The 113,351-nt window shown below is 66.7% G+C and carries 104 protein-coding genes, 1 pseudogene and 1 riboswitch (2 of these 106 running past the window's edge); of the genes and pseudogenes, 58 read left to right on the top strand and 47 right to left on the bottom strand.

The window, feature by feature from the left end:
- Nucleotides 1-1,591, bottom strand: the 5' portion of a protein-coding gene (gene parC, locus VGN82_RS16510; RefSeq protein ID WP_327528132.1) for a DNA topoisomerase IV subunit A. 656 nt of this gene lie to the left of the window's left edge; 1,591 of the gene's 2,247 nt are visible here — the first part of the coding sequence; its start codon is at nt 1,589-1,591; the stop codon falls past the left edge of the window.
- Between the two features lie 355 nt (nt 1,592-1,946).
- Between parC and VGN82_RS16515 the strand changes: the two are divergent.
- Nucleotides 1,947-2,384, top strand: a pseudogene (locus tag VGN82_RS16515) (DUF1003 domain-containing protein); the annotation flags it as partial.
- Between the two features lie 59 nt (nt 2,385-2,443).
- On the opposite strand, the gene recO reads toward VGN82_RS16515, so the two are convergent.
- Entirely contained in the window at nt 2,444-3,217 is a 774-nt protein-coding gene (gene recO, locus VGN82_RS16520) for a DNA repair protein RecO (RefSeq protein WP_327528133.1), read from the bottom strand.
- Nucleotides 3,218-3,306: 89 nt separating this feature from the next.
- Complete coding sequence (locus VGN82_RS16525; RefSeq protein ID WP_327528134.1) at nt 3,307-3,690, bottom strand: tautomerase family protein; 384 nt, start codon at nt 3,688-3,690, stop codon at nt 3,307-3,309.
- Between the two features lie 122 nt (nt 3,691-3,812).
- Here VGN82_RS16525 and VGN82_RS16530 point away from each other — a divergent pair, with 122 nt between their 5' ends.
- Complete coding sequence (locus VGN82_RS16530; protein ID WP_327528135.1) at nt 3,813-4,658, top strand: LysR family transcriptional regulator; 846 nt, start codon at nt 3,813-3,815, stop codon at nt 4,656-4,658.
- 9 nt (nt 4,659-4,667) lie between these two features.
- Here the strand turns inward: VGN82_RS16530 and VGN82_RS16535 are convergent, their stop codons facing one another.
- From VGN82_RS16535 to VGN82_RS16545, 3 genes are all read right to left on the bottom strand, one after another.
- Entirely contained in the window at nt 4,668-6,887 is a 2,220-nt protein-coding gene (locus tag VGN82_RS16535) for a RelA/SpoT family protein (protein ID WP_327529160.1), read from the bottom strand.
- A gap of 153 nt (nt 6,888-7,040) precedes the next feature.
- Entirely contained in the window at nt 7,041-7,433 is a 393-nt protein-coding gene (rpoZ, locus tag VGN82_RS16540; protein ID WP_327528136.1) for a DNA-directed RNA polymerase subunit omega, read from the bottom strand.
- Nucleotides 7,434-7,536: 103 nt separating this feature from the next.
- A complete protein-coding gene (locus VGN82_RS16545) occupies nt 7,537-9,237 on the bottom strand; it encodes an ATP-binding protein (protein ID WP_327528137.1) in 1,701 nt (566 codons plus the stop codon).
- 238 nt (nt 9,238-9,475) lie between these two features.
- On the opposite strand from VGN82_RS16545, the gene VGN82_RS16550 reads away from it, so the two are divergent.
- From VGN82_RS16550 to VGN82_RS16560, 3 genes are read left to right on the top strand one after another with little or no spacing between them, the layout of a single operon-like run.
- A complete protein-coding gene (locus VGN82_RS16550) occupies nt 9,476-10,225 on the top strand; it encodes a pyridoxine 5'-phosphate synthase (RefSeq protein ID WP_327528138.1) in 750 nt (249 codons plus the stop codon).
- A gap of 9 nt (nt 10,226-10,234) precedes the next feature.
- Nucleotides 10,235-10,639, top strand: a complete 405-nt coding sequence (gene acpS / locus VGN82_RS16555; protein ID WP_327528139.1) for a holo-ACP synthase — start codon at nt 10,235-10,237, stop codon at nt 10,637-10,639.
- A gap of 11 nt (nt 10,640-10,650) precedes the next feature.
- Nucleotides 10,651-11,727 carry a DUF2332 domain-containing protein gene (locus VGN82_RS16560; protein ID WP_327528140.1) on the top strand — a complete coding sequence of 359 codons (1,077 nt, stop codon included), beginning with the start codon at nt 10,651-10,653 and terminating at the stop codon, nt 11,725-11,727.
- Nucleotides 11,728-11,740: 13 nt separating this feature from the next.
- On the opposite strand, the gene aqpZ is transcribed toward VGN82_RS16560, so the two are convergent.
- Entirely contained in the window at nt 11,741-12,466 is a 726-nt protein-coding gene (gene aqpZ, locus VGN82_RS16565) for an aquaporin Z (protein ID WP_327528141.1), read from the bottom strand.
- Nucleotides 12,467-12,690: 224 nt separating this feature from the next.
- Here aqpZ and lepB point away from each other — a divergent pair, with 224 nt between their 5' ends.
- From lepB to VGN82_RS16590, 5 genes are all read left to right on the top strand, one after another.
- Nucleotides 12,691-13,458 carry a signal peptidase I gene (gene lepB, locus VGN82_RS16570; protein WP_327528142.1) on the top strand — a complete coding sequence of 256 codons (768 nt, stop codon included), beginning with the start codon at nt 12,691-12,693 and terminating at the stop codon, nt 13,456-13,458.
- Nucleotides 13,410-14,186 carry a ribonuclease III gene (gene rnc, locus VGN82_RS16575; protein WP_414644312.1) on the top strand — a complete coding sequence of 259 codons (777 nt, stop codon included), beginning with the start codon at nt 13,410-13,412 and terminating at the stop codon, nt 14,184-14,186. Before lepB ends, rnc begins: the two co-directional genes overlap by 49 nt.
- On the top strand, nt 14,179-15,108 hold the full coding sequence (era, locus tag VGN82_RS16580; RefSeq protein ID WP_327528144.1) for a GTPase Era: 930 nt from the start codon (nt 14,179-14,181) through the stop codon (nt 15,106-15,108). Before rnc ends, era begins: the two co-directional genes overlap by 8 nt.
- A gap of 80 nt (nt 15,109-15,188) precedes the next feature.
- Nucleotides 15,189-15,773 (top strand): orotate phosphoribosyltransferase, encoded by a 585-nt coding sequence (gene pyrE / locus VGN82_RS16585; RefSeq protein ID WP_327528145.1) that lies wholly within the window; start codon nt 15,189-15,191, stop codon nt 15,771-15,773.
- A gap of 143 nt (nt 15,774-15,916) precedes the next feature.
- Nucleotides 15,917-16,546: a LabA-like NYN domain-containing protein gene (locus tag VGN82_RS16590; protein WP_327528146.1), complete on the top strand. Its 630-nt coding sequence runs from the start codon at nt 15,917-15,919 to the stop codon at nt 16,544-16,546.
- Nucleotides 16,547-16,603: 57 nt separating this feature from the next.
- On the opposite strand, the gene smpB is transcribed toward VGN82_RS16590, so the two are convergent.
- The 3 genes from smpB to dapA are packed head-to-tail and all read right to left on the bottom strand — an operon-like array spanning nt 16,604 to nt 18,669.
- Nucleotides 16,604-17,080 (bottom strand): SsrA-binding protein SmpB, encoded by a 477-nt coding sequence (smpB, locus tag VGN82_RS16595; protein WP_327528147.1) that lies wholly within the window; start codon nt 17,078-17,080, stop codon nt 16,604-16,606.
- Nucleotides 17,077-17,724: an FMN-binding negative transcriptional regulator gene (locus tag VGN82_RS16600; protein WP_327528148.1), complete on the bottom strand. Its 648-nt coding sequence runs from the start codon at nt 17,722-17,724 to the stop codon at nt 17,077-17,079. Before VGN82_RS16600 ends, smpB begins: the two co-directional genes overlap by 4 nt.
- A gap of 51 nt (nt 17,725-17,775) precedes the next feature.
- Nucleotides 17,776-18,669: a 4-hydroxy-tetrahydrodipicolinate synthase gene (gene dapA, locus VGN82_RS16605; RefSeq protein WP_327528149.1), complete on the bottom strand. Its 894-nt coding sequence runs from the start codon at nt 18,667-18,669 to the stop codon at nt 17,776-17,778.
- A gap of 211 nt (nt 18,670-18,880) precedes the next feature.
- Here dapA and VGN82_RS16610 point away from each other — a divergent pair, with 211 nt between their 5' ends.
- Both VGN82_RS16610 and VGN82_RS16615 read left to right on the top strand, forming a co-directional pair.
- Entirely contained in the window at nt 18,881-20,941 is a 2,061-nt protein-coding gene (locus tag VGN82_RS16610) for a lytic transglycosylase domain-containing protein (protein WP_327528150.1), read from the top strand.
- 178 nt (nt 20,942-21,119) lie between these two features.
- Nucleotides 21,120-22,013, top strand: a complete 894-nt coding sequence (locus VGN82_RS16615) for an alpha/beta fold hydrolase (RefSeq protein ID WP_327528151.1) — start codon at nt 21,120-21,122, stop codon at nt 22,011-22,013.
- Between the two features lie 6 nt (nt 22,014-22,019).
- Here the strand turns inward: VGN82_RS16615 and VGN82_RS16620 are convergent, their stop codons facing one another.
- The 6 genes from VGN82_RS16620 to VGN82_RS16645 all read right to left on the bottom strand — a co-directional run bounded on the left by VGN82_RS16620 (nt 22,020) and on the right by VGN82_RS16645 (nt 34,318).
- Complete coding sequence (locus VGN82_RS16620) at nt 22,020-22,664, bottom strand: hypothetical protein (protein ID WP_327528152.1); 645 nt, start codon at nt 22,662-22,664, stop codon at nt 22,020-22,022.
- Nucleotides 22,665-22,673: 9 nt separating this feature from the next.
- Entirely contained in the window at nt 22,674-25,019 is a 2,346-nt protein-coding gene (locus VGN82_RS16625) for an OmpA family protein (RefSeq protein ID WP_327528153.1), read from the bottom strand.
- Nucleotides 25,020-25,348: 329 nt separating this feature from the next.
- Nucleotides 25,349-26,692, bottom strand: coding sequence for a porin (locus VGN82_RS16630; protein ID WP_327528154.1), 1,344 nt, complete (start codon nt 26,690-26,692; stop codon nt 25,349-25,351).
- A 411-nt stretch (nt 26,693-27,103) separates the two neighbouring features.
- Nucleotides 27,104-31,438: a translocation/assembly module TamB domain-containing protein gene (locus tag VGN82_RS16635; protein ID WP_327528155.1), complete on the bottom strand. Its 4,335-nt coding sequence runs from the start codon at nt 31,436-31,438 to the stop codon at nt 27,104-27,106.
- Nucleotides 31,438-33,450, bottom strand: a complete 2,013-nt coding sequence (locus tag VGN82_RS16640; protein WP_327528156.1) for an autotransporter assembly complex protein TamA — start codon at nt 33,448-33,450, stop codon at nt 31,438-31,440. Before VGN82_RS16640 ends, VGN82_RS16635 begins: the two co-directional genes overlap by 1 nt.
- A gap of 115 nt (nt 33,451-33,565) precedes the next feature.
- Nucleotides 33,566-34,318, bottom strand: coding sequence for a hypothetical protein (locus VGN82_RS16645; RefSeq protein ID WP_327528157.1), 753 nt, complete (start codon nt 34,316-34,318; stop codon nt 33,566-33,568).
- Between the two features lie 194 nt (nt 34,319-34,512).
- Here VGN82_RS16645 and VGN82_RS16650 point away from each other — a divergent pair, with 194 nt between their 5' ends.
- Nucleotides 34,513-34,866: a VOC family protein gene (locus tag VGN82_RS16650; protein ID WP_327528158.1), complete on the top strand. Its 354-nt coding sequence runs from the start codon at nt 34,513-34,515 to the stop codon at nt 34,864-34,866.
- A 113-nt stretch (nt 34,867-34,979) separates the two neighbouring features.
- The gene (locus VGN82_RS16655) at nt 34,980-35,477 is read left to right on the top strand and encodes a DUF4142 domain-containing protein (protein WP_327528159.1); all 498 of its coding nucleotides are present in this window, start codon (nt 34,980-34,982) and stop codon (nt 35,475-35,477) included.
- A 1,108-nt stretch (nt 35,478-36,585) separates the two neighbouring features.
- Here VGN82_RS16655 and VGN82_RS16660 read toward each other — a convergent pair.
- Nucleotides 36,586-37,392 (bottom strand): class I SAM-dependent methyltransferase, encoded by an 807-nt coding sequence (locus VGN82_RS16660; RefSeq protein WP_327528160.1) that lies wholly within the window; start codon nt 37,390-37,392, stop codon nt 36,586-36,588.
- A 199-nt stretch (nt 37,393-37,591) separates the two neighbouring features.
- On the opposite strand from VGN82_RS16660, the gene VGN82_RS16665 reads away from it, so the two are divergent.
- The 10 genes from VGN82_RS16665 (at nt 37,592) to VGN82_RS16710 (ending at nt 49,334) form a co-directional block, all read left to right on the top strand.
- Nucleotides 37,592-38,521 carry a LysR family transcriptional regulator gene (locus tag VGN82_RS16665; RefSeq protein WP_327528161.1) on the top strand — a complete coding sequence of 310 codons (930 nt, stop codon included), beginning with the start codon at nt 37,592-37,594 and terminating at the stop codon, nt 38,519-38,521.
- 115 nt (nt 38,522-38,636) lie between these two features.
- Nucleotides 38,637-39,521: a shikimate dehydrogenase gene (locus VGN82_RS16670; protein WP_327528162.1), complete on the top strand. Its 885-nt coding sequence runs from the start codon at nt 38,637-38,639 to the stop codon at nt 39,519-39,521.
- A gap of 60 nt (nt 39,522-39,581) precedes the next feature.
- Nucleotides 39,582-40,718 carry an ABC transporter substrate-binding protein gene (locus tag VGN82_RS16675; RefSeq protein WP_327528163.1) on the top strand — a complete coding sequence of 379 codons (1,137 nt, stop codon included), beginning with the start codon at nt 39,582-39,584 and terminating at the stop codon, nt 40,716-40,718.
- Nucleotides 40,719-40,922: 204 nt separating this feature from the next.
- Complete coding sequence (locus VGN82_RS16680; protein WP_327528164.1) at nt 40,923-41,801, top strand: branched-chain amino acid ABC transporter permease; 879 nt, start codon at nt 40,923-40,925, stop codon at nt 41,799-41,801.
- Nucleotides 41,802-41,851: 50 nt separating this feature from the next.
- The gene (locus VGN82_RS16685; protein WP_414644350.1) at nt 41,852-42,823 is read left to right on the top strand and encodes a branched-chain amino acid ABC transporter permease; all 972 of its coding nucleotides are present in this window, start codon (nt 41,852-41,854) and stop codon (nt 42,821-42,823) included.
- On the top strand, nt 42,820-43,563 hold the full coding sequence (locus VGN82_RS16690) for an ABC transporter ATP-binding protein (RefSeq protein WP_327528166.1): 744 nt from the start codon (nt 42,820-42,822) through the stop codon (nt 43,561-43,563). Before VGN82_RS16685 ends, VGN82_RS16690 begins: the two co-directional genes overlap by 4 nt.
- An 11-nt stretch (nt 43,564-43,574) precedes the next feature.
- Nucleotides 43,575-44,312: an ABC transporter ATP-binding protein gene (locus VGN82_RS16695; RefSeq protein WP_327528167.1), complete on the top strand. Its 738-nt coding sequence runs from the start codon at nt 43,575-43,577 to the stop codon at nt 44,310-44,312.
- Nucleotides 44,309-45,367: a Gfo/Idh/MocA family protein gene (locus VGN82_RS16700; RefSeq protein ID WP_327528168.1), complete on the top strand. Its 1,059-nt coding sequence runs from the start codon at nt 44,309-44,311 to the stop codon at nt 45,365-45,367. The genes VGN82_RS16695 and VGN82_RS16700 overlap by 4 nt, the downstream gene beginning before the upstream one ends.
- Nucleotides 45,368-45,391: 24 nt before the next feature.
- A complete protein-coding gene (locus VGN82_RS16705; RefSeq protein WP_327528169.1) occupies nt 45,392-47,284 on the top strand; it encodes a bifunctional sugar phosphate isomerase/epimerase/4-hydroxyphenylpyruvate dioxygenase family protein in 1,893 nt (630 codons plus the stop codon).
- 94 nt (nt 47,285-47,378) lie between these two features.
- Complete coding sequence (locus VGN82_RS16710) at nt 47,379-49,334, top strand: bifunctional 2',3'-cyclic-nucleotide 2'-phosphodiesterase/3'-nucleotidase (RefSeq protein ID WP_327528170.1); 1,956 nt, start codon at nt 47,379-47,381, stop codon at nt 49,332-49,334.
- Between the two features lie 7 nt (nt 49,335-49,341).
- Here the strand turns inward: VGN82_RS16710 and VGN82_RS16715 are convergent, their stop codons facing one another.
- Both VGN82_RS16715 and VGN82_RS16720 read right to left on the bottom strand, forming a co-directional pair.
- Complete coding sequence (locus VGN82_RS16715; RefSeq protein WP_327528171.1) at nt 49,342-50,424, bottom strand: HD-GYP domain-containing protein; 1,083 nt, start codon at nt 50,422-50,424, stop codon at nt 49,342-49,344.
- 102 nt (nt 50,425-50,526) lie between these two features.
- Nucleotides 50,527-51,261, bottom strand: a complete 735-nt coding sequence (locus tag VGN82_RS16720) for an SIMPL domain-containing protein (protein WP_327528172.1) — start codon at nt 51,259-51,261, stop codon at nt 50,527-50,529.
- A 160-nt stretch (nt 51,262-51,421) separates the two neighbouring features.
- Here VGN82_RS16720 and VGN82_RS16725 point away from each other — a divergent pair, with 160 nt between their 5' ends.
- From VGN82_RS16725 to VGN82_RS16735, 3 genes are all read left to right on the top strand, one after another.
- On the top strand, nt 51,422-51,724 hold the full coding sequence (locus VGN82_RS16725; RefSeq protein WP_327528173.1) for an SGNH/GDSL hydrolase family protein: 303 nt from the start codon (nt 51,422-51,424) through the stop codon (nt 51,722-51,724).
- 132 nt (nt 51,725-51,856) lie between these two features.
- Nucleotides 51,857-52,663 (top strand): hypothetical protein, encoded by an 807-nt coding sequence (locus VGN82_RS16730; RefSeq protein WP_327528174.1) that lies wholly within the window; start codon nt 51,857-51,859, stop codon nt 52,661-52,663.
- Complete coding sequence (locus VGN82_RS16735; RefSeq protein ID WP_327528175.1) at nt 52,660-53,031, top strand: DUF2019 domain-containing protein; 372 nt, start codon at nt 52,660-52,662, stop codon at nt 53,029-53,031. Before VGN82_RS16730 ends, VGN82_RS16735 begins: the two co-directional genes overlap by 4 nt.
- Nucleotides 53,032-53,066: 35 nt before the next feature.
- Here the strand turns inward: VGN82_RS16735 and VGN82_RS16740 are convergent, their stop codons facing one another.
- From VGN82_RS16740 to ccrA, 4 genes are all read right to left on the bottom strand, one after another.
- Nucleotides 53,067-54,746: an acyl-CoA dehydrogenase family protein gene (locus VGN82_RS16740; protein WP_327528176.1), complete on the bottom strand. Its 1,680-nt coding sequence runs from the start codon at nt 54,744-54,746 to the stop codon at nt 53,067-53,069.
- A gap of 77 nt (nt 54,747-54,823) precedes the next feature.
- The gene (locus VGN82_RS16745) at nt 54,824-55,708 is read right to left on the bottom strand and encodes a DMT family transporter (RefSeq protein ID WP_327528177.1); all 885 of its coding nucleotides are present in this window, start codon (nt 55,706-55,708) and stop codon (nt 54,824-54,826) included.
- A gap of 103 nt (nt 55,709-55,811) precedes the next feature.
- Nucleotides 55,812-56,471 (bottom strand): glutathione S-transferase family protein, encoded by a 660-nt coding sequence (locus VGN82_RS16750; protein WP_327529161.1) that lies wholly within the window; start codon nt 56,469-56,471, stop codon nt 55,812-55,814.
- Between the two features lie 82 nt (nt 56,472-56,553).
- Nucleotides 56,554-57,840, bottom strand: a complete 1,287-nt coding sequence (ccrA, locus tag VGN82_RS16755; RefSeq protein ID WP_327528178.1) for a crotonyl-CoA carboxylase/reductase — start codon at nt 57,838-57,840, stop codon at nt 56,554-56,556.
- 97 nt (nt 57,841-57,937) lie between these two features.
- Between ccrA and VGN82_RS16760 the strand changes: the two genes are divergently transcribed.
- Nucleotides 57,938-58,402, top strand: coding sequence for a hypothetical protein (locus tag VGN82_RS16760; RefSeq protein WP_327528179.1), 465 nt, complete (start codon nt 57,938-57,940; stop codon nt 58,400-58,402).
- Between the two features lie 20 nt (nt 58,403-58,422).
- On the opposite strand, the gene ubiG is transcribed toward VGN82_RS16760, so the two are convergent.
- Nucleotides 58,423-59,208 carry a bifunctional 2-polyprenyl-6-hydroxyphenol methylase/3-demethylubiquinol 3-O-methyltransferase UbiG gene (gene ubiG, locus VGN82_RS16765; protein ID WP_327528180.1) on the bottom strand — a complete coding sequence of 262 codons (786 nt, stop codon included), beginning with the start codon at nt 59,206-59,208 and terminating at the stop codon, nt 58,423-58,425.
- A 151-nt stretch (nt 59,209-59,359) separates the two neighbouring features.
- Between ubiG and VGN82_RS16770 the strand changes: the two genes are divergently transcribed.
- The 16 genes from VGN82_RS16770 to minE all read left to right on the top strand — a co-directional run bounded on the left by VGN82_RS16770 (nt 59,360) and on the right by minE (nt 76,243).
- Entirely contained in the window at nt 59,360-60,598 is a 1,239-nt protein-coding gene (locus VGN82_RS16770) for an aspartate kinase (protein ID WP_327529162.1), read from the top strand.
- 172 nt (nt 60,599-60,770) lie between these two features.
- A complete protein-coding gene (locus tag VGN82_RS16775; protein WP_327528181.1) occupies nt 60,771-62,156 on the top strand; it encodes a methyl-accepting chemotaxis protein in 1,386 nt (461 codons plus the stop codon).
- A gap of 79 nt (nt 62,157-62,235) precedes the next feature.
- Entirely contained in the window at nt 62,236-62,976 is a 741-nt protein-coding gene (locus VGN82_RS16780; RefSeq protein ID WP_327528182.1) for a metallophosphoesterase family protein, read from the top strand.
- A 97-nt stretch (nt 62,977-63,073) separates the two neighbouring features.
- A complete protein-coding gene (locus tag VGN82_RS16785; protein WP_327528183.1) occupies nt 63,074-64,474 on the top strand; it encodes a bifunctional serine/threonine-protein kinase/universal stress protein in 1,401 nt (466 codons plus the stop codon).
- A gap of 52 nt (nt 64,475-64,526) precedes the next feature.
- Complete coding sequence (locus tag VGN82_RS16790) at nt 64,527-65,567, top strand: phosphotransferase family protein (RefSeq protein ID WP_327528184.1); 1,041 nt, start codon at nt 64,527-64,529, stop codon at nt 65,565-65,567.
- Nucleotides 65,568-65,578: 11 nt separating this feature from the next.
- On the top strand, nt 65,579-66,850 hold the full coding sequence (locus tag VGN82_RS16795) for an acyl-CoA dehydrogenase family protein (RefSeq protein WP_327528185.1): 1,272 nt from the start codon (nt 65,579-65,581) through the stop codon (nt 66,848-66,850).
- Nucleotides 66,851-66,914: 64 nt separating this feature from the next.
- Complete coding sequence (locus VGN82_RS16800; protein ID WP_327528186.1) at nt 66,915-67,472, top strand: GbsR/MarR family transcriptional regulator; 558 nt, start codon at nt 66,915-66,917, stop codon at nt 67,470-67,472.
- 37 nt (nt 67,473-67,509) lie between these two features.
- Nucleotides 67,510-68,175 carry a DUF4166 domain-containing protein gene (locus VGN82_RS16805; RefSeq protein WP_327528187.1) on the top strand — a complete coding sequence of 222 codons (666 nt, stop codon included), beginning with the start codon at nt 67,510-67,512 and terminating at the stop codon, nt 68,173-68,175.
- Nucleotides 68,172-68,585, top strand: a complete 414-nt coding sequence (locus tag VGN82_RS16810; RefSeq protein ID WP_327528188.1) for a thiol-disulfide oxidoreductase DCC family protein — start codon at nt 68,172-68,174, stop codon at nt 68,583-68,585. Before VGN82_RS16805 ends, VGN82_RS16810 begins: the two co-directional genes overlap by 4 nt.
- Nucleotides 68,582-70,261: an SDR family oxidoreductase gene (locus tag VGN82_RS16815; RefSeq protein ID WP_327528189.1), complete on the top strand. Its 1,680-nt coding sequence runs from the start codon at nt 68,582-68,584 to the stop codon at nt 70,259-70,261. The genes VGN82_RS16810 and VGN82_RS16815 overlap by 4 nt, the downstream gene beginning before the upstream one ends.
- Before the next feature lie 134 nt (nt 70,262-70,395).
- Nucleotides 70,396-71,487 (top strand): NADH:flavin oxidoreductase/NADH oxidase, encoded by a 1,092-nt coding sequence (locus tag VGN82_RS16820; RefSeq protein WP_327528190.1) that lies wholly within the window; start codon nt 70,396-70,398, stop codon nt 71,485-71,487.
- Nucleotides 71,488-71,622: 135 nt separating this feature from the next.
- On the top strand, nt 71,623-72,570 hold the full coding sequence (locus VGN82_RS16825) for an AEC family transporter (protein ID WP_327528191.1): 948 nt from the start codon (nt 71,623-71,625) through the stop codon (nt 72,568-72,570).
- Between the two features lie 23 nt (nt 72,571-72,593).
- Nucleotides 72,594-74,087 (top strand): carboxypeptidase M32, encoded by a 1,494-nt coding sequence (locus VGN82_RS16830; RefSeq protein ID WP_327528192.1) that lies wholly within the window; start codon nt 72,594-72,596, stop codon nt 74,085-74,087.
- A gap of 296 nt (nt 74,088-74,383) precedes the next feature.
- The gene (gene minC / locus VGN82_RS16835) at nt 74,384-75,133 is read left to right on the top strand and encodes a septum site-determining protein MinC (RefSeq protein ID WP_327528193.1); all 750 of its coding nucleotides are present in this window, start codon (nt 74,384-74,386) and stop codon (nt 75,131-75,133) included.
- Nucleotides 75,134-75,167: 34 nt separating this feature from the next.
- A complete protein-coding gene (minD, locus tag VGN82_RS16840) occupies nt 75,168-75,983 on the top strand; it encodes a septum site-determining protein MinD (RefSeq protein WP_327528194.1) in 816 nt (271 codons plus the stop codon).
- Nucleotides 75,980-76,243: a cell division topological specificity factor MinE gene (gene minE / locus VGN82_RS16845; RefSeq protein WP_327528195.1), complete on the top strand. Its 264-nt coding sequence runs from the start codon at nt 75,980-75,982 to the stop codon at nt 76,241-76,243. Before minD ends, minE begins: the two co-directional genes overlap by 4 nt.
- Nucleotides 76,244-76,291: 48 nt before the next feature.
- On the opposite strand, the gene VGN82_RS16850 is transcribed toward minE, so the two are convergent.
- The gene (locus tag VGN82_RS16850; protein WP_327528196.1) at nt 76,292-77,260 is read right to left on the bottom strand and encodes a LysR family transcriptional regulator; all 969 of its coding nucleotides are present in this window, start codon (nt 77,258-77,260) and stop codon (nt 76,292-76,294) included.
- A gap of 165 nt (nt 77,261-77,425) precedes the next feature.
- On the opposite strand from VGN82_RS16850, the gene VGN82_RS16855 reads away from it, so the two are divergent.
- The 3 genes from VGN82_RS16855 to VGN82_RS16865 all read left to right on the top strand — a co-directional run bounded on the left by VGN82_RS16855 (nt 77,426) and on the right by VGN82_RS16865 (nt 82,829).
- Nucleotides 77,426-78,262 (top strand): alpha/beta hydrolase, encoded by an 837-nt coding sequence (locus tag VGN82_RS16855; protein WP_327528197.1) that lies wholly within the window; start codon nt 77,426-77,428, stop codon nt 78,260-78,262.
- A gap of 57 nt (nt 78,263-78,319) precedes the next feature.
- Nucleotides 78,320-79,546 (top strand): efflux RND transporter periplasmic adaptor subunit, encoded by a 1,227-nt coding sequence (locus VGN82_RS16860; protein ID WP_327528198.1) that lies wholly within the window; start codon nt 78,320-78,322, stop codon nt 79,544-79,546.
- Between the two features lie 97 nt (nt 79,547-79,643).
- Nucleotides 79,644-82,829 carry an efflux RND transporter permease subunit gene (locus tag VGN82_RS16865; protein WP_327528199.1) on the top strand — a complete coding sequence of 1,062 codons (3,186 nt, stop codon included), beginning with the start codon at nt 79,644-79,646 and terminating at the stop codon, nt 82,827-82,829.
- Nucleotides 82,830-82,915: 86 nt separating this feature from the next.
- On the opposite strand, the gene VGN82_RS16870 is transcribed toward VGN82_RS16865, so the two are convergent.
- From VGN82_RS16870 to VGN82_RS16900, 7 genes are all read right to left on the bottom strand, one after another.
- Nucleotides 82,916-83,968 carry an extracellular solute-binding protein gene (locus VGN82_RS16870; protein ID WP_327528200.1) on the bottom strand — a complete coding sequence of 351 codons (1,053 nt, stop codon included), beginning with the start codon at nt 83,966-83,968 and terminating at the stop codon, nt 82,916-82,918.
- A complete protein-coding gene (locus VGN82_RS16875; protein WP_327528201.1) occupies nt 83,965-85,161 on the bottom strand; it encodes an NAD(P)/FAD-dependent oxidoreductase in 1,197 nt (398 codons plus the stop codon). Before VGN82_RS16875 ends, VGN82_RS16870 begins: the two co-directional genes overlap by 4 nt.
- Complete coding sequence (locus VGN82_RS16880) at nt 85,158-86,546, bottom strand: FAD-dependent oxidoreductase (protein ID WP_327528202.1); 1,389 nt, start codon at nt 86,544-86,546, stop codon at nt 85,158-85,160. The genes VGN82_RS16875 and VGN82_RS16880 overlap by 4 nt, the downstream gene beginning before the upstream one ends.
- Entirely contained in the window at nt 86,543-86,833 is a 291-nt protein-coding gene (locus VGN82_RS16885) for a (2Fe-2S)-binding protein (protein ID WP_327528203.1), read from the bottom strand. Before VGN82_RS16885 ends, VGN82_RS16880 begins: the two co-directional genes overlap by 4 nt.
- Before the next feature lie 10 nt (nt 86,834-86,843).
- Nucleotides 86,844-87,638, bottom strand: coding sequence for an ABC transporter permease (locus tag VGN82_RS16890; RefSeq protein ID WP_327528204.1), 795 nt, complete (start codon nt 87,636-87,638; stop codon nt 86,844-86,846).
- A 10-nt stretch (nt 87,639-87,648) separates the two neighbouring features.
- Nucleotides 87,649-88,449, bottom strand: a complete 801-nt coding sequence (locus VGN82_RS16895; protein WP_327529163.1) for an ABC transporter permease — start codon at nt 88,447-88,449, stop codon at nt 87,649-87,651.
- Nucleotides 88,450-88,547: 98 nt separating this feature from the next.
- The gene (locus tag VGN82_RS16900; protein ID WP_327528205.1) at nt 88,548-89,600 is read right to left on the bottom strand and encodes an ABC transporter ATP-binding protein; all 1,053 of its coding nucleotides are present in this window, start codon (nt 89,598-89,600) and stop codon (nt 88,548-88,550) included.
- Between the two features lie 179 nt (nt 89,601-89,779).
- Between VGN82_RS16900 and VGN82_RS16905 the strand changes: the two genes are divergently transcribed.
- From VGN82_RS16905 to VGN82_RS16920, 4 genes are all read left to right on the top strand, one after another.
- The gene (locus VGN82_RS16905) at nt 89,780-90,598 is read left to right on the top strand and encodes an IclR family transcriptional regulator (protein WP_327528206.1); all 819 of its coding nucleotides are present in this window, start codon (nt 89,780-89,782) and stop codon (nt 90,596-90,598) included.
- A 61-nt stretch (nt 90,599-90,659) separates the two neighbouring features.
- Nucleotides 90,660-91,766, top strand: coding sequence for a DUF3616 domain-containing protein (locus tag VGN82_RS16910; RefSeq protein WP_327528207.1), 1,107 nt, complete (start codon nt 90,660-90,662; stop codon nt 91,764-91,766).
- A 100-nt stretch (nt 91,767-91,866) separates the two neighbouring features.
- A complete protein-coding gene (locus tag VGN82_RS16915; protein ID WP_327528208.1) occupies nt 91,867-92,181 on the top strand; it encodes an Rdx family protein in 315 nt (104 codons plus the stop codon).
- A 147-nt stretch (nt 92,182-92,328) separates the two neighbouring features.
- The gene (locus VGN82_RS16920) at nt 92,329-92,673 is read left to right on the top strand and encodes a YbhB/YbcL family Raf kinase inhibitor-like protein (protein ID WP_327528209.1); all 345 of its coding nucleotides are present in this window, start codon (nt 92,329-92,331) and stop codon (nt 92,671-92,673) included.
- A gap of 12 nt (nt 92,674-92,685) precedes the next feature.
- Here VGN82_RS16920 and VGN82_RS16925 read toward each other — a convergent pair whose 3' ends face one another.
- The 6 genes from VGN82_RS16925 to VGN82_RS16950 all read right to left on the bottom strand — a co-directional run bounded on the left by VGN82_RS16925 (nt 92,686) and on the right by VGN82_RS16950 (nt 96,943).
- Nucleotides 92,686-93,291: a thiamine phosphate synthase gene (locus VGN82_RS16925; RefSeq protein WP_327529164.1), complete on the bottom strand. Its 606-nt coding sequence runs from the start codon at nt 93,289-93,291 to the stop codon at nt 92,686-92,688.
- A 14-nt stretch (nt 93,292-93,305) separates the two neighbouring features.
- On the bottom strand, nt 93,306-94,094 hold the full coding sequence (locus VGN82_RS16930) for a thiazole synthase (RefSeq protein ID WP_327528210.1): 789 nt from the start codon (nt 94,092-94,094) through the stop codon (nt 93,306-93,308).
- 16 nt (nt 94,095-94,110) lie between these two features.
- Nucleotides 94,111-94,308, bottom strand: coding sequence for a sulfur carrier protein ThiS (gene thiS / locus VGN82_RS16935; RefSeq protein ID WP_327528211.1), 198 nt, complete (start codon nt 94,306-94,308; stop codon nt 94,111-94,113).
- Nucleotides 94,292-95,326 (bottom strand): glycine oxidase ThiO, encoded by a 1,035-nt coding sequence (thiO, locus tag VGN82_RS16940; RefSeq protein ID WP_327528212.1) that lies wholly within the window; start codon nt 95,324-95,326, stop codon nt 94,292-94,294. The genes thiS and thiO overlap by 17 nt, the downstream gene beginning before the upstream one ends.
- A 46-nt stretch (nt 95,327-95,372) precedes the next feature.
- Nucleotides 95,373-95,473, bottom strand: a riboswitch (TPP riboswitch).
- Between the two features lie 53 nt (nt 95,474-95,526).
- Entirely contained in the window at nt 95,527-96,645 is a 1,119-nt protein-coding gene (locus VGN82_RS16945; RefSeq protein WP_327528213.1) for a mandelate racemase/muconate lactonizing enzyme family protein, read from the bottom strand.
- Nucleotides 96,646-96,772: 127 nt separating this feature from the next.
- Nucleotides 96,773-96,943: a hypothetical protein gene (locus VGN82_RS16950; protein ID WP_327528214.1), complete on the bottom strand. Its 171-nt coding sequence runs from the start codon at nt 96,941-96,943 to the stop codon at nt 96,773-96,775.
- Between the two features lie 429 nt (nt 96,944-97,372).
- Between VGN82_RS16950 and VGN82_RS26490 the strand changes: the two genes are divergently transcribed.
- Together VGN82_RS26490 and VGN82_RS16960 are read left to right on the top strand one after the other, a co-directional pair.
- Nucleotides 97,373-97,636 (top strand): hypothetical protein, encoded by a 264-nt coding sequence (locus VGN82_RS26490; RefSeq protein ID WP_414644314.1) that lies wholly within the window; start codon nt 97,373-97,375, stop codon nt 97,634-97,636.
- Nucleotides 97,637-97,937: 301 nt separating this feature from the next.
- On the top strand, nt 97,938-98,462 hold the full coding sequence (locus tag VGN82_RS16960) for a hypothetical protein (RefSeq protein WP_327528215.1): 525 nt from the start codon (nt 97,938-97,940) through the stop codon (nt 98,460-98,462).
- A gap of 58 nt (nt 98,463-98,520) precedes the next feature.
- On the opposite strand, the gene VGN82_RS16965 is transcribed toward VGN82_RS16960, so the two are convergent.
- The 3 genes from VGN82_RS16965 to VGN82_RS16975 form a co-directional block, all read right to left on the bottom strand.
- Nucleotides 98,521-99,015: a L,D-transpeptidase gene (locus tag VGN82_RS16965; protein WP_327528216.1), complete on the bottom strand. Its 495-nt coding sequence runs from the start codon at nt 99,013-99,015 to the stop codon at nt 98,521-98,523.
- Between the two features lie 228 nt (nt 99,016-99,243).
- A complete protein-coding gene (locus tag VGN82_RS16970) occupies nt 99,244-99,837 on the bottom strand; it encodes a protein-S-isoprenylcysteine O-methyltransferase (protein ID WP_327528217.1) in 594 nt (197 codons plus the stop codon).
- Nucleotides 99,834-101,138 (bottom strand): RBBP9/YdeN family alpha/beta hydrolase, encoded by a 1,305-nt coding sequence (locus VGN82_RS16975; RefSeq protein WP_327528218.1) that lies wholly within the window; start codon nt 101,136-101,138, stop codon nt 99,834-99,836. The genes VGN82_RS16970 and VGN82_RS16975 overlap by 4 nt, the downstream gene beginning before the upstream one ends.
- Nucleotides 101,139-101,165: 27 nt before the next feature.
- On the opposite strand from VGN82_RS16975, the gene VGN82_RS16980 reads away from it, so the two are divergent.
- Nucleotides 101,166-101,705 (top strand): hypothetical protein, encoded by a 540-nt coding sequence (locus tag VGN82_RS16980; RefSeq protein ID WP_327528219.1) that lies wholly within the window; start codon nt 101,166-101,168, stop codon nt 101,703-101,705.
- 38 nt (nt 101,706-101,743) lie between these two features.
- Here VGN82_RS16980 and VGN82_RS16985 read toward each other — a convergent pair whose 3' ends face one another.
- From VGN82_RS16985 to VGN82_RS17010, 6 genes are all read right to left on the bottom strand, one after another.
- Nucleotides 101,744-102,514, bottom strand: coding sequence for an SDR family NAD(P)-dependent oxidoreductase (locus VGN82_RS16985; RefSeq protein ID WP_327528220.1), 771 nt, complete (start codon nt 102,512-102,514; stop codon nt 101,744-101,746).
- 19 nt (nt 102,515-102,533) lie between these two features.
- The gene (locus VGN82_RS16990; RefSeq protein WP_327528221.1) at nt 102,534-103,862 is read right to left on the bottom strand and encodes an NAD(P)/FAD-dependent oxidoreductase; all 1,329 of its coding nucleotides are present in this window, start codon (nt 103,860-103,862) and stop codon (nt 102,534-102,536) included.
- Between the two features lie 47 nt (nt 103,863-103,909).
- Nucleotides 103,910-105,106: an NADH:flavin oxidoreductase/NADH oxidase gene (locus VGN82_RS16995; RefSeq protein WP_327528222.1), complete on the bottom strand. Its 1,197-nt coding sequence runs from the start codon at nt 105,104-105,106 to the stop codon at nt 103,910-103,912.
- 36 nt (nt 105,107-105,142) lie between these two features.
- Nucleotides 105,143-107,170: a hydantoinase B/oxoprolinase family protein gene (locus VGN82_RS17000; protein WP_327528223.1), complete on the bottom strand. Its 2,028-nt coding sequence runs from the start codon at nt 107,168-107,170 to the stop codon at nt 105,143-105,145.
- On the bottom strand, nt 107,167-109,215 hold the full coding sequence (locus VGN82_RS17005) for a hydantoinase/oxoprolinase family protein (protein ID WP_327528224.1): 2,049 nt from the start codon (nt 109,213-109,215) through the stop codon (nt 107,167-107,169). Before VGN82_RS17005 ends, VGN82_RS17000 begins: the two co-directional genes overlap by 4 nt.
- A 117-nt stretch (nt 109,216-109,332) precedes the next feature.
- Entirely contained in the window at nt 109,333-110,388 is a 1,056-nt protein-coding gene (locus tag VGN82_RS17010; RefSeq protein WP_327528225.1) for an extracellular solute-binding protein, read from the bottom strand.
- Between the two features lie 300 nt (nt 110,389-110,688).
- On the opposite strand from VGN82_RS17010, the gene VGN82_RS17015 reads away from it, so the two are divergent.
- The 4 genes in view from VGN82_RS17015 to VGN82_RS17030 are tightly spaced (at most 9 nt apart) and all read left to right on the top strand, a layout consistent with a single transcriptional unit that may run on beyond the window.
- A complete protein-coding gene (locus VGN82_RS17015; RefSeq protein WP_327528226.1) occupies nt 110,689-111,315 on the top strand; it encodes a cupin domain-containing protein in 627 nt (208 codons plus the stop codon).
- 9 nt (nt 111,316-111,324) lie between these two features.
- Nucleotides 111,325-112,404 carry an ABC transporter ATP-binding protein gene (locus tag VGN82_RS17020; RefSeq protein WP_327528227.1) on the top strand — a complete coding sequence of 360 codons (1,080 nt, stop codon included), beginning with the start codon at nt 111,325-111,327 and terminating at the stop codon, nt 112,402-112,404.
- Nucleotides 112,401-113,288 carry an ABC transporter permease gene (locus VGN82_RS17025; RefSeq protein ID WP_327528228.1) on the top strand — a complete coding sequence of 296 codons (888 nt, stop codon included), beginning with the start codon at nt 112,401-112,403 and terminating at the stop codon, nt 113,286-113,288. The genes VGN82_RS17020 and VGN82_RS17025 overlap by 4 nt, the downstream gene beginning before the upstream one ends.
- Nucleotides 113,285-113,351: the beginning of an ABC transporter permease gene (locus VGN82_RS17030; protein ID WP_327528229.1), read on the top strand. It continues 770 nt past the right edge of the window; the window shows 67 of its 837 coding nt (coding positions 1-67); its start codon is at nt 113,285-113,287; its stop codon lies off the right edge, out of view. Before VGN82_RS17025 ends, VGN82_RS17030 begins: the two co-directional genes overlap by 4 nt.

Below are 113,351 nucleotides of genomic sequence, written 5' to 3' on the forward strand. Positions count from 1 at the left end.
CCTTAAGCGCCCTGATCCAGCCCTTCTTCGAGATCACCACCGTAATCGGCTCGCGCTCGACCATGGCCTGGGTCAGGTCGATGTCGGTGGTGTCGGGCATGTCGGAGAAGGTGGTGCGGCGCTTGCCGATCGCCGTCTCGAGCCCGAAGAGCTTCTTCACCTCGCGGATGTCGTGCTGGATCAGCTTCCACTGCACAGTTTCCGATGCCAGCAATTCCTCGATCTGGCCCTTCTCCGTCTCGAGGTCGGCGAGCTCGGTCTTGAGCTGCATCTCCTCGAGCTTACGCAGGGCACGCAGACGGGTGTCGAGGATGGCATTGGCCTGGATCTCGGTCAGCTCGAAGACGCGCATCAGCTCGATCTTCGGCTCGTCCTCCTCGCGGATGATCTTGATGACGCGATCAAGGTCCAGATAGACGATCAGCAGGCCGCGCAGGATCTCGAGGCGCTTCTCGATCTGGCCGAGGCGGAAGCGCGAGCGGCGCAGCAGCACGTCGCGGCGATGGTCGAGCCAGGCGCGCAGGGCCTCGTTCAGGCCGAGCACGCGCGGCACCAGCCCGCCGGTCAGCACGTTCATGTTCATCGAGATGCGCGCTTCCAGCTCGGTCAGCCGGAACAGCGATTCCATCATCAGTGCCGGATCGACATTGCGGGCGCGCGGCTCGATGACGATGCGGATGTCCTCCGCCGACTCGTCGCGGATGTCGCCGACCAGCGGCAGCTTCTTGTCGTTGAGAAGTTCGGCGATCTTCTCGATCAACCGGCCCTTCTGCACCATGTAGGGGATCTCGGTGACGACGACCTGCCAGGTGCCGCGCCCGAGGTCCTCCGCCTCCCAGCGCGCGCGGGTGCGGAAGGCGCCGCGCCCGGTGCGGTAGGTCTCGGCCATCGAGGCCCGGCTTTCGACGATGACGCCACCGGTCGGGAAATCCGGCCCCTGCACGAAGGTCATCAGCTGCTCGGAGGAGGTCTCCGGATGCTGGATCAGGTAGAGGGCGGCGTCGCAGAGCTCGGCGGCGTTGTGGGGCGGGATCGAGGTCGCCATGCCGACCGCGATGCCCTGCGAGCCGTTGGCGAGCAGGTTCGGGAAAGCGGCGGGGAGCACGATCGGCTCCTCGTCCTCGCCGTTATAGGTCTCGCGGAAATCGACCGCGTCCTCGTCGATGCCGTCCAGAAGCAGCCGCGCGACCTCGGTCATGCGCGCTTCGGTGTAGCGATAGGCGGCAGCGTTATCGCCGTCGATATTGCCGAAATTGCCTTGCCCGTCGACCAACGGGTAACGCTGCGCGAAATCCTGCGCGAGGCGCACCAGCGCGTCGTAGACCGACTGGTCGCCATGCGGGTGGAACTTACCGATGACGTCGCCGACGATGCGGGCGCATTTCTTGTGGACCTGACCGGGATCGAGCCGCAGCAGCCGCATCGCATGCAGGATGCGACGGTGGACCGGCTTCAGGCCGTCGCGCGCGTCCGGTAGCGCACGGTGCATGATGGTGGAGAGCGCATAGGCGAGATAACGCTCCTCAAGCGCCGACTTCAGATCGATGCGCTCGGATTCGTCCTCCGGCGGCGGATCGACCGGTTTGCCCATTGCTAGCTCATCCCAAGAAAACGCCGACAGAAATGTCGACGCGAATTTTCGTCGCGCCTCTATCGCACGCTGCGAATCGCACGGCTAGAACGATGGCGGGCGATATCGCCGCATGCAATCGACCCGAACGCGCCCGGCACCGACGGAGAGTCGCATGACCACCCATGATCACAGCACGGACAAGGGCGTCTGCTCCCTCACGGGAAAGCCTGTGCCGCGGCGCGAACTCGTCCAGCTCGATGCATTGCGCCCGGCACTGGCCGATGCGATCCGCCAGGACCATCCCGACCTGCCCGCCCACGCCCTGATCGCCCATGACCAAATCGCGGCCTATCGCCTGCGCTATGTCAGCGACATGCTGGCGAGCGAGCGCGGCGAGATCAGCGAGCTCGACCGGCAGGTGGCCGAAAGCCTCGCCCGCTCCGAACTGATCACCAGCAACACCGACGACGACATCGACCGCGACCGGACGTTCGGACAGCGCTTGGCCGACCATGTCGCGAGCTTCGGCGGCAGCTGGGCCTTCCTGATCTCGTTCGGCGTTTTCATCCTGATCTGGATGATGATCAATCTCGTCGCCATCGCGACCTTCGACCCCTATCCCTTCATCCTGCTCAACCTCGCCTTGTCCTGCCTCGCAGCGGTCCAGGCGCCGGTCATCATGATGAGCCAGCAGCGGCAGGAGGCGAAGGACCGGGCTCGCGCCCGCAACGACTACCAGGTCAATCTCAAGGCGGAGCTGGAGATCCGGCATCTGCACGAAAAGATGGACCATCTCGTCAACCGGCAATGGCAGCGCCTTGCCGAGATTCAGGAGGTCCAGATCGAACTCCTGCAGGAGCTGCGCAACGCTCAGGCCTCCGAGGCCAAGCCGTCCGATCGCAAGCCTACAGATGGCAAGGGCGGCCGCGCCGCGAACTCGACAAGCCGCGCCCGCTCGGGCGGTTCGGCCACGCCGCGCGGCTCGAAGACGTGACGGCGCAGGAAATGACCGGTCAGCGCGAAGCCGGCAAGCAGATCAGCCGGCGTCGGCTGGCGTGCACCCTGCCCTTCGCTCAGGAACGGCGGTAGTGCCAGAAGCCGGTCGCGATATGGTTCCGCTGGCTTGCGGCTAACCGCCTTGCCCGATTTCGGCGAGACATGCGTGAGATCATCGGGCGAACCGGTGACGGCGCAGCGCGCGAGGTCGAGCCCGAAGCCGAGCTCGGAGAGCATCGCCAGTTCGAAGCGCACGACCAGCGCCGGCGCGAGGGCAGGCTCGTCGAGATGCTCGATCAGCACGCCGAGCGCCTCGTGCAACCCCGGATGCGGGTCGCGCTCGGGCAGCAGCCGCAGCAGGCCCGAGACGGTGCCGAGCCCATAGAGCGCGACCGGCGCCTCGATCAGCCTCGCCGCATGGGAGGCCAGCAACTCAACCCTGTAGTCGCCGAGATGCTCCTCGAGCCGGCCCCGCCACACCAGCGAGACGGCATTGCCCGGCTGGAGCACCGGCTGCTGCTTCGACGAGCGCCCTCCGCGCACCAGCCCGAGATGGCGGCCATGGTCGCGCGTCATCACCTCCAGGATCACGGCGCTCTCGCCATGCCTGCGGACGCCGATGATCGTGCCCTCGTCGCTCCATTCCATGAAGGGCAGTTAGGGCGAATTGCCGAGGTGTTTCCAGTCCTTCCGAAACACCAGGAGGCAAGCGAGGGCGCGTGGCCCCTCTCCCGCGGCTACGCCACATACTGTGCGATGCCGGCGCCGAAGGACCAGTCCTCGCGCTTGACCTCGACCAGGCTGATGAAGATGTCGTCCGGCTTCAGGCCCGGCTCCTTCTGCAGGTTCGCGGCGATCGCCGCGTAGAGCGCCTTCTTCTGGGTGACGCCGCGGGTGTTGGCGACCGTGAGCTGAATGATCACCAACCCGGCCGAGCGCTGAAAGCCGAAGTAGTTGGCGTCGAAGACGAACTCCTCGGCATCGTGCTGGTGGACGACGGCGAAGAGATCGTTCTCCGGCACCTCGAAGGTCGCGCGCAGGGCGCGGTAGACGCCGTCGACGATGGCGGCGGGATGGGAGGCCGGGCGGCCGCGGCGCATCGAAATCCGGATCAGTGGCATGGCAGGCTCCAAAGGCTAGGCAAGGCAGTGCATGCCCCGCGAACGCATTCAGGCTAGGCCGAAAGCATCGATCCTGATATCGTATCTATGCCGATATCAGTGATACGGATTTCTGATTTATCATGAGCGCGACCCTGGATCTCGACGCCGTCGCCGCCTTCCTGCAGGCGGCGGAACTCAGCAGCTTCACCCGCGCCGCCGAGGCGCTGGGGACCGCGCAATCGCTCGTCAGCACGCGGATCAAGCGATTGGAGGACGGGCTCGGCCAGACGCTGCTGCAGCGGCATCCGCGGCTGGTGCGGCTGACCGCGGAAGGTGAGCGCTTCCTGCCGGCCGCACGGGAGCTGATGGCGGCGCATGAGCGGGCGCTCGGCGCCTTCCGGCAGCCGGGCGAGCGCATCGCCATCGGTATCAGCGAGCAGGCTGTCGGCGCCGAGATTCCGGCCGTGCTGGGCCGGCTCTCGCGCCATCATCCCGGTATCGTCATCAATCTCAGGATTGAGGCGTCGCGGGCGCTGGAAGCGGCGTTCGAGCGCGGCGAGCTCGATGTCGCCGTCGTACGACGTCTCGGGAGCCGGCGCACCGGCGAGGTCCTGCGCGAGGACCGGTTCGGCTGGTTCGCGGCGGAGGGCCTGGCTCACCAGCCAGGTGAACCCTTGCCGCTGGTGAGCCTCGTCGCCGAATGCTGGCTACGGCAGCACGGCATGGATGCCCTCGGCCGCGCCGGCCTCGCCTGGCGTGAAGCCTTCATCGGCGGCGGCATGGCCGCGGTGCTCGCCGCAGTGGAGGGCGGAATCGGCGTCTCACCGCTGGCCCAGCGTATCGCCCCGCCGGGCGCCATCGAAGTCGGGGCCGCATGGGGCCTGCCGGATCTCGGCACCTCGCAGGTCGTGATGCGCAGTCAGGTGACGACGCCGCGGGCCAGCGCCTTCCTGCGTGAACTGGCGGCCGCCTTCCGGGCGCGCTGAGCGCCCGCCCTACCCCACCACCCGCTCGACCCGGCTGATCACCCGCTTCTCACGCAGTTCGCTGATGATGGCGCTGAGATGCTTCAGATCCCAGACCGTCAGGTCGATGGTGACATTGGTGAAGTCCGGGTTCGGACGGTGCATGGCGACGGCGTCGATATTGCCGTCATGCTCGGCGATGGTCGTCGTAATTTGAGCCAGCGAGCCGGGCTCGTTGATCGAATGCAGCGAGATCCGGGCCGGGAAGCGCTGCGGCACCTTGTCGTCGAGATCCCAGCGCACGTCGAGCCAGCGCTCGGGCTCGTTGTCGAAGGCCGCCAGCGCCGAAGACTGGATCGGGTAGATCGTCACTCCCTCGCCCGGCGTCAGGATGCCGACGATGCGGTCTCCCGGCACGGCACCGCCATTGGGCGCAAAGCGCACCGGCAGATCGCCGCCGAGGCCGCGGATCGGAATGGCATCGTCGCCCGGCGTCTCGCCCGGCAGCTTGAACTTCAGGTTCTCGCCCTGGCGCAGCTCGAACCAGCCCTTGCCGCTGCCTGCCGATGCGCCTGCCAGTTTGGCCTCGGGCGCGCCGCGCTTCTCGGGTTCAAGATCGGGATAGACCGCCTTGACCACGTCACCGGAATACATCTCGCCGCGCCCGACCGCCGCCAGCACGTCGTCCACGGCGCTGCGAGCGAGCCGCTTCAGAGCCGCCTTCAGCTTCTCATCGGAGAAGGGCCGATCGGCCCGGCTGAAGGCGCGTTCCAGGATCTGGCGGCCGAGGCCGGAATATTGCCGGCGCACGGCGGCGCGGGTCGCGCGGCGGATCGCGGCGCGGGCCTTGCCCGTGACGACGAGGGATTCCCATGCAGCCGGCGGGGTCTGGCCTTCGGCACGGGTGATCTCGACTTCATCGCCATTGGCGAGTTCGGTCAGCAGCGGCGCGATGCGGCCATTGATCTTGGCGCCGACGGCGCTGTTGCCGACATTCGTGTGGATCGCATAGGCGAAGTCGATCGGCGTCGCGCCGCGCGGCAGCGCGATCAGCCGCCCCTTCGGCGTGAAGCAGAAGACCTGGTCATGGAAGAGCTCGAGCTTGGTGTGCTCGAGGAACTCTTCCGGGTTGTCACCTTCCGCGAGCAGGTCGACCGTGCGGCGCAGCCACTGATAGGCGCGGCTCTCATCGGCATATTGCGCGAGCTCGGTGGTGCGGCCGTCCTTGTAGTGGGCATGGGCCGCGATGCCGAATTCGGCGATGCGGTCCATCGTGTCGGTGCGAATCTGCAGCTCGACGCGGCTGTGGCCGGGACCGACCACGGTGGTATGGATCGAGCGGTAATCGTTCTGCTTGGGTGTCGAGATGTAATCCTTGTAGCGCCCGGGAACCATCGGCCAGGTCATGTGGACGATGCCCAGCACGCGGTAGCAGTCCTCCGGCGTCTCGACGATGACGCGAAAGCCGAAGATGTCCGAGAGCTGCTCGAAGGAAATGGATTTGCGCTCCATCTTCCGCCAGATCGAATAGGGTCGCTTGCGCCGCCCCGACACCTCGGCATGGATGCCGCTCGCGGCGAGCTTGTCCTTCAGGTCCTTCTCGATCTCGCCGATGACGGCGCCTTCGCGCTCGGTAACCTCCTCGAGGCGCTTGGTGACGGTCGCGTGCGCCTCGGGCTTGATATGGCGGAAGGCGAGTTCCTCCAGTTCCTCACGCAGTTCCTGCATGCCCATGCGGCCGGCGAGCGGTGCATAGATCTCAGCCGTTTCCTCGGCGATGCGCAGGCGCTTCTCGGGCGCCATGAAATGCAGTGTGCGCATGTTGTGCAGGCGGTCGGCCAGCTTGACCAAGAGCACCCGGACATCGTCGACGATGGCCAGCAGCAGCTTGCGGAAGTTCTCGCCCTGGACAGCCTTCTTCGAGACGAGGTCGAGCTTCTTGATCTTGGTCAGGCCGTCGACGAGGCGACGTATGTCGGGCCCGAACATGCTCTCGATCTCTTCGAGCGTCGCGGCAGTGTCCTCGACGGTGTCGTGCAGCACGGCCGCGACGATCGTCGCATCGTCGAGCTTGAGATCGGTCAGGAGGGCGGCGACTTCGAGCGGATGGGCAAAGAATGGGTCGCCCGAGGCGCGCTTCTGCGTGCCATGCGCGCGCATGGCATAGACATAGGCCCGGTTGAGAAGGTCCTCGTCGGTATTCGGATTATAGCTGCGAACCCGATCGACGAGTTCGTATTGCCGCATCATGCCCATGCGGGCCCTCTGTCACGCCTGAATCTCCTGGGACCTGTGAATATCGGCGCGGCGTGGACGGGCAGCAAGGCGTAATCTCGTGGGGCAGGCATGAAAAAGCCCGGCTGCGCCGGGCTTTAGCGGAACGGGTAAAGAGAACGTGGACGCTCAGTCCTCGTCGTCGGCGCTCTCGGTCGGCGGCACGAGGCCATCGAGGCCACGCAGCAGGTCGTCCTCGCTCATGCGGTCGAACTGGATCTCCGAGTCCGGGGTCGAAGCACTCTGGCCGGGCGCAGCGAGCAGCGGGACGGTCTCGGCCTCCGGCTCGTCGACCTCGACATGCTTCTGCAGCGAGTGGATCAGGTCTTCCTTCAGATCCTCGGGCTTCAGCTTCTCGTCGGCGATCTCGCGCAGTGCGACGACGGGGTTCTTGTCGTTGTCGCGGGAGACGAGGATGGACGAGCCCGACTGGATCATCCGCGCGCGATGGCTGGCGAGGAGAACCAGCTCGAAGCGGTTGTCCACCTTGTCGATGCAATCCTCAACGGTAACGCGAGCCATGGCGCGGCTCCTTCTGATCTCTGGCGATGCAGGGAAGATGTCGAAAGCGGGCCATACAGCCAAAGTGTGGCCGATGCAAGATTCGCGTAAGGCAGGGCCCGGCTCAGCCGCGCATCCGCCGGACCATTTCCTCGAGGCCAGGCTCGCGGCGGCCCTCGACACCGATCGCGATATCCATCGCCGGCAGTTCATGCGGCGCGAGATCGGCGAAGCGCATCCGCATCGTCGTCGCAACCCCTTCGCCGAAGGCGATCGCCTCGCGGTTTCCGACCGAGGACAGGAATTTCAGCGTGCTCGCGGAGGCATCCGAGATCGCCGCCCGGATGATCTGCTGGTCGTGCTCGTTGGCGAGGCGCATGGCAAAGATCGTCGAGCACTGCGACAGAATCGTCGGATCGAGCTCCCCGGGCCGCTGCGTCACGACGCCGAGATAGGCGCCGTATTTGCGGCCCTCCTTGGCGATGCGGGCGATCGCCTGGCGCGTGGGCAGGAAGCCGAGCGACTGGTCGGCGGGGACGTAGCGATGCGCCTCCTCGCAGAGCAGCAGGATTTCGTAGGTGCCCTGGCTCGCCATGGCGAGATCGAAGGCGAGGCGCGCCAGCACGGAGGCCACCGCATCGACGACCTCGGAGGGCAGGCCGCCGAGCTGGAACACCGTGATCGGCCGGCCGTGATGCGGGACGCGGAAGATCTGTGCCAGGACCGGCGCCATCGTCTCCATCATGTTGGCGCGGGCAAACATGAACTGGTAGCGCGGATCGCTGTGCAGCGTCTCAAGCCGGACCTTGAGCGAACGCAGCGCGGCACGCGGCCAGCGCATCTCGTGCAGGCCGATCAGCTCGTCGATGATGGCGAGCGCGTCGACGATCCGGTACGGGGTCGGCATATCAGTGGCGCTGCCCATGCCATCCTCGCGGCGGGCGATGCCGGCATCGAGCGGGCGCTTCAGCAGGCTCGAATTGAGATCACGCATCGGATTGCGCTGGCTGGCGCCGCGATAGCGCTCGCGCGCTGTCGCCACGACCTCGCGCAGGATGTCCGCTTCCTCCTCGAAGGCGGCGCGGCCGCGGAAGACGATCTCGCCGAACTCCTCCAGCCTGAACATCCAGAACGGCAGATCGAGCCCTTCCGCATCGATCGACAGGGCGCGATCGGGAAAGGCGCCGGCATATTCGTTGTGCGGATCGAGGATGAGCACGCGCAGCCGCGAACGGGCGGCGATCGCCCGGCGCAGCAGCAGCGCAACGGCGCTCGACTTGCCGACGCCCGTGGTGCCGAGCAGGGCGAAATGGCGAGCCAGCATGTCGTCGATGCTGATCGTGGCGGGAATCGAGGAATCCTGGGTCAGGGTGCCGACGGCGACGCCGTTGCGCGAGCCAAGGTCATGCACCAGGGCGAGGTCGCCCGTGCGGATGCGGTGGGCGATGGAGCCGATCGGTGGATAGGTGGTGATGCCGCTCTGGAAGCGAACGCGCCCTTCGGGGCTTTCGGTGACCTCGCCGAGCATTTCGACCTGGACATGGACGATGTTGTCGGCCGCCTCGTCCCAGACCGGATTGACCGCGTGCATCTCGTAGACGAGACCGACGATGCGCGAACTGCCGAGATTGATCGAGATCATCCGGCCGACGGCCCATGAATCCGGGCCGAGCCTGGTCATGCCGGACACCGTGCTGGCGATCGTCGCCCGCGAGCCGTCGCAGGACACGACACGGCCCAGCGCGCGCTCGGGATCCTGGCCGAGATCACGCCTGTCGGAGGTTAGCTCGTTCTCGAATTGCCCCGATTTCACTGCCAGCTGCACGTTTCGGCCCCGCGTTCCGGCTTTTCCCGACAAGGAATGCTACCGCCAAGCTGTTACAATTGCCTTATCCGCAGCCAGTCGCGTGTCCGCACGGACAACGGGGTTACCAAACCCCAAAGACGACCGAGGCAACTGCTGCGATCGATCACGAAAACTGGTCTGCGCCATGACAATCCCTGCCTTGAGCCGATGCAGCATTTTCGTCTATGCACGGCTCGATCTGCGGGAGAGTTGATCCATGGCGAGCCGGCTGCGACTGGGCGTGAACATCGATCATGTCGCGACGGTGCGAAATGCCCGCGGCGGCACCCTGCCCGATCCGGTCCGGGCCGCGCATCTCGCCGTGGCTGCCGGCGCCGACGGCATCACCGCCCATCTGCGCGAGGACCGTCGCCATATCCGCGACGCCGACGTCGAGCGTCTCGCCCTCGAACTGACCAAGCCGCTCAATTTCGAGATGGCAACGACTCCGGAGATGATCGCTCTGGCGGAGCGGCTAAAGCCGCATGCGGCCTGCCTCGTGCCGGAGAAGCGCGAGGAGCGCACGACCGAGGGGGGGCTCGACGTCGTCGGCCAGGAGGCGGCGCTCATCCCGGTCGTCGCACGGCTCGCGGCGGCGGGCTGCCGCGTCTCGTTGTTCATCGAGGCCGATGCGGCGCCGATCCGGATCGCGGCGAAGTTAAAGGCCCCCGTCGTCGAGTTGCACACCGGCACCTGGTGCGAAGCGGCCATCGCCGGTGAGAAGGATAAGGCGGAGGCGGAGTTCGCGCGCCTCGCCGAGGGCGCCGCGCTCGCCGCTTCGCTCGGGATCGAGGTCCATGCCGGGCACGGCCTCGACTACGACACGGCGCGCCAGCTCGCGGTCGTGCCGGAATTCGTCGAGTTCAACATCGGTCACTTCCTGGTCGGCGAGGCGATCTTCATCGGCCTTGACGCTGCCATCGGGCGGATGCGGCAGGCGATGGACGAGGGCCGCGCGTCCAAGTAAGTCGAGCGCATGATCCTCGGCATCGGCTCCGACCTCTGCGACATCGACCGCATCGAGAACTCGCTCGCGCGCTTCGGTGAGCGCTTCACCCATCGCGTTTTCACCGCGGGCGAGCGGACCAAATCCGACCGGCGCGCGACGCGGGCAGCCTCCTACGCGCGGCGCTTCGCCGCCAAGGAGGCCTGCTCCAAGGCGCTCGGGACCGGTCTGCGCGCCGGCGTGTTCTGGCGCGACATGGAGGTGGTCAACCTGCCGAGCGGACGCCCGACCATGCGGCTTACAGGTGGCGCGGCCGAGCGGCTGAAGGCGATGACCCCACCCGGACACGAGGCCGTCGTTCATGTCTCGATGACCGACGACCCGCCGATGGCGCAAGCCTTCGTGGTGATCGAGGCGCGGCCGATCGCCGAATAGGGAGAGCTGCGATGACGGACGGAGCCGCCACGACGAACGAAGGCGAGGTCCGCGCCAGCTTCGCCAGTCAAGCCGAGTCATGCCGTGGCCTGGGCTCACCCTTCACGGCCCTGTTCTGCGCGACGATGGCGGAACGGCTCGACCGGCGCTTCGCCTTCGGGCGACGCGTGCTGGACTGGCCGGGCAATCCGCGCGCCGATGCATTGGCGCTGCGCTGCGCCGGAGCCTTCAACGCCCTGGCGCGCTCCGGCCGGGCGCCGGCGCTGACCGCGCTCTATCCGCCGGTCGAGCCCTCGGCCGACACGCTCTGGAACGGGATTCTGGCTGCGCTCGCAGGGCACGACGCCTTCCTGACCGGCTATCTCGACAGCCCGCCGCAGACCAACGAGGTCAAGCGCTGCGCCGTCCTGCTCGGCGGCGCGCTCATGGTTGCGCGCCAAACCGGGCTCCCCCTGGATCTCATCGAGATCGGCGCGAGCGCCGGGCTCAATCTCGGTTTCGACCTCTACCGCTACGAAATGGGCGGCTGCGTCTGGGGCACCCCGACCGCGCCGGTCACGATCCGCAGTGAATGGCGCGGCGCCTTGCCACCGCTCGACGCGCCGCTTGCCATCGCGACCCGGCGGGCCTGCGACCTCAACCCGCTCGACCCCGGAGACCCCGAGCATCGCGCCCGCGTGATGTCCTATATCTGGCCCGACCAGTCCGACCGCATCGCCACGACGGAAGCCGCCTTCGATGCTGCCGCCCGCCAGTCCTGGCGCGTCGAACAGGCCGATGCGGCGGAGTGGATCGAGGCCCGCCTGGCGGTTCCGCAGGCGCACGGCCAGGCACGGCTTATGATGCATACGATCATGTGGCAGTATCTGCCCGAGGCGGCCAAGCGCCGGATCGAACAGGCGATGGCGCAGGCTGCGGCGGCCGCCACCCCGGAGGCGCCGCTCGCCTGGCTGCGCATGGAGGCCGATGGCCAGCCCGGCAGCGCCGCCGTCACACTCGCGATCTGGCCGCAGGCCTCGTCACATGCTGGCGGCGAGCGCGAGATCGCGCGCGCCGATTATCACGGCCGCTGGGTGGAGTGGCGCTGAGGCGTCCTCCTCCTCACTCGGCCGGCGCATTCCCGACGACTGCGCCCTGCGGCTCGTCGCTGAGCCAGCGATAGACGATGCCGCCCAGCGCTCCCCCGATCAGCGGCGCGACCCAGAACAGCCAGAGCTGCTGAATAGCCCAGCCGCCGACGAAGAGCGCCGGGCCGGTGCTGCGCGCCGGATTGACCGAGGTGTTGGTGACGGGAATGCTGACGAGATGGATCAGGCACAGCCCGAGCCCGATCGCGAGCGGGGCGAAGCCGGCCGGCGCCTTGCCGTGGGTGGCGCCCATGATGATGAAGAGGAACATCATCGTCATCACGACCTCGGTCAGGAAGCCCGCGAAGAGGCTGTACTTGCCCGGCGAGTGCTCGCCATAGCCGTTCGAGGCGAAGCCCTTGGCGAGTTCGAAGCCCGGCGCGCCGCTGGCGATGAGATAGAGCACGCCGGCTGCGACGACGCCGCCAATGACCTGCGCCACGATGTAGGGAAGGATCTGGTTGGTCGGGAAGCGTCCGCCGGCCGCCAGGCCGACCGTCACGGCGGGGTTAAGATGGCAACCCGAGATGTGGCCGATGGCATAGGCCATGGTGACGACGGTCAGGCCGAAGGCGAGCGAGACGCCGAGCAGGCCGATCCCGACCTGCGGAAAGCCCGCGGCGATGACGGCGCTGCCGCAACCCGCAAAGGTCAGCCAGAACGTACCGATCGCCTCCGCAGCATACTTCTTGCCATTCATGATTGGTCCTCCCCGGAATCGAGCCTTGATCGTGCGCCCGGCCTCAGGCGCGGTCAATTGCCGCACCCAGCCATCCCCCTCCCCCGCGCATGCATGGCTTTCCGGCCTCCGCCCATCAGAGGAGGCCCCTCGGCATGCGGGGCGGCCCCGCAGTCGCGCGCCGTTGTCTGCGGCGCAACATTCCGCTAGACCGCGCGCTGGACAACCGTCCCAGGAGCGCCCGCGTGGCCAACGACGTCGAAGCCAAGAACAAGGCCGCCAGGGACGAAGGCGGGATCGTCGAGACGATCAAGGTCGTCGTTCAGGCGCTGCTCATCGCCCTGGTGATCCGCACCCTGCTGTTCCAGCCGTTCAACATCCCATCCGGATCGCTGATCCCGACGCTGCTGATCGGCGACTATCTGTTCGTCTCGAAATACACCTACGGCTATTCGAAGCACTCGATCCCGTTCAGCCCGCCGCTGTTCTCGGGCCGCGTCTGGGCGGCCGAGCCCAAGCGCGGCGACATCGCCGTGTTCAAGCTGCCGACCGACAATTCGACCGACTACATCAAGCGCGTCATCGGCCTGCCGGGCGAGCGCATCCAGATGATCGACGGCATCCTGCACATCAACAACCAGCCGGTGAAGCGCGAGCGCATCGCGGACTTCGTCACCACCGACAACTGGGGCCGCAGCACGCCTGCCATACGCTACCGCGAGACCCTGCCCAACGGGCGCTCGCACGAGATCATCGAGCGCGAGGGCGACAACGGCAGCTTCGACAACACCCCGGTCTTCACCGTGCCGCCCGGCCACTTCTTCATGATGGGCGACAACCGCGACAACTCGCTGGACTCGCGCGATCGCAGCGTCGGCTTCGTGCCGTTCGAGAATTTCGTCGGCCGCGCCGAGATCATCTTCTTCTCGATCGAGGACGGAGCCTCGGCCTGGAAGATCTGGGAATGGCCCTGGACGGTTCGCTGGAACCGCCTGTTCAGCGCGATCAAGTGAGCAAGGCCGGGGAACACGGGCGCAAGGCGCCCGACACCGCCCGCCTGCAAGAGACGCTCGGTCACACCTTCACCGACCAGGGCCTGCTTGCGACCGCCCTCACCCATATGAGCGCGGAAGGCTCGCGGCTGCAGAGCTATCAGCGGCTCGAATTCCTCGGCGATCGCGTGCTTGGCCTCAGCATCGCCGACATGCTGTTCGCGCGCTATCCGCAGGCCGAGGAAGGCGACCTGTCACGCCGGCTCGCCGATCTCGTCCGCAAGGAGACCTGCGCCGAGGTCGCGCAGGCCTGGAACCTCGGCGCCTTCATGCGGCTGGGCGAAGGCGAGATCCTTGGTGGGGCGCGCAAGAACAAGGCGATCCTGGCCGATGCCTGCGAAGCGATCATCGGTGCAGTCTTCATCGATGGCGGCTATGCTGCGGCCCGCGGGCTGGTCGAGCGCGCCTTCGGCGAACGCCTGCTCAAGCCGGTGCGCCCGCTGAGGGACGCCAAGACCGCCCTGCAGGAATGGGCCCAGGGCCAGGGCTACCAGACGCCGACCTATAGCGAGCGCGGCCGCTCGGGGCCGGACCATGCGCCGGTGTTCCGGGTCGCCGCCCGGATCGTGGGCCTGGTCGATGCCGAGGCACAAGGGCCGTCGAAGCGGCTCGCCGAGCAGGCCGCGGCCGAAGCCTTCCTGCGGCGCGAGGGCCTGTGGAGCGAAACGATGGAGAGCGACAATGGCTGACGTGGAGAAAGCCGCTCCGGCGCTCGCGCCCACGCGCTGCGGTTTCGTCGCGCTGATCGGCGCCCCCAATGCCGGCAAGTCGACGCTGCTGAACCAGCTCGTCGGCGCCAAGATCTCGATCGTCTCGCGCAAGGTCCAGACGACCCGGACTCAGGTGCGCGGCATCGCGCTGTCGGGCCCGGCGCAGGTGATCTTCGTCGACACACCCGGCATCTTCGCGCCGAAGCGCCGGCTCGACCGCGCCATGGTCACGAGCGCCTGGGGCGGCGCCACCGACGCCGATCTGATCGGCGTGCTGATCGATGTCGAGCGTTTCGACAACGAGGAGAACACCCGCCTGCTGGAGCAGCTCGCCGAGCTGAAGCAGCCGAAGTTCCTGATTCTCAACAAGATCGACACGGTCGCCAAGGAGAAGCTGCTCGACATCACCGCCAAGGTGAATGCGCGGGGCAATTTCGAGCAGACCTTCATGATCGCGGCGCTGACCGGCTATGGCGTCAAGGACATCCTGAGCTGGCTGGAAACGCGGCTTCCGCTCGGCCCCTGGCTCTATCCGGAGGACCAGATCTCGGATGCGCCGCTGCGCTTCCTCGCCGCCGAGATCACCCGCGAGAAGATCTTCGAGCGGCTGCATGACGAGCTGCCCTATCGCTCGACCGTCGAAACCGAGCAATGGCAGCAGCGGCCGGACGGTTCGGTCCGGATCGAGCAGACGATCTATGTAGAGCGCGAGGGGCAGCGCAAGATCGTGCTCGGCGAAGGCGGCCAGACGATCAAGGCGATCGGCCAGAAGGCCCGCATCGAGATCGCAGAAGCGGCCGAGGCCACCGTGCATCTCTTCCTGTTCGTGAAGGTGCGCGAAAACTGGAGCGACGATCCGGCGCGCTACCGCGAGATGGGGCTGGAATTCCCGAAGGGCTGAGGAGTACTCCTCCAGCAGCCTTGCGCACAGGCTCAATCCGACGCAAAAACTCGGCCAACCTGTTTGCAAGGAGCCGATAGATGACCGACGACGACGTCCTGGCCGAATTCCGCGATGCCGGCGCGCTGCTCGAAGGGCATTTCATCCTATCCTCGGGCCGGCGCAGCGCGGTCTTCCTGCAGAAGATGTTCGTCTTCCAGGACCCGGTGCGAACCGAGCGGCTCTGCAAGGCGCTTGCCGCCAAGATCGAGGCGCAGTTCGGCAAGATCGACTATGTCGTCTCGCCGGCCGTCGGCGGCATCGTGCCGGGCTATGAGACAGCCCGTCATCTCAAGGCCAAGGCCGTCTTCGTCGAGCGCGAAGGTGGCACGTTCAAGCTGCGCCGTGGCTTCACTCTGCCGGCCGGCGCGCGCTGCATCATCATCGAGGACATCATCACGACCGGCCTGTCGCTGCGCGAATGCCGCGATTCGGTGATCGGCGAACCCGGCACCATCGTCGGCGCCGCCTGCCTGATCGACCGTTCCGCCGGCAAGGCCGAACTCGGCATGAAGCTCGTCAGCCTGATGCAATACGACGTTCCGGACTATGCGGCCGACGAACTGCCGCCCGAACTCGCCGCGATCCCCGCAATCAAGCCCGGCAGCCGAGGGCTGAGCGCCTGAGCCAGGTTTAGCCCGTTAACGGCTGCGGCCGGAGTCGCAGCCGGACACCGTCTCTTCCGGAAATTGTCCACGAACGAACATTGTTAGACCGTGTTTCGATTTCATTTCGCCTATTGTAAAGATACGCATCCGGAGTGACTTCAATGGCGGCAGATCCGCGCATCGCCCTTTTCATCGACGGTGCCAATCTCTACGCGACATCGAAGCAACTCGGCTTCGACATGGATTACCGTCGCCTGCTGCGTGAATTTCAAGGTCGCGGCAACCTGATCCGGGCCTTCTATTTCACCACGCTGGTCGAGAGCGAGGAATACTCGTCGATCCGTCCGCTGGTCGACTGGCTCGACTACAATGGCTACCGGGTCATCACCAAAGCCGCCAAGGAATTCACCGACGCGACCGGCCGCCGCCGCATCAAAGGCAATATGGACATCGAGCTGGCCATCGAGATGCTCGAACTGGCTCCTCATCTCGACCAGATCTACCTGTTCTCAGGCGATGGCGATTTCCGGCCGCTGGTCGAGGCCGTGCAGCGCAAAGGCGTCAAGGTTTCGGTCGTCTCGACGATCGCGACCAACCCGCCGATGGTCTCCGATGACCTGCGCCGCCAGTGCGACGAGTTCCTCGATCTCGCCCAGCTGATGCAGACGATCGGCCGCGACCCATCCGAACGCCATGTACGCGGCGGGGGCGCGGCTTCCGGCACCCCCGGCAATCCCGGCCTCGAACGTCGCTATGGCATCCGCCAGAGCGACGAGACCGTCGACAGTTAAGTCCGTCGCCTCTCGCCGCAGCCGCAACGCCGCGTCGCGCCCCGCAGGGACCTGCCGTCAGGCGCCGCCCGATTTCATGATGCGGGCCTTGTCGCGGTTCCAGTCGCGGGTCTTCTCGGTCTCGCGCTTGTCGTGCAGCTTCTTGCCCTTGCCGAGGCCGAGTTCGACCTTCGCCCTGCCTTTGGCGTTAAAGTAGACCTTGAGCGGAATCAGGGCCATGCCCTCGCGCTGGACCGCGCCCATCAGCTTGTTGATTTCGCGCCGATGGAGCAGGAGTTTCCGGGGCCGGCGAACCTCGTGGTTGAAGCGGTTCGCTTCCAGATACTCCGGGATATAGGCGTTGAACAGGAAGAGCTCCTCGCCCATCGGGCCGGCATAGCTCTCGCCGATCGTCGCCTTCCCGCCGCGCAACGATTTGATCTCCGTGCCCTGTAGCGCGATACCCGCCTCCAGCGTCTCCTTGATTTCGTAGTTGAAGCGCGCCTTGCGGTTGTCGGCCGCGAGCTTGTAGCGATCGGGATCCGGCTTGCTCATAGCGTGTCTCCCAGCGCATGCGCCTTCACGAGCTGCGCCATCGCCTGAGATTCCGATTCCGGATCGGCCGCGAGTCCATTGAAAACACCGCGCTTATCCGCTTCCTGCCGGTTCTGGCTGAGCTTGAACTTGCCGATCAGCGAGGCGATCCCGATCTCGATGCCGACGATGCCGCGCGCCTGAGCTGCGACGAAAGCTTCGGGCGCATCGGAGACCGACCAGGGCTCGGCGCGCGGTGCCTCCTGCTGGCGCGTCAGCGATTCGAGCTGGGCTCGCAACCAGGCGGGATCCTCGATCGCGCGCGCCGGCCCACGCACCTGCACGGTGACGTAGTTCCAGGTCGGCACGACCTTGCCGTGCTCCTGCTTGGAGGCGTACCAGGCCGGCGTCACATAGCGTTCCACACCCGTGAAGATGACGAGCGCCTCGGCTCCGGCCGCGATCGCCTTCCATTGCGGATTGGGCCGCGCCAGATGGGCGCGCAGCACGCCCCGCCCGCCTTCCTCCGCGTGCAGGACGAATGGCACGGGATTGGCAAGCAGCCCGCCCTCACCCGCCGTCACCAGCGTAGCAAGCGGATGGGCGCGCATGACCGCGAAAAGCGCCTCGCGGTCCTCAACCTTGAAATGGCTCGGCTCATACATCGTCAGCTTCCCTGGCGTCGGCCGGGGAGACCGGACGAGCGCGCTCCCTATCTAGGTATTCAGCAGGCCGGCGAACACCATCGCGTCGCGAATGACCTTGCCGGTCGCCGCCGTCACCGGCATCAGCGGCAGGCGAACCTCCTCCTCGATGCGACCGAGCAGGCTGAGGCCATGCTTCGCGCCGGCGAGGCCCGGCTCCTTGAAGACGGCATCATGCAAGGGCACGAGCCGGTCCTGAATCCTCAGCGCGCCGGCATAGTCGCCCTTCTGCACCGCCGCCATCAGCTCCGCGCAGAGTTGCGGGGCGACATTGGCGACGACCGAGATACAGCCGTGGCCGCCGGCGGCCATATAGGCCAGCGCCGTCATGTCCTCGCCCGAGAGCTGGATGAAATCCGGCCCCATGGCGTGGCGCTGCTGCGAGACGCGGGCGAGGTTGGCAGTGGCGTCCTTGACGCCGGCGATGTTCTTCAGCTCGTAGAGCCGCGCCATGGTCTCGACCGACATGTCCACGACCGAGCGCGGCGGGATGTTGTAGATGATGATCGGAATGCCGACCGCATCGTTCACCGCCTTGAAGTGCTGGTACATGCCCTCCTGGGTGGGCTTGTTGTAGTAGGGCGTCACGACAAGGATCGCGTCGGCGCCGGCCTTCTCGGCATGGACGGCGAGGTCGATCGCCTCGGTGGTGTTGTTCGAACCGGCACCGGCGATGACCGGCACTCTGCCCTTGGCTTCCGCGATGACGATCTCGACGACGCGCTTGTGCTCGTCATGGGAAAGAGTCGGGCTTTCGCCCGTCGTACCGACGGGAACGAGCCCCGACGAACCGTTCTCGATCTGCCAGGCGACCAGCCCGCGCAGCGCGGCTTCATCGATCTTGCCGCCTTTGAACGGCGTCACCAGAGCAGGGAGCGATCCGGTGAAGGCGGGGTGCTTGGTCATGCGAGAGGCGTCCTGACACGGAATGGCCATTTTGGGCCGTCACACATAAACCGTCCCCCGCCGGAGGCAAAGTCGGCAACGCATCAAAATGCGTTGGAGTTTGGTTAAGTCTTCATAAACCCCGTTCCGTGAGCATTGCAGGCTTACGCATTCGACCGTGGAGCCTGCCATGGCCTTGTTTAGCGTCCGATCGAGGCTGATTTGCCTCCTTGTGCCCGCCCTACTTGCTCCGCCGCCCGCCTTCGCACCCGCCCACGCCGCCGATGACGGCGCTCATCCCGCGCAGCAGACCCGCCCGGACACGGTCGATGCCGTGATGACGGCGGCGCTGCCGCCGCCTCCGAGCGAGAGCGTGCCCGGCGAAGCCCTGCTCGACGACGCGGAGCGCCTCGACAAGATCAAGAACGCCATTGCCGTCTATCGGCGCGGCGCACTCGCGGAAGGCGACGCCATCGCGACCTCGATCGACGACGGCACTGCCCGCGCCCTGCTCGAATGGGCCGCGATCCGCTCCGGCGCCGGCCTGGTCCCGTTCGTCCGCATCGATGCGTTCCTCAGGAACTACCCGAACTATCCGGCGACGGCGTTGTTCCGACGCCGCGCCGAGGAAAGGCTGATCGCCGAGAAGAAGGGCGCGGCCACCGTCCGCGCCTTCTTTCATGGCCAGCGCCCGGTCAGCCCGGCCGGCCGGATCGCGCTCGCACTCGCGCTGAAGGCGCAGGGCCAGAGTGAGGAAGCCGTGACGCTGGCCCGTCAGAGCTGGCGACAGGATCCACACGGCACCGCACTCGAGAAGATCGCCTTCGAGGCCTTCGGCAGCGCGCTGACCGCCACGGACCATCGCCTGCGCACAGAGCGTTTTCTCTTCCGGGAGAACACGGAAGCCGCGCTGCGCAATGCGGCGCGCATCTCCCCCGATTACGTCGTGCTGGCTAAGGCCCGGCTCGCCAGCGCCAAGGCGAGGCAGCCGATCGCGCCCGCGCTGATTTCGGCGGTACCGGCCGCGCTCAAGACCGACGTGTCCTTCGCCTTCCTGCTGGCGCAGCAAGCCAGACGTGCCGACAAGCCAATCGAAGCGGCCAAGGCGCTGGCGAATGTGCCGCGCGATCCCGCCCTTCTCGGCGATGGCAATGAATGGTGGATCGAGCGCCGCGTCATTGCCCGCAAGCTGCTCGACGCAGGCGATGCTGCACGCGCCTATGAGGTCGCGGCTGGCCATGGTGCCGAGGACGCGGCCGAGCGCATCGACGCCGAATGGCATGCCGGCTTCATCGCGCTGCGCTTCCGCGACCAGCCGGGCATCGCGCTTGAGCATTTCAACGAGGCCGCGCGATCTGCCGAGACGCCGATTTCGGTCGCCCGCGCGGCCTACTGGCAAGGCCGTGCGGCCGAGGCGATCGGCAAGAGCGACGAGGCCAAGGCGGCCTACGAGCGCGCTGCCGAGCATCCAATCGCCTATTATGGTCAGCTGGCGCGCGCACGGCTCGGGCTGCCGGACCTGCCGCTGCGGCGCACGACCTCCGCCTCGCTTATGCATCTGCCCGGACATCAGGGTGTGCGCCTGCTCTATCACATCGGCGAACGCGATCTCGCCGTCCAGATGATGCTCGACCTGGCGCAGCGCCTCCACACGACGCCGGCTCTGGAAGCGCTCGCCGGCATCGCCCAGCGCGAGAACGACGCGCGCGCCCTGCTGGCGCTGGGCAAGACGGCCCTGCACCGCGGCTTCCCGCTCGACACCGCCGCCTTTCCGACCTCTGGCGTGCCCGAGTTCCCGGTTCTTGGAGACCCGATGGAGCGCGCGATCGTGCACGCCATCGCCCGCCAGGAGAGCGCCTTCGACCCGACCGCGACCTCGCATGCCGGCGCGCGCGGGCTGATGCAGATGATGCCCGCAACCGCCCGCGAGACGGCCAGGCGCGCCAATCTCCCCTTCGACTGGCCGCGCCTCGGGCGCGACGCGCTCTACTCGGCGCAAATGGGCGCCGCCCATCTCAACGACCTGCTGAAGGACTGGCGCGGCTCCTACATCCTGACCTTCGCCGCCTACAATGCCGGCTCCGGCAATGTGAAGAAATGGATCGAGGCTTATGGCGACCCGCGGAGGCCGGAGGTCGACGCCATCGACTGGGTCGAACGAATTCCGTTCTACGAAACCCGCAACTACGTGCAGCGGGTGATGGAGAACCTGCAGGTTTATCGCCAGCGCCTGAACCAGCGCACCGCCTATCTGATCGACCACGACTTGAAGCGCAGCTGGCGGCGGGATTAGATCGGGTCGATCTGGCGCTTCAGGGCCCATATTCGCAACATCATCCCGGGCTTGGCCCGGGATCCATCGGAGGGCTGTGACTTTGTCGGACTGCGCCTTACGATGGATGCCAGAGCTCCGCTTCGCTGCGTCCGGACTGACGGCGCGGGTTTGACAACGCGCTACCCTGGACTTCCCCATGCCTCCCGACGCCGGCTTCGCCTCGCTCTTCATCAGCGCCCGAGACGGGTTGCGGCTGCATGCGCGTGACTACGGCCCCCTCGCCTCCTCCGCGCTGCCCGTCATCTGCCTGCCGGGCTTTGCCCGGACTGCCGCCGATTTCCACGAGCTCGCGCTCGCTCTCTCGCAGGATGAGGCCCGGCCACGGCGCGTGCTGGCACTGGACTATCGCGGCCGCGGCCTGTCCGGCTTCGACGGGAACTGGAAGAACTACGACATTCGCATCGAACTCGACGATGTCATGCAGGTGCTGGTTGCGGCCGGAATCGAGGCGGCGATCTTCGTTGGAACCTCGCGCGGCGGGCTCCTGACCATGGCGATGGCCGCCGCGCGGCCCGGCATCATCAAGGGCGTGGTGCTGAATGACATCGGCCCGGTGATCGATGCGCGCGGCCTGCTGCGGATCCGGGGTTATGTCGGCAAGCTGCCGCTGCCGCGCAGTTTCGCCGAGGGCGCAGAGATCCTGAAGCGGCTCTCGGACCAGCAATTCCCGCTCTTCGGAGATGCCGAATGGGAGATCATGGCGCGCCGGACCTGGACGGACCGCGACGGCAAGATGAAACCGGATTACGACCCCAACCTGATGAAAGTGCTGGAGGAGCTCGACCTTGAAGCGCCGCTGCCGGTGCTGTGGAGCTATTTCGACGGGCTGAGCGGCGTGCCCATGCTCGCCATCCGCGGCGAGAACTCCGACCTTCTGGCCGAGAAGACGCTGGTCGAGATGGGGGAGCGCCACCCTGATTGCGAAACATTCGTCGCGCCCGGGCAGGGCCACGCACCAATGCTCGGGCCGAAGGACATGGTGCGCCGGATCGGCCGCCTGATCGCCCGTTCCGAGCGCCGCGCGGCCTGACGCACCTCAGGCCGCGTTTTCGCGCGCCATGCCGGCCGGTGGATTGGGCGCGGCAGCCGCCAGGAGCTTCGCCTGGCCAACCCAATCCTCGCGCTCGATCCGGCCGGGAAAGGCCAGGTAGCTGCCGACCCATTGGACGTTCTCGGGCGTCCAGTCGGCGATCTGCTCGAAATGCCAGATGCCGAGCGCCTGCAGACGGGCCTCGTTCTGCTCGGCGACGCCCTTGATCAGCTTGAGATCATCCGGCTTCTCACCCCTGGCTGCGACGAGGCCACCGGGGCGCCGACCCGGAATCTGCGCCTCGCCCTCGACCGGCGGCAATCCCGCGATCAACGAGGTCGCCTCCGCCGGCTCGGCTGCAGCCCTCGTCGCGCCCGACGCCCGCGCACCGCGCAGCAACCCGGCGAGGACACAGCCCGCAACATAGACCGCCGTGAAGAGCAGGGCCGACTCGACCCATGTGGCCGGCGCGCCATTCAGGAACTGGAGCCAGGTGAGCGCCGCGCCAAGCCCCCACAAGGCTGCGAACCAGCCGGCTAAGCCGCCGCCAAGCTGCAGCTTGCCGCCGTCATGGCTGATCCAGCCCATGACCAGGCCGATGCCGAACGCGGCGACGAGGAACCAGACGAACTGACTGGCGAGATACAGCATGTCCGCCCCCTATTTCGCGACCGTGAACTGCACGCGCCGGTTCATCGACTTGGCCTGTGCAGCGCCATGCGGCACGAGCGGCCGGTCGAAGCCGAAGCCGCGTGTCTCCAACCGGTTGGCGTCGACGCCGCGTCGAACCAACTCGTCGCGGACCCGCAGGGCCCGGCGCGCGGAGAGATCGAGATTGTCGAAGCCCTTGCGATGCCCATCGCTGTTGGCGTGGCCCTCGATGGTGATGCGCGTATCCGGGCATTGCTTCAGGATGTCCACGGCCTCGCCGATGACGCGCTCCGTCGCAGCGTCGAGCGCGACCACCGTCGTTCCCTGCGCAAACAGCACAGTGTTGCTCTTCGTCAGCGCATCGAGATCGTTCTGGCAGGTCGCTGGCGGATCGACCACGCAGCCGGTCTGGCGGAGGCCGATCACCGCGTCCGCCCGGAACCCGGGAGGCAGGCCGGACGCAGCGCTGGTCTCGACCTCGCTCTTGATCAGGTCGCGGCAAGTCAGGCCACGCAGCGTCACCACGTCGTCCGCGATGGAGGCCGAGCCGAAATCGAGCCGCAGCAGATTGCCAAGCGCCATGCGCGCCGCCGCGGCGAAGCCCGCGGGCGCACCGGGGAGGATCTGCGTTTCGTCGGTGAGCCTGTCCTTCAGGGGCGAGGCCTCGACGAGCGCCTGCAGGGCCTCACGCGTCTGCGCATCCGGCAGGTAGCCCGACAGGGTTATGCCGGTTCGATCGGCGGCAAGCGACAGAACATAGGGCCGAACCGGGACCGTCGCCGCGCCGGCGCTGGCGGGCATGGTCAATCCGGCCGGCAGCGGCCGGCGCAATGCCGCGTCAAGCTGATGCCAGGCCTCCGCATTGGCAACCTCGCCCGAAAGCGCCAGAGCCGCGCCGGCCAGCGTGACCGAGCCCTGCCTGAGCTTGCCGAGCAGCTCCAGTGCGAAGCCGGTGGCAACGCCGTAGTCGGGCTCGGAACGCAGGTTCGGCTCGAGCAACAACTGGTCGGAGACGACGCCGGACGGAGCAATCCGGCGCGCCTGTTCTAGAAGAGCCTCTCGCGCCGGCGCATCGCGCACCAACCCCTTCAGCGCGACCTGGGCCTGGTCGATCGCCGCGCTCCAGCTCAGGTCCACGGGCGGTGGTGGTGGCGGTGGCGGCGGTGGATTGACAGCGGGAGCCGGCGAGACGCTGGCTTGGGTGGGCTGACTTGGCGCTGGCGGCGCGGGTGGCGCGGGCAGCTCCGATGGCAGGAAGATCGGCGCGGGAACATCGGGCAGAGGCGGCATCAGCGTCTCGACCGGGGGCGGAGGCGGCGGCTCCGGCGGACAGGTGATCGCGGCCTGGGCGACCGAATCCGGGCCATCACCCTGAGCGATCTGCAGGCGAAGCGCCTGACAGGCCTCGTAGGTAGCGGGTCCATCGCCGGACAGCACATAGGCGTCGCCCGTCAGCTCCGCCTTGCCCTCGCGCAGGCGCGCGAGATCGCCGATGGCGCGCGTAACCTTGACGAGAAAGGCCGCCGGCTCACCGGCGGCAGGCTTGGTCCTGTCGTCGATGCCGATCGGGCCGGGAAAAGCGCGCCGCAGCAAGCCGAGAATCTGCTGACGCGCCGCTTCAGAAGGATAGAAACCAGTCAGGCGCAGCGCGTCCGCCGAGGGATATTCGATGCCCCAGCGATACGGCGTCACGACCGGCGGCTCGAGCGCGCAGGGCACCGACTGGAACCCGTCGCGCGCCAAGGCCGTCGTAGCGGCCGTCAGCGCGAGAAAACCGTCGGATGTCGCCGCCCTGCCCTCGATGCAGAAGCGCGAATCGTCCAGCGCGATCTTGCCGGCGGCGAGCCCTGGCAACTCGGCCAGCACGGCCTGCGTCATCGCCTGGAAACCGGCCGGCGCACCGAAGGCGAGACTCTGGCGGTCGTCGATCCGCACGGCAGGCAGGACGGCCCGGACCGCGGCCACATTGGCGACGGCGGTGGCTTCATCCGGAACGAAGCCATTGAGCGACACGCCGTCGCCCTGCCGCATCGCCGACCAGCTATAGGGCCGCTGGGCGACGACCTGCGACAGGCCGCCGAGCGCCCTGCGCACGCCGAATTCGGAGCGCAACCGTGCGATTGCGCGCGTTGCGCCGTCCGCTGAAAGAGCCTCGCCGCTGATCGTGACGTCGCGGCCCTCGACCTGGGCGGTCACCGGGCGCGCGCCGGGCGCCTCGCCGGCGACGGCAGCCGCCACCTCGGCCGCACGATGGCCGACATCGCGCTCGATCGCCTCACCCAAGAACAGGTTGGCGGTGCTCCAGAGCAATGTCAGGGGAATAAGCCCCCAAAGCCAACGTCCCGGCCGCGCCATGCAACTCCCCCAAGGCCCGATACCGGCGTCCCCCGTGAGAGCGGAGGCCGGCTACGCCTAAAGCCAAAAGGATCATGGCTTCAGGCACTTGAACGACGTCGCTCATTTCCGGCCGCATGCCGCAAGCCGTCCAGACCCGAGGGGTAAGCCCAGCTGCGCGACTTGTGTCAAAAACAAGACGACGCCTTCTAGAAGGCGCTTCGCGAGCCGGCTGTCAACCGTCACGCGGCGGCGGCCCATCGCCCGGCGTTCACCGAAGGCGGCCTGGTCCTGAAACGAAAAAGCCCCGGGTTTCCCCGGGGCTTCCGACAAAAGATCGCTTGAGACGATCAGAAGTCGCGCTGGATGCGCAGACGGCCGGTGAAGGCGTCGTCCGACTTGATCGTGCGGGCCGGAGCGCCGAGCGAAGCCGACTTGAAGTCGGCGATGCGGCGGCTCAGCTCGACGCGCGAGTAGAGAACCTCGACGCCGATGTCCAGGCCGGAGACCGGCGACCAGACGAGGTTACCAGCAACGATCAGCTCCTTCGGGTCGAGACCCTTGAGGGTGCCGCCGACGACGAGCGGGTTAGCAACACGACCGAGCTCCAGCTCCGAGTACGAACCGTAGATGTCCGAACGGATGGTGGGGGTCCAGTAGTGACGCAGGCCGGCGACGATGCTGAAGCCGGTGGTCGACTTCAGGCTGCCGACCAGCGGGTCGACCGTGAAGTCGTTCAGAGCGACCAGACCGAGGCGGCCATAGCCGGCCGTTCCGCCGTAGCCGAGGTAGCCGATGGCGCCGTCAGCGTAGGCAGCCTGCAACCAGAGGTGGTCGCCAGCCGACAGCATCGGCAGGTTGAACTTCACACCGGCCTGGATGGCGTAGCCGTACTCGTCGTTCGAGACGGCGACCGGGACGAGAGCGCCCGGCGGGGTGAACAGAGCAGACTGCGTGTTGCGGTTGCTGATCACACCCGACAGCTGAGCAGCGCCCCAGCCCTGCTCGACACGCAGCGAGGCGACGATGTCGGGCATGGTCATGCCGTCATAGGCGCGACCAACGGGGGTGAGCTGACCAACGGTCGACGGATCTTCGAGCGACAGCGTGGCGCTGAAGCCGCTGCCGAACGTGGCGGTGTAGGCCAACAGGGTCGGCGAACGGTCCGAGGTGCGGACGACGCTGAAGCCCAGGTCGTTGGCGTAGAAGTCGAAGAACGACTGCGCCTTACCAGCGGTGATCGGCCCGAACTGGACGAAGCCCTTGTCGAGGTTGATCGACGAGTCCTGAACGTTGCGGTTCGTGAAGGCGACCGGGTTGGCGCCGGCGTTCGCGCCGCCGTAGCGGTAGGAACCGGTGCTGGTCGTCACGTCGTAACGGATGAAGGTGCGGAGCGTGCCGTAGGCGGTCGCGGTGCGGGCGTCGATGTTGATACGGCCGCGAGCGCGGGTGCCGTACGAATCCTGGCCAGCGAACCAACGCTCACCGAAGGTGTACTCGGCGCGCAGACGGCCGCCGACGCGGAGGCAGGTCTCGGTGCCGGGGATGTAGAAGAAGCCTGCGCCATAGGCGGAGCAGACGCGAACGTATTCGACCGGAGCGGCCTTCCGCGAGGGAAGGTCGGCGGCCTGAGCCCCGGCGACCGCGGCGAAGCCGGCGGCGGAACCGAGGAGGAGGCTCTTAACGAGCTTCATTGGTAACCTCCAAAAGAGTTTCGAGACCCTCGGGCTTCGGCTTGTTCTGATGTCGGCCAGCCCCAGGAGACCCAACCGACGAACCCGCCTATTCCCGGCCTTTCGCCCATGTCCCTGAACCATTCAGAGGCAAAGACGAAAAACAGCGACCGGGAACGTCCCGACGCAGGACAACCATACGAATGCCGCAGGGCCGATCAACCTCGATCACGCCGCCGAGAGGTTCCGGGGGGTGCTTTGGACCCCGGTGTTGCAGGCAAGTCACGCTTTGACCGCCGAAATTTACGACTGATTAACCCCACCGCACCGTGCGGGGCTGTTTTGAGCCGTTCCAGACCAGAATCAGCGAAGGCGTTGTCCACAGATCCTGTGCACCGACGGGGAATCGATTCCCGCTCCACAGGCGGTCGTTCAGTATTCCCACTCCGCGCCAACGCCGACCGCGGCGCTGCCGTCGGCGCCCGTCTCGGCCTGGACCTTGATCCGGCGGGTCACGTCTATGCCGATCGAGACGCCGCTATCCTCCGGCTTGGCGCCAGCCTTGAATCCGACGGAGACGTTGTCGCCGATATAGCGCGACACGCCGACGGTGGGCCCGCCCGCGCCGACCTGGATGTCGAGATTGTCGACGCCGAGCGACTTGCGCAGGCGTTCGAACGAATCATCGCCGCCCCCGCCGGCGAACTGAGCCGCCGTCTGCGCTAGCTGCAGCGCCTGGAACGGCGACAGCGAGCCCGAAGCCCGAGCGAACAGCAGGCGCGAGAGCACCTCGTCCTGCGGCAGCTCCGGTGTCGAGGCGAAGACGAAGCTCGGCTGATCGGCCGGGCCGCTGATGATGACGCGGGCGGTGACGTCGGAGGCGCGGGTCTCGGCGACGAAATCGAGCTCCGGCATCGTGCCCCCGGCGAAGGTCAGGCGACCACGGCTGAAATCGATGCGCTGGCTGAGCACGCTGAGGCGCCCCCGCCGCAATTCGAAGCCGCCGTTGAGAGCCGGAGCAGCCAGCGTGCCGCCGACCTGGATCTGGCCGCCGAGCTCGGCATCGATGCCGCGTCCGCGAATGAAGACGCGGTTGGGAGCGGAAATCGTCAGGGCAAGCGCGGCGTCGAAGGCCGGCGTTGGCCGGGAGCCGCGCGCCGCCCGGGACGCCACACGCTTCTGCTCCGCGAGGCGGGCGGCGGCCGTTCCGGTCGGCCTGATATGCCTGATGCCGTCGACCGGACGCAGCGAGGCCGGAAGACGGTCCGGAACCGCGACATCGAGCGAGAGCACGTCGACGCGCCCGCCGATCCGCGGCCGCTGCGCCAGCGGCCCTGATATATCGAGGCCGAGATTGGCGACGGCGGTGACGATGCCGCTGGAGACGAGCTGGGCGCGATTGCCCTGGATGCGGATCTGCCCAGGGAAGCCGGCGGCGGGATCGAGCAGGAGCCGGCCGCTCGCCGAGATCGTGCCGCCATTGGCCGTCTGCGCGCTGGCGCGCTCGATCGCGAGGTTGTCGCCATTGGCGGCCAGCCTCGCCTCGATATTGTTCAGGCGCACGCCCTGCAGCGCGTCGGTGAAGCTGCCATTGGCGAGGGTCGCCGTGCCGCTCAGACGCGGGGCCGCGGCCGTGCCGGCGGCGCGCATGTCGAGCATGACCGTGCCGGTCAGCCTGCGGCCCTGGGGCGCGAGCATCGCATTGGTCAGGACAGCGTCGACCCGGCCTTGCGCGACGAGGTCGAGCGCCCCCGCCGCGCTGAGCGGAGCCGTGCCGCGAACCGTGAGGCTGGCACCGCGCCCGGCGTTGACCGTCGCATCGACGCTCGTTTCGTCGCCCTTGAGCTCGCCCTTGGCCGCGATCTCGACCGGCGGCAGCCCGGCCTGCCGGGTCTCCGGTGTCACGAGGCGCGCGATCTGGAGATTCCATGGCCCGGTCGGCGCGGCACCCGTTCCGCGGATCCGGGCCTCGGCGTTCAGCGTGCCGGCGAGATCAAGCTTCGGAGCGAGAATGCGTACGGCCGAGAGCGGGATATCCTTTGCCGCCAGGTTCAGGTCGAGCGTCTCGCCCGCCTTGCCGTCCAGCGTCAGGCGCCCTTTCTCGATCGCCAATGTGAGACCAGCAATCTCGATTCCCGCAGCGGGGAAGCTGAAGGTCGCGGGATTGGCCAATGCGATGCGGCGACCTTCGCGGCGGGCGTCGAAAGTGGCGAGCTCAAGCTTGAGCGGTTCTCCGGGAACGAGCTTGCCGGCGCCGGTCAACGCGAAGCCGCGCGCCGCGGCACTGAGGGTGAAGGCGCTGGCATCCGGCGCCCCCTTCGAATCGAAGCGGATCGCGCTGAAGGTCTCCCCCGCCAGAAGGGCACGGTCGATGCCAATCGCGGCGTCGAGCATCGGGCGCCCGTAGATATCGGACGCCGCCGCCGTCGCATCGAGCTTGTCGATCGCGACGGAGGGGCCGGCGAGCTTCGTCCCCCTCGCCTTCAGCTCGAGGTTCTGCCGGCCTTCGACGACGGCGAGCGCGATGTCGGCATCGAGCTGGCCGCCGATCTTGGTCAGGGCGAGTGGCGACAGGTCGTCGAGGTTGCGCGCGGCCAGCGTCAGGCGACCAGCGGCGCGGCTCGTGGGATCAAGCGTCAGCGCCCCGTTCAACCGGACCGAGCCGATCGCGATGTCGAGTGCCGAGAGATTCCAGCCGTCGCCGGGCAGGCGCGCCAGCGCCACCGTGCCGGTCGCAGGCTTCGAATCGATCTCGCCGTTCAGCGTCAGGCGGGAATCGAGCGCACCTTGGAGATCGCGAACGACAGCATCGATGGCGAGGCGCGGGATCGGCCGGGCGAGCGCCGTGGCATTGGCGACCGCGATGCGGGCCGTGGCATCGAGCTTGTCGCGCGGGCCGGTGATCTGCGCGTTGATGTCGCCCCTGCCCGACAGGCGCGGATCGGCGCGCTTCAGGTCCGGCAGTGCGAGAGCAAGCTTCAGGTCGGAGGTGCGAATGCCGATGCCGCCATCGGCCGTGAAGGCGGCGTGCTGACCCGCGACGCGCAGGCCTGCCACCGTGATGTCATCGGCCAGCGAGCGGACCTGCCCCGCGAGGGTCAGGTTGCCGGCGAGAAGCCGATCCAGCACGGCTTCGCCGGTGGCGAGCCGGTCCCCCTTGCCAGTCAGTGTCGCGCCGTAATCGTTCAGGCGCGGCGTGGCGTCGATCTCGGCGGCGAGCTCGGCCCGGCCTGCGAGCGGGCGCTTGGCGAGACCGCTCAAGCGCGCAAGATCGGGCAGGACGGCCTGGAGGCGGCCGAGCACGCGCGCCTTGCCGGCCTTTCCATTGTAGTCGAGCTCGACGCCGGACATGGCAAGACGCAGCGTCTCGAAGTCGGCCGTTCCATCGTCCTGCGCGACGCCGCGGAGGGTGAAGGCGACGCGCTCTCCGACGGCCCGGGCAAGCGCGCGATCTGCGAGCGCGATGCCCGCGGCCTCGCCATCGGCAGTCAGGGTGATGCGGGTGCCGGCCTCGCCGATGGTGCCGGTCGGAGTCGCGTTGAACGTCATGCCGAGGCGGGAGAAGCCGCCGGCCGGAAGCTTCGCATCCTGCGCGTCGAGCGTGGCGACGACGGTCGGGCCCGCGACCGGACCCTTGATCGTCGCATCGAAGGCGAGCTTGCCGATCTCGGTGCCCGAGGCGACGGTCTTGCCCTCGGCGTTGGGACGTGCGGCAGCGGTGACGCGGAGGTCCAGCGTCTTGTCGGCATTGTAGCGCCCGAGCACGTCGAGCCGGGCGAGCGCCGAGACCAGGGCGAGGTTGCGGATGTCGATGGCGCCGGCATCAGCAAAGCCGACCGAGCCGTCGAGGCGAGTCGAGCCGGCGAAGACAGGCGCGATCGGGGCCGGCATCAGCCCTTCGATGCGGGCATCGAGCGCGAGGTTGAGCTGACGCTCGGCTCCGCTGCGGGCAAGCGTCGCCTGCCCCTGCGCGCCGATCGTCGGGCCCGCGGTAAAGGTCAGGTTCGAGCGAAAGGAATCGAGAGGGCCGTCGCCATTGAGGTCGAGCTGGACTGGCGGCTCCCCAGGCAGGCCAGCGACCTTGGCGATCAGCCCGCCGGCCGGCTCGTCGAGCTTGGCCGCGAGTTGCAGCCGGGTGGTCTGCGGCACGAAGCCGAGATTGACGTTGAATTGGCCGGGCGCATCGAGCCGGCGCGCCTCCAGCCTGAGGTCGAGCCCCTCGCTCGGCGGCCCCAGCGTCGCCGAGCCGGTGGCGCCGAGCCGCGCGGGGACGCCGAGAACCGGCTCACCCAAAGCGAGTTCGTTGAGCTGAAAGGCTCGCACGATCACCTTCAGCGGCAGCTCCGGCAGGATCGGCGCATCGCTCGACGGCGGCGCGCCGGCCGGCTGCGGCGCCTGTTTCCGCAGGAATTCGAGCTTGCCGATCTCGAGACGGTCGATATCGAGCCGACGCAGCAGGAGCGCGCTGCGCGTCCAGATCAGCCGCGCCCGGTCGAGCCTGAGCCAGGGGCCGTCGCGATCTGACAGCACGATATCGCGGATCTCGACATCCGACGACAGAGCACCGTTGACCTGCCCGATCGAGACCTGGCTGGTGTCGCTCGACAGCGCCTTCGAGATCAGGTCGGCGACGATGCCGCGATCGGTCTGGGCATTCTGGGCGAAGCCGCCGAAATGCGCCGAGGCCAGGAAACCGGCGATCAGGAGGACGGCGAAGAGCGCGAGGCGCCCAAAACCCGACCGAACAAGTGCGAGAGAGCGGCCCATCAGAAGGCCTGCCCTATGCTGACATAGAGCGCGACTGGCTTGTCGCCCTTGCGCGGGTTGAGCGGCGCGGCGACATCGACCCGGATCGGCCCGATTGCGGTGTAGTAGCGCAGGCCGAGACCAGCGGCCATCTGCAGCTGCTGCTTGAAATCGGGAATGCTGCTTTCGAAGGCCGTTCCGGCATCGAAGAAGGGCACGATGCCGATGGTGTCGGTGATCTTGATGCGCGCCTCGACCGAGGCTTCGAACAGGCTGCGGCCACCGATGAGCTGGTTGTACGGGCCGAGTGGCGAGAGCGTGCGATAGGCATAGCCGCGCACCGAGCCGCCGCCGCCGGCGTAGAAGCGCCGCGTCGCCGGGATCTCGTCGAGGCTCGCCCCCGAGATCGAGCCGAGCCCGATGCGGCCGGCCAGCACATAGCGGGCGTCCTCATCGAGCGCGTAATAGGCTGAGAACGCACCCTTGGCCTGGAAAAGGCCGACCGTCGAGCCGAGGAATTTCGGATAGGGTGCAACCGAGGCGGTGACGCGAAAGCCTCTTGTCGGATCGAGCAGGCTGTCGGTCGAATCGTATTTCAGCGAAAGCGGGATGCCGACGAGCGTGTAGTCGACCTCGCCGAGCACGTCGCTGGTCTGGCCGCGCTCGAACTCGATTCCGGCCTGGACCGAGAAGGTGTCGCTGAAGCGGCGCTGGATCGCGCTGGTGACGTTGGCGTAGCGGGCCGTATAGCCGCCATAGCGGCTGGTTCCGACTCGCTGGCGCGTGGCGAATCCGTCGAGCAGCCAATCGTAGCGGCTGCCACCGAGCGCGGGCTTGAGAAAGCTGAAGCCGAACCGCCCACCGATATCCGAGCGCTCGAAATCGTCGAACTTGGTGATCTTGGTGCCGTCGATGCGCGGGGCGAGGAAGATGTCGCCTTCGAGACGCAGCCGCTCGGCGCCGCCGAAGAGGTTGCGATGCTCCCAGTATGTCTTCATCGCCGGGCCATCGATGGTCGAGTAGCGCGCCGAGAAGCCGAGCAGGCGCTTGGGACGCTCGGTGACGTCGACGAAGATCGGCAGGTTGCCGGCTCCGTCCAGCCGATCGGCCTCACGGATGCGCACCGAGCCGACCGCGGGGATGGTGGCGATCGAGCGGCGCGTGTCGGCCAGCCGCTTCGGCGAATAGGGATCGCCCGGCTCGAGATAGATGAATGAGCGCACGACGGCCGGCGGGATCTCGTCGGTCTGGCCGATGGTGACGTCGCCGAAGCCCGCGACCGGGCCGGGCTCGACCACATAGGTCACGTCCATGATGCGCGTCGCATGGTCGACGACCGGATTCAGCGCGACCACCTTGGCAAGCGGGCGCGACTGGGCGCGCAGATTGTCGATCAGTGCCGCCTGGGCCGCGCGCAGCGCCGAGGACGTTGCGGGATCGCCGGGCTTGAGCCGCGTAACCTTCTCTGGGTTCGCAATCGCGGGAGGGCCGGCGATGCCACGCTCGCTGACCGCGATGTTTCGCAATCCAAAGACCGGACCGGGCTGGATTCTCACGGTGATCGGCACCGCATCGCGATTGCGGTGCGTTTCGAGCGCCCTGACGAGCCGGGCATCCGGCTCGGCGCCGACCTTCAAGCTCACGCCATCGACGACGAGCGCGACCTCGGCGTTGAAATAGCCCTGCGACCAGAGCGCATCGACCAGCGGGTTGAGGTCGGCGGCCATGCGGCGCGCCAGCGTCTCGCCGTCAGGCGGGGCATCCTGGCGCAGGCGGTAGAGCAGCGAGGCGTCCTGGAGGGTCCGTGTCAGCGCCTTGGCGTCGTCGGCGCCGCCGAGGTCGAAGTCGAGCCGATAGGGCAAGGTCGTCGCGCTGACGGCGGGCGGCTCGTCCTTTTTCGTGAACAGGCCGAAGACGTCGAGCGAGGACAGATCAAAGGCCTGCGCCGGTACGGACTGGACACCGAGCAGCGCGGCGAAAGCGCAACCGCTTCCGCCTGCAACAGCGCGGGCCGCCCTCCGCCACAACCGCATCCAGCCTCCAGACAACGCCACCGGCACGCGACGATTAAGGTCAAACTGTGTTCAGAGCATGATCGGAAACAATGTCGATGATCTTGCGATCATCGACAAGGCCCTATCGAACATCCTAGCGCAGGGTCAGCGATACTGTTCCCAGCGGGCTGAGCTTCGTCACCACCTCGCCCTTGCCCGGCGCGAGGACGCCACCGCAGAGGCTGCCGGTGGTGACGATCTGGCCGGCGCGCAGGCCACCCATCAGCTCGTCCTTGCGGTTCGCCCAGGCGAGGAAGGGCGTCATCGGATCGCCGTTCCCATGCACCGCCGGCTGGTCGTAGATCGTGACTCCGTTGAGCGAGATGAAGCAGCCGAGGCCGGTCAGGTCATCCAGGACCTTCATGTCCAGCTCCGGGCCGAGGAAATAGCCGCCATGGCCGAGCGCGTCGGCGAGCCAGAGGGCGAAGGGCACGCCCTGCCAGTTGGCGAGGCGGCTCTCGACGATCTCGATGCCGAGATAGGCCTTGTCGCAATGGCCGAGCAGCTCGGCGCGCGAATAGGGCTGGCCAGGGCGCATCGGCACGTCCTTGGCGAGCCTGAGCGCGATCTCGATCTCGACACGCAGTTCGGCGCCGATCGCACCGTCATAGACGTCGCCCGGCGCCAGCCATGGCCCGGGCATCAGGCCGGCGACCGGCAAGCCGCCCTCGGCGATCGCGACCTTCCAGCCCGCCTCGGCCTGACCGAGGCGCCTGGCGATCTGCGCCTGCACGTCGAGCCCTTCGAGGAAGGAGGCGGGAACCGGCTGCTCGCTCATCTCGATCAGGGCCTTGTCGCGGCGGGCGGCGACCAGCGCATCGCGCAGGGTCTCGTTCGTGTTCGGCATTGCGTCTCGTCCCTGCTCTCTGATCCGGATTGGCGGTGGGCACCCTGCACGAGGCGCTTCCGCGACGCCACCCTGCTAAACGCGGGGGCCTGCCCGGACAAGGCGCATGGCTCCGCGCACGGCCCGCCGCGCTGCTGCCACGAGCCGTCGGCAGTTTCGCGCGGAATGGCGCCATGGCCGAAAGGGATGACGGAATGACAAGATCAGAGAACGACCGCCGCATCGACTATGTCGAGTTCAACGTGGCCGATCTCGGCCGGGCGCGGGACTTCTATGCCGCCGCCTTCGGCTGGGTGATGACCGATTACGGGCCGGAATACTGCGCCTTTGCCGATGGCCGGCTGGAAGGCGGCTTCACGACGCAGGGGGTCCCCAACCCGGGCGGGCCTCTCGTCATTCTCTATGCCGACGACCTCGCCGCGACGCAGCGGCGGATCGAGTCGGCGGGCGGGCGCATCGTCAAACCGGTCTTCGATTTCCCCGGCGGTCGCCGGTTCCACTTCGTCGACCCCGACGGCTACGAGCTCGCCGTCTGGTCGAAATCCTGATCGGCTCCAGGGGTTGGCCGACGCGAGACGCGGAGCGGGTTTCAGCGGAACCCGCGCCGCCCCCACCAAGTTTACCCGTGATGCTCCCCAAAATCAGAAAGGCATCGGCCGCGATGAGACAGCTTCTATCGATCGCCACGGCGGCCGTTCTCTGCGCCTCGGCCACCTTCGCGCAGACGGCGCTGCAGCCGCAGGATTTCGTCACCCAGGCGGCGGTCGCGAACCTGTTCGGGGCCCAGTCGGCGACGCTGGCCCTGCACAAGACGAACTCGCAGGAGATCAAGAGCTTCGCGCACCGCCTCGCCAACGACCATGGCACGACCGGCAGCAGCCTGAGGCAAATCGCGTCCCGGCGCTCGGACATCGCATTGCCGGAACGCCCCGACGCCCGCCATCTCGACATGCTGCGCGACCTGTCGGCGAAGCAGGGGCCCGATTTCGACAAGGCCTATGTCGCGGCCCAGCGTGCCGCGCAGCAGGAGACCGTCGCGCTCGTTTCAGCCTACGCGCAGAACGGCTCCGACCCCGAGTTGAAGGCCTTCGCCGAGAAGACCCTGCCAACGCTGCAGGAGCTCGAACGCAGGGCGAAGGCGCTGCCGGCACCGCAGTGAGCCGCGCGCCCCGGAGCAAGCAATTCTGTTTGAGTGTCGGCTTTCGACCCATTGCGGCCGTCAGAACGACGTGACAACCTCGTTTGTCCGCGTTTTCAACGGTTCTTCAATGACAGGATTGATCTATATTCCGTTTAGAAGAGGCTATCGGCTCCTCTCTCTCGGGATTGTTCTGACGACCGTATCAATAACATTGGGCGTTACGCCTTGGCATTTTCAGTTCGCCACGCGAAATGGAAACGCGTGCGAAGACTGCTATCCAGAACTTTTTTGGCTAGTAATTGCTCTTCCCATATCGGCAATTATATTTGTTTTTGGCTTGGTGTCTGCCGTAGAAACTTCTTTCATTCGGAAAGGGCAGACGCAAGCAGGCCCAGATTGATATCGACTTCAGTCTGTTCGGACGGCCGCTTTCGACCCAAAGAAGACATCTATCTTAAGGAGCAATCTCTTAAGTCTTGATGCTCTAGGCGGAAAGGCGACGAGCCTGCCCCGAACATGGGTATGCACTCGCGCCGCTCATCCGGCGAGTAAAATCGGAACGTCCCGCTCGCTGTTCTATCTACGGTACCAATGAACCGCCAGCGCTCCGAAAAGCTTGCACGAAGCATGGCATAGCTAACTTCCGTTGGAGGCTGATCCGAGTTTAGGGTGACTGCCGTTGCACCTCCGCCGGGGTGGGCAACGACCAGCCATTGTTCTGGAGTTGCGTAGATACTGGCTTGAGTTGCCGGTCCCCAATCGTCCCACATGCGGCTGTCGGATTTGCCGTGGCCATTTTCGACCACTAGCCGCGAGAAGGGTATCCAATCTTCGCCTAACCACCATTCAAAGCGCGCTGTCGCGTTTGCCCCGGAGAGGTCTAGGGCAACGGTCTGTCGGGGAATGGAGTACTGGGCATTACAGCTCCATATCGTAGCCGCGATGGCGAGCAAGAGCACTGGTAGGCAGCCAAATCTGAACATGAAGAGCGGTGATTACACTTAGCGGGCGGTTACGAAGATGCGATTTTTGCGGCCAGATCAACCGCCGCTTCCGACCCGTTGCGGATTTTCCCGTTGGCGGATGAACTGACGCGTCTCACAGGTCCAGTCCATGACTTCCAGGTTCAGGCTGGGGCCAAGCCGCGAACCGCGCGGAACACCATGGGAAATGACCTGGGTCCATCAGGCAGGCCCATCAGATATCCGTCACGAACATGCTGTTCGATCGCGCCGCGAGCGTCGTCGGAGAGAGCCATCAGTATGCCTGTGACACTGCCAGGGCCCGTCGTGAACGTCGCCCAATAATCCGCGAAGGACGAATATTCGCAGTCCACGACAATGGGAGCCTCCGTCACGTCGGTGAGGCCGAGTTTCCGCCACAACGCCGCCTGACCGCCAGACCAAAAGAGCTGGCGCCCCGCTCGCGTCGACCTGAGCTTTGCGAAATCGGCCTCGAGCACAGCTCCGGTATGAATGACGAGGTCCCAGGCGGGCATACCACCAAGAAACTGAGTGACAGCGGAGGCGACGACGCCGCCTGGTCGGGTCACGCGCTTCATCTCGGCTACAACCTGTTCAATCTCCGGGATGACATCCAGAGCCAATGTCGAAACGGCCGCATCGAAGGCGTTATCGTCGAAGCTCATGGCCCGGATATCGTCGTGTTGATAGGTGATATTGGGGTGGGCCCGACGCAGGCGGGCTCCTTCCAGATATCCCTCCGACGCATCAACCCCGATGACACGCGCTCCCGCCTGAGCCAGCGCTTTCGACAACACGCCCGTCCCACAGGCTACGTCGAGTACCCGACCACGCGGAACGAGATTGGCACAAGCGAGGAACGGGCCGGCGAGATGTTCGCTCCAGCGCCCCATGAAAGTCTCGTAGATGGCGGGGTCGGCCCAGTTGTATCGAAGTTGCGCGCTTTCCATGGCTCGCCGTCCTCACTCGACCTTGACCGGAGCCTAACACGGTCTTGCGGGCCGCGCGTGTCCCGCGATTTGTGCAGCCGGCTACGTCAACTCCCGCGCCCCAGCCGGCGTTCAAACTGACGCTCTCTTCCCACTCGCCCGCTTGACAGCCGCATACGAGCCGCCTCCGTTGATCGTCAAAAGACGGGGGAAACGGTCGATGCTCACCTTGCGGCAGATCGAGGTGATCCGCGCCATCATGATCGCCGGCACGATCAGCGGTGCGGCGAAGCTGCTCGGTGTGTCCTCGCCCGGCATCAGCCGGCTGATGAAGCATACCGAGCGCACGCTGCGGCTGAGGCTGTTCGAGCGCCGGCACGGCCGCTATGTGCCGACGCCGGAGGCCAACGACATCTTCGAGCAGATCAACGGCGTCTACAAGAAGGTCGACGACCTGCACTACACGCTGGCGCGGATCGAACGCGGCGGCGAGATCGAGTTGCGGATCGGCTCGGTGCCCAGCATCTGCCACGTCATGGTGCCGCGCGCGATCGAGAAGCTGAAGCGAAAGCATCCGGACCTCAGGCTCGACATCAACATCCTCAAGATCGAGGAGGCGCTCGATTATCTCCTGCTCGGCAAGGGCGAGATCGCGGCGATGAGCTACAAGCTCGACCATCCCGGCATCGCTTTCGAGCCGCTGAGCCTCGGCGAGCTGCTCTGCATCGTGCCGGAGGGGCATGAACTGGCCGGGCGCGAGGTGATCTCGGCCGCGGAGATCGTGCGCCATCCACTGATCGGCATCGACCCCAACGACCCCTATGGCCGGATCATGGCCGAGATCTTCAGCCGCCAGGGCCTGAGCTACGACATCGTCATCAAGGCGCGCTTCGGGACGACCGTCTGCTCGCTGGTGCGGGCCGGTCTCGGCATCGCCGTGATCGACCAGTTCACCGTTGCGCATGGCTCGATGCAGGGCATCGCCACGATCCCGATCGCCGAGCCGACGCAGTTCCAGACCTATGTCGCAATCAAGAACGACAAGGCCCCGTCAGTTTACGCAGAGAACTTCGTGGCCCTGTTGCGGCAGGAGATGGACGCCGTCGTCCGGCCGCGAGCGAAGGCAGCTGCGAAACCCCTGGCAAGATAACATCAGGTTAGGTAAGCGGCACGAATTGGTTATCGCGTTACGGCAGTCGATCGGCGTATTCTCAGTGTGGCAACGCCTGCTGACAACGACGGGCGAGCCACAGAGGGACGAGACAATGCCGGCCTACCCCATAGCCAATCGCACCAAGCGCGTGCTGCTCGGGCTGATCGGCTCGCCGATCGCGCATTCGGCTGCGCCCTCGATGCATGAGACCGCGGCGCGGCTGGCGGGCTTCGAGCTGCATTACCACCTGATCGAGGTGGCCGGCGCCGGCCGCACCGACCTCGCCGCCATGCTCGATGGCGTACGCCGCATGGGCTTCTCCGGCGTCAACGTGACCTTTCCCTACAAGGAGGCGGTGATCCCGCTGCTCGACGCGCTCTCGCCGGAAGCCGCGGCCATGGGGGCGGTCAACACGGTGGTCGCGCGGGACGGCAAGCTCACCGGCTACAACACCGATGCGACCGGCTTCGCCACCGCCTATCGCGCGCTCGGCCGCGACGACGGCGATGCACCCGTCGCCATCATCGGCACGGGCGGCGTCGGCAAGGCGATCGGGTTCGCGCTCGCCGGCAGCGGCGTGCGCCACCTGAAGCTGTTCGACAGCGACAAGGCCAAGGCACAGGCGCTGGCGACACAGATCGGCGACCGCGCCCGGGTCGAGATCGCGGCCGATGTCGAGGCCGCGGTTTCGGGCGCGGCCGGCATCGTCAACGGCACGCCGATCGGCATGCTGCCCAATCGCGACAGCCCCGTTCCGGCCGATCTCATCCGAAAGTCTCAGTGGGTCGCGGACGCGGTCTATCATCCGCTCTGGACACCGCTGCTGAAAGCCGCGCAGAAGGCGGGCGCCACGGTGATGACGGGTCGCGAACTCAGCATCAACCAGGCCGTCGACGCCTTTGCGCTGTTCACCGGGGTGCAGCCCCCGGCCGGCGCCATCGCCGATGCCTTCGACAAAGCCCTGGCCGCGCAGGAGGCGAGCCACCACGCAGCCTGAGAACGACCCGCGCCAGCCGGGCGAACAAGAAACCAAACCAACCCCTGGAGGAGACATTCTATGAAGACCCAATGGATCATCGGCGCCGCGCTGGCGACCGCGCTTGCCCTGCCGGCCTCGGCCCAGGAGAAGGTCAAGCTCGTCGACGTCGTGGAGCTGTCGGGCGCCGGCGCCACCGCCGGCACCAACTGGAAGAACGGCATCGACCTCGCCGTCGCCGACATCAACGCCAAGGGCGGCATCCTCGGCAAGCAGATCGAGATCGTCCACTACGACACGCAGACCAATCCGGGGAACACCCGCGCCGCCGTGCAGCGCGCCATCGACGAGGGCACCTATGCCGTGCTCGGCCCGGTCTTCTCCGGCCCGATCGGCGCCTCGATGCAGATCGCCCAGCGCGCCGAGATCGCCCAGTTGGTCGGTGGCGAGGCCGCCGGCCTGACCAAGCAGGGCAACCCATTCCTGTTCCGCACCTCGCTCAGCCAGGCGGCGGCGATGCCGAAGATCGCGAAATACCTCAAGGACACCGTCAAGGCCGGTTCCGTCGCGGTGGTCTGGGTCAACAACGACTTCGGCAAGGGCGGCCGCGACGCGATCATCCCCGAGCTCGAGAAGGCCGGCATCAAGGTCGCGGCCGATGTCGCAACCGAACAGGGCCAGGCCGACTTTGCTGCCGACGCGATCAAGATCAAGAACTCCAACGCCGACGCCGTCTTCGTCTATCTGAACGAGGAGGAAAGCGCCCGCTTCCTGCGCGCCGCCAAGCAGCAGGGCATCACCAAGCCGATGGTCGGCGAGACGACGCTGCTCGGCGCCAAGGTCATCGAACTTGCGGGCGACGCCGCCAATGGCGCCAAGGGCCATGTCGGGCTGTCGATCGACGCGCCGATCCCGGCCTTCCAGGACTTCGGCAAGAAGTTCCAGGCGAAGTACAACTACGCCTCCGACCATAACGGCCTGAAGGGCTACATGGCCGTCTACATGGTCAAGTGGGCGACCGAGAAGCAGAAGAAGTTCGACAAGAAGGGCGTCGCCGATACGCTGCGCGGCGCGACGATCAAGCCCTCGGACGAGCCGGGCATCCTCATCGAGACCACGATCGAGCAGAACGGCGACCTCGACCGCGAGAGCTTCCTCGCCGAGGTCAAGGACGGCAAGCAGGTGATCACGGCGACGCTGCCGAAGATCAAGCCCTAAGCGACCGCGACCGAAACCCCTCCCCCTTGTGGGGAGGGGTAGGGGTGGGGGTCGCGAAGGCAGCCTCCGCGGATGTCCCGAGAACGAAACCGCTGGTCCGGGGCTTTCTCCGCCACCGATCGCCAAGCGGCACCACCCCCACCCCAACCCCTCCCCACAAGGGGGAGGGGTTCGCGTCGAGCCAAACGTGCAAGGCACCAAGCCATGGCCGAGTTCATCGCCTATCTCATCGCCGGTATCGCAACGGGTGCGATCTATGCGCTCGCCGCGATCGGCTTCACCCTGGTCTGGCAGACCTCGCAGACGATCAACTTCGCCCAGGGCGAGTTCGTGATGCTGCCGGCCGTGCTGGTGCTGCTGGCGATCAAGCTGTTCGGAGCGCCGGTCTGGCTCGGTGCGCTGATCGGCATCGCTGCCTTCATCCTGATCTTCGGCGTCGGCTTCAAGCTCGCCGTGGTCGACCCGATGATCCGGCATGGCGTGCTGCCGCTCGCCATCGCCACCATGGCGTTGTCGATCATCATGAAGGAAGGCGCCAAGGACGGCTTCTCGGCCGAGGCGCAGAACTTCCCCTCCTTCGTGCCGACGCAAACGATCGAGGTCTTCGGTGCGGCGATTTCACTGCAGCATCTGGCGATCATCGCCTGCGCCTTCGCCGTCATCGGCCTGCTGCAATGGTTCGTCGGCGGCACCCGTCTCGGCCGGCAGATGCAGGCGACGGCGCAGAATCCCACCGTCGCGCGCATCCTCGGCATTCCCGTCGAGCGAATGGTGCTGCTGACCTTCGTCATCAACGCGGCGCTCGCCGTCGTCGCTTCCGTGCTGATCTCGCCGATCTATCTCGCCAAGTTCTCCAATGGCGAGGTCATCGGCCTGTTCGCCTTCATCGCGGCGATCGTCGGCGGCTTCAACCAGGTGCGCGGCGCGCTCGTCGGTGGGCTCCTCGTCGGCGTCGTCGATTCGCTGGCCGCAGCCTATGTCTCGAGCTCGTACCGGCTGGCGGTGCCGCTGGTGCTGCTCGTCGTCATCATCCTGCTCAAGCCCGAGGGGCTGATGGGCCGCAGAGAGGAGCGCCGCGTATGAGTGCGCCCGCAACCGATGGCCGCCTGGCCTCGTCCCCTCGCCTCGCCCGGCTGCCTGGCCTCGGCGGCGCGATCGACGGCACCTTCCTCACCCTCGTGATCGGCGCCGCGATCCTCTGGTTCGCGCCGGTCGGGATGGGCCGCTACGGCACCTATGTGCTCTCACTCTGGCTCGTCATGAGCATCGCCGTGATGGGGCTCAACCTGACGCTGGGCTATGCCGGGCTGAAGTCGCTGGCGCAGGCCGCCTTCATGGGGCTCGGTGCCTACACGACCGCGCTGCTGACGACCAAGGCCGGCGTGTCCTGGTATGCTGCCTTCGCCCTGTCCGGTCTGCTCACCTTCGCGGTCGGCATCGTCCTCGGTTTCCCGGCGCTGCGGGTCAAGGCGCATTACCTCGCCTTCGTGACGCTCGCCTTCTCGACGCTGATCTGGCTGATCCTGCGCAACGAGCAATGGCTGACCGGCGGTGTCTTCGGCATCTCCAACATCAACCGGCCGGAGTTCTTCGGCATCAAGCTGTTCGGCGCGCTGGAATTCCACCGCTTCGTCGTCGCGGTGACCTTCATCCTGGCGGTCGCGCTGTGGTGGCTGATCCGTTCGCCCTGGGGCCGCGCCTTCACGGCGCTGCGCGAGAATCCGATCCGCGCCGCGAGCCTCGGCATCGACACCCGCACCTATACGCTGCTCGCATTCGCCATCGGCTCGGCCTATGCGGGCTTCGCAGGCGCGCTCTATGCGCCGCTGGTCGAGTTCATCGACCCCTCGCCCTTCTCGCTGTCGCAGAGCTTCTTCCTGCTGCTGATGGTGGTGGCGGGGGGCGCCGGCTATCTGCTCGGCCCCTTCGTCGGCGCGCTGCTTGGCGTCGTGCTGCCGGAGTGGCTGCGCTTCGCCGGCTCGCTCTACCTGATCATCTTCGCAGCGATCGTCATGCTGCTGCTGATCGCCTGTCCGCAGGGCGTCAGCGGCCTGATGGAGCGCGGCTGGGCGAAGCTCACCGGCAAGCGGGGAGACGCCCGATGAACCAGGTTCTCGAAGTCAACAACCTCCACAAGGCCTTCGGCGGCATCAAGGCGGTCAACGGCGTGTCGTTCTCGGTGAACGAGGGCGAGATCCTCGGCATCATCGGCCCGAATGGCTGCGGCAAGTCGACCCTGTTCAACTGCATCCTCGGCCAGCTCGAGCCGACCGAAGGCGCGGTGAAGCTCGACGGGCGCGATGTCACCAACATGCGCCCCTCCGACCTGAACCGGCTCGGCGTCAGCCGCACCTTCCAGCTCCTGCAGGTCTTCCCGGAGCTGACCGTGCGGGAGAACCTGATCCTCGCCGGGCAGGAGCATCAGGGCTCGATGCTGTCGCGGCTGTTCGGCGCGCGCGATGCCGGGCTGACGGAGAAGGCCGAGCAGATGATCGGCTTCTTCAAGCTCGGCCATCTCGCCGACGCCAAGGCCGGCGGACTTTCCTATGGCCAACAAAAGCTGCTCGACGCCGCCATGGCGTTCATGGCGGGCCCGCGCCTGGTGCTGCTCGACGAGCCGGCCGGCGGCGTCAACCTGACCATGCTGGGCGATCTCAAGGAGCGCCTGCGCGCCATCAATGCCGAACAGGGCGCGACCTTCGTCGTGATCGAGCACAACATGGATTTCGTCATGAGCCTGTGCTCCCGCGTCATCGTGCTCGCCGAGGGCAAGGTGCTGGCACAGGGCACGCCGGCCGAGGTCAGGGCCAATCCGGCCGTGATCGAAGCCTATCTGGGGCATTGAGGAGCGACGCGATGAGCACCCCCATCCTCGAACTAGACGGCGTGGTCGGCGGCTATGGCGCCATGACCATCCTCAACGGCACAAGCTTCAAGGTGCCGCGTGCCGCCATCACCACCGTCATCGGCCCCAACGGCGCTGGCAAGTCGACCGTATTCAAGGCGATCTTCGGACTGCTCAAGGTGCGCGAGGGCCATATCCGGCTGGAAGGCACCGAGATCACCAACTGGAACCAGCGCAAACTGCTGGAGGCCGGCATCTGCTACGTGCCACAGGGCCGCAACATCTTCCCGGAGCTGTCGGTCCGCCACAATATCGAGCTCGGCGCGGTCGCCGCGGGCTCGCACATCACCGACATGCCCAAGCGCATCGAGGCCGCGCTCGACCGCTTCCCGTCGCTAAGGGCGAAGGCGGACGTGCAGGCCTCGACGCTGTCCGGCGGGCAGCAGAAGCAGCTCGAGATCGTGCGCGGGCTCCTGCTCGATCCGAAACTCGTGCTGATCGACGAGCCTTCGATCGGGCTCTCGCCGATGATGGTGCAGGAGACCTTTGGGATCCTGATGGAGCTTCGGTCGAAAGGTGTCACCATCCTGATGGTCGAGCAGAACGCCCGCTCGGCGCTGGAGATCTCCGACGAGGGCCTCGTGCTCGAACTCGGCCAGACGCGCATGCAGGGTCCGGCGGCCGAGATCCTCGCTGATCCGCGTGTTGCGCAGCTCTTCCTCGGCGGCGCCCTGACGGAGGCCGCATGAGCGCGAAACTGAAGATCGCCCTCGTCGGCGCAGGCCTGATCGGCCGCGCGCATCTGGAGCGCCTGGACGCCTCGCAGGACTGCGACTGCGCTGCGATCTGCGACCCGACCGACGCTGCCAGGGCGCTCGCGGCCGAGCGCGGCACGCCCTGGTTCGCCTCGATCAGCGACATGCTGGCGGCGATGACGCCGGACGGCGCGATCATCGCGACGCCGAATGCGATGCATGTGCCGGGCGCCATCGAATGCCTGGAGGCCGGTGTTCCGGTGCTGATCGAGAAGCCGCTCGCGGAAAGCGTCGCGGCGGCCCAGCTTCTGATCGCGGTGCAGGCGCGGACCGGGATTCCCGTGCTCGGCGGCCATCACCGCCGGCACAACCCGATCGTCAAGGCGGCGCGCAAGCTGGTGCAGGAGGGCGGCATCGGCCGTCTCGTCGCCGTCAATTCGCTGTTCCTGATCCGCAAGCCCGACGACTATTTCGACGTCGCCTGGCGGCGCGAGCCCGGGGGCGGGCCGGTGCTGATCAACCTGATCCACGACATCGACAACCTGCGCTTCATCTGCGGCGAGATCGACAGCGTGCAGGCGATGACCTCGAACGCGACGCGCGGCTTCGCCGTCGAGGACACGGCGGCGCTGATCTTCCGCTTCACCAATGGCGCCCTCGGCACGGCAACCGTCTCTGACGTGACGCCGACGCCGTGGAGCTGGGAACTCTCCTCGGGCGAGAACAAGGCCTATCCGCAGCGCGACGGGCTCTGCTACCTGATCGCCGGCAGCGAAGGCTCGCTGTCCATCCCTTCGCTCGAGCGCTGGCATTACGAGGGCCGGCAGGGCTGGTGGGAGCCGCTGCTGCGCGAGAGCGTCGCGATCGCGCCGCTCGAACCGCTGGCTGAGCAGATCCGGCATTTCTGCGCCGTGATCCGTGGCACGGAAACCCCGATCACCGACGCGGCTGACGCCGCCCGCACGCTGGCCGTGATCGAGGCCGTTGCCGAAGCCGCGCGGAAAGGCGGCCCGGTCACGATCGGACAGACGAAAGCCAAAGCCGCCTGAAGCTTGCCGGATGAGGATTGCCGCATGAACCCGACCTCGATCGCCACCGTCTCGCTGAGCGGCGACCTCGCCGAGAAGCTGGAGGCGATCGCCGCCGCCGGCTTTGACGCGGTCGAGGTCTTCGAGAACGATTTCCTGACCTTCGACGGCGGCCCGCGCGAAGTTGGTCAGATGGTCGCCGATCTCGGCATGACGATCTCGGCCTTCCAGCCCTTCCGCGATTTCGAGGGCATGCCGGAGCCGCTGCGCGCCCGCACCTTCGCTCGGGCCGAGCGCAAATTCGCCATTATGAACGAGCTCGGCGCGGAGCTGATGCTGATCTGCTCCAACGTCTCGCCGCAGGCGCTTGGCGGCATCGACCGGGCGGCGGCGGACCTCCGCGAACTCGGCGAGCTCGCCGCCCGCTACGGCGTGCGTGTCGGCTACGAGGCGCTGGCCTGGGGCCGCCATGTCAACGACTACCGCGACGCCTGGGAGATCGTGCGCCGGGCCGACCACCCGCGCATCGGGCTGATCCTCGATTCCTTTCACACGCTGGCGCGCCAGTCGCCGCTCGGTCCGATCGCCTCGATCCCCGGCGACCGGATCTTCCTTGTCCAGCTCGCCGACGCGCCGAAGCTCGACATGGACGTGCTGAGCTGGAGCCGGCATTTCCGCTGCTTCCCCGGCCAGGGCGACCTTGCCGTCGTCGATTTCGTGCAGGCGATCGCGCAGACCGGCTACAACGGGCCGCTCTCGCACGAGATCTTCAACGACCAGTTCCGTGCCGGTTCGGCCCGCAGGCTCGCCACGGACGGCATGCGCTCGCTGATCGCGCTTGCCGACCAGAGCTCACCGACGCTGCCGCCGCGCGCACAGATCCTGGGCGTCGAGTTCATCGAATTCGCGCTCGACGAGGAGACGGCGTCCGAGCTGGCTCGGCTGTTCTCGGCGCTGGGTTTCCGCCAGACGGGGCAGCATGTCAGCAAGTCCGTGACGCGCTGGAGCCAGGGCGGCATCAATCTCCTGCTCAACACCGAGAAGGACGGCTTCGCCCAATCGCATGCGATCATGCATGGGCCCGGCGTCTGCGCGATCTGCCTGCGGGTCGAGGATGTCGAGCAGACGATGGCGCGCGCGGCCGGCCTGCGCATCCAGAGCTTCGAGCAACCGGTCGGCCCAGGCGAGCTGCATATCCCCGCCATCCGCGGTGTCGGCGGCTCGCTGATCTACTTCACCCAGCCGGAGGGCGAACTCGGCCATATCTGGGACAAGGACTTCGTGGCGGTGTCGGAGCCGAAGTCGCCGGCCCAATCCCCGGCCCCCGCCGCGCCGCTCGAGAGCGTCGACCACATCTCCCAGTCGATGGACTATGAGGAGATGCTGTCCTGGCTGCTGTTCTACACCTCGCTGTTCCGGCTTGAGCGCATCCCGCAGCTCGCCATCGCCGATCCAGGCGGGCTCGTCGAAAGCCGGCCGCTGGTCAGCGCGAACGGCTCACTGCGTTTCATCCTGAACGGTTCGCAGGCGACGCGCACGCTGTCGTCGCGCTTCGTCTCCGAGCATTTCGGCTCCGGCGTCCAGCACATCGCCTTCGATGCGCCGGACATCTTCGCGGCGGTCACCGCGATGCGCGCCGCGGGGCTATCCTTCCTGGACATCCCCGAAAACTACTACGAGGATCTCGAGGCGCGGCACGGGCTCGATCCGGACCTGATCGACCGGCTGCGCGAACACCACATCCTGTACGATCGCGATGGCGAGGCCGAATTCCTGCAGGTCTACACCCATGTCTTCGCGCAGCGCTTCTTCTTCGAGATCATCGAACGACGCGGCGGCTATGCCGGCTTCGGGGCGGTGAACGCGCCGGTCAGGCTCGCCGCGCAGGCAAGGGAAGCCCGCCCGGTGACGATGCCGCGCTCGCTGCGGGAGGTGTAGAGCGGCTTGATGGGGCGATGACGCCAACTTCGCCATGCCATGGCGCCGCTGCAATGCTAACGTCGGCCTGGATCGGCAGGAGCAGGGACTGGTCATGGCACGAGAGAAGCGCTTCAATCGCCGTGACACGCTGAAGGGAGCTGCAGCATTGGCCGTCGGCGCAGCCCTGCCCTCGACGCTCGGCGCCCAGACACCAGCCCGGCTGAAGCTGCGCGTGCTGGAGACCACCGATCTCCACGTCAACATCGTGCCGTACGACTATTTCCGCGACGCCGCCGACGACACGGTCGGGCTCGCCAAGACCGCAAGCCTGATCAAGGCGGCGCAAGCCGAGGCGAAGAACAGCCTGCTCTTCGACAATGGCGACTTCCTGCAGGGCTCGTCGCTTGGCGACTACATCGCCTACAAGAAGGGCCTGAAGCCCGGCGAAACCCATCCGATGATCGCCGCGATGAACGCGCTGCCCTATCTCTGCGGCACCATCGGCAACCACGAGTTCAACTACGGGCTGGACTTCCTCGACCATGGGCTCGCCAAGGCCGAATTCCCGCTGGTTTGCGCCAATGTCGAGAAGATCGGCGGCTATCCGCTGGTCGACCCTTGGCGGCTGTTCGAGCAGAGCTTCGAGGACGAGAGCGGACAGCAGCATGTCCTGAAGATCGGCGTGATCGGCTTCGTCCCGCCGCAGATCATGCAGTGGGACAAGGCCAATCTCGACGGCAAGGTCACCGCTACCGACATCGTCAATGCCGCCCACAAGCATGTACCGGAACTGCTGAAGGCGGGGCCCGACCTCGTCATCGCGCTCTGTCATTCCGGCATCGCCGGCGGGGAGCGCAAGGGGATGGAGGAGAACGCGGCGCTGCATCTGGCCGCGCTCGACGGTATCGACGTCATCCTGACCGGCCACCAGCACCTCGTCTTTCCCGGCGCCAAGGCCTTCGACGGGCTCGCCGGCGTCGACAACGTCAGGGGCACGCTGCACGGCAAGCCGGCCTGCCAGCCCGGGTTCTGGGGTTCGCATCTCGGCATCGTCGACCTCGAGCTGGAGAAGCGCGACGAGCACTGGCGCATCGCCGCATTCAAGGTCGAACCGAGACCGATCTTCGAGCGCATGCCGGATCGCAAGATCGTCCCGAAGGCCGCTGCCGAGCCAGCCGTGCTCGCGAGCGTCAAGGCCGATCACGAGGCGACACTGGTCTATATGCGCGAGCCTGTCGGCACGACCGCCTCGGCCATCAACAGCTTCTTCGCGCTCGTCGCCGACGACCCTTCCGTGCAGATCGTGGCCGAGGCGCAGATTGCTTATGCCAAGGGACTGATGGCGCAGACGCCGTGGAAGGACCTGCCGGTGCTCTCCGCCGCCGCCCCTTTCAAGTCGGGCGGCCGGGCGGGACCTTCATTCTACACGGACATCCCGGCCGGGCCGATCACCATCCGAAACGTCGCCGACATCTATCTCTACCCGAACACCGTGCAGATCGTGAAAATCACCGGCGCGCAGCTGTCCGAGTGGCTGGAGCGCTCGGCCGGTATCTTCAACAGGATCGACCCTGCGAAGACCGGCGAGCAACCGCTGATCAATCCAGCGTTTCCCCCCTTCAATTTCGACGTGATCGACGGCGTGACCTACAGGATCGATGTCACGCAGGCCTCACGCTATGACGGCGACGGCAAGCTCGTGGCGCCGGAGGCACGCCGCATCGTCGATCTCGCCCATGCGGGCCGACCGATCGACGGGGCCGCCGAGTTCATCGTCGTCACCAACAATTACCGCGCCTCGGGCGGCGGCAATTTCCCGGGCACCCGGACGACCGTGGTGCTGGAGGCGCCCGATCTCAACCGCGACGTGATCGTGCGCCATATCCTGTCGAAGGGCACGATCGAGCCGAAAGCCGACGGGAATTGGTCGCTGGCCCCCCTGCCCGCTGGCGTGGAGGCGACCTTCGTGACGTCACCCGCAGCGGCGGGAAAGCGGCCGGAGGGACTTGCGGCGGAAGCCGCCGGCGATGCCGGCGAGGGCTTCGCCAAGTGGCGGCTGCAGAGGTGAGACTCGCTCAGGCCGCCTGCGCGGGCTTCAGCACGACGTCGCCGAAGGCGCGGACCAGATCCGCGTCGAGTTTCGCGCCCATCAGCACCAGCAGGTCATAGGCCTGATCCGGCAGCAATGGCAGCTTGTAGCTGCGCCGTTCGATCAGTGCCGCGTAGATGTCGCAGATCGTGATCATCCGCACGATGTCGGAGATTTCATGGCCTCTCAGGCCGTCGGGATAGCCTGTACCGTCGAGATATTCGTGGTGCGAGCGAACCGCGGCGAGGACTTCGGGCCGGATGCCGCCCTGAGCGACCAGCATCTGGTGGCCAACGACGGGGTGGCTGCGCATGACCGCCTGCTCGGCCTCGTCGAGCGCGCCGGGCTTGTGCAGGATGTCGAGCGGAATCCGCGCCTTGCCGATGTCGTGGAGCACGGCGGCACGCGTCACGAGCCGGCGGTCGTCTTCGCCGAAGCCGAGCCGATGCGCGAAGCTGGCAGCAAGACCGGCGACGAGCATGCAGTGCTGGTAGGTCAGGTCGTCATAGCTCCAGACCACCTGGAGCCAGTCGCCGATATCGGCGGCGCCGGCCGCCTGATCGATCGCGTCTACGGATGCCTCGACCGCCGCGAGCGGGATCGCTTTTCCCGAAGATGCTGATTGCAACATGTCGGCGAGTGAAACCGCCGCGGTTGCGAGATGGGCGCGGGTGAAGGCCTGCGTACCGCGAGCCGGGTCTGCGTCCTCGCCCTCCTGCAGCAACTGGCTGATCGTCTTGACGAGCACGGACGGCGCCGCTCCTGCCGGCAGGATCTCGGTCGCGCCGATGGCTCGCGCCTGGATGGTTGAGCGCGCGGTCATGTCCCGCAGCAGGCAGAGATAGGGCATGTCCTTGCGGCGATGACGAGTCAGAGCCTCGCGAATGGCCTCGACCGAACGCCGCTCGCCGAGATCGACGTCGCTGACGACGATCCTCGGCTGTGCGACGGCGCGCTCGCCCTGGCCCTTGCCCTGGCCGTCGAGCGCGACGACAGCACAGTGTCCCAAGAGGGCCAGGCCTCTTGCGACGTCCCGGCTTTCATCCGAGCGATCGGTGATCAGAAGCATTCCAGCAGGTATCCGCGGCCCGACATCATCGCATCACGGCACCATTGGAACCGGCAAATATGAATTTACTGCATATTCCATACGGTGAGCTCGCTCCTGTGTTTAGGGCGCGATCTCGAAGACCACGGTCACGCTGGTGCCGTAGCTGTTCTCGCCGCGCTCGACCGGGACGAAGCTGTCGGCTGCGGCCGCCCGCATCATCTTAGCCATGGGCCGGGGAGCGGAGCGCAGGGACTGCTCCTCGATCGACAGGATGCGCCCAAGCTTGACGCCTGCGGCATCGGCCAGCGTGCGCGCCCGTTCCTGGGCGTCCTGGACGGCACGCTTGCGCGCCTCGGCCAGGCCAGGCTTCAGATCGTCATTGACGAAGGTGATGTCGCCACCCTGGTTGACGCCCAGGGCGATGACCTTGTCGAGGATCGTTCCCACCGCCGAGAGATCACGGACCCGGACAGTCAGGGAGTTGCTGGCGGCATAGCCGCTGATCTTCGGCGCCTGAGGCTTCGCCTGCGGGCCGGGCTGCGTATAGCGCGGCTGGATGTTCAGCCCTGCGGTCTGCAGGTCGCGCTCGGCGACGCCGGCCGCCTTCAGCGCGGCGAGCACCTGCTTCATCGCCTCGCTGCTGGCGGCGACCGCATCGCGCGCCGTCTCGGCCTCGCGCAGCACCGAGAGGTTGAGGATCGCCATGTCGGGAGCGAGGCTGACCTCGCCCTCGCCGACGACGCTGATCCGCGGCGACGGCTCGGCAGAGTTCTGCTGCGCCATGGCGGGAGCCGAAAACGCCGCGGCGCAGAGCAGCGTCGATCCGAGGAATAGGGTGGCTAGGCTTTTCGACATCGGATGATCCTGTTTCTCCCGGCTCTTAGGGCCGAAGTGAGAAAAGCAGGGCCATCATGTCGAAATTATTGCCGCACAGAGGCCTTGGAACCTGCCAGGAAAATCAGCCCTCATCCCGGAGAGCCGCGCAGCGGCCCCTCGATATGAGGGCTCATAAGGAGTGTTGGTCGACGCAACCGTCGCAACCGCCCTCGGCAGCGCGAGCGCGGTCCATGGCTCCGCCGAGCAGAACCAGAAACGCAAGGCGCTGAACGCCTTTATCCGCAGCCCCGGCAGTTTTGACGCGGTGATGGATTTCGACGCCGTGATGCTCGACCCCGCGACCGGCGGGTCGAAGGCCGCCTTCTTGCCGGCCTCGACGAGCGGCGGCCTCGGCGAAAAGCTCCACCCCAACCGCACCGGCTATCGGGCAATGGGGTTTGCGGTTGATCCGGTGGCGATCGTGCCGGGATTAAAGCGTTAGGAGCGCTCGGCTTATTCTGGGCATCAGCCAGCCGTTCTGATCTGAGAACGCAAATCCGGGGATAGGCGCCGACTTATCCCGGCGACATTTTCGCGCTTAGCCTCCGCATCCGTCGCAGAAATCTGGCACCGGATGCAATCTTTCACAACCCAACAGATTATCGAGAACCGGCGCGCCTTCCGGCAGCGCCATTTTGCCCTGCTGCGCCAGCAGGCCGGCGATCGGATGATCGCCGCGCTCGACCGGCTGGTCGCGTTGATTGCAAAAGGCGGCTTCAATCCCAATCAGCCGCGCGTGCCAGCGGGCAATCCCGAAGGCGGGCAATGGGGCGATGGTTCGGGTCAACATCCCGACGCCATCCCCCTTCTATCGGACTTCCTCGCAGCCTTTCCCGATGCCATTGCCGGCGCGGCAAGTGGACTTGAGTTGCCGTCTCCGGCGGATGGGCCCGGTATTCCCGCCAGCCAGCCGAGGACCGCACAGGGCATCACTGCAGTCGTCAAGGACTCCGCGCGATGGCTGCAGTCAGCGAAGGATACTAGGGCATCCTCACAGGCTCGCGGCTTTTTCAGCCAGTTGCTAGACACGTCCTGGCTGCGCAGCCATATGCCGCGCATCGGTTCGTATCTTGACGATCCGAAGACGGAGCAGGAACTTCACGATGCCGTGTCACGTCCCAGCGCCGGTTTCGATATTCATCATCGCAACGAGCGGGCGGCGGCGACAGTTGCAGGTTATCCGAGCTCCATGATCAACGGACGCCCGAACCTAATGCTGGTGCCAACCTTGCGCCACTGGGATGTGTCGGGATGGTACATGACACGCAACAGTGAATTTGGCGGACTGACACCCCGTCAATTTCTCAGCGACAAGGACTGGAACACGCGCCAGGCTATTGGGAACCGCGCACTTAGACTCTACGGAATCTTGAAGCCATGAAGCGCGTAAATCTTGGCAAATTGTCCATCGAGGAATTACTGGCTCGCTATACCGAGTTGGCTATGGCCCGTGAACAGGCGGAGCGTTTTGGCCGAAAGGCCGACGAGAATCGTCATATTGAAGCAATCTGGGCCGTCGAGGCAGAGCTGAAATCTCGCCCCGGCGACCGACGCTTCGAATTGGCTCGCCTCCTAGACCATAGCAATCGGCAGGTTCAAGTGCAGGCCGCCTGCACGGTTTCCCGTTTTGCGCCCGCACTCGCCAGGCCTACCCTGGAGGTCATCGTCAAAACAGGCCTGGCACCCTACAGCTATCAAGCCCGCGAGCGGCTGATGTTCATGGACGGCGAATTTTCATTGCCACTGTGACCGGGCCCGCTGTCGTCCAGCAGAGCCACTGCGCCCTACTCCTCCACGAGCCGCCTCGCGATGACCTGGGCCTGGATCTCTGCCGCGCCCTCGAAGATGTTGAGGATGCGGGCATCGCAGAGCACGCGGCTGATGGCGTATTCCAGTGCGAAGCCGTTGCCGCCATGGATCTGCAGCGCGTTGTCGGCGGCAGCCCAGGCGACGCGGGCGCCGAGCAGCTTGGCCATGCCGGCCTCGAGATCGCAGCGGCGCTCGGCATCCTTCTCGCGGGCGGCGAAATAGGTGAGCTGGCGCGCGATCAGGATCTCGGCCGCCATCATCGCGAGCTTGTCGGCGACGCGCGGGAAGGCGATCAGCTTCTTGCCGAACTGGACGCGCTCCTTGGCGTAGCGCAGGCCGAGATCGAAGGCCGATTGCGCGACGCCGACGGCGCGCGCCGCCGTCTGGATACGGGCCGCCTCGAAGGTCTGCATCAGCTGCTTGAAGCCCTGCCCTTCCACCCCGCCGAGCAGGTTCTCGGCCTTGACCTCGAAGCCGTCGAAGGCGAGCTCGTATTCCTTCATGCCGCGATAGCCGAGCACCTCGATCTCGCCGCCGGTCAGCCCCTCGACCGGGAAGGGATCGGCGTCGCTGCCGCGAGGCTTCTCCGCGATCAGCATGGAGAGGCCGCGATAACCGGCCGCGTCCGGATCGGTGCGGACCAGCAGCGTCATGATATCGGCGCGGACGGGGTGGGTGATCCAGGTCTTGTTGCCGGAGACCTTCCAAACCTCTCCGTCACGGACGGCGCGTGTGCGCAGGCTGGCGAGGTCGGAGCCTGTATTGGGCTCGGTGAAGACGGCAGTCGGCAGCACTTCGCCGGAAGCGAGCTTCGGCAGCCATTTTTCTTTCTGCTCCGGCGTGCCGCCGCAGAGGATCAGCTCGGCCGCGATCTCGGAGCGGGTTCCCAGCGAACCGACGCCGATATAGCCGCGAGAGAGCTCCTCCGAGACCACGCACATCGAGACCTTGGACAGGCCCATACCGCCGAACTCCTCGGGGATGGTCAGCCCGAAGACGCCGAGCTCGGCCATCTTCTCGACCACCTCGATCGGGATGTAGTCGTTCTTCAGGTGCCACTCATGGGCATGGGGCGCGACTTCGGCGGCGCAGAAGCGGCGCATCTCGGAGCGGATCGCCTCCAGCGTCTCGTCGAGGCCGGGATCGCCGACGCTGACGGCGCCGTCGTCCTGGCTGAACAGGGAGACGAGGCGGGCGCGATTCTCCGGCGTGTTGCCCTCGGCGACCAGCGTATCAGCGGCGGCGGTGCGAGCGGCAGCGATCACCTTGGCGGACAGGCCTAGCGAAGCCAGCCGGACGATCTCGCCCTGGCTCATCGGGATGCCGCCGAGGATCTGCGCGGCATATTCGCCGGCGCCGATGCGGATCGCGTAGTCTTCGACGGCGCCGTAGCGGTTCTCTGCCGCGAGGCGCTCGCCATAGGCCTTCAGCTCGCGCAGAGCCATGACATAGGTCGCGAGCCAAGAGAGGCCATGGGCGGCGTGCTGCTCGGCTTCCAACAGGGCGGAGGAAACCTTGCCCTCGGCCGTCACCCTGGCGCGCACGGCGGCGATCGCCTCCTGCAGCAGGGTCTCGAAGCCCGGCAGCGCCGCCGCGATCAGATCGATGGCGCTGGCGGGGGGCTGCGACGGGGCGGCGGCGGCGGTTGCGCTCATGATTTCTCTCCCTTGTTGCGACGCAGCATATGCCGAACCGCGAAGGAGCGAAAAGCCGTCTTTCGGACGAGCAGGCGCTATTTCCGGCTCGCCAGGACGACGCCGACAATCGTCAAGGCCATGCCGGCAATCTGGATCAGCGACATCGTCTCGCCGAAGAGGATCCAGGCCTCGAGCGCCACCAGCGCCGGGACGAGGTAGAGGAAGGTCGCGATGCGCGAGACCTCGCCACGGCGCAGGATGAGCAGATAGAGCCCGATCCCACCAAGCGAGAGCGCCAGCACCGACCAGGCCAGGACCAGCGCCATGGTCAGGTTCCACTCGATCCGCATCGGCTCGAGCGCGAAGGCCAGCGGCAGCGTGAACAGGAAGGCAGCGCCGTATTGGATCGTGGTGATCGTCCGCAGGTCGCCGGAGACGATGCGGGCCTTCTGGAAGAAGGATCCGAACGTCACGGCAACCATGCCGACGATGTTGATCACGACCGGAAGCAGGATGCCCCACAGCGCAGCCGGATCGACGCCGACCAGCTTGGGTTCGAGCACCAGGGCGATGCCGAGGAACCCGCAGAGAATGCCGGCCCACCGCACCAGCGAGATGCGCTCCCCGACGAGCGCCGGCGCCAGCATTGCGGTGAGGATCGGCTGGAGGCCCGCGATCAGCCCCGAAATGCCGGCCGGCAGGCCGTGGCGGACCGCCCACCAGACGCCGCAGAGATAGATCGCATGGAGCAGCACGCCGGCGACGATGCAGTCGAGCCAAGCCCGCGGCGTCGCCGGCCAGCGCGCCCCGACGGCCAATGACAGCAGGGCCAGCAGAACCCCGGCGCTGGCGAAGCGGACCGAGAGAAAGGTCAGCGGATCGGCATACTGAGCCGAATAGCCCGCGACGATCCAGCCTGACGACCAGAGGAAGGTGAAGATCAGGGGAATGGCGCGCAGGAACAGGGGCGATGACAGCATGGGACCGGCTTTCGAGGCCCGATTGCTTAATCGCGCGGCAGGCAGATGTCGCCCCATGCGGACGCCGCATTGGCATGCTCTGGCCGGGGCAGCGTGACAGGTTTCAGTCGCGATCGGGGGCGCCCGGCGGGAAGAAGTGGCGATAGGGCCGCCCTTCCTCGACGGCGCGGGCGAAGGATGGCCGCGCCAGGAGCCTCGCCCGGTAGGCGCGCGTGTTGGGGAAGGCCGTATCGATCTCGTGGACCCAGTCGGCATAAAAGAGCGACGGTGCGGCCGCGCAGTCCGCGAGGCCGAATTCGTCGCCGCAGGCCCATTCGCGCCCGGCCAGCCGGACGTCGAGCCATTGATAGGCGGCATCGAGCAGCGCGCGCGCTTCGGCGACGCCATGGGGGTCGCGATTCCCCGGATCGCGGATTTGATCGAAGACGATCTTCTGCATCGGGGTCATGACGTAGTTGTCGAAGAAGCGGTCCATCATCCGCACGGCCAGCGCCGCCTTCGCATCCGCGGGCAGCAGCCGGACCCTCCCCGGATGGGCGAGCGACAGATGCTCGATGATGACGCTCGACTCGAGGATGGTGTCGCCGCCATCGACGAGCACGGGAAAGCGCTTCAACGGCCAGAGCGCGGCGAGCTCCTCGCCGGCCTGCGGGTCGGCGAAGTCGAGCAGCCGATAGCTGAAGGGCGTGTCGTTCTCGTAGAGGGCGACCAGCACCTTCTGGCAGTAGGACGACAATGGGTGCGCGTAGAGCTGGAGCGAGATCGGCACTTGGACACCTCGTTCGGAAAATTACTTTACCGAACGATTAAGTGTTATCGCCCCCGAGCGCAAGCCGACGCCCGCCTTACCCCGCCAGCGCTTCCGCCACGTCCTCATAGGTACGCAGGCCCGTGCGGGGGGCGTAGACCAGCACGGCCATGTTGCCGGGCGCGTGCTCGTTCTTCCACATCTTGTGGTGGGCGAGCGGGATCTTGTCCCAGGGGAAGACCTCGGACATGCAAGGGTCGATTCGCCGGTCGAGCACGAACTGGTTGGCCGCGCTCGCCTGCTTGAGGTGAGCAAAATGCGAGCCCTGGACGCGCTTCTGTCGCATCCAGACATAGCGGGCGTCGAAGGTGATGTTGAAGCCGGAGGTGCCCGCGCAGAACACCACCATGCCGCCGCGCTTGGCGACGAGGCAGGAGACCGGGAAGGTCGCCTCGCCGGGATGCTCGAAGACGATGTCGACGTCCTTCTTGCCGGTAATGTCCCAGATCGCCTTGCCGAACTTGCGCGCCTCCTTGGTCCATTCGACATATTCCGGCGAATTGACTTTGGGCATCTGCCCCCAGCAGTTGAAGTCCTTGCGGTTGAGGACGCCCTTGGCGCCGAGCCCCAGGACATAGTCGCGCTTGGTCTCGTCGGAGATCACGCCGATCGCATTGGCGCCGGAGGCCGCACAGAGCTGCACGCCGAAGACGCCCAGCCCGCCGGAAGCGCCCCAGACCAGAACGTTGTCGCCAGGCTTGATCGTGTGCGGGGCGTGGCCGAAAAGCATGCGATAGGCTGTCGCCAGCGTCAGCGTGTAGCAGGCGGCCTCCTCCCAGGCGAGGTGCTTCGGCTTCAGCATGAGCTGGCGCGACTGCACTCGGCAGAACTGCGCGAAGGAGCCATCCGGCGTCTCATAGCCCCAGATCCGCTGGGACGACGAGAACATCGGGTCGCCGCCATTGCACTCCTCGTCGTCGCCGTCATCCTGGTTGCAGTGGACGATGACCTCGTCGCCGACCTTCCAGCGCTTCACCTTGGAACCGACGGCCCAGACGATGCCCGAGGCGTCGGAGCCGGCAATGTGGAGCGCCCCCTTGTGCACGTCGAAGGGCGAGATCGGCTGGCCGAGCCCGGCCCAGATGCCATTGTAGTTGACGCCGCCGGCCATCACGAGGAGGAGCACCTCCTCCTCGCCGATCGACCAGGTCGGGACGACCTCGACCTTGAAGCTGTCCTGTGGCGGCCCATGGCGCTCGCGGCGGATGGTCCAGGCGTACATGTTGGCCGGGACATGGCCCAGCGGCGGGAGTTCGCCGAGTTCGTAGAGATCTTTGTGCGCGATCGCGGCGGGCTGTGGCTTAGACGTCTGCGGCTTGGACATGGTCGTCTCTCCCCTGCTCTGTCCGGCGGCTTGCGACAGCGGAGGCTTGCGATGACCCAGCGCTGCCCCGGCGGACTTGCCCACGATCATGCATCATATGCTGCGCCGCGCCATCGTTCCATTGGACTATGCCGCAGCGCAACAACAGACACGCCTCGCAGCTCCACTGGCCGTGCTGTGCGCCTGCCGCGCTTCGCAGCATCCCCTTAACGCAGCCATGCTATTCAAGCCTGGAGCCAGCCGAGGATTCTCCATGCGCACCTTGATCTCGATGCTCGGAATGCCGGACCTGCCGACCGCACACCTCGTGGTGTTGGTCGCGATCGTCGCGATCGCCGTACTGCTGTTCGGCTGGATTTCCGACATGCTGCTGCGCGACGGCGCCTTCGGCATCATCGTCAACGGACTGCTGGTGCTCGCCGGCGCGATCCTCGGAACGCTGCTCTGGCGCAAGCTCGGCTACACGATCGGCACCAATCCGGCGCTGACCGGTTCCATCGTCGCCCTGGCATCGGGCCTGGCGTTCCTGATCGTGCTCAGCACGATGCGACGCTGGATCTGAGCGCGTCCCTCGGACGCCACTCAACCCGGGCGATGCGCCGCCAGCATGTAGTTGACGTCCATGTCGCGCGCGGCGGACCAGCGATCCGTGAAGGGGTTGTAGACCACGCCGGTGCTGTCGCCGAGTTCGAGCCCGCCGCGCTCGATCGCATCGCCGAGCTCCTTCGGCGTCACGAACTTCTCCCAGTCATGCGTGCCGCGCGGCAACCAGCGCAGGACATATTCGGCGCCGACGATCGCGAGCGCATAGGATTTCAGGGTACGGTTCAGCGTCGCCATGACGAGGAGCCCGCCGGGCTTCACCGCTGCGCAGCAGGCGCCGACGAAGGCCTCGACATCGGCGACATGCTCGACCACTTCCATCGCCAGCACGATGTCATAGCGGCCGCCCTCGGCTACCAGCGACTCGATCGTCTGCTGGCGATAGTCGATCGCGAGCCCGCTGCTCTGCGCATGGGCGCCCGCAACGGCAATGTTGGTGGGGGCCGGATCGAGGCCCGTAACCCGGGCGCCGAGGCGCGCCAGCGGCTCGCAGAGCACGCCGCCGCCGCAGCCGATATCGACAAGGCTGAGCCCTTCCAGCGCCCGCATCGTCTTCGGATCGCGGCCAAAGCGTTCGCAGGCGAGGTCGCGGATGAACGCCAGCCGAACCGGATTGAACTTGTGCAGGACAGCCATCGGGCCCTTCGGGTCCCACCAGGTCTTGGCGATCGCATCGAAGCGCGCCACCTCGGCGGCATCGACGGTCGAGCCGTTCCGGGTCGCGTTGTCCTCAGCCGAGCCTCGGCGCTGGGCGCTCGCCGCCATGGTCCTTGCCTCCGTCTGGCTGCCCGACCCTCGTCGCATTGACAGGCAGGCCGCTGGCCGTCATCTACACCCGCCCCGCGCAAGACGCGAGGGTGACCTTTCGTCCCGGCCCGAACCGGGGCTTGTGATAACCGAGAACCTCTGGACCGCCATGGCCCGTCTGGTGATGAAATTCGGCGGCACGTCCGTCGCGACCGTCGAGCGCATCAAGAACGCGGCCCGGCACGTCAAACGCGAGTTCGACGCGGGCCACGAGGTTGCGGTCGTCGTCTCGGCGATGTCGGGCAAGACCAACGAGCTCGTCGCCTGGTGCAAGGAAGCCGCCCCGCTCTACGATCAGGCCGAATACGACGTCGTCGTCGCCTCGGGCGAGCAGGTGACCTCGGGCCTGATGGCGATCGTGCTCAGGGAGATGGGCCTGCCGGCGCGCTCCTGGCAGGGCTGGCAGATTCCGATCTTCGGTTCGGACGCGCATTCGTCCTCGCGGATCGAGGGCGTGGACGGCGCCGGAATTCTCGCCGGATTCGACCGCAACCGCGAAATCGCGGTCTGCTCAGGCTTCCAGGGCCTGCACGCCCAGTCGCATCGCATCGTCACGCTCGGCCGCGGCGGCTCGGACACCTCGGCCGTGGCAATCGCTGCCGGGCTGAAGGCCGATCGCTGCGACATCTACACCGATGTCGACGGCGTCTACACCACCGATCCGCGCGTGGTGCCCAAGGCACGCCGCATGGACAAGGTCTCCTTCGAGGAGATGCTGGAGATGGCTTCGCTCGGCTCCAAGGTGCTCCAGGTGCGCTCGGTCGAGATCGCCATGGTCCATCGCGTGCCTACCTATGTGCGCTCCTCCTTCGACGACCCCAACAATCCCAATCCAGGCACCCTCATCTGCGACGAGGACGACATCGTGGAACAGCAGATCGTCACCGGCATCGCGTTCTCACGCGACGAAGCCCAGATCACGCTCCGGCGCGTTGCCGACAAGCCGGGCGTGGCGGCCGCGATCTTCGGACCGCTCGCCGACGCCAACATCAATGTCGACATGATCATCCAGGTCGTCTCCGACGACCAGGCGACGACCGACATCACCTTCACCGTGCCGACGGCCGATTACGAGCGTTCCAAGACCCTGCTGGAGGGCCTGCACGACGTGATCCACTACCAGGCGCTGCAGGGCGCGACCGACGTGGTCAAGATCTCGGCCATCGGCGTCGGCATGCGCAGCCATGCCGGCGTCGCGGCGCGCGCGTTCCGGGCGCTGTCGGAAAAGGGCATCAACATCCGCGCGATCACGACGTCCGAGATCAAGTTTTCGGTGCTGATCGACGCGGCCTATACTGAGCTGGCGGTTCGGACGCTGCACTCGCTCTACGGGCTCGACGCGGCCTAGAGGCAGCCTGGAAATTTCTCGGAGCCCTCATCCTCCGGACGCCGCTCGCGGTCCGTCGGGATGAGGGCCGAATTTCCAGTTGGCCCCTAGAAAGCCGCTCAATTTCGCCTCAAATTCTTTAAGGGATTTGTGACAGCGTCTTAGCCGACGAATTTCCCGGCTATGGCGTACATTGTCCCAGGATCCCGCCCACCCCGCTTCCGGTGCCAAGCCCGTCGCGATCACGGCTGCGGCGATCGACAAGCTGCTGCTCGCTTCTGGCGTCGACGCGGGTGCGCGGGACGTCGCGCGCGCCTTGCTGCCGGTTGTCTCCCGGCATGCCGGCGAAGCCTCCTCCGCCTATTGCGACCATCTCGAGCGCTCCGTCGCCGACATGAAGATCCATGTCGAGAGGCACCGCCAGCCGATCGTCGAGGCCGAACTCCGGCATTTCGAACTCCTGTTCAAGGCTGAGTTCGGCGATGACTACGCCGACGACCTGAACCGGGCGGCGATGACCGAATTCGGCGACGCGATGGGGATCCGGACCAGGCTTGGCACGGCGTTGCGGTTGATCGAGCCGCTCTTCCAGGAGATCGGCCGACGACGCCGCTTCAGCAGCCGCAAGGCGATCGCCGAGGCCGCTGCCCTGACAAGGCTGATCCTGTGCGACGCGATCGCGGCGACCTCCTGCCACCAGCGGGCGAGCCGCATCGGGCTGACGCAGCGCGAGAACGAGCTGCATCTCGCCGCCTCGTCCTTCCAGGGCAATATCGGGCAACTGTCGGAAAGCCTGCGGACCGCGGCGAGCACGCTCAGGGACTACGCCGCGACCAGCCTCTATCGCAGCGGCCAGGCCGATCGCGAGGCGACGCTCGCGGAGCATGCCGCGCTCGCCTGTACCGACCGGATCGGCCGCGCCGTGGCCGCGACCGAGGACCTGGTCAGTGCGCTCGACCTTGTCAGCAGCGAAACACAGCAGAGCTTCTCGGTCACCGCGGAAGCCGTCGTCGACACGCGCGAGGTCACCGGGTCGATGGAGGTCCTGGCTGAAGCGGCAGGGCGCATCGGCTCGATCGTGACGCTGATCCAGCAGATCGCGACCAAGACGAACCTGCTCGCGCTCAACGCCACCATCGAAGCGGCACGCGCCGGAGCGGCCGGTCGGGGCTTTGCCGTCGTTGCCGGCGAGGTCAAGTCCCTCGCCCACCAGACGGCCAACGCCACCGGCGAAATTGCCACGCAGATCGCGCAGGTCCAGTCGGCGACCGAATCCTGCGTCCGGCATGTCAACTCGATCAGCCTCACCATCGCGCGCCTCGAGCAATCGGCGGCGTCGATCGCGGAGACGGTGCGGGCGCAATCGCTGGCCACCGGCGATATGGCGGCAGACACCAAGGAGGCCGCCGAACGCACGCAGCAAGGCCTCGCCTCGGCGCAGGCCGCCCGGCGCTCGATCGCGGATGTCGCCAAGATGTCGATCGAGCTCGACTCCGCCGCGGTGCAGGTCGAGGCGTCGGCCGGCATGATCAGCGATCTCGTCGAGCGCTTCCTGTCGAGCCTGCACTCCGCGGCCTGAGAGCCTGCACCAAAAGGCCTATGGCGCGCGGCTGCGCCTGCTGGCACACCGGCAACCGGCTTCCCCGCGATCCTACCCCATGCGCATTGCCGTTCTGACGGATCTTCACGCGAACCGCGAGGCGACGGAAGCCGTCCTCAAAGCGGTCGACCGTCTCGCGCCTGACCGCATCGCCTTGCTCGGTGACATCGTCGGCTACGGCCCCGATCCCGTCTTCGCGATCGAGACGGCCGAGCGGCTGGTTTCCGACGGCGCGCTCTGCCTGCTCGGCAACCATGACCAGGCCGCGATCACCGGTCCGTCCGGCATGACGCCACACGCCCATGACGCGATCCTCTGGACACGCACGCAGCTCTCGGCCGCGCATCTGGGCTTTCTGGACGCGCTGCCACTCTCGGCCGAATTGCCCGGCATGCTCTTTGTCCATGCCAGCGCGCGGACGCCGGCGAGATGGCCTTATGTCACCAACGAGAAAGCCGCCGCCGAATGCCTGGCCGCCAGCGATGCACCGCTCGTGCTGTGCGGCCACACCCATGTGCCGACGATCTACTATGCGCGCTCGGGCATCGAACCGGTTCGGTTCCAGCCCTTGCCGCATGTCGCAGCGCCGCTGTCCGCCATACGGCGCCATGTCGTCGTCGTTGGAGCGGTCGGCCAGCCGCGCGACGGCAATCCGGCGGCATGCTTTGCGCTCCTGGATACGGGCCGGGCCGAGATCACCATGATCCGTGTGCCCTACGATACCCAGGAGACGGCGCGAAAGATCCACGCATATGGCCTGCCCGAATGGCTGGGCCTGCGACTGCATATCGGCCGTTAGAGCATGCGGATTAAGCGCGTTCGATCAAGCTTCTAGAGGCGATTCCGACCAGATTGATTCAACACGCTCGGAACCGCGCGAGCAGAGGGGAAGTGCCATGGAGACGCCGCGCGCCGGCTCGGTCATTGACGGTTTCACCCTGACCGAGCGCCTGACCTCTGGCGCAATGGCAACGCTGTGGCGTGCGACGCATCCCGATCACGGCATGCCCCTCGTGATGAAGATCCCGATCCTCGACCCCGGCGCCGACGCCTCGATGATCGTCGGCTACGAGACCGAGGCGATGATCCACAAGCGCCTGTCGGGCCCGCATGTGCCGCGCTTCGTGGCTGCTGGCGACCTCGCCCGCATTCCCTATATCGCGATGGAATTCGTCGCCGGCACGCGGCTCGCCGAGGCGCTGCAGTCCGCGCCGCTAGCGGTCGCAGAGGTCGTGCGCATTGGCATCGCCATCTCCGTCGCGCTGGCCGACCTGCATCGCCAGAAGGTCGCTCATCTCGACCTCAAGCCGCAAAACGTGATGATGGCGAAGGGCGGGGCCGTCCTCCTCGACTTCGGCCTCTCCCGCCATTCAGAACTGCCCGACCTCCTCGGCGAGGAGAGTTCCGCGCCGATGGGCACCGCGGCCTATATCGCCCCCGAACAGGTGCTCGGCGACCGCTCGGATCCGGCGAGCGACATCTTCGCGCTTGGCTGCATCCTTTACCAGATGGCAACCGGCGAGGAGCCGTTCGGGCGCCCGGCAACGCTGCCCGGCATGAAGCGGCGCCTCTACCATGCGCCGCGCCCGCCGCGTTCGCTGCGCCCGGAAACGCCGGCATGGCTCGAGGAGATCATCCTGCGCTGCCTGGAGGTCGACCGCCGCCAGCGTTATGCCGACGCGGCCAAGGTCGCCTTCGACCTGCGCCACCCCGAGCAGGTCGTGGTCGCGCGCCACCGCCGCGCCACGACGTCGCCGGGCCTGGGCAAGCGCATACTGGCGCGGTTCCAGAAGCGCGACGAGGCCGAGATCCTCGGTCCCTCGGCGCATGCGCGCCGCGAGGCAGGCCCATCCATCATTCTGGTGGCCGTCGACCTGTCGGGCGAGCACGACGAACTCGCGGCCGCGATCCTGGCCGAGACACAGCGCCTCCTGGCGGCCCGCGAGGATTCCTGGCTCGCCTGCCTGACCGTGCTGCGCACCGAGATCATCCGCGAGACGCAGACCGTCGACGAGCACGGGCGCTCGCTCTACATCAACCGGCTCGTTTCACTGAAGGACTGGGCGCGGCCGCTGCACCTGCGCGAGGACCGCGTCAGCTACCACGTCATCGAGGCCGTCAGCGCCGCGGACGCTATCCTGAACTATGCCGGGCACAACGACATCGATCATGTCGTGCTCGGCGCCCGCGCCTCATCGGCGGTGCGCCGCCATCTTGGCAGCGTCTCGACCAAGGTCGTCGCGGAAGCGCATTGCTCAGTCTCGGTGATCAGGGTCAAGGGGGGCCGCACGAACTGAATCGCGATTCATAACGTTGACCCGTGCGCCACAGCCAATGATGATGCGACCCATGTCCGCCGGCCAAGCCTCCACCGCCCTCGAGTTCGACCCCGCCCGCCTCGATGCCTTCCTGCGCTCCGCCCTGCCCGGCCGCGCAGCTGGGCCGATGGTGCTGGAGCGGATCAGCGGCGGGCAATCGAACCCGACCTTCTTCCTGTCCTATCCCGACGCCGGCACGCGGCTCGTGCTGCGCAAGAAGCCGCCGGGACCGCTCCTGCCATCGGCGCATGCGGTCGATCGCGAGTACCGAATCCTGAAGGCGCTGGCTGGATCGGCGGTGCCGGTGCCGCCGGTCGTGCTGTTCCATGAGGCCGAGGACATCGTCGGCACGCCCTTCTATCTGATGGAGCGGCTGGACGGCCGCGTCTTCCACGACACCGCCCTCCCCGGAGTAACGCCTGAACAACGCCGCGCCATGTATTTGGCGATGGCCGAGACGCTTGCGGCGCTGCACGGCTTCGACTGGCAGGCGGCCGGGCTCGCCGATTTCGGCAAGCCCGGAAACTACTATGCCCGCCAGATCGCGCGCTGGGGCCGGCAGTGGCAGGAAACGAAGACGCGCGAGATCGCCGCGGTAGATCGCGTCTTCGACTGGCTCACGGCCAATCTCGACGAAAGCCCGGAAACCACCATCGTCCATGGCGATTTCCGCCTGGGCAACCTGATGTTCGCTCCGGATGAGCCGCGTGTCGTGGCAGTGCTCGACTGGGAGCTGTCGACACTCGGGCACCCGCTCTCCGACGCCGCCTTCTCGTGCCTGCCCTGGCATTCGACGCCGCAGATGTACGCCGGCATCGTCGGACTCGACCGCCAAGACCTCGGCATCCCGACGCAGGCCGAGTATCTTGAGCGCTATTGCACCGCGGCCGGTCGCAAGGGACCTGGTCGCTTCCACCTCGCCTTCTCGCTGCTGCGTTTCGCCGTCATCCTCGACGGCATTGCGGCACGGGCGAAGGCCGGCAACGCAGCCGCGGAGAATGCCGTCGCCGTGGGCGAGATGGCAGAGAGTTTCGCGCTGCGGGCAGAGGCCGTGATCGACGGCCGCGACTGAAGGACGACACCATGGATTTCGCCTATTCCGCCAAGGTCGAGGAGCTCCGCACCCGGCTGCAGGTCTTCATGGACGACCATGTCCAGCCGGCCGATGCGAGCTGGCGCGAGGAGGTCGAGGCCGGGCGCTATCCGATGGCGCTAATCGACGGTCTGAAAGCCAAGGCCAAGGCCGAAGGGCTGTGGAACCTTTTCCTGCCGGCACTCAAGCCGGAGGAGCCGGGCACGCGGCTCTCCAATCTCGAATATGCGCCGCTGGCCGAGATTATGGGCCGGATCTACTGGTCGTCGGAGGTGTTCAACTGCAACGCGCCCGACACCGGGAACATGGAAATCCTGCACATGTTCGCGACGCCGGAGCAGCGCGAGCGCTGGCTCGTACCGCTTATGAACGGCGAGATCCGCTCCTGCGTCGGCATCACCGAGCCCGGCGTCGCCTCGTCCGACCCGACCAATCTGCAGACGACGATCACCCGCGACGGCGCCGACTACGTCATCACCGGCCGGAAATGGTGGACGACCGGCGCACTGCATCCCAACGTCAAGTTCTGCATCGTGATGGGCCTGTCCGATACCCGCCCCGACGCCGACCCGCACAAGCGCCATTCGATGGTGATCGTGCCGATGGGCGCGCCGGGCGTGACCGTGATGCGGAATCTTCCGCTGCTCAACCACCATTCGCCCGAAGGCCACACCGAGACCGATTTCGACCATGTCCGCGTGCCGGCCGCGAACATCCTCGGCGAGGAAGGCGCCGGCTTCGCGCTGGCGCAGGCGCGGCTCGGGCCGGGGCGCATCCACCACTGCATGCGCACCATCGGGCAATGCGAAGTGGCGCTGGAGCTGATGGTGGAACGGGCCCTGCAGCGGAAGGCCTTCAGCCGCAACCTCGCCGAATTTGCGAATGTGCAGGACTGGATTGCCGAAGCGCGCATGGAGATCGACCAGGCCCGGCTGCTCTGCCTGCGCGCCGCCTGGATGATGGACAAGCACGGCAACAAAGCCGCCCGCGTCGAGGTCTCCTCGATCAAGGTTGTGGCGGCGCGGCTGCAGACGAAGATCGCCGACCGGGCGATGCAGGTCTTCGGGGCAGCCGGCCTCTCCAACGACACCCCCCTCGCCTTCATCTACTCCTGGGGCCGGGCGCTGCGCTTCATCGACGGGCCGGACGAGGTGCATCTGCGCACCGTGGCACGCGCCGAGATCAAGAAGCGGCAGCAGGCTGGTCGCTCGACCTTCGCCGAGCAGAACGTGCGCCTGCCCTATATCAAATCAGCAGAGTGAAGCGGGGGCCAGCGCCCCAATCACCGCCCTTGCACATCAGGCGCTTATGTCTTAAATTTCTGTCATGACAGAAATAACAGACACAAAAGACCGATTGCCGGCACCGCTGGAGACCTTCGTCCTGCAATGGGGCGATCTCGGCGGGCAGTGGGGCGTCAACCGCTCGATCAGCCAGATCCACGCCTTCCTCTATCTGGCGGAGCGGCCGATGATCGCCGAGGAGATCGCCGAGAGCCTCGACATGGCGCGCTCCAATGTTTCCAACTCGCTCAAGGAGTTGCTGGCCTGGAACCTGATCCGGCGGGTGCCGATGCGGCACGACCGGCGCGACCATTTCGAGGCCGAGACCAATGTCTGGGAGATTGCGGCTCGGATCGCGGCCGGGCGCAAGCAACGAGAGATCGACCCAGCGCTGGCAGCACTGCGGAGTTGCATCGAGGCAGCCGATAAGGATCCCAAGGTGAGCGCGGTGGCGCGGCAGAGGCTGCACGACATGCTCGACTTCACCGCCGCGCTCGACCGCTGGTACGGGCAGATGCTCTCGATCCCCACGGGCAAGCGCGACATGCTCATCCGCCTCGGGGCGAAGATCGCCTCCTTCCTGCCCGGAGGGAAGGGCTGAGACGGCGCTTTGCGACCTCCTGATCGAGTGAACGACGATGGCTGCCCAACCACGCGAACGGCCGCATCCCATAGCCCCTCCCCGTGAGGACAGTGTCACCGACCTGCGCTTTCGCACACTGCTTGGCGCGGAACGCTGGGAGACGCTGCCCGGCGATGTCCGCCGCCGGTTCTCGAAGCGGTTGAGCGGCAGCGCGGCAGCGACCTATGTCGGGCGCATCACCGAACTCAGGATGAACCGGGCGGGCCGCATTCTCGCCCAGGCACTGCGCCTGATCGGCGCCCCCCTGCCGATCTGCCTCGACACCGACGCCGCAAGCATCGTCACCGTTACCGAGGATGCGCAGTGCGGCGGGCAGGTCTGGACCCGGCTCTACGCCAGGCGCGGCGGCTTTCCGCAGGTCATCCATTCAGCCAAGCGCTTCGCGGGACCAACCGGGCTCGAGGAGTATATCGGCCTCGGCATCGCCATGGCGCTGCGGCTCGGGGCCGAAGACGGGGCCTTGGTCTTCCGCAGCGCCGGCTACACGTTCAGGCTCGGCCGCCTGCGCCTGCCCATCCCATCCTGGCTCGCGCCGGGCGCACTGACGGTGACCCATCGCGAGACCAGCCCGGGCGCCTTCACCTTCTCGCTGGCTCTGCAGCACCCGCTGTTCGGCGAATTGCTGCACCAGAGCGGTGACTACAGGGACCAGCACTCATGAGCCACACGCCGATCTGGCTCTATGACGGGGTCTGCGTGCTCTGCTCCGGCGGTGTGCATTACACGCTGAAACACGAGCGCGACCATTTGATCCGCTTCGTGGCGATCCAGTCGCGGGAGGGGCGCACCCTCGCCGAGTTGCACGGCATCGACCCGGAGGATCCGGAGAGCTTCCTGTTCATCGAGAACGGCAAGGCGCTCGGCAAGTCGGACGGCGTGCTGGCCCTGCTGCGGCATCTCAATGGGCCGGCGCGGGTGCTATTGCTTGGCCGCTGGCTGCCGCGCTCGATCCGCGACTGGCTCTATGACCGCATCGCGCGCAACCGGTACCGGCTGTTCGGCCAGAAGAGCGCCTGCGAGATGCCAGACCCCAGCCAGCGCCATCGCTTTAGCTTGCCAGGTACGGCGTGACGGTCAGGCGCCGCGTCCTGCTGATCGGCGGCTCCGGTGTGTTTGGGCGCCGGCTTGCTACCCATCTCGGCCGGATCGCCGGGCTCGACCTCCTGCTCACCTCGCGCGATGAGAACAAGGCCAAGCAGATTGCCGCCGGGATCGCCGCCGTGCCGGAGACCACGATCGGCGGTATCCGCTTCGACAATCGCCGCAATCTCGATGTCCAACTAGGCGCACTGGCGCCCTGGCTGGTGATCGACGCATCCGGCCCGTTCCAGGATGCCGGCTACGAGGTGCCGCGCGCAGCATTGATGGCAGGCGCCCATGTCGTCGACCTCGCCGACGCGCGCGACTACATCCTGGGCTACGGCGCGGCGCTCGATGCGCTCGCACGGGAACGCGGTCTCGTGGCGCTCGCTGGGGCGAGCTCAACGCCAGCGCTTTCGGCCGCAGTCGTCACTGCCCTCACGGAGAGCTGGCAGCGCATCGACAGCATCGACATCGCGATCACGCCCGGCGGGCGCAGCGAGGTCGGGCGGGCGGTCATCGCGGCGATCCTGTCCTATGCCGGCCGGCCGATCCCTGTATGGCGCGAGGGCGAATTGCAGCAGGTCCATGGTTGGCTCGACGCAGAGCGGGTCGCGATGCCAGGGCTTGGAATGCGGCGGACCGCGGCCGTCGAGACGGTGGATGCGCAAAGCCTGGGGCCGGCGTTGCGCGTCGGTTCACGCGTGTCGTTCCGGGCTGGGCTGGAGTCGCCGATCGAGCAATATGCTGTCATGGCGCTGGCATGGCTGCGCCGTGCCGGCGTGGTTGGCGATGCCCGTGCGCTGATCCCGGCCCTTCTCTCCCTGCGCCGGATCTCTCGCCTGCCGACCTCCGATCGCGGCGGCATGCTGGTCGCCGTCACCGGGCTCGATACGGCCGGCGCATTGCGGCAAGCACGCTGGTCGCTGCTCGCAGAGCGAGGTGATGGGCCTCATGTGCCGACGCTGCCGGCCGCCGCGGCCCTGCGCGCATTGCTCGACGGCCGGCTCGCGCCCGGCGCCAGATCGGCCGCCGGCTCCCTGACCCTGGCCGAGATCGAAGCCGAAATGGCGCCCTATGCGATCACGACGCGATGCGAGCACAACGCGCACGGCGAGGCCGTCTTCCGCGATGCGCTCGATGCGGCGAGCTTTACGGCGCTGCCCGCGCCACTCGCTGCTTTGCACGGCGCGGCGGGGCCGCCGGTCTGGCAGGGCCGGGCTTCGGTGGAGACTGGCACGCATCCGCTCGCCAGGCTGGCACGACGGGTCATCGGCCTGCCGCCAGCCGGCCACGACGTGCCGATCACCTTCAGCATCGACCGTATTGCCGACAGAGGCGGCAAGGCGGAGGTCTGGACACGGAATTTCAGCGGCAGGCGCTTTTCGTCGCAACTCTCGGCGAACGCGCTGGGCGAACTTCAGGAGAGGTTCGGGCCGATCCGCTTCACGCTGGGCCTGGCGGCGCGCGATGGCGGTCTCGCCCTGCCGATCACGTCTGCGCGATGCTTCGGCATCCCGCTGCCGCGCTTCGTCCTGCCGCGATCCGAAGCACGCGAATATGTCGACGATATCGGGCGCTTTCGCTTCGATATACGCCTGTCTTTGCCCGGAATCGGCCTGCTCACGCATTATCGCGGCTGGCTCGAACCCCGTTCACGCGAGTGAAGTTCAGCGGCGCCCCTGCATCCGTGGCGCACGCCACCCGCGCTACTGCGCATGGCCAGCCGCATCTCGCGGGCGTTAGAGTTGTTGCATCACACGGCCAACCGCGGCCATTGCACCATCAGGACCTCCCTTCCATGAGCCTGCTCTTCAGCCCCTACAAGCTCGGCGATCTTTCGCTCGCCAACCGCATCGTCATCGCGCCGATGTGCCAGTATTCGGCGCAGGACGGCAATATGAGCGACTGGCACACGATCCACCTCGGCAACCTGGCCCTCTCGGGCGCCGGCCTCCTGATCATCGAAGCGACCGCGGTCGAGCCGGCCGGACGGATCAGCCCCTTCGATGTCGGGCTGTGGTCGGACGAGAACGAGGCCGCACTGGCGGGCGTGCTCCGCTCGGTCAGGAAGTGGTCGGACATGCCGATCGGCATCCAACTCGCCCATGCCGGCCGCAAGGCCTCGGTCGACCAACCCTGGAAGGGCGGCGGCCAGCTCGGACTCGAACAGGGTGGCTGGGAGGTCTTCGGCCCCTCCTCCGCCGGCTTCGAGAGCTATCCGCGTGCGCCGCAGTCGCTCGGCAAGGACGACATCGCCCGGCTGGTTGACGCCTTCGCAGCCGCGGCCCGGCGCAGCGTCCGGCTCGGGCTCGACATGATCGAGCTCCACGGCGCCCATGGCTACCTGCTGCACCAGTTCCTCTCGCCGCTCTCGAACCGGCGTGAGGACGAATATGGCGGCTCACTGGAGAACCGGATGCGCTTCCCGCTCGCCGTGCTCGACGCCGTGAAGGCTGTCGTGCCGGCGGGCTACCCGGTCGGGATGCGCGTCTCGGGCACCGATTGGGTCGCTGGCGGCTGGGATATCGAGCAGACGATCGCCTTCGCGACCGAAACCAAGGAGCGCGGCGCCGACTTCGTCCACGTCTCCAGCGGCGGCAATTCGACCAAGCAGCAGATCCCGCTGGGCCCGAACTATCAGGTTCCGCTGGCGCGGGCCGTGAAGCAGGCGACGGGTTTGCCGACCATCGCAGTCGGGCTGATCACCGAGGCCGAGCAGGCCGAGGCGATCATCAGCACCGGCGACGCCGACATGGTCGGCATCGCGCGCGGCATCCTGTTCGACCCGCGCTGGCCCTGGCATGCGGCGGCTCAGCTCGGCGCCCGTGTCAAAGCGGCGCCTCAGTTCCTGCGTTCGCAGCCGAGGCAGTACAAGGAGCTGTTCAGCTGAGCCGAAGACCACCCTCGATCACCGGACCGGGAATCAAGTTCGAGCCGGTGATCGAGGCTTTTGATTTCGCATCGGCTTTGTCCGAAAACCGCGCTCCTCTTCCCGGGCCGATGCTCTAGGGCCGCCTGCCATATCATGCTCCAGTTCATAGCGACCTCGACGCCGTTCTTCGCGGTGATCGCCTTCGGCGCGCTGATGTCCGGCCGAATGGGTCTCGGTCCCGAAGCCATCCGAATCCTCAACGTCTTCGCCTTCTTCGTGGCGGCGCCGGCCATGATCCTGCGCGTGATCGCGCGCCAGCCGCTCGCCGAACTTTGGAACATGGTGTTCTTCGGCGCGATCTCGGCGATCGCCGTCATCGTCCTGGTGATCGGGCTCGTGATCGCTCGCAAGGTCCTGCGACTGCCATATCTCGACGCGGTTTCGCGCGGCCAGGCCCTCATCGCGTGCAACTTCACCTTCCTCGGCGTGCCGCTGATGCTGACCTTTCTCGGCGAGGCCGCGGCCGGGCCGATCGCCATCGCCCTGATCATCGACGGCGCCGTGGTGCTGCCCTTCGCCTATGGGCTGCTGGAGGCGGGACGGGGCGACGGCACGCTCGCCACCAGTGCCTGGAAGCTCGTTCGCGGTACCCTGATCAACCCGTTCATGCTGTCGATCCTGGGCGGCGTCGGCCTATCCCTCGCGCAGATCACGATTCCGGAGCCGATCGATCGCTTCCTCGGCTTCCTCGGTCCGGCTGCGGCGCCCGCAGGCATCTTCGCGCTGGGCCTGGCCACAAGGCAATGGAGCCGCGGCGGCTGGCCGATCCGATCGGTGCTGCCGCTGGTCGCAGGCAAGCTGATCCTGCATCCGCTGATCGTGTTCGTGATCATGGCCTATGTGCTCAGGCTCGACCCTTTCTGGGTTAAGGCCGGCGTGCTCTATTCGGCGCTGCCGGTCGCCGCCAATGTCTTCGTGCTCGCCGAGCGTGCCGGAGGTGATGCGCGCGTCATCGCGCTTGCCGTCGTCGCTTCGACTGCGCTGGCGGCCTTGAGCTTCCCCATCGCCAGCTGGCTCGTGACGCTCTGGGCCGGCGGCTGAGAGACGAAACGGAGTCGTTCTGCATGACCGCCTATTCCGAGCTTTCCGCCCATTTTGCCCGCGCCTCGGCGCTCGGCAACGCCGTCGGCATCCTGCAATGGGACAACGACGTGATGATGCCGAAGGGAGCCGCCGCTTCGCGGGCCGAGAGCATGGCGCTGCTGCGGGTGATGCATCACGGCATGACCACCGATGCGCGTATCGGCGACTGGCTCGATGCGGCCGAGGGCGATGACGGGCTCGGCGGCTGGGAGCGCGCCAATCTGCGCGAGATCCGGCGGCTCTGGACGGTCGAGACGGCGCTACCGGCCGACCTCGTCGAGGCGTCGAGCAAGGCGATCTCGGCCTGCGAGATGCGCTGGCGGCAAGCGCGCGCCGAGGCCGACTTCGCCGGGCTCCTGCCCTATCTCGCTGAGGTCCTGAACCTGCAGCGTCAGATCGGCCAGGCGAAGGGCGAGAAACTCGGCCTCTCGTCCTACGACGCGCTGCTGAACGACTACGAGCCGGGCGGGCGCGCGGCCAAGATCGACGCGCTGTTCGACGACCTCGCCGGCTTCCTTCCGGGCTTCCTGCGGGAGGTACAGGCGGTGCAGGCCAAGCGGCCGCAGGTGGCCGACCCGCAGGGCCCCTTCGCGATCGAGAAGCAGCGCGCGCTCGGCCTCAGAATGATGGCAGCGCTGGGCTATGATTTCGAGCGCGGCCGCCTCGACGTCTCGACCCATCCCTTCTGCGGCGGTGCGGACAACGATGTCCGCATCACCACCCGCTATGACGAGGGTGACTTCGCCAAGGCGCTGATGGGCGTGCTGCACGAGACCGGCCATGCGCTCTACGAGCAGGGCCGGCCGCAGGGCTTCCTGAACCAGCCCGTCGGCGCCGCGCGCGGCATGAGCCTGCATGAAAGCCAGTCCCTGCTGGTCGAGATGCAGGCCTGCCGCTCGAAGGAGTTCATCGCCTTCGCCGCGCCGCTGATGCGCGAGACCTTCGGCGGCTCCGGCCCGGCCTGGGAGACCGAAGCGCTATGGCGGCGCTACACCAGGGTCGAGCCAGGTTTCATCCGCGTCGATGCCGACGAGGTGACCTACCCCGCCCATGTCATCCTGCGCTACCGGCTGGAGAAGGCGCTGATCGCGGACGAGATGCCGCTCGTAGAGCTGCCCACCGCCTGGAATGCCGGCATGCGCGACCTGCTTGGCGTGAACGTCCCCGACGACCGGCTCGGCTGCCTTCAGGACGTGCATTGGCCAAGCGGCGGATGGGGTTACTTCCCGACCTACACGCTCGGCGCCATGACCGCGGCTCAGATCTTCGATTCGGCCTGCAAGGCGGAGCCCGACATCCTGCCGGCGATCGGCCGCGGCGACTTCTCTGCCCTGCTCGGCTGGCTGCGCACAAACATTCACAGCCAGGGCTCGCTGCTTGAGACAGACGCCCTGCTGACGCAGGCGACAGGCCGCCCGCTCGATGCGAGTGTGTTCAAAACGCATCTGCGCCGGAGATATGTCGGCGAGGGTTGAGAGCCGACGCATTTCGTCAAAACCGATTCCGGCAGCGCGCCGAGGCCTCGCCGAGGCGTCACGTCATCCCGGCGCAGGCCCGCGATGACGGTGCAATTGCGCAAGAATCTTGAGGCAACGTCGCCACGACGATCGGTGCGCGAAGGCCCGCGCATAGTTGCCAACAGCCATGTCCGGGCACGTTGCGTCGGTCGTTACCAGCTTCCAGATCGATGCCCAATCCACAGATCGGAGCCCGAAATTTACCAGCCGTTAACCATGTCGGCCTACACAGAATCAACTGAAAATTCATCAAGATGACCAACGTGTTAACGCAATCTCGGCCTATTCGCCTCAAGGGGCGCAGCTTCCTTGCGATCTCGCTGACCCCGGAGTTGCCCTTCGAGGACTGGCTGGCGCGGCTCGACGATCTGGCGTCCCGCTCGACGGGATTCTTCATGCGGCGACCGGTCGTGCTCGACGTCACCGGGCTGGAGATCGACCGCACGCAGTTGCGCGACCTCGTCGACATGCTCGGCGAGCGCCAGGTCAGGATCATGGGCATCGAAGGCGCGCGCCCCTCGCTGCTCGACGCGGATCTGCCGCCGGCGATGTCCGACGGGCGCCCCGCCTCGGACTTCGAGGCGCCGACCGTGGCCGAAGAGCCCAAGGCTACGACCCAGGCGCCCGCCATGGCCGAATCCGTCGCGCCAGTCGTGGTGCCGCAGACCAAGGCCGCTCCCTCGATCGTCGTGACCGAGCCGGTGCGTTCCGGCCAGTCCCTGATCTTCACCGAAGGCGACGTGACGATCCTCGGATCGGTCGCATCCGGCGCGGAAGTCATCGCCGGCGGGTCGATCCACATCTACGGCACGCTGCGAGGCCGGGCGATGGCCGGCACGATGGGCAACGCGGCGGCGCGCATCTTCTGCCGCAAGCTCGAAGCCGAGCTGATCGCCATCGACGGCTACTACAAGACGGCCGAGGACCTGGAGCCCGGCCTGCGCGGCACGGCCGTCCAGTTCTGGCTGGAAGGCGAAACCTTCAAAACCGCATCACTCGCCTGATCCGACGGCGCGTCCATCCAAACGGGAGAGAGCAATGGGCAAGGTCATCGTAGTTACGTCAGGAAAGGGCGGCGTCGGAAAGACGACGTCTTCAGCCGCGCTGGGAGCGGCTCTGGCGCAAAACGGCGAGAAAGTCGTGGTCGTCGATTTCGACGTCGGGCTGCGCAATCTCGACCTGATCATGGGCGCGGAACGGCGGGTGGTCTACGACCTCGTCAACGTCATTCAAGGCGAAGCCAAGCTGACCCAGGCGCTGATCCGCGATAAGCGGCTCGAAAGCCTCTATCTGCTGCCGGCCTCGCAGACGCGCGACAAGGACAACCTGACGGCCGAGGGCGTCGCGGCGGTGATCGGCGCGTTGAAGCAGTCCTTCGACTGGGTGATCTGCGACAGCCCGGCCGGCATCGAGCGCGGCGCGACGCTGGCGATGCGCCATGCCGACGTAGCGATCGTGGTGACCAACCCGGAAGTCTCCTCGGTGCGCGATTCCGACCGCATCATCGGCCTGCTCGATTCCAAGACGCTCAAGGCCGAGCAGGGCGAGCGGATGGAGAAACACCTGCTGCTGACGCGCTACGACCCCGCCCGCGCCGAGCGCGGCGACATGCTGAAAGTCGATGACGTCCTCGAGATCCTGTCGATCCCGCTGCTGGGCATCGTTCCGGAAAGCATGGACGTGCTGCGCGCCTCCAATCTCGGCTCCCCCGTCACCCTGGCGGATGAGCGCAGTGCGCCGGCCGTTGCCTATTTCGACGCGGCCCGCCGGCTGCGGGGCGAGACCCTGCCCGTCACCGTCCCGGGCGAGCGCCGGGGCTTCTTCGGCAAGATGTTCGGAAGGAAAGCGGCATGAACCTGCTCCGTCTTTTCTCCCGCTCCCAATCGGCTCCGGCCGCCCGCGAGCGCCTGCAGGTCCTGCTCGCCCATGAGCGCGCCTCGGTCGGCGATTCCGACCTGGTGACCAAGCTGCGGGACGAGATCCTGCGTGCGATCTCCAAGCACATGCAGGTCGACGACGAGAAGGTCAGCGTCCGCATGGAACGCGGCGCCAAGGTCTCGACACTGGCGGTGGACATCGAAGTCCCGTTCGACGCGGGAAAGAAGGCGGCCTAAGGGCCGCCTTTTTCTTTCTGGATTCCTGCGCCGCCTTGGCCACTCCCCTCACTGCATGGCCCGAGCGACCTCGCAATCCTCCCGGCCGAGCAGCTTCAGTGTCGACTTGCGCTGGATCTTGTCGTCCCCGGCAAAGAGCTCGGCCAGCCAGTCGACGAAGACGCGGACCTTGTTGGAGAGGTGGCGGTTCGGCGGATAGACGAGGTGCAGCGGCTTGGGCGCCGAACACCAGCTCGTCAGCAGCGGCACGAGGCGCCCCGCCGCGATATGTTCCTGGACCATGAAGCTCGGCACCTGGATGACGCCGAGACCGGCCAGCGCGGCCGCGACATAGCCCGCCCCCTCGTTGAACGAGACGACGTAGTCGCTCTTCACTTCGACGCTTTCCTCGCCATTGACATAGGTGAAGGGCAGAACCCGACCGGCGGCGGCATAGCGGTAGCCGACGATGCGATGCCCCGCCTCCAGATCGCTCGGGTGCAGCGGAGTGCCATGCCGCGCGAGATAGTCCGGCGTCGCGCAGGTGATGAGGTACATCTCGCCGATGCGTCGGGCGATCAGGCTCTGGTCACCGATCTCTCCGGCGCGCAAGGCGCAATCGACGTTCTCGCCGAGCAAATCGGTCGGCCGGTCGCTCAGCCCGAAATCGACCTGGATCTCTGGATAGCGCGCGTGGAAATCCGGCAGAGCCGGGATGACGACCGCGACCGCGAGCGCCGCGCTGCTCTCGACACGCAACCGCCCGCTCGGGCGGGCTTGCGACAGGGCCATGCTGGCATCGAGCTCGTCGATCTCTCCGAGCACACGCAGCGCCCGCTCATAATAGGCGGCGCCGTCCATCGTCACCGTGACGCGGCGGGTGGTCCGGTTCAGCAGCTTGGCGCGCAGATGCGCCTCGAGCTGCTGGATCTGCTTGGTCACCGTCGGCTTGGGCATGTCGAGCAGATCTGCGGCGCGCGAGAACGTCCCGGCCTCGACCACCCTGACGAAGGCGCGCATCGCGTTGAGCTGATCCATTCCATCCTCCGTGGGACCCTGCCGGGCATGAAAGCCGGGACCTCCCGGTCGCTATCGCTGCCACGCATTATTTCCATGTGGAAATAATGAATGAACTAAACGGCCATTTATTGCCTGATCATTATCACCTAGATCACGCTGCATCGCAACATCACAGGCTGCACCATGCTCGCCGCGCCCATTCAGCCCTATCGTAGTCCCCGCCCCGTCTTCTGGCGGCAGGAGACGATCGCGGCTGGCGCAGGCTCGTTGGCAGCGCGGCTCTATGCTCCCGCCGAGATCGCGGCCGATGCCGGGCTGGTGCTTCATCTGCACGGCGGCGCCTTCACCGGCGGCTCGCTGATGGAAGGCGAGGCCGTCGCGACGATGCTGGCTGAGGCGGGCTCGGTCGTGCTCTCGCTCGACTATCCGCTGGCACCGGCGCATCGGTTTCCCGAAGCGCTGGAGGCCGCATATGGGGCGCTCGCTGCGATCGGCAAGGGGCGCTCCCGCTGGGCGGCCAAGCACGCACCCCTCTATGTCGCGGGCGAGGAGGCGGGCGGCAATATCGCCGCCGCCCTCGCCCTGATGGCGCGGGACCGCCGTGGACCGACTCTGGCGGGGCAGATCCTGCTCTCGCCGATGCTCGACCCCTGTGTCGGGACCTGCTCCTTGCGCGCGGCCGATGCCGGCCCGGTCGGCTGTCGCTGGGCCGATGGCTGGGCCGATTATCTCGGTACGCCCGACAAGGCCGCCCACCCCTACGCGGCTCCGATCAACGCCTCGCGGCTTGCCGGCCTGCCGCCGGCGCTGCTGTTTTCGGCAGATGACGACCCGATGCGCGACGAAGTGGCGAGTTATGCGACACGCCTGCGCGATGCCGGCGTGACGGTCCGGCACTATGTCCGTCCCGGCGCGAGCCGCTGGCCGGCAGCCTATGCGGATGCGCCGGAGAACGGCTCCTGCCTCTGCCTCGCCTGCGACCATGTCACCGAGTTCTATGCCCTGACCGCGCCTTCATAGGCGCAAGGCCTTTAGCGCCTTCCGACAACCGACTTCTCTCAGCCAAGGAACGAACCCATGATTCAGGGAATGCATCGTCGTGGCCTGCTGGGCGGCACTCTGACCGCCGGCGCCTCTCTCGCTACCCTCGCCATCGCCTTCTACTTGTTCGGCAGTAGCGCCCACAGCGATGCGAGCGCCTCGCCCCCGGCCGCGCCGCCGGCGACGCCTGTCTCGGTCGCGACCGTCGAGCCGCGCGAGATCGTCAACTGGGCCGAGTTCTCCGGCCGGCTCGAGGCGATCGAGCGCGTCGAGTTGCGCTCGCGCGTCTCCGGTGTCGTCGAGTCGGTGCATTTTCGCGAGGGCGGGCTGGTGAAGCGTGGCGACCTTCTGGTAGGCATCGACCAGGCCCCCTATCTCGCCGAGTTCGAACGGACGCAGGCGCAGGTCCTCGCAGCGGAAGCACGCGTCGCCCTGGCGGCAAGCGAGCATGAACGTGGCGAGCAGTTGATGGCGAGCCGCAACGTCTCGCAGCGGGAGCTCGACACGCGCTTCAACGCGCTGCGCGAGGCGCAGGCCAATCTGCGCGCCGCCGAGGCCGCCCGCCAGACGGCGCGGCTGAACCTCGACTACACCCAGATCCGCGCACCGATCAGTGGACGCATCGGCAAGCTCGGCGTCACCGTAGGCAACCTCGTCGCCGCCGGCGCGTCCGCGCCGCTTCTGACGACCCTGGTTTCCGTTGATCCGGTCTATGCGTCCTTCGACGCCGACGAACGCACCATGCTCGATGCCCTGGCGAGCCTGCCGGGCAACGAGCGCGCGCTGGACCGCATCCCGGTCCGGCTGGCGACAGCCACAAGCGAGGCTGCGAGCTACACCGGCAAGCTGCATTTCGTCGACAACAACGTCGATGCCGCCAGCGGGACGGTACGGGTGCGGGCCATCCTCGACAATCCCGACGGCAAGCTGCTGCCGGGCCAGTTCGTGAGGGTCCAGATGGGGCAAGCCAAGGCCGAGCAGAGCCTCGTCATCAACGAGCGCGCCGTCGGCACCGACCAGAACAAGAAGTTCGTCTTCGTGGTCGGAGCCGACAACAAGGCGCTCTGGCGCGAAGTGACGCTCGGCCCGACCAATGAGGGGCTTCGCGTCGTCACTGCGGGGCTGAAGCCGGGCGAGCGCATCGTCGTCAACGGCCTGCAACGCATTCGCCCCGGTGCGACCGTCGCGCCGGAAGCGGTGCCGATGGCCGAGAAATCCGAACTGAAGCGCGGATCGGCGACGACCGAACTCGCACAACGCTAGACCGCAAGCACATTCGACGTCGTCCCGGGCCGCCCAGCGATCGCCCGCGACGACGCGCGCCCGATGCAATCACATCCGCTCCAAAGGGGGGCGTGTCATGAACCTGTCCAAGTTCTTCATTGACCGGCCGATTTTCGCCGGCGTGCTCTCCGTCCTGATCTTCCTCGCCGGGCTGATCTCGCTGCGCATCCTACCGATCTCGGAATATCCCGAGGTCGTGCCGCCGACCGTGGTGGTGCGGGCGCAATACCCCGGCGCCAATCCGCGCGTCATCGCCGAGACGGTGGCGACGCCGATCGAGGAACAGATCAACGGCGTCGAGGGCATGCTCTACATGTCCAGCCAGGCGACGACCGACGGCGTGATGACGCTGAACGTCACCTTCAAGCTCGGCACCGACCCGGACAAGGCGCAGCAGCTCGTGCAGAACCGGGTCAGCCAGGCCGAGCCGCGTCTGCCGGAGGAGGTGCGCCGCCTCGGCGTCACCACCATCAAGAGCTCGCCCGACCTGACGATGGTGGTGCACATCACCTCGCCGAACGGCCGTTACGACATGACCTATCTGCGCAACTACGCCGTCCTCAACGTCAAGGACCGGCTGGCGCGCATCGACGGCGTCGGCCAGGTCCAACTCTTCGGCTCGGGCGACTATTCGATGCGCGTCTGGCTCGATCCGCAGAAGGTCGCCGAGCATGGTCTCTCGCCCTCTGACATCGTCCGCGAAATCCGGGCCCAGAACGTCCAGGCCGCGGCCGGCGTGATCGGCGCCTCGCCGAGCGGGCCGGGGCTCGACCTGCAGCTCTCGGTCAACGCCCAGGGCCGCCTCGCGAGCGAGGAGGAGTTCGGCGACATCATCGTCAAGACCGTCGCCAGCGGCGCGGTGATCCGCCTCAAGGATGTCGCGCGGATCGAGCTGGGTGCGGCGGAATATGCGCTGCGATCGCTGCTCAACGGCAAGTCGGCCGTCGCGGTGCCGGTCTTCCAGGCACCGAACTCGAATGCGATCGCGATCGCCGACCGCGTCCAGGAGACGATGCGCGAGATCAAGCAGAACATGCCCGAGGGCGTGGACTACTCGATCGTCTACGATACCACCCAGTTCGTGCGCGCCTCGATCAAGGCGGTGATCACGACGCTGCTGGAGGCGATCGCGCTGGTCGTTCTCGTCGTTATCGTCTTCCTGCAGACCTGGCGGGCCTCGATCATCCCGCTCGTCGCCGTGCCCGTCTCGGTCGTCGGCACGTTTGCGGTGATGTACCTCTTCGGCTTCTCGATCAACGCTCTGTCACTGTTCGGCCTCGTGCTGGCGATCGGCATCGTCGTCGATGACGCGATCGTCGTGGTCGAGAATGTCGAGCGCAACATCGAGCAAGGGCTGGAGCCGCGCGAAGCGACCTACAAGGCGATGCGCGAGGTCTCCGGGCCGATCATCGCTATCGCGCTCGTGCTTGTGGCCGTGTTCGTGCCGCTGGCCTTCATCTCGGGTCTGACCGGGCAGTTCTACCGGCAGTTCGCGCTCACCATCGCGATCTCGACGGTGATCTCGGCGATCAACTCGCTGACGCTCTCGCCGGCGCTGGCCGCGCTGCTGCTGAAGGGCCACCACGCCCCCAAGGATGCGCTGACGCGCTTCATGGATCGCGTCTTCGGCTGGTTCTTCCGCGGCTTCAACCGCTTCTTCCATCGTTCGTCCGAGGCCTATGGTGGCGGCGTGCGCCGCATCCTCGGCCGCAAGACGGTGATGATGGTGCTCTATGTCGGCCTCGTTGCGCTAACCGGCGTCCTGTTCAAGACCGTGCCGTCAGGCTTCGTGCCCGGACAGGACAAGCAGTATCTCGTCGGCTTCGCGCAATTGCCCGATGCGGCGACGCTCGACCGGACCGAGGACGTGATCCGCCGCATGGACGAGATCGCGCTGAAGCATCCCGGCGTCGAGAACGCGATCTCCTTCCCCGGCCTGTCGATCAATGGCTTCACCAACTCGTCCAATGCCGGCATCGTCTTCGTCGGCCTGAAGCCCTTCGACCAGCGCAAGGACCCTGCCCTTTCCGGCAACGCCATCGCCATGCAGCTCAACAAGGAGTTCGCCGGCATCAAGGACGCCTTCATCGCGATGTTCCCGCCGCCGCCCGTGCAGGGGCTGGGAACGATCGGCGGCTTCAAGCTGCAGATCGAGGACCGTGCCGGCCTCGGCTACAAGGCGCTCGACGAGGCGACCAAGGCCTTCATGGCCAAGGCTGCGACGGCGCCCGAGATCGCCGGCATGTTCTCGAGCTTCCAGGTCAATGTCCCCCAGCTCTATGCCGATATCGACCGCACCAAGGCGCGCCAGCTCGGCGTACCCGTGACCGATGTCTTCGAGACGCTGCAGATCTATCTCGGCTCGTCCTATGTGAACGACTTCAACAAGTTCGGCCGCACCTACACGGTGCGCGTCCAGGCCGATGCGCCCTTCCGCGCCTATCAGGAGGACATCGGCAAGCTGAAGGTCCGCTCGAACTCGGGGGAGATGGTGCCGCTCTCGGCCGTGCTGAACGTCCGCAGCGATTCCGGGCCGGAACGGGCGATGCGCTACAACGGCTTCCTCAGCGCCGATATCAATGCCGGCCCTGCCCCGGGTTATTCCTCGGGCCAGGCACAGGACGCCGTGACGCGGATCGCAGCCGAGACCCTGCCCAAGGGCTTCGCGTTCGAATGGACCGAGCTGACCTATCAGGAGATCCTGGCCGGCAACTCCGCGGTGCTGGTGTTCCCGATCGCGATCCTGCTCGTCTTCCTGGTGCTGGCGGCCCAGTATGAGAGCCTGACGCTGCCGATCGCGATCATCCTGATCATCCCGATGGGGCTCCTCGCGGCCATGGCTGGCGTCTGGTATTCGGGCGGCGACAACAACGTCTTCACCCAGATCGGCCTCGTGGTTCTGGTCGGACTATCGGCGAAGAACGCGATCCTGATCGTCGAATTCGCGCGCGAGCTCGAATTCGAGGGGCGCACGCCGGTCGAGGCTGCGATCGAGGCGAGCCGGCTGCGGCTACGGCCGATCCTGATGACCTCGCTCGCCTTCATCATGGGCGTGGTGCCGCTGGTGCTTTCGACCGGGGCCGGCGCGGAGATGCGCCAGGCGATGGGCATCGCGGTCTTCGCCGGCATGATTGGCGTCACCGCCTTCGGCATCTTCCTGACGCCGGTCTTCTACGTGCTGATGCGGAAGCTCACCGGCAACAAGCCGTTGAAGCAGCATGGCGCGGAACCGGAGCAGGCCCATATGGCCGAGGCAGCCTGACGGGCGGCCGAGGCTCAAAACAGAACTCCGTCACCCTGGGCTTTGCAAGGGCCAGGGTGACGGCGTGTTTCGTCAGGAAACCGAGATCACCGCTCGATCATCTTGTTCCAGCGGCTGTTCCACTCGGGACGCTTGGCGTTGATCAGGTCCCAGTCCAGCGTCACGGCGGTCTTCATATTGGCGTGGAAGGTCTCGAGCTTCTTCTCGGCCTCGGGCGTCGTCGCCTTCGCCTTGGTGTTCGAGGGCACGATGTTGCCCGCTGCGAGAGCCTTCGACTGGGCATCGGCCGAGAGGAGGTAGGCCGCCAGCTTCTGGGCAAGCTCCGGCTCGGAGTTGTTGGCGATGACGCATTGCGCAACCATCAGCACCACTGAGCCTTCCTTCGGCTGGGCGTATTCGACGGGGATGCCCTTCTCCTTCAGGGTCGAGACGGCGGTCGGGGTCAACGGGAACAGCGCGGCCTCGCCGGTCTGGACCATCTCGGAGATCTTCGCCGAGTTCGGGATGAACTCGATGACGTTCTTGCCGATGGTGTCGCGGAACTTGCCGAAGCCCGGCTCGACATTGGCCTCGGTACCGCCCTGGATGCGGTTGAACATCAGGAAGGCGTGCAGACCGAAGGACGAGGCCGAGGCCGACTGGAACACGACCTTGTCCTTGAACTTGGGATCGGCCAGATCCATCCAGGAGGTCGGGGCAGCCCAGCCCTTCTCGTCGAACATCTTCTTGTTATAGGCGAGCCCGGTCATGCCCATGTCGATGCCGACGGCCATGTCGCCTTTCATGCGGGTACCGTTGGCGAGCTCGGCGAGTTCCGGTCCGTCCTTGATCTTCTCGCAGAGCCCGGCGCCGACGGCGCGGACCATGACGCCGTCATCGAGGAACATGACGTGCATCTGTGGCTTGTCCTTGGCCGCCGTCGCCTTGGCGAGGATGTCCGAGGAAGTGCCGGGGACGACGACGACCTTGACGTTGTTGGCCTTCTCGAAATCCGGGAAGACGCCCTGGGTGAAGGTCTTCTCGAAGTTGCCGCCGTTCATGCCGACATAGAGCGTCTTGGTCTGGGCATTCGCGGCGGTAGCGGCGGCCAGCGCGAGCGTGGCGACGGCAGCGCTCAAGGCTGTGCGACGATTGATCATGAGAGGTCTCCCCTGCGTTGCGGCTCTGAATGGCGATCCGCACCCGAGCCGTCGGCTGTGCGGTCGCTGGTCGTGAGAGGCTTGCTGAAGCGCGCGATCGAGAAGGCCTCGATTGGCGTCGCGGTCGTGCCGTCACGGACGAGTTCGGCCAGGACCTCGCCGACGCCGGGCGCAATCTGGAAGCCGGCGCCAGTGAAGCCGAAGGCGTGGAACAGGCCCGGCGTCGTGCCGCTCGGGCCAATCACCGGGTTGCGGTCCGGCATTGCGGCCTCGGTGCCGGTCCAGAAGCGGATCGCCTGGGCGTGGCGCATCGCCGGGAAGAGCTCGGCGGCCTTGTTCATGATCGCGAGCGCGCCGTCGCCTGTCGGCCGGGAGAAATCCGTATCGGCCAGAGGCAGGCCGCGCTCGCCGCCGACGACGCAGTTTCCGCGCTCGACCTGCCGGGCATAGATGCCGCCCCCCTCCATGCCGGTATTGACGGTCATGATCGGGGCCAGCGGCTCCGTCACGATCATCGATGGGTAGATCCGGCTGACCGGGACGGGCTCGCCGAAGCTTTCAGCGAAGGGGCCGGCCCAGGCGCCGGCGCTGTTGACCAGCGCCCCTGCGCGCAACTCCAGCCCAGTGCCGGCTTCCAGCGCAAAGCCTTCGCCATTGCGCGTCGCGCCCGTGACGGGTGTGTTCTCGAGCACATGCGCGCCGGCACGTCGGGCGGCACTGGCGAAGCCGGCCGAGACGAGGCGCGGATTGGCATGGCCGTCGCCGGCGCAGAGCGAAGCTCCGGTGACGTCCCCATCGATCCAGGGAAAGCGCTCGCGCAGGTCGTTATGGCCGATCAGCTCGAGGTCGAGCCCCTGATCGGCGACGCTCTCGGCATAGGCCTCCAGCGAGGCCATGTCGGCCTCGCCGCGGGCAAGCTTGAGGTGGCCTGAGCGCTGGAATTCGCCGTCGATTCCGATCAGGGCCGCGAGGCGCGGCCAGACGGAATGGGCGCGCTGCGACAGCGGGAGTTGCTCGCGCGGGCGCCCTTGTCGGCGGACGCCGCCATAGTTCACGCCGCTCGCCTGCGCCCCGCAGAAGCCCTTGTCGAGCAGGGCGACGCTCAGGCCCATGCCACGCAGGGCCAGCGCGGCCGAGGAGCCGACGAGGCCCCCGCCGATAATCGCGACATCGACATCGAGGCGCGCGCTCATTCCGCAGCCTCCGTTTCACGCTCCGCCGCAGCCAGGACCAGCGGGACCGGCTTGAGCGGGGCCTGGCTGCGCAGCCGCCCGACGCTCTCGATGCCCTGCCCGGTCGCTGCCGCGAGCAGTTCCGCCGCTGCACTCCCACAGACGCGGCCCTGACAGCGACCCATGCCGATGCGGCTGACCGCCTTCAGGCGATTCAGCTCGACGATGTCGAAATCGTCGATCGCCTTTCGGGCGTCGCCCGCGCTGATCTCCTCGCAACGGCAGAGCACGGTGTCGGCAGCGATATTGGCTGCCCAATGTGCCGGAAACGGGAAGGCCGCCTCGAGAATCTCGCGAAAGCGGTCGATGCGGGCGAGTTCTCGCTCCAGCCGGGCGGCTCGATCTCGCGAGAACGGCAGACGCCGATCCTCGCATAGCGCCAGCGCGGCGCGCTCCCCTGCCCGTTCAGCCGCGTCGGCCCCTGCGATACCGGCGCCATCGCCGGCAAGATAGACGCCGGGCACGGTTGAGCGCCCGGCAGCGTCGCGTTGCGGCAGCAAGGCGCGGTCGCGCCGGTCGAAGCGGAAGGCGCAGCCGGCGAGGTCGGAGGCCTGGGTTTCCGAACGCAAGGCAAGCCCGTAGCCGACGCCGTCGCAGGCGAGGCTGTGCTCTCGACCGCCCGCATGCCAGGAAATGCCGGCGACCTCGCGATCGCCCGCGATCCGCAGATCCACCACACCGTCATGCAGCGCCACGCCGCGCAGCTTCAGCTCGGCGACGAAACGCATGCCCCGCAGCACAATGGCCGGGAACAATTTCAACCCTCGCAGAATCGCGAACTTGGCGGAAAAAGGTGCCGCATCAAGCACGGCGGCGACCTCGACGCCCGCCTTCATGTACTGCCAGGCGACAAGATAGAGCAGCGGCCCGGTGCCGGCGAAGACGACGCGGCTGCCGATCGCGCAGCCCTGCGCCTTGAGCGCGATCTGCGCGCCGCCCAGGGTGAAGACGCCGGGCAGCGTCCAGCCAGGAATCGGCAGGATTCGATCGGTCGCGCCCGTCGCCAGGATCAATCCCTCATAGGCGACACGGCGATTCTCGCCGGCGACGGCGATGTCGGCTGCGCCATCGCGCAGGTTCCAGAGCAGCGCCTGCGGCCAGTAGTCGATGCGCCCGGCCAATGCGGCGAAATCGCGATGCAGCGCCTGCGCCTTGCCGGCCTCCGAACCATAGAGCGCCTTGGCGCTGCGCCCGTCCGGCACGGGACGCTGGCGGTAGATCTGGCCGCCACAGGCGGGCGCCTCGTCGACCACCAAGGGGCGCAAACCGGCCGCGACGAGCGCCTGGGCCGCACGGATGCCGGCCGGGCCGGCGCCGACGACCAGCGGCTGCGCGCGCCCGCTCACGCTGCTCGCCCTGCTTGCGTGACGACGCTCATACCGTCCGCAAGGGGCGTGGTGCAGGCCCGCAGGCGTGCGCCATCCGCCAGCGTCACCCAGCAGTCCTGGCAGGCGCCCATCTGGCAGAACCCGGCGCGGGGCTGGCCCGAGAACTCCGTCGCCCGGACGGCCTCGACGTGGCTGAGGATCGCGGTCAGCAATGTGTCGCCAACCCGCCCCTCGCAGGCCCGGCCGTCGAGCGTGAAGGCGATCGGGGGGTGTTCCTTGCGGACGATGCGATGGAGCAGCGGCATGGCCGTGGTCTCACTTCTGTCCGACAAGGATCTTGTCGAGGCCGAAGGCGCGGTCGAGGACCAGCATCGCAACCGCCGTCAGCGCGATCATCAGCGCCGAGACCGCCGCCATCATCGGGTCGATCGATTCCGTCGCGTACATGTACATCCGCACCGGCAGCGTCACCGTCTGCGGCGAGGTGACGAAGATCGACATGGTCAGCTCGTCGAACGAGTTGATGAAGGCGAGCAGCCGGCCGCCGGTGATGCCCGGCAGGATCATCGGCGCGGTGATGCGCCGGAACACCGTCCAATGCGAGGCGCCCAGCGTCATCGCCGCCTGCTCGGCGCTGCGGTCGAGCCCCGTGAAGGACGCCATCACCAGCCGCAGCACGTATGGCGTGACGATGATGACATGGGTCACGACCAGCCAAGCGAAGGACCCCGTGCCGCCGATCAGCGCGAACAGACGCAGAAAGGCGACGCCGAGCACCAGGTGCGGGATGATCAGCGGCGAGAGAAAGAGCGCGTTGAGCGCGCCGCGGCCGGGGAAATCGTAGCGGTCAATGGCGAGCGCGGCCGGGACGGCAAGCGCGATCGCGATCGTCGCGGAGAGCGTCGCCAGCCACAGGCTGTTGACGAAGGACGCGACGAAGTCCGGATGGGCAAAGATCGCGTGGAACCAGCGCAGCGAGAACTGGGTCGTCGGGATCGTCAGCGTGTTCTCGGGCGTGAAGGCGACGAGGCAGATCACCAGCAGCGGCGCCAGCACGAAGGCGACGACGAGGCCGTGAAAGAGAAGCGCGATGGGGCCGTTCTTCTGCATGGCGCCCTCCTCAACCCAGAGCGCGGCGGGCGCGCGCCTCGACCATGCGGTTGTAGCCGAGCATGATGGCGAGGTTGGCGACGAGCACGACGATGGCGATGGCAGCGCCAAGCGGCCAGTTCAGCTCGTGCATGTATTCGTCATAGACCAGCGTCGCCGCCATCTTGAGACGGCGCCCGCCGAGCAGGCCGGGGATCGCGAAGGCGCTGGCCGAGAGGCCGAAGACGAGCAGGCTGCCCGAGAGCGCGCCGAGCGAGACCTGCGGCAGCACCACGCGGCGCAACGCAGTGAAATGCGACGCGCCGAGCGTCAAGGCCGCCGCCTCGACCATCGGATCGAGCTTCTGCAGCGCGGTCCAGACCGGAATGACCATGAAGGGCAGCATGACGTGGACGAGCGCGACCACGATCGCCGTCTCGGTGTAGAGCAGCCGTATCGTGCCCAAGCCGAGCGCCTGCAGCGTCTGATTAACCAGACCGGTCGAGCCCAGCAGCATGCTCCAGCCGAAGGCGCGGACCACGACCGAAACCAGCAACGGGCCGATGATCACGAGCAGGAACACCGAGCGCCAGGGGTCGCGCATCCGGGACAGGATGTAGGCCTCGGGCAAGCCGATCAGCGCGCAGATCAAGGTCGTCAGCGCGGCGACCCGGAGTGTGCGCCAGAAGATGCCGAGATAGTAGCTGTCCGAGAAGATCGCGCTGTAATGCGCCAGCGTGAACTCGCTCTTGATGCCGGTCGTGTGGTCATAGGCGTGGAACGACAGGATGACCGTCAGGATCAGCGGCAGCACCACCAGCCCGAGAAACATCAGCGCGCCGGGGCCGACAAGCAGCCAGGGAGCGGGATTGGCACGTCGCGCGGGCGACTGGGCCGGATCCGCTCCGGCTACGCTCGGGCTCGCGGCGCTCACGCTGCAGCTCCCGCGAGCGCATCGACCTTGAGGCTGGCCGGCGCCCAGGAGAGCGAGACCTGCGCTCCTTCCGCCGGGGGCTCGCCACCCTGGTTCGGGACGGAGACCGTGAGCGGGCCTGCCGGCGTCTCGACATTGAACAGCCAGTAACTGCCGAGGAAGAAGCGTGCGGCGATGCTTCCATCGAGGACGCCCTGCCCAGCCTGCGCCAACAGGATCTTCTCCGGGCGCAGCGACAGCGACACCGCCCTGCCCTCCGCGAGGGTCGCCGGCTCGCTCGGCAAGGCGAGCCCCGAGACCTCGGCGCGGCCATTGCGCCAAACGCCCTCGATCCGGTTCATCTTGCCGACGAAGGAGGAGATGAAGGCGGTCGCCGGCCGCTCATAGAGGCGGTAGGGCGCATCGATCTGCGTCATCGCGCCCTGCTCCATCACGACGACGCGGTCGCTGATCGAAAGCGCCTCGGCCTGGTCATGCGTCACCATGATCGTCGTCGTGCCGACGCTGCGCTGGATGCGGCGGAGCTCGAACTGCATCTCCTCGCGCAGCTTGGCGTCGAGGTTCGAGAGCGGCTCGTCGAGCAGGAGCACCGGCGGCTCGATGACGAGTGCGCGGGCGATCGCGACGCGCTGGCGCTGGCCGCCCGAGAGTTGGCGCGGATAGCGCTCTGCCATGGCAGAGAGATGAACCAGGCCGAGCATCGCGGCAACGCGGCGATCGCGGTCCGCCTTGCCGACCTTGCGCATCTCCAGCCCGAAGGCGACGTTCTCCGCCACGGTCATGTGCGGGAACAGAGCATAGCTCTGGAAGACGATGCCGAGCCCGCGCTTGTTCGGCTTCTCATGGGTGATGTCGCGCCCGTCGAGCGTGATCCGCCCGCTCGTCGGCTCGACGAGCCCTGCAATCATCTGCAGCGTCGTGGTCTTGCCGCAGCCCGAGGGACCGAGCAGCGAGACGAACTCGCCCTGGGCGACGCTGAGATCGACATCGCGCACGGCGGCGAGGTCGCCATAGATCTTGCTCAGCGATTGCAGCGTCAGAAAGCCCATCGGCACCCTCGGATACGGGCCTCCGGAGCTGATCGAACCGGACGCCGGCCTGCGATGCCCCGAAGGAGACGCAGGCGACACAAATCCGTCAATCGCCAATTTCATATTGGAGAATTTATATCGAGATAATTCTCCTATATAGAATTATTGATCGATTCAATTGCGCATCGTTTCATGCAATGACCGACACAAGCGAACCTCAATCGAGTCTCCAGCGTGCCCTTCGCCTCCTGCGCATCGTAGCGGCGGGCGATGCAGCCGGGATGCGCCTGAAGGACATCGCCGCGGCCGCCGGCTGCGGCCAGCCCAGCGCGCACCGGGCGCTGCGCGACCTGATGGCGGAGGGCTTCGTCGAGCAGGTCGCGGGCGGGAAGCGCTACCGCCCGGCGCTCGATTTCTTCGTCCTGGCGGCGCGCGCCGGGCAGGCCGGTGGCCTGCGTGAACTGGCACGGCCGGCGCTGCTGCGGCTCTCGGCCACGCTGAGCGACACCATCTTCCTGCTCGTGCGCAACGGCTATGACGTGGTCTGTCTCGACCGGATCGAGGGCCCCTTCCCGATCCGCTCGTTCACCGGGGACATCGGCGGCAAGGTGCCGCTCGGCATCGGCCAGGGCAGTCTCGCGATTCTAGCGCATCTGCCGGAGGGCGAGCGGGAGGCCGTGATCCGCTTCAACATGCCCCGCCTGCTCGATCGCGGCTTCCTCGACGAGGCTGCGCTGCGTTGCGCGCTGGCGATGGCGCGTGAGCAGGGCTGGGTCAACCTCAACACCGGGCTTATTCCCGGCATGGCCGGCGTCGCGGTTCCGGTCTTCGATGCGGAGGGGCGTGCCGTCGCGGCGCTCAGCATCGGGACCCTGGTCGAGCGTCTCCGCGAGGATCGGCTGCCCAACGTCGTCGCAATCCTGCGGACGGAGGCAGAAGCGCTCGGCGCGAAGCTCAACCCCTTCGACATGGCGCTGCGCTATCCCTCACGGAGCCTGAGCGCGGTGACGGGCTAAAGGCCGCTTTCCCGAAAGACGGAACCGCCATAAGGTTTCGCAATCTATAAGGGCACTAGATATGATCACGCATCTTTTGCGAGCAACGCTCGTCCTGCTTGTGCTCACGCTGCCGGGCCCGCCCGGATCCGCCGCCGCAGCCGAGCCGCCTGCGCTCAGGCCCCAGGCCGGTCCGTTGGATGCTGGCTCCGGCTTCGCCTTCCCCAAAAAGCAGAACAAGACGCGCCAGTCCCTGAGCGGCATCGCCTGCCCGGGCGTGCCGGCCGCGCCGGGCCTGTGCCTCGCCGTGTTCGACGAAGGCGGCGAAGCGCGCTACGTCACGATCGAGACCTCAGCGATCAAGCCCGAGGCCGAGCGTGTCGCACTGCTCCCCGGCAAGGTCGAGCTCGATGGCGAGGCGGCCGCGACCGACGGGCAATTCTATTACGTGACCGGCTCGCACAGCGCCAAGCGCGGCGATTGCGCGAGCAATCCCGAAAGCCGGCACCTGTTCCGCTTCAGGCTCGACCCTGCGACTGGCCGCGGCCAGCAGGACAAGGCCGGCAAGCTGGTCGATTTCGCCGATACGGGCGCGCTCTGGACCGTGATGAGCAGCGTAGCGGGGTTGAAGGAGCATGTCGGCGAGGCGATGTGCCTGGGAACGGAGCCGCCCAAGGACGCGCAGCATTTGAAGGGCAGGAACGGCGTGAATATCGAGGGGATGACGGTCCGCGGGGGACGGCTCTATTTCGGATTCCGCGGACCGGTCGACAAGGACGGCGCCAAGATTCTCTCAGTCAAGGCAAACGAGCTGTTCGGAGGCGGCAATGCTGCGCCGGAGCTGTTCACGGTCGCACTCGGCAAGGGTCGCGCGATCCGTGATCTCATCGCGGTCAGCGACGGCATTCTCGTGCTTGCCGGCCCGGACGACGACAAGAGGAACGAGAAGCTGAGCTACACCGTCTCGCGCTGGAACGGTGCGAACGGCAACGACAACATCAAACCGCTGGCGACGCTCGACCTCGGCAGTGTGCCGCGACGAGACTGCGAGGAGAAGATCGAGCTCAAGGACATCAAACCCGAAGCGATCACCGTGCTCGCTGACAAGCCGGGCGAGGCCTACCAGGCGATCGTCTTTTCCGATGGGCTCTGCGATGGCGGGGGGCTGCGCTTCAGCATTCCGCGCTGATCAAGCCCGCTGCGCTGGTCCGCCATGCCGCAGGACGCTTGCCTTCAGGGGTCGAAGCATGGTCTCGAAAGCCAGCTTCCGACCCTGAAGGCAGAGTGCCATGACCGAAACCGCTCCCAACCCCGGCCCCCGTATCGCGATCACCTATTGCTCGATGTGCCAGTGGATGCTGCGCGCCACCTGGCTCGGCCAGGAACTGCTCTCGACGTTCGGGCAGGATATCGGCGAGATCGCGCTGATCCCGCGCACCGGCGGCATCTTCCAGATCCACTACAATGGCGAGCTGATCTGGGACCGCAAGGAGGATGGCGGCTTCCCCGACTCCAAGGTGCTGAAACAACGCGTGCGCGACCGGCTCGACCCCGAGCGCAGCCTCGGCCATGTCGACGGGCACGTCTCGAAAGTGGAAGCCTGAAGGGCTCGACAGCGCGAGCGACTCTTCTACTCTCAAACCGCCGTAGCGTCGCCAGCCGACAGAACGGTCAATGGCTCCCGATCAGCAAGGCCTTCCCGGATGCGCTTGAGACGACACCTTGTTTCCCTCGGTTTCGCCGCTGCCGTGATGGCAGCCAACTCCTCCGCCCATGCCTTCTCGGCGTCGTTCACCTGGAGTGGTATCGGCGCCTGTGGCGGCACCTCGCCGGCGTTCACCATCCGCAGCGCGCCGAAAGGCACCGCCTCGCTCAGGTTCGCGATGCGCGACTACGACGCGCCGAACTTCCGCCATGGCGGCTCGACCGTCGGCTATGATGGCAAGGGTCGGGTTGCCCAGGGAGCAATCAGCTATGTCGGCCCTTGCCCGCCCCCGGGCCAGACGCATCGCTACATCTGGACCATCGAGGCCGTCGACGGCTCGGGGAAGGTTCTGGGGCAGGCCGAGGCAGAAGGCCGTTTTCCGCTGCGTTGAGGGCTGGCTTCGCTAGATGCGGTTTCGCGTCGCCTCGACCCAGGCCTTCAGCCGCGTCTCGGGATCGGCATTCAGAGTGATATCGGTCACCGCCGCGACGATGTCGGCGCCGGCCTCAAAGACGCCCGGGGCGCGCTCCAGCGAGATACCGCCGATGCCGACCAGCGGGATCGCGCCGAGACGGCGCTTCCATTCGGTCACGCGCTCCAGCCCCTGCGGGCCCCATTTCATCGCCTTCAAGATCGTCGGATAGACGGGACCGAGCGCGACATAATCCGGCTGCGTCGCCAGCGCCCGCTCCAGCTCAGCCTCGTCATGGCTGCTGACGCCGAGCTTCATCCCTGCCTTGCGGATCGCGGCAAGGTCGGCGCTATCGAGGTCCTCCTGGCCGAGATGGACGAAGCCGCAGCCCTCGGCGATCGCGAGCCGCCAATAGTCGTTGACGACGAGGACGCAGCCGGCCTCGGCGCAGAGCGCCTTGGCGCGAGCGATTTCGCGCGCCGTCTCGACCTCGCTCCTGTCCTTGATGCGCAACTGCACCAGCTTCACGCCGAGGGGCAGCATGCGTTCGAGCCAGTCGGCGCTGTCGAAGATTGGGTAGAACGGATCGAGCTTCATCGCAGCGAGCACCTTCACGAGAGGAATGCCTTGCCCATCACAGGCGTCGAGGGAGCGGCCATGTCGCGCGCCTCGATCGGCTGCGCTCGATAAGCCTGTCGCCCGGCCTCGATCGCCATCGCGAAAGCCTCGGCCATCAGCGCCGGATCGCCAGCCTTGGCGACGGCCGTGTTCAGCAGGATCGCGTCATAGCCCAGCTCCATCGCCTGCGCCGCATGGGACGGCAGGCCGATCCCGGCATCGACGACCAGCGAGATATCCGGGAAATGCTGGCGCATGGTGCGCAGGCCGTAGGGATTGTTCAGACCGCGGCCCGAGCCGATCGGCGCGCCCCAGGGCATCAAGACCTCGCAGCCGGCATCGAGTAGGCGCCCGCCGACGACGATGTCCTCGGTGGTGTAGGGAAAGACCTGGAAACCGTCGTCGCTCAGAATCCGCGCCGCCTCGATCAGCCCGACGACGTCCGGCTGGAGCGTGTCGTCCTCACCGATGACCTCGAGCTTGATCCAGTCGGTCCCAAAAACCTCGCGCGCCATCTGGGCGGTGGTGACGGCTTCCTTGACCGTGTGGCAGCCGGCCGTGTTGGGCAGGACGCGAACGCCGAGCTCACCGATCAGAGACCAGAAGGCCTGGCCTGCACCGCCCTCGCCCGTCAGGCCCTGGGCGGCTTCCCGCCTGAGCGAGACCGTCACGACCTCGACGCCGGAACGCCTGACGGCATCGGCCAGGACGGCCGGCGACGGGTATTGTGCCGTGCCGAGGAAGAGCCGGCTCTGCGGCTCGAAGCCATAGAAATCTTTCATTTGTGGCTTTTGCATCTCAGCCACCCTGCATCGGTGCGACGACCTCGATGCGGTCGCCCTCGGCCAACCTGACGGCCTCGCGCTTGCGCGCCGCTACGAATTCGCCATTGACGGCCGTCGCCACGATCTTGCCGGCATAGCCGAGTTCGGCCAGCGCTTCGGCCAGCGTCGCGGCCGCGACCTCCTGCGGCTCCCCGTTAAGCAGCAATGTCATGCAACATCTCCGGATTGGCGGCTGGATCGAGCACGGCGTCGGCGGCCATCCGCGCCATGGCGGGACTGAGCAGGAAGCCGTGACGATAGAAGCCGTTGACATGGATCACCCGGCCGCGGCGCGTCAGCCGCGGCAGGTTGTCGGGAAAGGCCGGGCGGACATCGACGCCGATCTCGACCACCTCGGCCTCGCCGAAGGCGGGGTGCAGCGCATAGGCCGCGCCGAGTAGCTCGAGCATCGAGCGGGCCGAGATGCGGCCGCGATCGGCACTCTCGATCATGGTGGCGCCGACCATGAAAAGCCCGTCCGCACGCGGCACGACATAGAGCGGAATGCGCGGATGGAGCAGCCTGACCGGGCGCGACAGCGTGATGTCGCGGCTGCGCAGCAGCAGCATCTCGCCCTTGACGCCGCGCAGATCGGCGAGCGCATCGCGGGCCGCGAAGCCGCGGCAGTCGAGCACGGCATCGCCGGCCAGATCCGAGGCTTGCGCCTCGCTGCCGAAATGGATGCGGCCGCCCAGCGCCCTCACCCTGTCGGTCAGGCCTGCGAGGGCCAGCCGCGGATCGAGATGCGCCTCGCCTTCGAAGAAGAGGCCCTTGGCGAAGCGCCCGGCGAGATCGGGTTCGAGTGCCGCGATGCCGTCGCCGTCAGTCTCTGCGAAATGCGAGGTGCGCTGGCCGAAGCGCCGGAGTTCGGAACGGTCCCGGCTCGGCGCCAGCACCAGCGTGCCCTTGCAAACCACGCCCTCGACATGGCGCTGCCACCAGCCGGCCGCCTCCTGGCCCAGGCGGATGACGGGTTCCTCGGCGCTCTCGCCTTCACACCAGGGCGCGAGCATCCCGCCGGCATGCCATGAACAGGCGCGTTCACCGGCAAAGGCGCCGCGCTCGTGGATGTCGACGCTCGCACCACGGCTGAGAAGCTCAACCGCGCAGGCGAGGCCAACGACGCCAGCGCCGACAATGCCGACATGAGCCGGCTGGCGTTGAGCTGGATACGTGGACTGATGTGCCATGCCATTCCCATTGGCCCGGGAAGGCAACGGCCATGGCGTGACGAGCGACGAGCCGATGACCGTTCCCTTCGCCGGCATTACCCGGATCAGGTTCGATGGGTTGGTGCATCAGCACCTCTCAGCCTCGCGGCACCCCAACGGATCGGTAGAAGTCTAGGCTCGAGAGCCTAACGGAGCAAGCCGTCAGGCGCAGGGGCTTGTCAGAGCAGCGGCTTGGCAAAACGTGAAAACGCCTCCGCCGTGGGTGTCGTGCCGGCGCCGGGCTTCTGCGGCTTCAGGAAGCAGCCGTCGACGACATCGGCCGGCTCCTCGAAGGCGTCCTTGATCCAGGGTATGTATTCGAGGACGGGCGTGGCCTGATGCCAATAGGCGAGATGGACATGCACCTGGCTCATCTCGCCGGCATGGGGCGCCACCGGCAGGCGGCTTGCCAGCGCCAGATCCGCGACCTGGATGTATTCGGTGATGCCGCCGAGCCGGGTCACGTCGGGCTGGACGAAGTCGATCGCATCGGCCGCGATGAAGGCGCGGAAGGCATCGAGCGAATAGAGCTGCTCGCCGAGCGCGACCGGGATCGAGGTCGAGCGGGCGAGCGCGGCGTGCGAGCCGACATCGTCATACCAGAGCGGCTCCTCGAACCAGAAGATGTCGAGCGGTTCGGCGCGGGCGCAGAAGCGGCGGCAGGTCGGCAGGTCCCATTTGCCGTTGCCGTCGATGGCGAGCGTAACATGGGAGCCGACGGCCTGGCGCACTGCCTCGAGCCGGCCGATGTCGATGCCCGGGTCGGCATGACCGACCTTGACCTTGATGCGGTGGAAGCCGTCGCGCTCGACCGCCTTGCGGCAACCGTCGACGAGTTGGTCCTTCGGGATCGAAAGCCAGCCGATATCGGTGTTGTAGGCCTCGAGCCTCGGCTTGCTGGCGCCGCCGAGCAGATGCCAGAGCGGCACGCCAGCCTTCTTCGCCTTGAGATCCCAGAGCGCGACATCGACGGCGGCGAGCGCGAGCTGGGTTATGCCGGCGCGGCCGACCCATTGCAGGGCCGGATGGCGGGCGAGCTTCAGCCAGAGACGATTGCTCTCCGAGGCGTCCTCGCCGATCAGCAACGGCGCATAGCAGTCGCGGATGCAGGCGGTGATCAGCCGGTCCGACGGCAGGTCGGCATGGGTGCCGGTGAAGCCGTAGCCCTCGAGCCCATCCTCCGTGACGATCTTCGTGCCGACCACGCCCCAATGACTGATGCGATGGGTCGAATCCGCGATCGAACCACCCGTGACCGGGATGTGCAGGATGAAGGGCTCGATACTGGCAATGCGCATGCTGGTCCTCCCGACTCCGTTCGCGGCCGGAATCGGCCATGACGGCTTGTTGCGAGAAGTTCGACCACAGGATGCCGGCCGCTTCAACGGCTCCCGGGCACACCGGGCAGCGTCGACCCGGGCCCGATCATTCCACCTCGAACGTCTCGGCGATCACTGTCGCCGGGCGCCAATGCGTTGGCTGCCAGGTCAGCTCCACCCCGGTCTCGTCCAGCCACACCGGGGCAACCGCCGCGATGTCCAATGCCCGCCGCGGAAAGCTGCACCAGGCACGCGCCTGCTTGTCGCCATCGGTCACCTCCACAACCTGGCTTGATCCACGCCGCGCGCGAGGCGTGCCTATCGTCCATCCACCGCTCATCATCTCCCCTGTGCCCTTTGGCGCATGCGTCTTTCCCGAAGCAACTTTTGAGCCGCGACCTTGCGTCGGGCTGGCCGTGCTGCTGCCGATGCGACGCCAAGGCCAGCCCCATCCCGCCCCACGCCGAACGCCGCGGCTTTCGCGACCAGAACCGCTCGCGTTCCATTTCGTCCATGATTTCGTTTGTGAATTTCGAAGGCGGGGACCGAAATGCCGGCGCTCTCAATCGGAGAATACAGAATGCGGAGCACTATCTTCAGGCTGACGGCTCGCACGACCGCGGAGCGCTGCCGCCGGTCTGTTCGCGATAATCGGAAACCATAATTGCCGGAGCCATCGGGGTACTCCCGCTGCCCCATTGAAATCATGGAACCCATCTGGAATACTCGACGTTGTGTTGGGCAGGCTGCCCAGCACAGCAAAATTGACACAGTGTTGCGCATCCGCACTAGCAGTCGAACTGCTTTCATCCATAGTTGGGCTGTTCTTAACGAGGGCGAATCGATGAAAAAGCTTCTTGTGTTGACCGTAGCTGTTGCGATGATGGGCGTCGGTGGGTGCGCTTCGATCGGCAAGGGCAAAGGCAAGGCTCCGCCGCCGGCAGCCGCGCCGATCGTGACGAAGGGCTGAGCCCAAAAAACGGAAAACGGCCGGTCTGACCGGCCGTTTTCTTTTCTACTGCCTGTACTTGCATCTGGTCGCATGATGACGCGGATGACGTACGGATATTATATCGTGGAAGCAGGAGGCAGCGATGCGGCTTAACCTGACTCATCGGGCGCGCTCTTGGATGCTTGCCGCCTGTGCCGCCGGCCTGGTCTGCGCCGGCTCATCGCTGCAGGCCCGCGCTCAACCCGCCACGGTCTATCCCGGCGACGATCAAGGGATTGTCACGCAAGAGACCGGGTCGCTTGGGCGAAACTCGCATCGCGTGGCGCGGCGGCAGGCTCAGCAGAGCACCGGCGCCTATTTCGTCGAATTCCGCTCGCGCTATGCGCTGAGCTATGGCCACACCTTTCTCGTCCATGGCCGACTGAACGCGCGAGGCGAAGTCGGACAGGTCACAGCAAGCCAGGTCGCTGGCCTGCATCCAGCCGGCGACGGTCCCGAAATGTGGTCGGTCGGGCATGTGCTGCCGGTGCCGGCCGAGACCGGCGCCAGCGATGGAGACACCGAGGACGAGTACATTTCTGCGCGGTTCCGGGTGGTGCTGACCGAGGAGCAGTATCGGCGTATCGCTGCCCATATCAGGCAGAAGCAGAAGAACTCCCCGACCTGGCATGCAGTGCTGTACAACTGCAACCGATGGGTCGGCGAGATCGCGCAATACATGGGACTGGAAGCGCCGGGCAACACGATGCTCTATCCGGCCGACTACATCAACAGCCTCAAGGCGTTGAACAGCAACGGCAGAAGCGGCCAGGCCGCCGCCTTCTCGGCCGAACGCAACAATTGAGCGAAAGCTTGTCCCGGCCCTTCATGCCGCCCATGAGGGCCGGGTCGTCGGTCGACCGTCAGCGCTGGACGATGACCGGGGTGCCGACCCCGACGCGTTCGAAGAGGTCGATGATGTCTTCATTGCGCATCCGGAAGCAGCCATAGGACGCGAACGTCCCGACGCTTTCCGGGCGATTGGTGCCGTGGATCGCATATTGACCGCCGCCGGAGAGCGTCAGCGCGCGAGCGCCCATCGGATTTCGCGGCGAGCCGCCCGGGATCACGTCCGGAAGCGCCGGGTTGTCACGCTTGATCTCGTCGGGCGGGGACCACGCCGGCTCGACATGCTTGCCGTCGATCTCCACTTCGCCGAGCCACTGCTTGGAGGCCTTTCCAACAGCGACCTGATAGCGGATGGCAGTGCCATCGTCCCGCACCCAGTACAGGCGCCGCTCTTTCGTCTTGATGATGATCGCACCGGGTGCAGCATTCCCCTTAAAGGCAACAACTTCGCGCGCCTCGGTCGGAAGTGCGATCATCAGAGCAGCCAATGCAACGCTGATCCTGAGCATATTACTCAAGCCCCCTGCCTCGTTCAGAACTCACACGAACCTAGCAAATAAAGGTATCGATCTCCTCTACGCGAGACGCGACGCTTATGGCAAGGTTGCTCGGCAACCGGCGCGAACTCACGCGCCAGGTCCGGCCGGCTCTGCACCAACGTCCCGAGGGTCTCCTGCCTCGTTTCTGCGAGCAAGGCTCTCATGCGGTGACGAGAACCCGAGAATCCTACGCTCCGATCACGATCCGCTGAACAGCCGCGGGACGACACGGCCGGTTCGAGCCATGTACTCGCTATACTCCGCGCCGAAGCCCTCGACCATGAGACGCTCCTCCTGACCGACGCGAAAGAAATAGAGCGTGCCGAAGCCGATCAGGCCCGACAATCCGGCGACGAAATTGGGCAGGAGCAGGGCCTGCGCGATCGCCCAGAGCCAGAAGGCCGAATACATCGGATGACGGACGTAGCGATAAACGCCGCCGGTGATCAGGCGATGGCTTTCCCGCAGATCGAGCGACACCGACCAGTTTCGGCCGAGCGCGCGATGCGTGAGGTGAAACAGAACGAGCGCAGCCGGCGCGACGATCGTGCCGATGACGGCAAGGAGCGGCTGGAACGGATAATTAGCGAAGCGCGGAAATCCCGTCGCGACATAGATGAAGGGCAGCAGTCCGAGCCCCGTGAACGAGATGCTGAGCAGCGCGATCTCGCGCGCCCCGCGCGCGCTGCGGGAAATCGGCGTCCGGCGCGAGCGCCGTTCATGGGGGATGCGGATGATGTACCAGCCGACGGCAAGCAGGACGTAGACGGCCTTGGCGATGGTGAGCGTCATTGCCTGGCGGCCTCGGTCGGATCGTTCTGCATCGGTGCGGGCGAAGGCGAAATTCGTCCTTCGGAATCGAGGGCTAGCATGGCGCCTTCCTGTGATCGGGCCTGCTGTTCAGCGCTGAAAGGCCCGCAGGTCAACATGAAATAGTCATAGGGCGCGCGCCGGTCGTTGCCCCTGACGAATTGGCAATGCATCCGGTACCAGTTCCTGCGGATGCGCGGATAGCGCGCAGGGTCGAGCATGCGCCTGATGCTGACGCTGCGGACGAGCGGCGAGCCCGTCGGCGGAAGCCCCATCTCCGCGAGCGGATCGCTGTCATAGAAGTTCATCACGTCCGAACGCGCCTGGTAGTCGGCCCAGAACACGGCGCGGGCGGCACTGACGCGCGCGACCGCGGCACGGAAGCGGGCGGCCGCCCCGTGAAGCCCGATCTTCAAGGTGGACGACCCGACCGTGAGCAGCACGACGCGGGGCGTGCGATCCGATTGCCCCAACCCGGCCTGGATCGCGCGATCGAGCAGGTCAATGGCGAGCACGGCACCGAGGCTGTGCGCGACAATGACGATTTCATCCGGCGCGTCAGCGTGCGCCGGGCCGGCGAGTTCGAGAGCCACGCGCTGCAACCGATCGTCGAGCACGGGGTCGCCCCAGCGAATATAGCGGCGCGAAAAGATCCAGTCGTCGAACAGCAGCCCGAGGAAGACCAAGCGCTCCGCCAAGCGAAACAGAACGACGAAAACGCCGATGCCGACGCCCAGGCCGGCCAGAGCGGAACCGGTCGCCCGCGCCATGCCCGCTCCACCGAGGAAGGCGAACAGGCCGACCGCCGCCAGAATCAGGAACGGGTAGAGGAAGAACATCGCATAGCGCCAGCTGGTGCGCAGATAGCGGAGGAGCGCGCCCGCCAGAACAAAGTCGAGGAACGCCAGCACGCCGCCCGACACGCGCCGCCACATCGGCCTTGCGGCCTCTGCCTCGACCACGTCGTCCCAGCGCAACAGGCGGAACTCCGTCTCGACCCGCCAATCGGGGCCGGTCGTGGCCACCTGCCACGTCGCCAGATCGGCGCCGACGACGGGCTCCGACGATACTGCGGATACCCCCCACGTGCTTTCGAAACGCCGCAACTCCCTGGCGAGGCGGCCATGCACAGCGTCCGGGCGCGCATGGTCATACCCGCAGATATGGTAGACTCGGCGTCTCGATATCCTCGCGTCCGTCATCCTCGGCTGCCCTGTCGCGAATGCGAAACCTGCGCAATTTTTGTTAGTGGATTGCCGGCGCTCGCGCCAGCGAGCAGCCATCTGCAGACTTCCCCGCGGGATACCCCGATGCCGTCGACTCCTGACGCACAGGTGGATTTTTCGTGCCTCGACCCCGACAAAGCCCTGCCCGTCGCCGCGAGACGCCGAGGATCTTGGCATTTTGGCGGCGATTGGGCGACGTTTCCCGCAATCCACCGATTTCGCGCGAGCGAAACCGCGCCAGGTAAATTGCCATCGCCGATGTCGGGCGATCAGCCGGCATGGAGCGGCGCGGTGCGAGACGGTGTGACCCGTGTCACAGACGCTGATCGCGCAAACTCGCACCAAAGAGCAACCATCGGCCGATCCAGGCGGTGGCTTCATCGTTGGGAGCGCAAGATGCACATCTCCAATCGCGACTTCCTTGACGTCATCAAGCACCTGCGGCGCCGTCTGGCGATCGGGCAGATCCTGCGCGAGGAGTATCTCTACGAGGTTCACGGCCCGTTTGTCGCCGTCGCGCCCGCGCAATCGCCTCGCTCCTCGTTGAGGCGCCTGAGCGACAGGCTATCGTCCTGGACTAGCGGCCATGCAGGCTGGAATCGCCAACGCCGTACCGCGCTGTAGCCGGCCGTGCCGTGTGCCACCGAACGGGGCGGCTTGGTTCAGCGGCCACCGATGCGTTGCAGCGGTCGCCCTGCCAGGAAGCCGCCATCGACGACGAGGCACTCCCCGTTCACGAAGTCAGCGGCGGGCGAAAGCAGGAACGACACCGCGCCGGCGATGTCCTGGGGCCGGCCGATGCGCCCGCGCGGGATCATGGTCCGGAACTGATCGCGATAGCCGTCCGAGAACTGGCCTTCGCGAACTTCGACAAGACCGGGCGCAACGGCGTTCACGCGCAGGTCGAGCGACTGGAACTCGAGCGCGAGTCCTTTGGTCAGCATCACGACGCCGGCCTTGGACGCGGCGTAGGGCACCGCGCCGATGCGGGCGGAGAAGGCCGAGGTCGAGGCCAGGTTGACGATGGCGCCGCCGCCACCCTGCGCCTTCCGACGCCGCGCGAAGGCCTGGCAGGCGAAGAACGTACCCTTGAGGTTGACGTCGAGCACGCGGTCCCAGTCCTCCTCGCTGAGCTCGAGGGCAGGCGTATCGGGATAGATGCCGGCATTGTTGACGAGGCCCACGGGCTCGCCGAGTTCGGCCGCCGCCGCTTCCAGGACGGCCGCGATGTTGCCTGGCGAACAGACGTCGAGACGATAGGCGCGGGCCGCAGCCCCCTCGGCGGCAAGCTCCGCCGCCACCGCCTGGACCTCATCGAAGGCGACATCGGCGAGAGCGACGCCAAACCCTTCGCCTGCCAGAGCCTCCGCAATCGAGCGGCCGATGCCGCGCGCCGCGCCGCTGATGAAGATGACCTCACCGGAAGCCGTCATGGCCCATTCCTCTCAGGGGTCAGAACTTGCCGTCGGGCCGCAGCCGCGTGCCGTCATGCAGGCGCGAATAGCGGAAGGGCTTGAGATCGACCGCAGGCTTGCCGCCGGTGACCATCTCCGCCACCGCCTCCCCCGTGCCCGGTCCGATGCCGAAGCCATGGCCGCTGAACCCCGTCGCGATGAAGAAGCCGGCCATGGCATCGACCGGCGAGATGACCGGAATGAGGTCCGGCATGGAATCGATCGCGCCGCCCCAGCTATCGGCGATCCCGAGCGAAGCCAGCTCGGGGAATGTGGTGTGAAACTCGGCGATCGCGCGCCCAAGCAGTTCCATATCCGCGGGCGGATCGATGATGCGCTTCTTCTCGAAAGGCGAGACCTGGTCGCCACTCCAGCGCGCGGCGAAGAGCTCGTCGAAGAATGGCTTGCCGAAGCGGATCTTCAGCCCCTTGCGACGCTGCAGATACATCGGCAGGAACTTGAGGCCGTAGCGCAGCAGCGCCGGCGTGAGATGCACGGTGCCGCGCCCGCTCATCGCGACGGTGTAACCGTCATCGGTGCGCCTGCGAACGGCGAAACCCGGCGTCGCGACGCATTCGCCGATGATTTCCGGTCCAGCCGTCGTGCGAGCTACCGAACCGTGGACGACCGCCTGAGGCAGATCGATCCCGTGGCGGCGGCAGAACAACGACGACCAGGCGCCCCCCGCGCAGAGCACCGTGCCGGTATGGATCGTGCCGCGCTCGGTGACGACGCCGGCGACGTGGCCGGCCGCCGTCTCGATCAGACGCGCGGCGCAGTTCTCGAGCACGACGGCGCCGCGCTGGCGTGCGGCGCGGGCGAGGAAGGGTGCGGCCTTTGCCGGTTCGGCGCGCCCGTCCGAGGGCGTGAACAGCCCGCCGAGCCAGCGTTTCTTGCTGCCGGGGGTGCGGGCCTGGGCCTCGGCCGCGGTCAGGATCTGGCTATGGACCTGATATTGCTGCGCCCCGTCACGCCAGCGCTCCCAGCCGGCCAGTTCGGCAGGATCGTCGGTGACGAAGACGACGCCGGTGCGGCGGAAGCCGAGATCGGCGCCGATCTCATCCGGCAGACTCTCCCACAGCTCGAGGCTCCGGCGTGCGAGCCCGAGTTCGTTGAGGTTTCGTCCCTGCTGGCGGCACCAGCCCCAATTGCGGCTCGACTGTTCGGCTCCGACGAACCCCTTCTCGAGGACGACGGTGGAGATGCCCTTTCGCGCCAGGAAATAGGCGGTCGAGATGCCGGCGATGCCGCCGCCGATGATCACGACGTCGGCGGCAGCCGGAAGGACGGTGTCGGTTTCGATGCGTTCGAGAGGCTGGTGCAGCATGGGCTCACGGGCCTGACGCCCGTCCTTGGTGGTGACAGGCAGGGGGCTCAGCCTTCGACGCCGATGCGCTCGCGCAGTTGCAGCCACCAGCCATAGGAGGGCGGCCATTTCTCCCAGTCGGGATCGGTGCCAAGCGCCTGCGCGGCGTGGAGCGCCCAGTGCGGATCGGTCAAGGCCTCGCGCCCGATCGCGATGAGATCGGCCTGGCCCTTCTGCAGGATCGCCTCGGCCTGCGGGCCGTCGAGGATGACGCCGACGGCCATCGTCGGAACGCCGGTGTCGCGGCGGATCTGCTCGGCATAGGGCACCTGATGGCCGCGCTGAAGCTTCCGGCGCTGCTTCGCATAGTCCATCATCGAGTTTTCGGCGCGGATGCCTCCCGACGAGCAGTCGATCAGGTCGACGCCGCGCGCAGACAATTCACGCGCGAGCACGCAGCTATCCTCGATCGTCCAGCCATCGCTGCGATCGTCGAGATCCTTGCGCCAATCGACGCAGGAGATCCGGAAGAACAGCGGTTTGCCCTGCGGCCAGTGGCGGCGAATGCTCTCGGCAATTTCGAGCGCGAAGCGCATGCGCCCGGCGAGGTCTCCGCCATAGGCGTCGTCGCGCTTGTTGGCGACGGGGGATAGGAAGGAGTGGATCAGGTAGCCATGGGCGGCATGGACGTCGATGACGTCGAAGCCGGCCTCATTGGCGCGCCGCGCACCCTGGCCATAGGCCTCGACCAGCGCGGCGATCTCCTCGACGGTGAGCGCACGCGGCGCGCGCCAATGCGAGACCGAGCCCGTCGTCGTCGAGCTGACCGGCGTCCAGGGCACCTCGCCGCGAGCGGCCTCGACCTCAGTGAGGGAATTCAGCCCTTCCCAAGGGCGCTGGCGCGACGATTTCGGACCGGCATGGTGGAGCTGGGCGGCTGCGACGACGCCCTCGCCATGCAGGAAGTCGACGATCCGACGTAGCGGCGCGACCTGTGCATCGTCCCAGAGACCGAGATCGCCATAGGTGTTGCGGCCGATCGGGTCGATGATCAGGCCTTCGGTCATCACCGTGCCGGCGCCGCCGATGGCGTATTTGGCGAGGTGCTGGAAATGCCAGTCCGTCGCCCGCCCGTCAGGCGCGGCCTTGTACATCTGCATCGGTGCGATGACGATCCGGTTGGGGAAGGTCACGTCGCGCAGCCTGAAGGGGCTGAACAGCAGGGTCGATGCCTTGTTCGCATCCGATGCGGTGGCGGTGCTCATGATGCAGCCCCTTCACGTTGTCTGTTGCGGCGCCCGTCACTCGGCGGCGACGGGCACGACCGCGCCATCGGCGAAGGCGGAGGCTGGCGGCAGATCCTCGAAGCGTGCCGCCAGATCGCCATAGGCCGCGAGCAGTTCGCCTGTGCCGCCATCGCGGCCAGCCGTTCGGCCTTCCAGGACGCGGAAGAGCTCATGCTTGACGAAAAAGCGCCAGGTCACCGGCACCTCGCGCAAGATGCGCGTGAGCAGGGCATAGCGCGCCTTCGTCCAGACGCTCTCGAAGGCGACGCGGCCCGAGCCATGGCTGAAATGGTCCGTCGTCGCCGAAGCGGCCATTGCCTTGCGGAGCTTCGCGGTTTCCGCCTCGTCGACCGAGCCGTCGCCGTTCAGCGCGACGCCATAGCCGGCGCGAGCCTTGGCCACGCTGACGAAGCCGCAGCGCACGTCCTCGACGACCTTCTCGATAGGCCGCTCATGGGCCGGGCCGTAGCCGCCCGCGCCGGGTCCGATCAGCCGCAGCGTATCGCCGGGCTGGAGGGGCACGATGTCGGCATTGCGCAGTTCCTCCGGCGCAGGCCCATAGGGATTGCGCGTGAAGGTCGACTGGGCGCCGGGCTGGCCGCCCTCGACGCCCCAGGCGGAGATCATGCTGCGGTCGCGATTGCGGGCCGTCACCATGGATTGCGGTGCGAAGAGCTGGAATTCCATCAGCAGGGCCGAGCCGCCGCGATGCAGGCCGGCACCGCCGGAGTCCGGAACCAGCCCGTATTTGTGGATGCGGATCGGGATTTCGGACTCGCTGATCTCGACCGGCGTATTCTTCAGGAAGGACATGTTGGCGCCGCTGCCTTCGGCGCCATCCTCATAGGGGCCGCCGCCGGCGCCGCCACCGACCGGGCCGATCGAGGCCATGATCGTGCGCCCGCCGCGCGTGGTGGTGCGGACGTTGACGAGGCTCAAGCCGTTGCCGGGCGAGGCCGGCAGCTTGTCCGGCAGCGCTCGGGTGAAGGCGCCGACGATGACAGCCTGAAGCACGTTGCTGAGCAGGCTGCGCATGCCGACCGCCGCCGGGAACTCGCAGTTCACCACCGTGCCGCTCGGCAGGATCGCATCCAGCATCCTGACCGTTCCGGAGTTCAGGATGATCGTCGGGTCCAGCGTGTAGAGGACATAGACGAGGCCGACGGTGATCAGCGAATGGCGGGGATTGCCGCCGGTCGGCATGTTGAGCGACGAGACGAGCTGCGGGTCGGTGCCCGTGAAGTCGAAGAGCAACGTGTCGCCACGCACCTTCACCGTCAGGTTGATGCGAGCCGGATATCCGTTGGCTGCATCTTCGTCGGCATAGTCCGCGAATTCGTAATCGCCATCGGGAATCGTCGCGACCAGCGAGCGGGCCTGCTCCTCGGCATAGTCGAGGAGCTGGTCCAGGCCCGCCTTGAAAGCCTCGACGCCGAAGCGCTCGATGATGTCGTGAACCTTGCGCTCGCCGACCTTGAGACAGGCGAACTGGGCGTTGAGGTCGCCGCGGTTCTGCTCGGGCACGCGCACGTTCAGTTCCAGCGTGCGCACCATCTCCTCGTTCATCACGCCATCGCGGACGAGCAGGGTCGGCGGGATGCGGATGCCTTCCTGATGGACCTCGGTCAGGGTGCGCGAGAGCGAGGCCGGCACGGCGCCGCCGACATCGGTGTTGTGGATGTGGTTGCCGACGAAACAGACGAGCTCGCCGCCATGGAAGACCGGCGCCCAGAGATGCATGTCAGGCGAGTGCGTCGCGACATGACCGCTATAGGGGTCGTTCGTGCCGTAGACGTCGCCTTCGCGATAATCGTCGAACATCCGGATGACCGGGCCGTAATCGAGGCCGGTGTACCAGGTGGCGCCCATCGTCATTGGCGAGGCGACGGTCGCGCCGCGGCTGTTCATGAGCTGGCAGGAGAAGTCCTCGGTCTCCTTGACGAAGGTCGAGTAGGCCGTCCGCATCAGCGTGTAGCCCATGCTTTCGGCGGCCGCCGCGCAGTGATTGGCGAGGACCTGAAGAGTGGCCTTGTCGATGATCATGCTGCAGCTCCCAGTACGATCCGCAGATTGCCGAAGGTATCGACCGTGACATTGAAGCCGCCCGGCACGACGGTGGTGCAATCGTCCTGCGTGATGATGGCAGGGCCAGAGAAGCTCTGGCCGGCGAGGAGATCGGCACGCCGATACAGCGGCAGCGTGCGCTTGCCGCCATCGAGGAAGGCCTCGACGCTCCGGTCGGATTTCGCCGGACCGGGCCTGAGCTCGCTTTTCGGGAACTCTGGCTTCTCGGTCTTTCCGACGATGACGAGGCGGGCGGTAATGAGCTGGACGGGGGCGTCGCGGTCGGCGTGGCCATACATGCGCTCATGCGCGAGATGGAAGGCCTCGACCAGCGCGTCCAGCCGCCCCTCCTCGATCGCCGCGGCATCGAGGGACGCGTCGAGCTCGAAGGACTGGCCGCGATAGCGCATCTCGGCCGAGTAGATCAGCTCATGCGGACCGCCATAGCCCTGGTCGTCCTTCAGCCAGGACAGGGCAGCCTTGCGCAGTTCCGCGAAGGTCTGCTGCAGCACCGGCACCGCATCAGGGCCGACATCGAGATAGAGCGTGCGAATGAAGTCGTTCTTCAGATCGGCGATGAGCCCGCCCAGCGCACTGAGCACGCCCGGCGTCGGCGGCACGACGACCTCTCCCATCTTCAGCTCCCGCGCCAGGAAGCAGGCCATCATCGGGCCCGCACCGCCGAAGGCGAGCAGCGAGAGGTCGCGCGGATCGACGCCGAAGCGCGAGAGCAGTCCGCTGCACTCCGAATACATACCGGAGATCGAGATGTTGATGATCGCTTCCGCGGTCTCCTCGACCGAGCGGTCGATCTTGGCCGCCAGCTCGCCGACGGCCGTACGGGCCTTTTCGACATCGACGTGAACGGCGTTGTAGCCGAGGTCGGAATGGCCGACGAGACCGGTCGCGACGAAGGCGTCAGTGATGGTGGCACGCGTGCCGCCGCGCCCATAGCAGGCAGGGCCGGGCCGCGAACCCGCGCTCTCGGGCCCGACCTTCAGCACGCCGAGCCGATCGACCCAGGCGATCGAGCCGCCTCCCTCCCCGATCGAACTCACCGAGACGGACGGGATGAAGATCTGGAAATCGCCGATGCGCTCGCCGATGCCGTATTGCGGGGTGCCGTCCTTGATCAGGGCGACGTCGGCGGTCGTGCCGCCGATGTCGAGGCTCATGCAGCGCTCGATGCCGCACATCTCGGCGACGTAGCTCGCGCCAATGACGCCCGAGGCCGTGCCCGAGAGGATCATCTGCACGCATTGCTGCTTGCCCTGCTCGGCGGTCATGATGCCGCCGTTCGACTTGGTCAGGCGGGGATCGGCGGGGACGCCGACATCCTTCAGCGCCTGCTGCAGCGAGCCGAGATAATGCGAGACGCGCGGCTGGACATAGCCGCCGATCACCGCCGTCACGGTGCGCTCGTATTCACGAACGATCGGCCAGGTCTCGCTGGAGCAGAATACCGGCAGCCCGGGCGCGACACGCTCGATGATCGCCTTGGCCTGCCGCTCCTGTGTGCCGTCGCGATAGGCGTGCAGGAAGGAGATAACCACGCCCTCGGCGCCTGCGGCAACCGCATCCCGGGCGGCGGCCTCGACCGCGATCTCGTCGAGAGGCTCGGCGACGGAGGCGTCCGCCAGCATGCGGCCGGGGATGCCGAAGACCATGTCACGTGTGACGAGCGGCGCGGGCCGTTTCGAAAGCAGGCTGTACATGTTGGGAATTTTGAGTCGGGCCAGTTCGAGCACGTCGCGGAAATGCTCGGTGACGAAGAGGGCGAGCTTCAGCCCCTTGCGCTGAACGACAGTGTTCACGCCCACGGTGGTGCCATGGGTGAAGTAGACGATCTCCTCGGGCGGCACGTTGTAGCGCTCGGCCAGCCCCTTCACGCCCTCGATGACCTCGGCGCCCGGCTGATCGGGCCGCGAGAAGACCTTGAGAGAGCGCAGGGTCTTGGCCTGCTCGTCGAAGACAGCGAAATCGGTGAAGGATCCGCCGATATCGACCCCAACACGGTAGCCCATATGATCTACTCCGGCACACCGCCGGCACGTTCGCCGCGGGCGCTTGCTGGTTGATTGAGTGTCAGTGGTGCCTGCGCTCCCGGCCAATGGGCCGGAAGCGCGCTTGCTGGGACCGCCTCAGCGGCCGATCTCCTTGTTCCACTGCTCGAGCCACTTGGACTGGCGAGCGGGAATCTCGACGAAGGGAGGAATGACGATCTCGTCGATCTTGGTGATCTCGTGCGCGACCGCCTTGTCGTAGACCGCATCGACGTTGCCGGTGCCGTAGCGGACCTTGCTGCCGAAGCAGGACTGGCGCTTGGCATCGAGGGCGAAGTTGACGAAGTCGAAGCCGAGCGGCGAGCTGCCCTTGGCCTTCTGGATCCAGGTGATGCCGGCCATCGCGCCCGGAGCCGGCGTGACATAGCCGAAGCCCTGATTGCCGTCGTCGATGAAGGCCCAGGCGCGGCCGTCCCAATAGGCGGCCATGTCGATCTCGCCGCTCTTGAGATCGTTGAGGACCTGGTTCGGGTCGGTCCACAGCGTCAGATTGCGGCTGTCGAGCATACGCTTGGCCTGCGCGAGGCCAGGCGAAACGTTGTCAATGTTGCCGCCATAGAGCGTCGAGAGCTGGTAGACGATGAAGGGCGAGCCGCCGCCCGTGTAGTTGATGCTCGGAGCCGAGCTCTTCCACTTGCCGGCCACCGTGCCCTCGACGAACTCCTTCCAGTCCTTCGGCGGATTCTTGACCGTGGCCTTGTTGTAGATCAGGCCCATCGAGCCGTAGTTGTGGACGACGCCGTAGCCATCGCCGACATCGGTGAAGCGCTTGGCGATCTTGGCGAGGTTGGGCACCTTGTCGAGCGTGTATTTGTCGACGAGACCGCGGTTGATCGCGTCATGAGCGGCGTCGCTCGTCGTCATCATGACGTCGAGCGGCGGCTTGGTGGGGCTGGCCGCGATCTGGTTCAGCCATTGCGGCGGCGAGCCGAGCACGATCTCGACGCTCTTGCCCGTTTCCTTCTGGAACGGATCGACGACGCACTCCCGGAAGCTGCGCTCCCAGACGCCGCCGAATGCCCCTACGATCAGATCGGCGGCATTCGCCTGCCCTGCCAGACCGGCACTGCCGGCGATCATGCCGATGGCTGCCGCGAAGGACGCGGCACTCCGGCTGAAACCACGCATTGTCATGATTGCGATCCCCTCATTGTTGAACGGGTGTCGGGGTTCTGCGCCCGATCGCGTGACTATTCACTATCCTAAAAATCGTGGCAACGAATTTCATTGCCGCGATCGTGGGCGATCAGGATTGCGCTGAGCGTATGGCATCGATTTTGGCGAAAGATCGATATTTCGGCACAGTTGAATAGCATTTGAGCATCGATCCAGGTCGGGGCGCCGATATCATTGCGTTCAGGATCCCGGCCGTTGCGAGCGCCGTTCTTTTAAGATACTAAAATACCTGAACCGCCATCGACACAGAAGACGAGCGTGAACACGTCCGCCAACGCCCTGACCGCCCCCCACGCCGATGCGCCGACGAAGGCAGCCGAAGGCGACAGCGTCGGCGCCAAGATCCGCAAGAGCCGCCAGGCGGCCCGCATCTCGCTGCAGAAGCTCGCCGAACGCTCGGGCGTCTCGGTCGGCATGCTCAGCCAGGTGGAGCGGGACCTGGTCAATCCGTCGCTGCGCGTCCTGACGAGCATCCGCAACGCCCTCGGTCTGCCTGCCAGCGCCTTCTTCCAGGAGACGGCACAGCCCGCTCCCCGCGACCCGATGTTCGTGCGGCGCGCCCAGCAGAGGCCGCGCCTCGAACTCGGCTACATCAGCAAGGAACTGCTGTCGGCGGGCTCGCCGCACAATCTCCAGCTCATGATCCTGCACATCCCTGCCGGCAGCTCGTCCGGCGACAAGCCGATGCGCTACCAGGCCGAGAAGGCCGGACTCGTGCTCGACGGCGAGTTCATCCTGAAGGTCGCGGACGAGGAGTCCCATCTCAAGGAGGGGGACAGCTTCGTCTTCGACAGCTCGCTTCCCCACAGCTTCACCAACCCCGGCACGACCCCGGCCCAGGTCCTCTGGATCATCGGCTCCATCTCGGTCGACCGCCACGTGTAGAGGTATGGCATGATCAGCGTTCCGCTCGGCCTGCGCGGCATCAGCAAATCCTATGGGCAGGTGCAGGCTCTCAAGCCGCTCAGCCTCGAGGTTGCGGGCGGCGAGATGCTGGCGCTGCTCGGCCCCTCCGGCTGCGGCAAGACGACGACGCTGCGCGCCATCGCAGGGTTCGAGCAGCCGGACACGGGCGCGATCTTCATCGGCGACAAGGACGTCACCGAGCTGCCGCCGAACCGGCGCGACCTCGGCATGGTGTTCCAGAACTACAGCCTGTTCCCGCATATGACGGTCGGCGAAAACGTCGCCTTCGGCCTGAAGATGCGCGGCACGGCACGCGCCGAGCGCGACGAGCGTGCCCGCAAGCTGCTCGCCATGGTCAGGCTGGAGCAGTTCGGCGACCGGCAGATCCACCAGCTTTCAGGCGGACAGCAGCAACGTGTCGCGCTGGCACGCGCGCTCGCGACAGACCCCAAGATCCTGCTGCTCGACGAGCCGCTGGGAGCCCTCGACAAGAATTTGCGCGAGAGCATGCAGTTCGAGCTGCGCGCGATCCAGCGCCGGCTCGGGATCACCTCGATCCTGGTCACGCACGACCAGGAGGAGGCGCTGACGATGAGCGACCGCGTCGCCGTGATGTCGGCCGGGCAGATCGTCCAGATCGGCGCACCGGCGGAGATCTACGGGCGGCCGGCGACGCGCTTCGTCGCCGACTTTCTCGGGACCGCCAACGTCTTCTCGGCCACGGCCGTGGCCGAACAAGGGGCCGGCCTCTGGCGCGTGGCACTGAGCGGCGGCGAACCGATCGAGGTCGCGCTCACCGCGACGAAACCGCTTTCGCCGGGGCAGCAGCTGACCTTCGCCGTCCGCCCCGAGCGCCTGGCGATGGGCTCGCCCGAAGGCACGGGCCTGCCGGCCCGCATCCGCGACGTGGTGTTCCGCGGCTCCTTCCTGACCTATGAACTCGATATCGAGGGCCGCGACACGCCGATCTTCGTCTACAGCCAGGGCCGAACGGCAGCAGCCGCGGGAAGCACCGTCCGGCTGAACTGGGAACCCGATTGCGCGATCTTGCTGGAGGCCGGGGCATGACCGCGGTCGCCTCCATCGCGGCTCCGGCCGAAGGCGCTCCGCGCAAGCGCGGCCGCTTCCGCCTGGCCAGCCCGCTCTGGGCCGCCCCGGCCATCATCTTCCTGCTGGCCTTCCTGATCGTTCCGCTGTCGGCCAATCTGATCCGCAGCGTCACGCTCGGCGAGGCCGCACAGCAGCCCTTCGCCTATTACCAGAAGCTGCTGTTCGACGCCTATTACTCCGGCATCTTCCTGAACACCTTCAAGGTTTCTCTGATCACCACGGTCTGCACGCTGATCGTCGGCTATCCTGTCGCTTACTTCATGGTTCGCTATGCCGGCCGCTGGAACGGGCTGATCCTGTTCTGCCTGATCGCGCCACTGCTGACCTCGATCATCATGCGCACCTTCGGCTGGCGCGTGTTGCTGGCACGTCGCGGCCTGCTCAATGTCTGGCTCACGGATCTTGGCCTGATCGACCGGCCGATCGATATCCTGAACGACCCGATCATCGTCTATATCGGCCTGATTCATGTGATGGTTCCGTTCATGGTGCTGTCGATCACGGCGGTGCTGCAGGGCATCGATGTGCGCCTGGAGGAATCGGCGCGCGTGCTGGGCGCCGGACGCTGGCAGGCCTTTCGAAGCGTCACGCTCCCGCTCAGCCTCGACGGCATCGCGACCGGCTGCACACTGGTCTTCGTCATCACCAATGGCAGCTTCCTGACGATGCTGCTGCTCGGCGGCGGCAAGGTGCAGACGCTCTCGCTGCTGATCTACCAGCAGTTCAACCTGACGCAGGATGTCGGGTTCGCCGCGACCATGGGCAATGTGCTGCTTATCGCCGCGATGGCCTGCGTCGCGCTGCAGGGCCGCTTCCTCAAGCGCAAGGGGATCAAGGAATGAGCCAAGGAGCGAGCGATCTCAGCCTGACGCGCCGACGCCGCAAGCCGGACCTGCTGGCCTGGG

This window comes from Allobosea sp. (assembly GCF_035999205.1).
Taxonomy (GTDB): Bacteria; Pseudomonadota; Alphaproteobacteria; order Rhizobiales; family Beijerinckiaceae; genus Allobosea.

Coding starts and splice junctions, on each gene's coding strand:
- VGN82_RS16620 (WP_327528152.1), bottom strand. CDS start 22,664: ATGCTGTATCTCGCCAGTCAGTTCGTCTGGTTCCTCGTCGCCGCGTTC.
- VGN82_RS16680 (WP_327528164.1), top strand. CDS start 40,923: ATGGCCGAGTTCATCGCCTATCTCATCGCCGGTATCGCAACGGGTGCG.
- VGN82_RS16600 (WP_327528148.1), bottom strand. CDS start 17,724: ATGTATGAGCCGAGCCATTTCAAGGTTGAGGACCGCGAGGCGCTTTTC.
- minD (WP_327528194.1), top strand. CDS start 75,168: ATGGGCAAGGTCATCGTAGTTACGTCAGGAAAGGGCGGCGTCGGAAAG.
- VGN82_RS16925 (WP_327529164.1), bottom strand. CDS start 93,291: ATGAAGCTCGATCCGTTCTACCCAATCTTCGACAGCGCCGACTGGCTC.
- VGN82_RS16625 (WP_327528153.1), bottom strand. CDS start 25,019: ATGGCGCGGCCGGGACGTTGGCTTTGGGGGCTTATTCCCCTGACATTG.
- rnc (WP_414644312.1), top strand. CDS start 13,410: ATGGCCCTGGACGGTTCGCTGGAACCGCCTGTTCAGCGCGATCAAGTG.
- VGN82_RS16970 (WP_327528217.1), bottom strand. CDS start 99,837: ATGACGCTCACCATCGCCAAGGCCGTCTACGTCCTGCTTGCCGTCGGC.
- VGN82_RS16670 (WP_327528162.1), top strand. CDS start 38,637: ATGCCGGCCTACCCCATAGCCAATCGCACCAAGCGCGTGCTGCTCGGG.
- VGN82_RS16655 (WP_327528159.1), top strand. CDS start 34,980: ATGAGACAGCTTCTATCGATCGCCACGGCGGCCGTTCTCTGCGCCTCG.
- VGN82_RS16980 (WP_327528219.1), top strand. CDS start 101,166: ATGCCGTCGACTCCTGACGCACAGGTGGATTTTTCGTGCCTCGACCCC.
- VGN82_RS16825 (WP_327528191.1), top strand. CDS start 71,623: ATGCTCCAGTTCATAGCGACCTCGACGCCGTTCTTCGCGGTGATCGCC.
- VGN82_RS16700 (WP_327528168.1), top strand. CDS start 44,309: ATGAGCGCGAAACTGAAGATCGCCCTCGTCGGCGCAGGCCTGATCGGC.
- VGN82_RS16550 (WP_327528138.1), top strand. CDS start 9,476: ATGGCGAGCCGGCTGCGACTGGGCGTGAACATCGATCATGTCGCGACG.
- VGN82_RS16730 (WP_327528174.1), top strand. CDS start 51,857: ATGCAATCTTTCACAACCCAACAGATTATCGAGAACCGGCGCGCCTTC.
- VGN82_RS16810 (WP_327528188.1), top strand. CDS start 68,172: ATGAGCCACACGCCGATCTGGCTCTATGACGGGGTCTGCGTGCTCTGC.
- VGN82_RS17005 (WP_327528224.1), bottom strand. CDS start 109,215: ATGGGCTACCGTGTTGGGGTCGATATCGGCGGATCCTTCACCGATTTC.
- VGN82_RS16530 (WP_327528135.1), top strand. CDS start 3,813: ATGAGCGCGACCCTGGATCTCGACGCCGTCGCCGCCTTCCTGCAGGCG.
- VGN82_RS17020 (WP_327528227.1), top strand. CDS start 111,325: ATGATCAGCGTTCCGCTCGGCCTGCGCGGCATCAGCAAATCCTATGGG.
- VGN82_RS16645 (WP_327528157.1), bottom strand. CDS start 34,318: ATGCCGAACACGAACGAGACCCTGCGCGATGCGCTGGTCGCCGCCCGC.
- thiS (WP_327528211.1), bottom strand. CDS start 94,308: ATGACATTGCTGCTTAACGGGGAGCCGCAGGAGGTCGCGGCCGCGACG.
- VGN82_RS16640 (WP_327528156.1), bottom strand. CDS start 33,450: ATGCGGTTGTGGCGGAGGGCGGCCCGCGCTGTTGCAGGCGGAAGCGGT.
- VGN82_RS17010 (WP_327528225.1), bottom strand. CDS start 110,388: ATGACAATGCGTGGTTTCAGCCGGAGTGCCGCGTCCTTCGCGGCAGCC.
- VGN82_RS16900 (WP_327528205.1), bottom strand. CDS start 89,600: ATGGGCTTTCTGACGCTGCAATCGCTGAGCAAGATCTATGGCGACCTC.
- VGN82_RS17000 (WP_327528223.1), bottom strand. CDS start 107,170: ATGATCATCGACAAGGCCACTCTTCAGGTCCTCGCCAATCACTGCGCG.
- VGN82_RS16710 (WP_327528170.1), top strand. CDS start 47,379: ATGGCACGAGAGAAGCGCTTCAATCGCCGTGACACGCTGAAGGGAGCT.
- VGN82_RS16800 (WP_327528186.1), top strand. CDS start 66,915: ATGACAGAAATAACAGACACAAAAGACCGATTGCCGGCACCGCTGGAG.
- era (WP_327528144.1), top strand. CDS start 14,179: ATGGCTGACGTGGAGAAAGCCGCTCCGGCGCTCGCGCCCACGCGCTGC.
- VGN82_RS16795 (WP_327528185.1), top strand. CDS start 65,579: ATGGATTTCGCCTATTCCGCCAAGGTCGAGGAGCTCCGCACCCGGCTG.
- VGN82_RS16715 (WP_327528171.1), bottom strand. CDS start 50,424: ATGCTTCTGATCACCGATCGCTCGGATGAAAGCCGGGACGTCGCAAGA.
- minC (WP_327528193.1), top strand. CDS start 74,384: ATGACCAACGTGTTAACGCAATCTCGGCCTATTCGCCTCAAGGGGCGC.
- VGN82_RS16560 (WP_327528140.1), top strand. CDS start 10,651: ATGACGGACGGAGCCGCCACGACGAACGAAGGCGAGGTCCGCGCCAGC.
- VGN82_RS16720 (WP_327528172.1), bottom strand. CDS start 51,261: ATGTCGAAAAGCCTAGCCACCCTATTCCTCGGATCGACGCTGCTCTGC.
- VGN82_RS16690 (WP_327528166.1), top strand. CDS start 42,820: ATGAACCAGGTTCTCGAAGTCAACAACCTCCACAAGGCCTTCGGCGGC.
- aqpZ (WP_327528141.1), bottom strand. CDS start 12,466: ATGAATGGCAAGAAGTATGCTGCGGAGGCGATCGGTACGTTCTGGCTG.
- VGN82_RS16805 (WP_327528187.1), top strand. CDS start 67,510: ATGGCTGCCCAACCACGCGAACGGCCGCATCCCATAGCCCCTCCCCGT.
- VGN82_RS16785 (WP_327528183.1), top strand. CDS start 63,074: ATGGAGACGCCGCGCGCCGGCTCGGTCATTGACGGTTTCACCCTGACC.
- VGN82_RS16535 (WP_327529160.1), bottom strand. CDS start 6,887: ATGATGCGGCAATACGAACTCGTCGATCGGGTTCGCAGCTATAATCCG.
- VGN82_RS16870 (WP_327528200.1), bottom strand. CDS start 83,968: ATGATCAATCGTCGCACAGCCTTGAGCGCTGCCGTCGCCACGCTCGCG.
- VGN82_RS16630 (WP_327528154.1), bottom strand. CDS start 26,692: ATGAAGCTCGTTAAGAGCCTCCTCCTCGGTTCCGCCGCCGGCTTCGCC.
- VGN82_RS16525 (WP_327528134.1), bottom strand. CDS start 3,690: ATGCCACTGATCCGGATTTCGATGCGCCGCGGCCGCCCGGCCTCCCAT.
- thiO (WP_327528212.1), bottom strand. CDS start 95,326: ATGGCACATCAGTCCACGTATCCAGCTCAACGCCAGCCGGCTCATGTC.
- ccrA (WP_327528178.1), bottom strand. CDS start 57,840: ATGTCCAAGCCGCAGACGTCTAAGCCACAGCCCGCCGCGATCGCGCAC.
- VGN82_RS16905 (WP_327528206.1), top strand. CDS start 89,780: ATGACCGACACAAGCGAACCTCAATCGAGTCTCCAGCGTGCCCTTCGC.
- VGN82_RS16920 (WP_327528209.1), top strand. CDS start 92,329: ATGGCAGCCAACTCCTCCGCCCATGCCTTCTCGGCGTCGTTCACCTGG.
- VGN82_RS16650 (WP_327528158.1), top strand. CDS start 34,513: ATGACAAGATCAGAGAACGACCGCCGCATCGACTATGTCGAGTTCAAC.
- VGN82_RS16740 (WP_327528176.1), bottom strand. CDS start 54,746: ATGAGCGCAACCGCCGCCGCCGCCCCGTCGCAGCCCCCCGCCAGCGCC.
- VGN82_RS16910 (WP_327528207.1), top strand. CDS start 90,660: ATGATCACGCATCTTTTGCGAGCAACGCTCGTCCTGCTTGTGCTCACG.
- VGN82_RS16990 (WP_327528221.1), bottom strand. CDS start 103,862: ATGCTGCACCAGCCTCTCGAACGCATCGAAACCGACACCGTCCTTCCG.
- VGN82_RS16660 (WP_327528160.1), bottom strand. CDS start 37,392: ATGGAAAGCGCGCAACTTCGATACAACTGGGCCGACCCCGCCATCTAC.
- minE (WP_327528195.1), top strand. CDS start 75,980: ATGAACCTGCTCCGTCTTTTCTCCCGCTCCCAATCGGCTCCGGCCGCC.
- VGN82_RS16675 (WP_327528163.1), top strand. CDS start 39,582: ATGAAGACCCAATGGATCATCGGCGCCGCGCTGGCGACCGCGCTTGCC.
- VGN82_RS16885 (WP_327528203.1), bottom strand. CDS start 86,833: ATGCCGCTGCTCCATCGCATCGTCCGCAAGGAACACCCCCCGATCGCC.
- VGN82_RS16735 (WP_327528175.1), top strand. CDS start 52,660: ATGAAGCGCGTAAATCTTGGCAAATTGTCCATCGAGGAATTACTGGCT.
- VGN82_RS16985 (WP_327528220.1), bottom strand. CDS start 102,514: ATGACGGCTTCCGGTGAGGTCATCTTCATCAGCGGCGCGGCGCGCGGC.
- VGN82_RS16590 (WP_327528146.1), top strand. CDS start 15,917: ATGGCGGCAGATCCGCGCATCGCCCTTTTCATCGACGGTGCCAATCTC.
- VGN82_RS16745 (WP_327528177.1), bottom strand. CDS start 55,708: ATGCTGTCATCGCCCCTGTTCCTGCGCGCCATTCCCCTGATCTTCACC.
- VGN82_RS16875 (WP_327528201.1), bottom strand. CDS start 85,161: ATGAGCGCGCGCCTCGATGTCGATGTCGCGATTATCGGCGGGGGCCTC.
- VGN82_RS16760 (WP_327528179.1), top strand. CDS start 57,938: ATGCTGCGCCGCGCCATCGTTCCATTGGACTATGCCGCAGCGCAACAA.
- VGN82_RS16850 (WP_327528196.1), bottom strand. CDS start 77,260: ATGGATCAGCTCAACGCGATGCGCGCCTTCGTCAGGGTGGTCGAGGCC.
- VGN82_RS16665 (WP_327528161.1), top strand. CDS start 37,592: ATGCTCACCTTGCGGCAGATCGAGGTGATCCGCGCCATCATGATCGCC.
- VGN82_RS16790 (WP_327528184.1), top strand. CDS start 64,527: ATGTCCGCCGGCCAAGCCTCCACCGCCCTCGAGTTCGACCCCGCCCGC.
- recO (WP_327528133.1), bottom strand. CDS start 3,217: ATGGAATGGAGCGACGAGGGCACGATCATCGGCGTCCGCAGGCATGGC.
- VGN82_RS16890 (WP_327528204.1), bottom strand. CDS start 87,638: ATGCAGAAGAACGGCCCCATCGCGCTTCTCTTTCACGGCCTCGTCGTC.
- VGN82_RS16945 (WP_327528213.1), bottom strand. CDS start 96,645: ATGCGCATTGCCAGTATCGAGCCCTTCATCCTGCACATCCCGGTCACG.
- VGN82_RS16915 (WP_327528208.1), top strand. CDS start 91,867: ATGACCGAAACCGCTCCCAACCCCGGCCCCCGTATCGCGATCACCTAT.
- rpoZ (WP_327528136.1), bottom strand. CDS start 7,433: ATGGCTCGCGTTACCGTTGAGGATTGCATCGACAAGGTGGACAACCGC.
- VGN82_RS16965 (WP_327528216.1), bottom strand. CDS start 99,015: ATGCTCAGGATCAGCGTTGCATTGGCTGCTCTGATGATCGCACTTCCG.
- acpS (WP_327528139.1), top strand. CDS start 10,235: ATGATCCTCGGCATCGGCTCCGACCTCTGCGACATCGACCGCATCGAG.
- smpB (WP_327528147.1), bottom strand. CDS start 17,080: ATGAGCAAGCCGGATCCCGATCGCTACAAGCTCGCGGCCGACAACCGC.
- VGN82_RS16855 (WP_327528197.1), top strand. CDS start 77,426: ATGCTCGCCGCGCCCATTCAGCCCTATCGTAGTCCCCGCCCCGTCTTC.
- VGN82_RS16975 (WP_327528218.1), bottom strand. CDS start 101,138: ATGGCTGCTCGCTGGCGCGAGCGCCGGCAATCCACTAACAAAAATTGC.
- VGN82_RS16995 (WP_327528222.1), bottom strand. CDS start 105,106: ATGAGCACCGCCACCGCATCGGATGCGAACAAGGCATCGACCCTGCTG.
- VGN82_RS16895 (WP_327529163.1), bottom strand. CDS start 88,449: ATGTTTCTCGGGCTGGTGGTGCTGCCGCTGATCCTGACGGTCATCCTG.
- pyrE (WP_327528145.1), top strand. CDS start 15,189: ATGACCGACGACGACGTCCTGGCCGAATTCCGCGATGCCGGCGCGCTG.
- VGN82_RS16830 (WP_327528192.1), top strand. CDS start 72,594: ATGACCGCCTATTCCGAGCTTTCCGCCCATTTTGCCCGCGCCTCGGCG.
- VGN82_RS17025 (WP_327528228.1), top strand. CDS start 112,401: ATGACCGCGGTCGCCTCCATCGCGGCTCCGGCCGAAGGCGCTCCGCGC.
- VGN82_RS26490 (WP_414644314.1), top strand. CDS start 97,373: ATGGAACCCATCTGGAATACTCGACGTTGTGTTGGGCAGGCTGCCCAG.
- VGN82_RS16695 (WP_327528167.1), top strand. CDS start 43,575: ATGAGCACCCCCATCCTCGAACTAGACGGCGTGGTCGGCGGCTATGGC.
- dapA (WP_327528149.1), bottom strand. CDS start 18,669: ATGACCAAGCACCCCGCCTTCACCGGATCGCTCCCTGCTCTGGTGACG.
- VGN82_RS16820 (WP_327528190.1), top strand. CDS start 70,396: ATGAGCCTGCTCTTCAGCCCCTACAAGCTCGGCGATCTTTCGCTCGCC.
- VGN82_RS16705 (WP_327528169.1), top strand. CDS start 45,392: ATGAACCCGACCTCGATCGCCACCGTCTCGCTGAGCGGCGACCTCGCC.
- ubiG (WP_327528180.1), bottom strand. CDS start 59,208: ATGGCGGCGAGCGCCCAGCGCCGAGGCTCGGCTGAGGACAACGCGACC.
- VGN82_RS16635 (WP_327528155.1), bottom strand. CDS start 31,438: ATGGGCCGCTCTCTCGCACTTGTTCGGTCGGGTTTTGGGCGCCTCGCG.
- VGN82_RS16770 (WP_327529162.1), top strand. CDS start 59,360: ATGGCCCGTCTGGTGATGAAATTCGGCGGCACGTCCGTCGCGACCGTC.
- VGN82_RS16860 (WP_327528198.1), top strand. CDS start 78,320: ATGATTCAGGGAATGCATCGTCGTGGCCTGCTGGGCGGCACTCTGACC.
- VGN82_RS16930 (WP_327528210.1), bottom strand. CDS start 94,094: ATGAAAGATTTCTATGGCTTCGAGCCGCAGAGCCGGCTCTTCCTCGGC.
- VGN82_RS16865 (WP_327528199.1), top strand. CDS start 79,644: ATGAACCTGTCCAAGTTCTTCATTGACCGGCCGATTTTCGCCGGCGTG.
- VGN82_RS16780 (WP_327528182.1), top strand. CDS start 62,236: ATGCGCATTGCCGTTCTGACGGATCTTCACGCGAACCGCGAGGCGACG.
- VGN82_RS16615 (WP_327528151.1), top strand. CDS start 21,120: ATGCCTCCCGACGCCGGCTTCGCCTCGCTCTTCATCAGCGCCCGAGAC.